The sequence below is a fragment of the Micromonospora rifamycinica genome, from assembly GCF_900090265.1.
Classification (GTDB): Bacteria; Actinomycetota; Actinomycetes; order Mycobacteriales; family Micromonosporaceae; genus Micromonospora; species Micromonospora rifamycinica.
The window spans coordinates 6,147,593-6,262,935 of the sequence record NZ_LT607752.1; the positions used below are offsets into that span (position 1 = coordinate 6,147,593).

General features: G+C 74.1%; 96 protein-coding genes and 4 pseudogenes (2 of these 100 running past the window's edge). 47 read left to right on the forward strand and 53 right to left on the reverse strand.

Annotated elements, in window-relative coordinates; translation table 11 throughout:
• Positions 1–937, reverse strand: the 5' portion of a protein-coding gene (locus GA0070623_RS30470) for a hypothetical protein (RefSeq protein WP_172898465.1). It extends 809 nt beyond the left edge of the window; 937 of the gene's 1,746 nt are visible here — the first part of the coding sequence; the start codon lies at positions 935–937; its stop codon lies off the left edge, out of view.
• A 162-nt stretch (positions 938–1,099) separates the two neighbouring features.
• Here GA0070623_RS30470 and GA0070623_RS26080 point away from each other — a divergent pair, with 162 nt between their 5' ends.
• Positions 1,100–2,533, forward strand: coding sequence for an RNB domain-containing ribonuclease (locus tag GA0070623_RS26080; RefSeq protein WP_067306017.1), 1,434 nt, complete (start codon positions 1,100–1,102; stop codon positions 2,531–2,533).
• 237 nt (positions 2,534–2,770) lie between these two features.
• Positions 2,771–3,469 (forward strand): NADPH-dependent F420 reductase, encoded by a 699-nt coding sequence (gene npdG / locus GA0070623_RS26085; protein ID WP_067306020.1) that lies wholly within the window; start codon positions 2,771–2,773, stop codon positions 3,467–3,469.
• A gap of 164 nt (positions 3,470–3,633) precedes the next feature.
• Here the strand turns inward: npdG and GA0070623_RS30175 are convergent, their stop codons facing one another.
• The 3 genes from GA0070623_RS30175 to GA0070623_RS26105 all read right to left on the reverse strand — a co-directional run bounded on the left by GA0070623_RS30175 (position 3,634) and on the right by GA0070623_RS26105 (position 7,176).
• Positions 3,634–4,149, reverse strand: a complete 516-nt coding sequence (locus tag GA0070623_RS30175; protein ID WP_157517506.1) for a hypothetical protein — start codon at positions 4,147–4,149, stop codon at positions 3,634–3,636.
• Positions 4,150–4,328: 179 nt separating this feature from the next.
• Positions 4,329–5,174, reverse strand: coding sequence for a 3-methyl-2-oxobutanoate hydroxymethyltransferase (gene panB, locus GA0070623_RS26100; protein ID WP_067306027.1), 846 nt, complete (start codon positions 5,172–5,174; stop codon positions 4,329–4,331).
• Positions 5,175–5,415: 241 nt separating this feature from the next.
• Positions 5,416–7,176, reverse strand: coding sequence for an NAD+ synthase (locus GA0070623_RS26105; protein ID WP_067306031.1), 1,761 nt, complete (start codon positions 7,174–7,176; stop codon positions 5,416–5,418).
• 245 nt (positions 7,177–7,421) lie between these two features.
• On the opposite strand from GA0070623_RS26105, the gene glnA (GA0070623_RS26110) reads away from it, so the two are divergent.
• From glnA (GA0070623_RS26110) to GA0070623_RS26125, 4 genes are all read left to right on the forward strand, one after another.
• On the forward strand, positions 7,422–8,771 hold the full coding sequence (gene glnA, locus GA0070623_RS26110) for a type I glutamate--ammonia ligase (protein WP_067306034.1): 1,350 nt from the start codon (positions 7,422–7,424) through the stop codon (positions 8,769–8,771).
• A gap of 166 nt (positions 8,772–8,937) precedes the next feature.
• The gene (locus GA0070623_RS26115) at positions 8,938–9,363 is read left to right on the forward strand and encodes a DUF350 domain-containing protein (protein ID WP_067306037.1); all 426 of its coding nucleotides are present in this window, start codon (positions 8,938–8,940) and stop codon (positions 9,361–9,363) included.
• A 265-nt stretch (positions 9,364–9,628) separates the two neighbouring features.
• Entirely contained in the window at positions 9,629–10,321 is a 693-nt protein-coding gene (locus GA0070623_RS26120) for a helix-turn-helix transcriptional regulator (RefSeq protein ID WP_067313173.1), read from the forward strand.
• 199 nt (positions 10,322–10,520) lie between these two features.
• Positions 10,521–10,895, forward strand: a complete 375-nt coding sequence (locus tag GA0070623_RS26125) for a VOC family protein (protein ID WP_067313171.1) — start codon at positions 10,521–10,523, stop codon at positions 10,893–10,895.
• A 167-nt stretch (positions 10,896–11,062) separates the two neighbouring features.
• Here the strand turns inward: GA0070623_RS26125 and GA0070623_RS26130 are convergent, their stop codons facing one another.
• Positions 11,063–11,539: a hypothetical protein gene (locus GA0070623_RS26130; protein WP_067313169.1), complete on the reverse strand. Its 477-nt coding sequence runs from the start codon at positions 11,537–11,539 to the stop codon at positions 11,063–11,065.
• Positions 11,540–11,894: 355 nt separating this feature from the next.
• Complete coding sequence (locus GA0070623_RS26135; protein WP_407938012.1) at positions 11,895–12,770, reverse strand: S66 peptidase family protein; 876 nt, start codon at positions 12,768–12,770, stop codon at positions 11,895–11,897.
• A gap of 206 nt (positions 12,771–12,976) precedes the next feature.
• Here GA0070623_RS26135 and GA0070623_RS26140 point away from each other — a divergent pair, with 206 nt between their 5' ends.
• Positions 12,977–13,741: a type 1 glutamine amidotransferase gene (locus GA0070623_RS26140; protein WP_067313164.1), complete on the forward strand. Its 765-nt coding sequence runs from the start codon at positions 12,977–12,979 to the stop codon at positions 13,739–13,741.
• A gap of 1 nt (position 13,742) precedes the next feature.
• Positions 13,743–16,754, forward strand: a complete 3,012-nt coding sequence (locus GA0070623_RS26145) for a bifunctional [glutamine synthetase] adenylyltransferase/[glutamine synthetase]-adenylyl-L-tyrosine phosphorylase (RefSeq protein WP_067313162.1) — start codon at positions 13,743–13,745, stop codon at positions 16,752–16,754.
• A gap of 22 nt (positions 16,755–16,776) precedes the next feature.
• On the opposite strand, the gene GA0070623_RS31190 is transcribed toward GA0070623_RS26145, so the two are convergent.
• Positions 16,777–18,525: an FAD-dependent oxidoreductase gene (locus tag GA0070623_RS31190; protein ID WP_067313160.1), complete on the reverse strand. Its 1,749-nt coding sequence runs from the start codon at positions 18,523–18,525 to the stop codon at positions 16,777–16,779.
• A 408-nt stretch (positions 18,526–18,933) separates the two neighbouring features.
• Here GA0070623_RS31190 and GA0070623_RS26155 point away from each other — a divergent pair, with 408 nt between their 5' ends.
• Positions 18,934–19,515, forward strand: a complete 582-nt coding sequence (locus tag GA0070623_RS26155; RefSeq protein WP_067313177.1) for a helix-turn-helix domain-containing protein — start codon at positions 18,934–18,936, stop codon at positions 19,513–19,515.
• Positions 19,516–19,565: 50 nt separating this feature from the next.
• Here the strand turns inward: GA0070623_RS26155 and GA0070623_RS30650 are convergent, their stop codons facing one another.
• Positions 19,566–21,419, reverse strand: a complete 1,854-nt coding sequence (locus GA0070623_RS30650) for a hypothetical protein (RefSeq protein WP_089004187.1) — start codon at positions 21,417–21,419, stop codon at positions 19,566–19,568.
• A 44-nt stretch (positions 21,420–21,463) separates the two neighbouring features.
• On the opposite strand from GA0070623_RS30650, the gene mptB (GA0070623_RS26165) reads away from it, so the two are divergent.
• Positions 21,464–22,897, forward strand: a complete 1,434-nt coding sequence (gene mptB / locus GA0070623_RS26165; RefSeq protein ID WP_172898562.1) for a polyprenol phosphomannose-dependent alpha 1,6 mannosyltransferase MptB — start codon at positions 21,464–21,466, stop codon at positions 22,895–22,897.
• Positions 22,898–22,908: 11 nt separating this feature from the next.
• Positions 22,909–24,396 carry a polyprenol phosphomannose-dependent alpha 1,6 mannosyltransferase MptB gene (gene mptB, locus GA0070623_RS26170; protein WP_231932556.1) on the forward strand — a complete coding sequence of 496 codons (1,488 nt, stop codon included), beginning with the start codon at positions 22,909–22,911 and terminating at the stop codon, positions 24,394–24,396.
• Between the two features lie 15 nt (positions 24,397–24,411).
• Here mptB (GA0070623_RS26170) and glnA (GA0070623_RS26175) read toward each other — a convergent pair whose 3' ends face one another.
• Positions 24,412–25,836, reverse strand: coding sequence for a type I glutamate--ammonia ligase (glnA, locus tag GA0070623_RS26175; protein ID WP_067313152.1), 1,425 nt, complete (start codon positions 25,834–25,836; stop codon positions 24,412–24,414).
• Positions 25,837–26,152: 316 nt separating this feature from the next.
• Here glnA (GA0070623_RS26175) and GA0070623_RS26180 point away from each other — a divergent pair, with 316 nt between their 5' ends.
• A complete protein-coding gene (locus GA0070623_RS26180) occupies positions 26,153–26,560 on the forward strand; it encodes an RDD family protein (protein WP_089004371.1) in 408 nt (135 codons plus the stop codon).
• Between the two features lie 339 nt (positions 26,561–26,899).
• Here the strand turns inward: GA0070623_RS26180 and GA0070623_RS26185 are convergent, their stop codons facing one another.
• From GA0070623_RS26185 to lipA, 3 genes are all read right to left on the reverse strand, one after another.
• A complete protein-coding gene (locus GA0070623_RS26185) occupies positions 26,900–27,589 on the reverse strand; it encodes a DUF4191 domain-containing protein (protein ID WP_067314469.1) in 690 nt (229 codons plus the stop codon).
• Between the two features lie 145 nt (positions 27,590–27,734).
• The gene (locus tag GA0070623_RS26190; protein ID WP_067314466.1) at positions 27,735–29,261 is read right to left on the reverse strand and encodes an NAD(P)/FAD-dependent oxidoreductase; all 1,527 of its coding nucleotides are present in this window, start codon (positions 29,259–29,261) and stop codon (positions 27,735–27,737) included.
• Between the two features lie 274 nt (positions 29,262–29,535).
• Positions 29,536–30,585 carry a lipoyl synthase gene (gene lipA / locus GA0070623_RS26195; protein WP_084261580.1) on the reverse strand — a complete coding sequence of 350 codons (1,050 nt, stop codon included), beginning with the start codon at positions 30,583–30,585 and terminating at the stop codon, positions 29,536–29,538.
• A gap of 359 nt (positions 30,586–30,944) precedes the next feature.
• Here lipA and aspS point away from each other — a divergent pair, with 359 nt between their 5' ends.
• On the forward strand, positions 30,945–32,231 hold the full coding sequence (gene aspS / locus GA0070623_RS26200) for an aspartate--tRNA(Asn) ligase (protein ID WP_067314464.1): 1,287 nt from the start codon (positions 30,945–30,947) through the stop codon (positions 32,229–32,231).
• Positions 32,232–32,662: 431 nt separating this feature from the next.
• Here the strand turns inward: aspS and GA0070623_RS26205 are convergent.
• The 5 genes and pseudogenes from GA0070623_RS26205 to GA0070623_RS26225 all read right to left on the reverse strand — a co-directional run bounded on the left by GA0070623_RS26205 (position 32,663) and on the right by GA0070623_RS26225 (position 37,951).
• A pseudogene (locus GA0070623_RS26205) lies at positions 32,663–32,928 on the reverse strand (VOC family protein).
• Positions 32,929–32,932: 4 nt separating this feature from the next.
• Positions 32,933–33,571, reverse strand: coding sequence for a lipoyl(octanoyl) transferase LipB (lipB, locus tag GA0070623_RS26210; protein ID WP_067314462.1), 639 nt, complete (start codon positions 33,569–33,571; stop codon positions 32,933–32,935).
• 103 nt (positions 33,572–33,674) lie between these two features.
• Entirely contained in the window at positions 33,675–35,498 is a 1,824-nt protein-coding gene (locus GA0070623_RS26215; protein WP_067314461.1) for a hypothetical protein, read from the reverse strand.
• Positions 35,499–35,655: 157 nt separating this feature from the next.
• Complete coding sequence (locus tag GA0070623_RS26220; protein ID WP_067314460.1) at positions 35,656–36,555, reverse strand: TIGR01777 family oxidoreductase; 900 nt, start codon at positions 36,553–36,555, stop codon at positions 35,656–35,658.
• 382 nt (positions 36,556–36,937) lie between these two features.
• Positions 36,938–37,951: an aldo/keto reductase gene (locus GA0070623_RS26225; protein ID WP_067315400.1), complete on the reverse strand. Its 1,014-nt coding sequence runs from the start codon at positions 37,949–37,951 to the stop codon at positions 36,938–36,940.
• Positions 37,952–37,997: 46 nt separating this feature from the next.
• On the opposite strand from GA0070623_RS26225, the gene GA0070623_RS26230 reads away from it, so the two are divergent.
• Positions 37,998–38,378, forward strand: a complete 381-nt coding sequence (locus GA0070623_RS26230) for a MerR family transcriptional regulator (protein WP_067315403.1) — start codon at positions 37,998–38,000, stop codon at positions 38,376–38,378.
• 107 nt (positions 38,379–38,485) lie between these two features.
• Here the strand turns inward: GA0070623_RS26230 and GA0070623_RS26235 are convergent, their stop codons facing one another.
• Both GA0070623_RS26235 and GA0070623_RS26240 read right to left on the reverse strand, forming a co-directional pair.
• Positions 38,486–39,085 (reverse strand): hemerythrin domain-containing protein, encoded by a 600-nt coding sequence (locus GA0070623_RS26235; protein WP_067315407.1) that lies wholly within the window; start codon positions 39,083–39,085, stop codon positions 38,486–38,488.
• Between the two features lie 236 nt (positions 39,086–39,321).
• Entirely contained in the window at positions 39,322–39,927 is a 606-nt protein-coding gene (locus GA0070623_RS26240) for a TetR/AcrR family transcriptional regulator (protein WP_067315409.1), read from the reverse strand.
• A 232-nt stretch (positions 39,928–40,159) separates the two neighbouring features.
• Between GA0070623_RS26240 and GA0070623_RS26245 the strand changes: the two genes are divergently transcribed.
• Positions 40,160–41,104, forward strand: a complete 945-nt coding sequence (locus tag GA0070623_RS26245) for an SDR family NAD(P)-dependent oxidoreductase (RefSeq protein WP_067315412.1) — start codon at positions 40,160–40,162, stop codon at positions 41,102–41,104.
• 137 nt (positions 41,105–41,241) lie between these two features.
• On the opposite strand, the gene sucB is transcribed toward GA0070623_RS26245, so the two are convergent.
• Positions 41,242–43,065, reverse strand: coding sequence for a 2-oxoglutarate dehydrogenase, E2 component, dihydrolipoamide succinyltransferase (gene sucB / locus GA0070623_RS26250; protein WP_089004188.1), 1,824 nt, complete (start codon positions 43,063–43,065; stop codon positions 41,242–41,244).
• 71 nt (positions 43,066–43,136) lie between these two features.
• Positions 43,137–44,525 carry a dihydrolipoyl dehydrogenase gene (gene lpdA / locus GA0070623_RS26255; RefSeq protein ID WP_067313631.1) on the reverse strand — a complete coding sequence of 463 codons (1,389 nt, stop codon included), beginning with the start codon at positions 44,523–44,525 and terminating at the stop codon, positions 43,137–43,139.
• 180 nt (positions 44,526–44,705) lie between these two features.
• Here lpdA and GA0070623_RS26260 point away from each other — a divergent pair, with 180 nt between their 5' ends.
• Positions 44,706–45,035 carry a hypothetical protein gene (locus GA0070623_RS26260; RefSeq protein ID WP_067313629.1) on the forward strand — a complete coding sequence of 110 codons (330 nt, stop codon included), beginning with the start codon at positions 44,706–44,708 and terminating at the stop codon, positions 45,033–45,035.
• Between the two features lie 154 nt (positions 45,036–45,189).
• On the opposite strand, the gene GA0070623_RS26265 is transcribed toward GA0070623_RS26260, so the two are convergent.
• Positions 45,190–46,761 (reverse strand): leucyl aminopeptidase, encoded by a 1,572-nt coding sequence (locus GA0070623_RS26265; protein WP_067313627.1) that lies wholly within the window; start codon positions 46,759–46,761, stop codon positions 45,190–45,192.
• Positions 46,762–46,925: 164 nt separating this feature from the next.
• On the opposite strand from GA0070623_RS26265, the gene gcvT reads away from it, so the two are divergent.
• Complete coding sequence (gene gcvT / locus GA0070623_RS26270; RefSeq protein ID WP_067313625.1) at positions 46,926–48,056, forward strand: glycine cleavage system aminomethyltransferase GcvT; 1,131 nt, start codon at positions 46,926–46,928, stop codon at positions 48,054–48,056.
• Positions 48,057–48,253: 197 nt separating this feature from the next.
• Here the strand turns inward: gcvT and GA0070623_RS26275 are convergent, their stop codons facing one another.
• From GA0070623_RS26275 to GA0070623_RS26285, 3 genes are all read right to left on the reverse strand, one after another.
• Entirely contained in the window at positions 48,254–49,549 is a 1,296-nt protein-coding gene (locus tag GA0070623_RS26275; RefSeq protein WP_067313623.1) for a DUF2314 domain-containing protein, read from the reverse strand.
• Between the two features lie 65 nt (positions 49,550–49,614).
• Positions 49,615–50,388 carry an adenosylcobinamide-GDP ribazoletransferase gene (cobS, locus tag GA0070623_RS26280; protein WP_067313637.1) on the reverse strand — a complete coding sequence of 258 codons (774 nt, stop codon included), beginning with the start codon at positions 50,386–50,388 and terminating at the stop codon, positions 49,615–49,617.
• A complete protein-coding gene (locus tag GA0070623_RS26285) occupies positions 50,378–52,474 on the reverse strand; it encodes a bifunctional adenosylcobinamide kinase/adenosylcobinamide-phosphate guanylyltransferase (protein WP_084261544.1) in 2,097 nt (698 codons plus the stop codon). The genes cobS and GA0070623_RS26285 overlap by 11 nt, the downstream gene beginning before the upstream one ends.
• A gap of 217 nt (positions 52,475–52,691) precedes the next feature.
• Here GA0070623_RS26285 and GA0070623_RS26290 point away from each other — a divergent pair, with 217 nt between their 5' ends.
• Both GA0070623_RS26290 and GA0070623_RS26295 read left to right on the forward strand, forming a co-directional pair.
• Complete coding sequence (locus GA0070623_RS26290) at positions 52,692–52,892, forward strand: hypothetical protein (RefSeq protein WP_067313620.1); 201 nt, start codon at positions 52,692–52,694, stop codon at positions 52,890–52,892.
• Positions 52,892–53,689 carry a site-2 protease family protein gene (locus GA0070623_RS26295; protein ID WP_067313618.1) on the forward strand — a complete coding sequence of 266 codons (798 nt, stop codon included), beginning with the start codon at positions 52,892–52,894 and terminating at the stop codon, positions 53,687–53,689. Before GA0070623_RS26290 ends, GA0070623_RS26295 begins: the two co-directional genes overlap by 1 nt.
• A 48-nt stretch (positions 53,690–53,737) precedes the next feature.
• On the opposite strand, the gene GA0070623_RS26300 is transcribed toward GA0070623_RS26295, so the two are convergent.
• The gene (locus tag GA0070623_RS26300) at positions 53,738–54,736 is read right to left on the reverse strand and encodes an aldo/keto reductase family protein (protein WP_067313615.1); all 999 of its coding nucleotides are present in this window, start codon (positions 54,734–54,736) and stop codon (positions 53,738–53,740) included.
• Positions 54,737–54,784: 48 nt separating this feature from the next.
• Positions 54,785–56,518, reverse strand: coding sequence for a WG repeat-containing protein (locus GA0070623_RS26305; protein ID WP_231932557.1), 1,734 nt, complete (start codon positions 56,516–56,518; stop codon positions 54,785–54,787).
• Positions 56,519–58,962: 2,444 nt separating this feature from the next.
• On the opposite strand from GA0070623_RS26305, the gene GA0070623_RS26315 reads away from it, so the two are divergent.
• The 3 genes and pseudogenes from GA0070623_RS26315 to GA0070623_RS26325 all read left to right on the forward strand — a co-directional run.
• Positions 58,963–59,811, forward strand: a complete 849-nt coding sequence (locus tag GA0070623_RS26315) for an ABC transporter permease (RefSeq protein WP_067314225.1) — start codon at positions 58,963–58,965, stop codon at positions 59,809–59,811.
• Positions 59,812–59,818: 7 nt separating this feature from the next.
• A complete protein-coding gene (locus GA0070623_RS26320; protein ID WP_067314223.1) occupies positions 59,819–60,646 on the forward strand; it encodes an ABC transporter permease in 828 nt (275 codons plus the stop codon).
• Positions 60,647–60,684: 38 nt separating this feature from the next.
• A pseudogene (locus GA0070623_RS26325) lies at positions 60,685–61,698 on the forward strand (ABC transporter ATP-binding protein); the annotation flags it as partial.
• Here the strand turns inward: GA0070623_RS26325 and GA0070623_RS26330 are convergent.
• From GA0070623_RS26330 to nadA, 3 genes are all read right to left on the reverse strand, one after another.
• Complete coding sequence (locus GA0070623_RS26330) at positions 61,640–62,245, reverse strand: DUF3043 domain-containing protein (protein ID WP_231932558.1); 606 nt, start codon at positions 62,243–62,245, stop codon at positions 61,640–61,642. The pseudogene GA0070623_RS26325 and the gene GA0070623_RS26330 sit on opposite strands and share 59 nt — an antisense overlap.
• Before the next feature lie 148 nt (positions 62,246–62,393).
• Entirely contained in the window at positions 62,394–63,749 is a 1,356-nt protein-coding gene (gene murA / locus GA0070623_RS26335) for a UDP-N-acetylglucosamine 1-carboxyvinyltransferase (RefSeq protein ID WP_067314219.1), read from the reverse strand.
• A gap of 239 nt (positions 63,750–63,988) precedes the next feature.
• On the reverse strand, positions 63,989–65,188 hold the full coding sequence (nadA, locus tag GA0070623_RS26340) for a quinolinate synthase NadA (protein ID WP_067314217.1): 1,200 nt from the start codon (positions 65,186–65,188) through the stop codon (positions 63,989–63,991).
• Positions 65,189–65,282: 94 nt separating this feature from the next.
• Between nadA and GA0070623_RS26345 the strand changes: the two genes are divergently transcribed.
• The 4 genes from GA0070623_RS26345 to GA0070623_RS26360 all read left to right on the forward strand — a co-directional run bounded on the left by GA0070623_RS26345 (position 65,283) and on the right by GA0070623_RS26360 (position 68,879).
• The gene (locus tag GA0070623_RS26345; RefSeq protein ID WP_067314215.1) at positions 65,283–66,419 is read left to right on the forward strand and encodes a glycerate kinase family protein; all 1,137 of its coding nucleotides are present in this window, start codon (positions 65,283–65,285) and stop codon (positions 66,417–66,419) included.
• Between the two features lie 283 nt (positions 66,420–66,702).
• Entirely contained in the window at positions 66,703–67,071 is a 369-nt protein-coding gene (gene erpA, locus GA0070623_RS26350; RefSeq protein ID WP_067314213.1) for an iron-sulfur cluster insertion protein ErpA, read from the forward strand.
• A 333-nt stretch (positions 67,072–67,404) separates the two neighbouring features.
• Complete coding sequence (locus tag GA0070623_RS26355; RefSeq protein ID WP_067314211.1) at positions 67,405–68,382, forward strand: carbohydrate kinase family protein; 978 nt, start codon at positions 67,405–67,407, stop codon at positions 68,380–68,382.
• Positions 68,379–68,879 (forward strand): AAA family ATPase, encoded by a 501-nt coding sequence (locus GA0070623_RS26360; protein ID WP_067314209.1) that lies wholly within the window; start codon positions 68,379–68,381, stop codon positions 68,877–68,879. Before GA0070623_RS26355 ends, GA0070623_RS26360 begins: the two co-directional genes overlap by 4 nt.
• Before the next feature lie 611 nt (positions 68,880–69,490).
• Here the strand turns inward: GA0070623_RS26360 and GA0070623_RS26365 are convergent.
• Positions 69,491–69,748 (reverse strand): sulfurtransferase TusA family protein, encoded by a 258-nt coding sequence (locus tag GA0070623_RS26365; RefSeq protein WP_089004189.1) that lies wholly within the window; start codon positions 69,746–69,748, stop codon positions 69,491–69,493.
• Positions 69,749–69,933: 185 nt separating this feature from the next.
• Positions 69,934–71,085: a cysteine desulfurase family protein gene (locus tag GA0070623_RS26370; protein WP_067315624.1), complete on the reverse strand. Its 1,152-nt coding sequence runs from the start codon at positions 71,083–71,085 to the stop codon at positions 69,934–69,936.
• 171 nt (positions 71,086–71,256) lie between these two features.
• On the opposite strand from GA0070623_RS26370, the gene ctaC reads away from it, so the two are divergent.
• Entirely contained in the window at positions 71,257–72,228 is a 972-nt protein-coding gene (gene ctaC, locus GA0070623_RS26375; RefSeq protein ID WP_067315628.1) for an aa3-type cytochrome oxidase subunit II, read from the forward strand.
• A 10-nt stretch (positions 72,229–72,238) separates the two neighbouring features.
• Positions 72,239–72,667 (forward strand): cytochrome c oxidase subunit 4, encoded by a 429-nt coding sequence (locus tag GA0070623_RS26380; RefSeq protein ID WP_067315631.1) that lies wholly within the window; start codon positions 72,239–72,241, stop codon positions 72,665–72,667.
• 434 nt (positions 72,668–73,101) lie between these two features.
• Here the strand turns inward: GA0070623_RS26380 and GA0070623_RS26385 are convergent, their stop codons facing one another.
• The 5 genes and pseudogenes from GA0070623_RS26385 to GA0070623_RS26405 form a co-directional block, all read right to left on the reverse strand.
• Positions 73,102–73,512, reverse strand: a complete 411-nt coding sequence (locus GA0070623_RS26385) for a VOC family protein (protein WP_067315635.1) — start codon at positions 73,510–73,512, stop codon at positions 73,102–73,104.
• Between the two features lie 126 nt (positions 73,513–73,638).
• Positions 73,639–73,845 (reverse strand): hypothetical protein, encoded by a 207-nt coding sequence (locus tag GA0070623_RS26390; RefSeq protein ID WP_067315638.1) that lies wholly within the window; start codon positions 73,843–73,845, stop codon positions 73,639–73,641.
• A gap of 480 nt (positions 73,846–74,325) precedes the next feature.
• Positions 74,326–75,372: an anthranilate phosphoribosyltransferase gene (trpD, locus tag GA0070623_RS26395; protein ID WP_067314696.1), complete on the reverse strand. Its 1,047-nt coding sequence runs from the start codon at positions 75,370–75,372 to the stop codon at positions 74,326–74,328.
• 85 nt (positions 75,373–75,457) lie between these two features.
• Positions 75,458–75,853, reverse strand: coding sequence for a hypothetical protein (locus tag GA0070623_RS26400; protein ID WP_067314694.1), 396 nt, complete (start codon positions 75,851–75,853; stop codon positions 75,458–75,460).
• A gap of 298 nt (positions 75,854–76,151) precedes the next feature.
• A pseudogene (locus GA0070623_RS26405) lies at positions 76,152–77,105 on the reverse strand (cytochrome c oxidase assembly protein); the annotation flags it as partial.
• A gap of 108 nt (positions 77,106–77,213) precedes the next feature.
• Here GA0070623_RS26405 and ctaE point away from each other — a divergent pair.
• The 5 genes from ctaE to GA0070623_RS26430 all read left to right on the forward strand — a co-directional run bounded on the left by ctaE (position 77,214) and on the right by GA0070623_RS26430 (position 82,497).
• A complete protein-coding gene (gene ctaE, locus GA0070623_RS26410) occupies positions 77,214–77,813 on the forward strand; it encodes an aa3-type cytochrome oxidase subunit III (RefSeq protein ID WP_067314692.1) in 600 nt (199 codons plus the stop codon).
• Positions 77,814–77,885: 72 nt separating this feature from the next.
• On the forward strand, positions 77,886–78,719 hold the full coding sequence (gene qcrC / locus GA0070623_RS26415; RefSeq protein ID WP_067314690.1) for a cytochrome bc1 complex diheme cytochrome c subunit: 834 nt from the start codon (positions 77,886–77,888) through the stop codon (positions 78,717–78,719).
• 67 nt (positions 78,720–78,786) lie between these two features.
• Complete coding sequence (gene qcrA, locus GA0070623_RS26420) at positions 78,787–79,872, forward strand: cytochrome bc1 complex Rieske iron-sulfur subunit (RefSeq protein ID WP_067314688.1); 1,086 nt, start codon at positions 78,787–78,789, stop codon at positions 79,870–79,872.
• Positions 79,869–81,494, forward strand: a complete 1,626-nt coding sequence (qcrB, locus tag GA0070623_RS26425) for a cytochrome bc1 complex cytochrome b subunit (RefSeq protein ID WP_067314685.1) — start codon at positions 79,869–79,871, stop codon at positions 81,492–81,494. The genes qcrA and qcrB overlap by 4 nt, the downstream gene beginning before the upstream one ends.
• Positions 81,495–81,819: 325 nt before the next feature.
• The gene (locus GA0070623_RS26430; RefSeq protein ID WP_067314683.1) at positions 81,820–82,497 is read left to right on the forward strand and encodes a DUF4142 domain-containing protein; all 678 of its coding nucleotides are present in this window, start codon (positions 81,820–81,822) and stop codon (positions 82,495–82,497) included.
• A gap of 157 nt (positions 82,498–82,654) precedes the next feature.
• Here the strand turns inward: GA0070623_RS26430 and GA0070623_RS26435 are convergent, their stop codons facing one another.
• Positions 82,655–82,942, reverse strand: coding sequence for an Lrp/AsnC family transcriptional regulator (locus tag GA0070623_RS26435; protein ID WP_067314680.1), 288 nt, complete (start codon positions 82,940–82,942; stop codon positions 82,655–82,657).
• A gap of 3 nt (positions 82,943–82,945) precedes the next feature.
• On the opposite strand from GA0070623_RS26435, the gene GA0070623_RS26440 reads away from it, so the two are divergent.
• Complete coding sequence (locus GA0070623_RS26440) at positions 82,946–83,221, forward strand: hypothetical protein (RefSeq protein ID WP_157746996.1); 276 nt, start codon at positions 82,946–82,948, stop codon at positions 83,219–83,221.
• Positions 83,222–83,452: 231 nt separating this feature from the next.
• On the opposite strand, the gene GA0070623_RS26445 is transcribed toward GA0070623_RS26440, so the two are convergent.
• The 5 genes from GA0070623_RS26445 to GA0070623_RS26465 form a co-directional block, all read right to left on the reverse strand.
• Positions 83,453–84,067, reverse strand: a complete 615-nt coding sequence (locus GA0070623_RS26445; RefSeq protein WP_067307972.1) for a hypothetical protein — start codon at positions 84,065–84,067, stop codon at positions 83,453–83,455.
• Between the two features lie 23 nt (positions 84,068–84,090).
• Positions 84,091–84,954: a nucleotidyltransferase family protein gene (locus GA0070623_RS26450; RefSeq protein ID WP_067307975.1), complete on the reverse strand. Its 864-nt coding sequence runs from the start codon at positions 84,952–84,954 to the stop codon at positions 84,091–84,093.
• On the reverse strand, positions 84,951–85,472 hold the full coding sequence (locus GA0070623_RS26455; protein ID WP_067307979.1) for an NUDIX hydrolase: 522 nt from the start codon (positions 85,470–85,472) through the stop codon (positions 84,951–84,953). Before GA0070623_RS26455 ends, GA0070623_RS26450 begins: the two co-directional genes overlap by 4 nt.
• 79 nt (positions 85,473–85,551) lie before the next feature.
• Positions 85,552–87,339, reverse strand: coding sequence for a RelA/SpoT family protein (locus GA0070623_RS26460; RefSeq protein ID WP_067308037.1), 1,788 nt, complete (start codon positions 87,337–87,339; stop codon positions 85,552–85,554).
• Between the two features lie 127 nt (positions 87,340–87,466).
• Entirely contained in the window at positions 87,467–89,224 is a 1,758-nt protein-coding gene (locus GA0070623_RS26465) for a DEDD exonuclease domain-containing protein (protein ID WP_067307982.1), read from the reverse strand.
• A 127-nt stretch (positions 89,225–89,351) separates the two neighbouring features.
• Here GA0070623_RS26465 and GA0070623_RS26470 point away from each other — a divergent pair, with 127 nt between their 5' ends.
• Positions 89,352–90,836: an NYN domain-containing protein gene (locus tag GA0070623_RS26470; RefSeq protein WP_067307985.1), complete on the forward strand. Its 1,485-nt coding sequence runs from the start codon at positions 89,352–89,354 to the stop codon at positions 90,834–90,836.
• Positions 90,837–91,061: 225 nt separating this feature from the next.
• Here the strand turns inward: GA0070623_RS26470 and GA0070623_RS26475 are convergent.
• Positions 91,062–91,712 (reverse strand): annotated as a pseudogene (locus GA0070623_RS26475) (FAD-binding oxidoreductase); the annotation flags it as partial.
• The gene (locus tag GA0070623_RS26480) at positions 91,709–92,062 is read right to left on the reverse strand and encodes a globin family protein (RefSeq protein WP_231932559.1); all 354 of its coding nucleotides are present in this window, start codon (positions 92,060–92,062) and stop codon (positions 91,709–91,711) included. The pseudogene GA0070623_RS26475 and the gene GA0070623_RS26480, both read right to left, overlap by 4 nt.
• A gap of 252 nt (positions 92,063–92,314) precedes the next feature.
• On the opposite strand from GA0070623_RS26480, the gene GA0070623_RS30480 reads away from it, so the two are divergent.
• From GA0070623_RS30480 to GA0070623_RS26510, 6 genes are all read left to right on the forward strand, one after another.
• Positions 92,315–92,638, forward strand: a complete 324-nt coding sequence (locus GA0070623_RS30480; protein WP_172898345.1) for a hypothetical protein — start codon at positions 92,315–92,317, stop codon at positions 92,636–92,638.
• Positions 92,639–92,843: 205 nt separating this feature from the next.
• On the forward strand, positions 92,844–94,085 hold the full coding sequence (locus GA0070623_RS31195; RefSeq protein ID WP_231932560.1) for a helix-turn-helix domain-containing protein: 1,242 nt from the start codon (positions 92,844–92,846) through the stop codon (positions 94,083–94,085).
• On the forward strand, positions 94,085–94,633 hold the full coding sequence (locus tag GA0070623_RS26495) for a GNAT family N-acetyltransferase (protein WP_067307998.1): 549 nt from the start codon (positions 94,085–94,087) through the stop codon (positions 94,631–94,633). The genes GA0070623_RS31195 and GA0070623_RS26495 overlap by 1 nt, the downstream gene beginning before the upstream one ends.
• A gap of 153 nt (positions 94,634–94,786) precedes the next feature.
• Positions 94,787–94,993, forward strand: a complete 207-nt coding sequence (locus GA0070623_RS26500) for a hypothetical protein (protein WP_067308001.1) — start codon at positions 94,787–94,789, stop codon at positions 94,991–94,993.
• A 191-nt stretch (positions 94,994–95,184) separates the two neighbouring features.
• Positions 95,185–96,444 carry a M48 family metallopeptidase gene (locus GA0070623_RS26505; protein ID WP_067308004.1) on the forward strand — a complete coding sequence of 420 codons (1,260 nt, stop codon included), beginning with the start codon at positions 95,185–95,187 and terminating at the stop codon, positions 96,442–96,444.
• Positions 96,441–97,580: a glycosyltransferase family 4 protein gene (locus tag GA0070623_RS26510; protein WP_067308008.1), complete on the forward strand. Its 1,140-nt coding sequence runs from the start codon at positions 96,441–96,443 to the stop codon at positions 97,578–97,580. The genes GA0070623_RS26505 and GA0070623_RS26510 overlap by 4 nt, the downstream gene beginning before the upstream one ends.
• A gap of 147 nt (positions 97,581–97,727) precedes the next feature.
• On the opposite strand, the gene GA0070623_RS26515 is transcribed toward GA0070623_RS26510, so the two are convergent.
• From GA0070623_RS26515 to GA0070623_RS26535, 5 genes are all read right to left on the reverse strand, one after another.
• Positions 97,728–99,491 carry a putative bifunctional diguanylate cyclase/phosphodiesterase gene (locus GA0070623_RS26515; RefSeq protein ID WP_067308011.1) on the reverse strand — a complete coding sequence of 588 codons (1,764 nt, stop codon included), beginning with the start codon at positions 99,489–99,491 and terminating at the stop codon, positions 97,728–97,730.
• Complete coding sequence (locus GA0070623_RS26520) at positions 99,484–100,293, reverse strand: SAM-dependent methyltransferase (RefSeq protein ID WP_067308015.1); 810 nt, start codon at positions 100,291–100,293, stop codon at positions 99,484–99,486. Before GA0070623_RS26520 ends, GA0070623_RS26515 begins: the two co-directional genes overlap by 8 nt.
• Positions 100,294–100,497: 204 nt before the next feature.
• Complete coding sequence (locus GA0070623_RS26525) at positions 100,498–101,166, reverse strand: response regulator transcription factor (RefSeq protein ID WP_007072219.1); 669 nt, start codon at positions 101,164–101,166, stop codon at positions 100,498–100,500.
• A 7-nt stretch (positions 101,167–101,173) separates the two neighbouring features.
• Positions 101,174–102,865, reverse strand: a complete 1,692-nt coding sequence (locus tag GA0070623_RS26530; RefSeq protein ID WP_067308018.1) for a sensor histidine kinase — start codon at positions 102,863–102,865, stop codon at positions 101,174–101,176.
• 14 nt (positions 102,866–102,879) lie between these two features.
• Positions 102,880–104,679 carry an AMP-dependent synthetase/ligase gene (locus GA0070623_RS26535; protein ID WP_067308043.1) on the reverse strand — a complete coding sequence of 600 codons (1,800 nt, stop codon included), beginning with the start codon at positions 104,677–104,679 and terminating at the stop codon, positions 102,880–102,882.
• Between the two features lie 169 nt (positions 104,680–104,848).
• Here GA0070623_RS26535 and GA0070623_RS26540 point away from each other — a divergent pair, with 169 nt between their 5' ends.
• From GA0070623_RS26540 to GA0070623_RS26565, 6 genes are all read left to right on the forward strand, one after another.
• A complete protein-coding gene (locus GA0070623_RS26540) occupies positions 104,849–105,301 on the forward strand; it encodes an SRPBCC family protein (RefSeq protein WP_067308021.1) in 453 nt (150 codons plus the stop codon).
• Positions 105,302–105,338: 37 nt separating this feature from the next.
• Entirely contained in the window at positions 105,339–106,022 is a 684-nt protein-coding gene (locus GA0070623_RS26545) for a hypothetical protein (protein WP_067308046.1), read from the forward strand.
• Positions 106,023–106,086: 64 nt separating this feature from the next.
• Positions 106,087–107,043: an ROK family glucokinase gene (locus tag GA0070623_RS26550; RefSeq protein WP_172898563.1), complete on the forward strand. Its 957-nt coding sequence runs from the start codon at positions 106,087–106,089 to the stop codon at positions 107,041–107,043.
• Positions 107,040–107,774, forward strand: a complete 735-nt coding sequence (locus GA0070623_RS26555; RefSeq protein ID WP_067308025.1) for an endonuclease/exonuclease/phosphatase family protein — start codon at positions 107,040–107,042, stop codon at positions 107,772–107,774. Before GA0070623_RS26550 ends, GA0070623_RS26555 begins: the two co-directional genes overlap by 4 nt.
• Positions 107,775–107,886: 112 nt before the next feature.
• The gene (locus GA0070623_RS26560) at positions 107,887–109,290 is read left to right on the forward strand and encodes a flavin-containing monooxygenase (RefSeq protein ID WP_067308028.1); all 1,404 of its coding nucleotides are present in this window, start codon (positions 107,887–107,889) and stop codon (positions 109,288–109,290) included.
• A complete protein-coding gene (locus GA0070623_RS26565; RefSeq protein ID WP_067308031.1) occupies positions 109,290–110,117 on the forward strand; it encodes an alpha/beta hydrolase in 828 nt (275 codons plus the stop codon). Before GA0070623_RS26560 ends, GA0070623_RS26565 begins: the two co-directional genes overlap by 1 nt.
• A 9-nt stretch (positions 110,118–110,126) precedes the next feature.
• On the opposite strand, the gene GA0070623_RS26570 is transcribed toward GA0070623_RS26565, so the two are convergent.
• From GA0070623_RS26570 to GA0070623_RS31480, 3 genes are all read right to left on the reverse strand, one after another.
• On the reverse strand, positions 110,127–111,545 hold the full coding sequence (locus GA0070623_RS26570) for an alpha,alpha-trehalose-phosphate synthase (UDP-forming) (RefSeq protein ID WP_067308052.1): 1,419 nt from the start codon (positions 111,543–111,545) through the stop codon (positions 110,127–110,129).
• 222 nt (positions 111,546–111,767) lie between these two features.
• Positions 111,768–112,616, reverse strand: a complete 849-nt coding sequence (locus GA0070623_RS26575; protein ID WP_067308034.1) for a DUF308 domain-containing protein — start codon at positions 112,614–112,616, stop codon at positions 111,768–111,770.
• Positions 112,617–113,098: 482 nt separating this feature from the next.
• On the reverse strand, positions 113,099–115,343 hold the 3' portion of the coding sequence (locus GA0070623_RS31480) for an ATP-binding protein (RefSeq protein ID WP_269458966.1). 1,436 nt of this gene lie beyond the right edge of the window; 2,245 of the gene's 3,681 nt are visible here — the last part of the coding sequence; the start codon falls outside the window, past its right edge; its stop codon occupies positions 113,099–113,101.

A 115,343-nucleotide genomic window follows, 5' to 3' on the forward strand; every position in this document is an offset into this window, starting at 1 on the left:
TGACGAGGACCGCCGCGGCGGAGCGGACCGCTGGCGCGACCCGGAGTACCGCGGCCCGACGTTCCAGCACCACCACGGCTGCGGCCCGCAGAGTGTCGGCTGGCCGGGCGACGGCGAGCGCCGCCGGCGCCGGCTCCGGCCGGACCCCGGCCGCCGGCACGACCACCGCCCGGAGGGCGGCGGCCGGTAGGGCCGGCGGGGCGAAGAAGGCCCCGGCCACCAGGAGTCCCGCCAAGAAGGCCCCCGCCTCGACGTCGGCGGCGAAGAAGGCCCCGGCCGCCAGGAGCACGGCGACGACGGCAGCCGCGTCGACGTCGACCGCGAGGAAGGCCCCGGCGAAGAAGGCCGTCGGCAAGACCACCGTCGCCGCCCGGAAGACCGCCGCAGCGGCGAGGAAGACCGCGGCGACCGCCCGGAGCACGGCGGCCAAGAAGACCACGGCGGCCAAGAAGACCACGGCGGCGAAGAGGACCACGGCGGCGAAGAGGACCACGGCGGCGGCGAGGAAGACCGCGGCGACCGCCCGCACCGCCGCGAAGAAGTCCACGCCCGCGAGGACCACGCCCGCGAGGACCACGCCCGCGAAGAGCGCGGCGGCGAAGAAGGCCACGACGGCGGCGAAGACCATGCCCGCCAGGAAGACCACGGCAGCCAGGAAGACCACGACGGCCAAGACCACGGCGGCCGGGAAGACGACGGCGGCCAAGAAGACCACGGCAGCCAAGAAGACCACGGCGGGCGGGAAGGCCGTGCCCGCCAGGAAGACCGCCACGGTCAGGAAGGCACCGGCCAAGAAGGCGCCGGCCCGGAAGTCGACCGCGAAGACGGCGCCCGCGTCGAAGTCGACCGCGAAGACGGCCCCGGCCAGGAAGACGAGCGCGACGACCACCCGCAAGGCGGCGGCGAAGAAGACGGTCGCCACGAAGACGGTCGCCACGAAGGCCAGCGCCCGCAAGGCCCCCGCCCGGACCGCGGCGGCGCGGGCCGGCGCACCGGCCGGTGCCCGGTCCCGGGCAGGTAAGGCCACCGGCTGACCGTACGGAGACCACCGGCCGCCCGCCGGAGAGCGGATCACGCGGCACGCTGCCAGGATTGACCCGTGGTCATCCGACGTGTGCTCGCGCCCCGCATCGACTTCGGCGCGCTGCGCCGCGAGCTGGGACTGCCTGACGGCTTCCCGGCTGCGGCGCAGCGCGAGGCGGACGAGGCGGCGCACGCCCCGCTGCCCGCCGCGGCCGACCGTACCGACATCCCGTTCGTCACGGTCGACCCGGCCGCCTCCCGCGACCTGGACCAGGCGATGCACCTCGGCCGCCGCCCCGGTGGCGGCTACCGGGTGCGGTACGCCATCGCCGACGTCGCCACCCACGTGCGTCCCGACGGCCCACTGGAGGAGGAGACCTGGCGGCGCGGCCAGACGGTCTACCTGCCCGACGGGAACGTGCCGCTGCATCCGCACACGCTCAGCGAGGGGGCCGCCAGTCTGCTGCCCGACGTCGACCGGGCGGCAGTGCTCTGGACCATCGACCTCGACGCCGACGGGGCCACCGTCGCCGTGGAATTGGAACGCGCCCTGGTGCGTAGCCGCGCCAAACTGGACTACGCCGGGGTGCAGGTGGCCGCCGACACCGACCGGCTGCCTGAGCCGATCGCGCTGCTGCCCGAGATCGGTGCCCTGCTCACCGCTCGTGGCCTGCGCCGGGGGGCGATCAACCTGCCGCTGCCCGAGCAGGACGTCGAGCCCGACGGGGACGGCTGGCGGCTGGTGCTGCGCGGCCCCGGCCCGATGGAGGACCACAACGCCCAGATCTCCCTGCTCACCGGGATGGCGGCGGCGGACATCATGCTCGCCGGCCGGATCGGTCTGCTGCGTACCATGCCGCCGCCGAAACCGGAGGCGGTGGCCCGGCTGCGGGCGGCGGCGGCCCCGCTGGGCGTGCACTGGCCGGACGGGGTACGGGTCGGCGAGGTGCTGGCCGGGTTGGACGCCTCGCAGCCCCGGGCCGCCGCCTTCGTCGACCAGGCGGCCGAGCTGATGCGCGGTGCCGCGTACACGGCGTTCGACGGGGAACTGCCCGGACAGCCGGAACACGGCGGGGTCGCCGCCGCGTACGCGCACGTCACCGCCCCGCTGCGCCGGCTGGCCGACCGGTACGCCACCGAGGTCTGCCTGGCCCTGCACGAGGACCGCCCGGTACCGCAGTGGGCACGTGCGGCGCTGCCCCGGCTGCCGGAGGTGATGGCCTCGACCGACCGTACGGCGGGCACCGCCACCCGGGGGGCGATCGAGCTGGCCGAGGCGGTGCTGCTGGAGCACCGGGTGGGGGAGACGTTCTCGGCGGCGGTGCTGGACGTGGACGCGCCCCCGAACGGCCAGTCGAAGCCCGGCCGGATCCCCGGCGGGACGGTGGCGCTGGACGATCCCCCGGTACGCGCCCGCTGCACCGGGGAGCTGCCCCTGGGCGAACGGGTCACCGTCCGTCTGGTCACCGCCGACCCGGTCGAACGCAAGGTCCTCTTCGAGCGCTCCTGAACACCCCCGGCGACGTTCCCGGCCCGGTGCGTCCGATGGTCGTTGGCGGCCGGTGGTCGGGGGCCGACGGTCGCGGGCGGCCGATGGCTGGTGCGGCCGGCTGGTGGGGGCGGCGACGGTCTGAGGGCGGCCGACGGTCGCGGGTGGCCGGCCGTTGCGGGTGGCCGTTGGTCGGGGCGGCCAGCGTCACAGCGCCTTGCGCCGGTGGTGGCGCGGGCGGTTTGCGAGGATGGCGTCATGGCATACGACGCGAGCACCCTCCCCGACGTGTCCGGGCTGACCGTCGGCATCATCGGTGGCACCGGCGACCAGGGGCGGGGGCTGGCCTACCGGTTCGCCCGCGCCGGCCAGCAGGTGCTGATCGGATCCCGTTCCGCCGATCGGGCCGCCGAGGCGGCGGCGGAGATCGCCGCGTTGCCCGGGCTGCCCGCCGGGGTCGACGTGACCGGTGCCGGCAACGACGAGGTGGCCCGCCGCAGCGACGTGGTGGTCGTCGCGGTGCCGTGGGACGGGCACGCGGCCACCGTCGCCGCGCTGGCCGGACCGCTGGCCGGCAAAATCGTGGTCGATTGCGTCAATCCGCTCGGCTTCGACAAGCAGGGTCCGTACGCCCTGCCGGTCGCCGAGGGCAGCGCCGTGCAGCAGGCGGCGGCCCTGCTGCCGGACTCCCGGGTCTGTGCGGCGTTCAACCACGTCAGCGCACCGTTGCTGGCCGACCCGGAGGTCGACCGGATCGACCTCGACGTGCTGATCTGCACCGAGGAACGGGAACTGGTCGACGTCGTCGGCGCGCTGGCCGCCCGGATCCCCGGCATGCGCGGCATCTACGCCGGGCGGTTGCGCAATGCCCACCAGATCGAGGCGTTCACCGCCAACCTGATCGCCATCAACAAGCGCTACAAGGCGCACGCCGGCATCCGGGTCACCGACCTCTGATCCGCCGCCCGCCCCACCCGCGCGCCCTGTTACCGAGATCTTGGAGGGAAAGTGCCCCCAGGGGGGCCGAATACCGCCAAGATCTCGGCGTACAGCGCCGCACCCCAGCTCGTGGGGGCGGCGGAGGCGGGTGGGGTGGCGTGGGCGTGGTGGAGGGCGGGCGGTCAGAAGTTGATGTCGACGCCGGCCTTCTTGCAGGCGGTGTTCGCCATCGCGCTGGTCTTCTGGAACTCCGGACGGTCGGCGGCGGCTTCCATGTCCGGGGCGGTCGCCACCCTGCCGGCGGCGACGCCGAACGCGGCCAGCGCGGTGGCCACCTCGCTGGCAGGGCTGCCGGCGGTGGCCTTGGCCAGTCCGGTCGCCATCTCCGTGTAGGCCTTCTTCAGCGCCGGATTCGGGTCGCCACCCGACGTGGCGGCCTTCACGACCTCGGCCTTCGTCTCGTCGGCGATCTTCTTCGCCGCCGTGCAGAGCTTCTTGTCGGCGGTCGGGTCGGCCGCCGCGGTCGGGTCGGCGGCGGTGGGATCCCCGGCTGCCGTGGAAGAGGAGGCGGACGGCGCGGCAGTGGTGGCGGAGGCCGACGGTGCCGCCGTCGTCGGCGTCTCCTCTCCGCTGCACGCCGCGAGGGCGAACACGAAGACACAGGTCAGGGCGACAGTTGACAAGCGGGCAGGCTTCACGGGCGGAACCCTAGCGGCTTTCACCGGCCCGTGGTCGCCCGTCCCGCCCTGCGGCACCCCCACCCGTCGGAACGCCGCCGCCCTGCGGGGATGGTGGACACGACAGGAGCGGTGGACGTGACGGGGACGGTGGACAGCGGTGGCCGCCAACGCCACCGCCGCCACCGCCCCCGGCACGCTCAGAACGTGTGCTCGGCGGCCGGGAAGTCGCCGCCGCGTACCTCGTTGGCGAAGCGGCGGGTGGCCTCGGTCAGCGCCCCGGCCAGGTCGGCGTAGCGCTTGACGAACCGGGGGGCCTTCCCGGTGCGTAGCCCGGCCATGTCCTGCCAGACCAGCACCTGGGCGTCGGTGTCCGGGCCGGCGCCGATGCCGACGGTGGGAATCGCCAGTTCGGCGGTGACCCGCTTGGCGACGTCGCCCGGCACCATCTCCAGTACCACCGCGAACGCGCCCGCCCCGGCCACCGCCCGCGCGTCGGCCAGCACCTCGTCGGCGGCGTCGCCGCGCCCCTGCACCCGGTAGCCGCCCAGGGTGTGTTCGCTCTGCGGGGTGAACCCGATGTGCGCCATCACCGGGATGCCCGCGCCGGTGATGGCCGCGATCTGCTCGGCGCAGCGCCGGCCACCCTCCAGCTTCACCGCGTGGCAGCCACCCTCCTTCATGAACCGCACCGCCGTGCGCAGCGCCTGCGTCGGCCCCTCCTCGTACGAGCCGAACGGCAGGTCGCCGACGACCAGGCTCTGCCGGGTCGCCCGGACCACGGCGCGGACCAGCGGCAACAGCTCGTCGACGGTCACCGGCAGGGTGGTCTCGTAGCCGAACACGTTGTTCGCCGCCGAGTCGCCGACCAGCAGCGCGGGGATCCCCGCCTGGTCGAAGATCGCGGCGGTGTACTGGTCGTACGAGGTGAGCATCGCCCACCGGTCGCCGCGCTCCTTGGCGGCGATCAGGTCGCGGGTGCGGACCCGGCGGGTGGCCGGCCCGCCGTACAGGGCGGTCACCTCGGTCGGGGTGGACTCCACCATGACTGTCTCCTTTCCTCGAGGCCGCTGTCGCGGTCCCCGGGCTCTGCCGCGATCGTCGCACCGCGCGACCGGTCGACGGCAGGGAACAGTGCAGGATTTCACTCCGCCGGGGTGAAGCCGACCGCCCGCGCCGCAGCACCGCAGCGCCGCCGGAGGGCCGACCGCCGGGACGCCGACCTGCCGGGACGCCGACCGGTGCGGAGCCGGCCGGAGTGGGCGGTGGACCGGCCGGCCGCGGTGCTCAGCCGTCCTCGCGCCAGCGGTTGGTGATCGGCAGGCGACGGTCCCGGCCGAACGCCTTCATCGAGATCTTCGTGCCGGGCGCGGACTGCCGGCGCTTGTACTCGGCGGTGTCCACCAGCCGCAGCACCCGGTCGACCACCGCCGGGTCGTGGCCGGACTCGACCAGCCCGGCCCGGCCCAGGTCGCCGTCGACGTAGCCGATCAGAATCGGATCCAGCACGTCGTACTCGGGCAGGCTGTCGCTGTCGAGCTGGCCCGGGCTCAGCTCGGCCGACGGCGGCTTGCCGATGGAGTTCTCCGGGATCGGCGGGGTCTCGCCGCGGCGGGCCGCGTCGGCGTTGCGCCACTTCGCCAGCCGCCAGACCAGCGTCTTCCAGACGTCCTTGACCGGGTTGAACCCGCCGACCGAGTCGCCGTAGAGGGTCGAGTAGCCGACCGCCAGCTCGCTCTTGTTGCCGGTGGTGAGGACCAGGTGGCCCTCCTGGTTGGACAGTGCCATCAGGATGACCCCGCGGACCCGGGCCTGGAGGTTCTCCACCGCCACCCCGGACAGCGAGATGTTGGCCAGGAAGGTGTCCACCATCGGCTGGATCGGCTCGACCCGGTAGTCCAGGCCGGTCCGCTTGGCGAGATCCTCCGCGTCGGCCCGGGAGTGCTCCGAGGAGTGCTGGCTGGGCAGCGAGACGCCGACCACCCGCTGCGGCCCGAGCGCGTCGACGGCGAGCGCGGCCACCACCGCCGAGTCGATGCCGCCGGACAGGCCCAGCACCACCGAGGGGAAGCGGTTCTTGTTGACGTAGTCGCGCAGGCCCAGCACCAGCGCCTGCCACACCTCGGCCTCGTCGGCGATCGGCGCCAGCAGGCCGCCGTCGGCGGCCGGTCCGGTCGGGGCCGGCGGGACCACCTCGACGGTACGGCGTACCACCCGCATCCCGTCGGCGAGGTCCCCGGCGTCGGCGGCGTGCGGACCCGCCCCGGCCAGCTCCACGTCGTGCACGAGCAGGTGCTCGACGAACTGCGGCGCGCGGGTGAGCAGGTCCCCGTCGGCGCTGACGATCATCGAGTCGCCCTCGAAGACCAGCTCGTCCTGGCCGCCGACCATGTTGACGTACGCGATCGGGGCACCGGCCTCGACGGCCCGGCGACGCACCAGCGGCAGCCGGACGTCGTCCTTGTTCAGCTCGTACGGCGAGCCGTTGATGTTGACCACCAGGCCGACGCCGGCCTGCCGGGCCACCGCGAACGGGCCGCCGGCCTGCCACAGGTCCTCGCAGATGGTCAGCGCCACGTCCACCCCGGCGACCCGGACCACGGTCAGGGTGTCGCCGGGCACGAAGTAGCGGTCCTCGTCGAACACCCCGTAGTTGGGCAGGTGGTGCTTGAAGTAGCGGGCCACCACCTCGCCCCGGTGCAGCAGCGCGGCGGCGTTGCGCGCCCCTCGACCGGGCTGCGCGTCCCCGCTGACCTGGGGTGGGCCGTCGGCGTCCAGGTATCCGACCACGACCGGCAGGTCACCGAGGCCGTCGGTGGCCAGGTCGGCGGCGAGCCGGTGCAGCGCGGCCTGCGAGGCGGCGACGAAGGAACGGCGGAAGACCAGGTCCTCGACCGGGTAGCCGGTGAGCACCATCTCCGGGAAGGCGACGAGCTGGGCGCCGGCGTCGGCGGCCCGACGGGTCCAGGCGCGGATCAGCTCGGCGTTGCCGGCCGTGTCGCCGACGGTCGGGTTGACCTGGCACAGGGCCAGACGCAGGGTGGTCATGTACTCATCTTGCCCCAGTGGCGGCCGGTCGATCCGGTGGCTCCGACGAGACGACGGACACCCTCCGGTCGACACCCGGCCGGCCCGGTGCTGGTGGCGGGCCGCCCGCTGATCCGGCGGTCGGGACACCGCAGGACGAGCGGCGGCAGGTCGCGTAACGTCTGCTTAACCAGGCCGGTGGAGACTGGGCGGTCAGGACGGACCGGCCGACCGGTGCCGGACGAACGTGGCGAGGGGTTGGGGAAGTGGACCGTCAGCAGGAGTTCGTCCTCCGCACGCTGGAAGAGCGGGACATCCGGTTCGTCCGGCTGTGGTTCACCGACGTGCTGGGCACGCTCAAGAGCGTCTCGGTCGCTCCGGCGGAGCTGGAGGCGGCCTTCGAGGAGGGCATCGGGTTCGACGGCTCGGCCATCGAGGGTTTCGCCCGGGTCTTCGAGTCCGACATGGTCGCCATGCCGGATCCGACCACCTTCCAGGTGTTCCCCTTCGAGGGCGGGGTGAGCGGCGAGAGCGCCCGGATGTTCTGCGACATCCTGCTGCCCGACGGCGGCCCGTCCTGGGCCGACCCGCGGCACGTGCTGCGCCGGATGCTGTCCAAGGCGGCCGAGAAGGGCTTCACCTTCTACACCCACCCCGAGATCGAGTTCTTCCTGCTGGAGAACGGCCCGCAGGACGGCTCGGTGCCCACCGCCGTGGACTCCGGCGGCTACTTCGAGCACACCACGCACGCCGTCGCGCGGGACTTCCGCCGGCAGGCCGTGCTGGCGCTGGAGCGGATCGGCATCTCGGTGGAGTTCAGCCACCACGAGGTCGCCCCCGGCCAGCAGGAGATCGACCTGCGGTACGCCGACGCGCTGACCACCGCCGACAACATCATGACCTTCCGGCACGTGGTCAAGGAGGTGGCGCTCTCCACCGGCGTGCAGGCCAGCTTCATGCCGAAGCCCTTCACCGACCAGCCGGGCAGCGGCATGCACACCCACCTGTCGCTGTTCGAGGGGGAGCGCAACGCCTTCCACGACTCCGGTGACCCGATGAAACTGTCGAAGGTGGCGAAGTCGTTCATCGCCGGGCTGCTGATGCACGCCCGGGAGTACACCGCGGTCACCAACCAGTGGGTCAACTCGTACAAGCGGCTCTTCCCGCAGGCGTTGCCGGACCGGATCACCGAGAGCCCGGCGTACGTCTGCTGGGGGCACCTGAACCGGTCGGCGCTGGTCCGCGTCCCCGCGTACGGCAAGCCGAACTCGGCCCGGGTGGAGGTCCGCTCGCTGGACTCGGCGACCAATCCCTACCTGGCGTTCGCGGTGATGCTCGGCGCGGGCCTGAAGGGCATCGAGGAGGGCTACGAGCTGCCGCCGGGCGCGGAGGACGACGTCTGGTCGCTGACCAGCGCCGAGCGGCGGGCGATGGGCTACGAGGCGTTGCCGGAGAACCTGTCCGAGGCGATCGACGTGATGGCCGGCTCCGAACTGGTCGCCGAGGTGCTGGGCGAGCACGTCTTCGACTTCTTCCTGCGCAACAAGCGGGCCGAGTGGGAGCAGTACCGCCGCGAGGTCACCCCGTACGAGCGGCAGCGGTACCTGTCGCTGTAGCGCGTACCGCCGGCCGGGTCGTCCGCGACGGGGCCGGCGGCGGCCCGGTCGCCCGACGGTCCGCATCTCGGCCGGTCCGGGGGCTGTCGGTGGTGGTGCGGTGCCGCTATCGTCTCGATCACCGTGCCGGCACCCGCGCCGGGCGCAGGAGGTCGGGAGGCCGTCGGTGCTGGAGGATCTGCTCACCGGAGCATGGCAGAGCGTCGTGTTCGGTGTCGTCGGGGTGGCGCTGATGGCGGCCGGCTTCGTGCTGGTCGACGTGCTCACCCCGGGCAAGTTGCGCGAGCTGATCTGGATTCGGCGTAACGGCAACGCCGGGCTGCTGCTGGCCGCCAACCAGCTCGGCGTCGCCGGCATCGTCTTCACGGCGATCGTGACCAGCTACGACGACTTCGCCAAGGGGCTCGCCTCGACGGTGATCTTCGGGCTGATCGGGCTGGCCGTCATGGCGCTGGCCTTCGGCGTCCTCGACCTGCTCACGCCGGGCAAGCTCGGCGAGGTCATCTGCTCCGACGAGCCGCACCCGGCGGCCCGGGTCAGCGCCGCCACCCACTTCGGGGCGGCCCTGATCGTCTGCGCCTGCATCGCCTGACCGGCCCGCGGGCCGACCGGTCGCCGCCTCGACCGGGCTGCCCGTCCGGCCGTTCCGTTGCCCGTCCGGCCGTACCGTTGCCCGTCCGGCCGTACCGTTGCCCGTCCGGGCTGCCGTCTCGCCGGGTCGCTGCCCGTCCGGGCTGCCGTCTCGCCGGGTCGCTGCCCGTCCGGGCTGCCGTCTCGCCGGGTCGCGGCCCGACCCGGTTCGTGTCCGGTCGACGGCGGCGGCGCGGTTCGTCGTACCCCCGTCGTAGCGTGCGGAGGTGAACCGGACGGACCGTCTCTACGCCCTGGTGGAAGAGTTGCGGGCGGTGGCGCCCAGGCCGCGCAGCGCCCGCTGGCTGGCCGGCCGTTTCGAGGTGAGCACCCGCACCGTCGAACGGGACATCGTCGCCCTGCAGGGGGCCGGCGTGCCGATCTGGGCCGAGCCCGGCCGTGCCGGCGGTTACGTGGTCGACCGTGCGTACACCCTGCCACCGGTCAACCTGACCGCTGCCGAGGCGGTGGCGATGGCGGTGGCCCTGCACCGCCTCGCCGGCACCCCGTTCGCCGAGGCGGGCGGCACCGCGCTGCGCAAACTGCTCGCGGTGCTGCCGGCCGCCGATGCCGCCGACGCGCGTCTGCTCGCCGGGCGGGTGCTGCTGATCGGCGTCGGGCCGGCCACGTCCGTCCCGGCCGTCGTCGCCGGCGCGGTCTCCGCCCGCCGGGTGCTCCGCCTGCGGTACGCCGACCGGCGCGGCGTGGCCTCGTCGCGCGAGGTCGAGCCGCTGGGCTACCTGGGCAACAGCCGACACTGGTATCTGTTCGCCTGGTGTCGGCTCCGCGGCGGGCCGCGTTGCTTCCGTACCGACCGGATCGTCGGCGTGGAGGCGCTGCCGGAGCCGGTCATCCGGGAGTTCCGCCCCGACGACGTGGACGTCCCGCCCGAGCGGTTGCACCGGCTGAGCCTCGCGTGAGGCTGGTCCCGGGGGCGGCGGGTCCGGCCGGCAACCCGGGGCGGCGGGTCCGGGAGCGGCGGGTCCGGGCAAGGTGGGCCGGGCGGGTCGTCGCCCGGGAGTTTTCCGCAAACACCGACATGACGGTGTCGCGGACGCCCGGCAGGCTGGCCGCCGAGCCCACCGGCCGTCCGGCCGGCAGGGGGACAGGAGGCAGCGCGTGACCAGCACACCCATCACCTGGTTCGAGATCGGCACCGACCGGCCGGAGGAGGTACGAGGCTTCTACGCCGAGTTGTTCGGCTGGAGCTTCGCCGTGGAGGACCCGGCCGGCGGTGGGTCCTACCAGACGACCACCGCGGGGCAGCCGGCCGGCATCGGCGGAGGGCTCCGGCTCCTCCCCGAGGGCGCACCCGGGTACGCGATCCTCTACGCCGAGGTGACCGACGTGGCGCAGACGTGCCGGCGGGCCGAGGCGGCCGGCGGCACGGTGCTGACGCCGCCGGGAACCACGCCGAACGGGTTGACCCGGGCACGCCTGCGCGACCCGTCGGGCAACCTGCTCGGTGTCTTCTCCCCGCCGGCGACCACCTGATCGAACGGGGGCGGCGTCGCGGTCACCGGCCGGGTGGCCACCGCGACGCCGCCCCCGCTACGTCGGTCACCGGCCGACTGCCACCGCGACGCCGCCCTTCTCGCGTCGGTCACCGGCCTGGTGGCCCGCCGCGACGCCCGTCGGTCACCGGCCTGGCCGGCGGCGGGTCACTTGCCGTCCGGGCCGTCCGGGCCGCCGCGGTGGCCGGGGCCACCCGGACCCGGGAATACCCCGGACTCGACGGCCTTGGTGATCGCGTCGGCCTGCTCCTGGGTGAGCTTGCCGTCCTCGACCGCCTGGGCCAGCCGCTCGGTCAGCTTCGCCTGCCGGTCCTCGGCCGACGGCCGTTCCGGCCGGTCACCCTTGACCCGGTCCTTGTGCTGCTCGCGCACCTTGTCCAGCGCGGCGGTCACCTTGTCGGTGTCCACGCCCAGCTCCTTGGCCAGCGCCTCGGCGAACTCGTGCTGCCGGCCGGCGCGTTCGGACTGCCGGTCGGTGCCCTGCTCGGCCTCGCTGCTGGCGCTCGGTGTCGGGGTGGATCCACCCTCGGCGAAGGCCACCGTGGGAGCGGCGATCCCCACCCCGAGCACGCCGGCGGCGGCGAGGCCGACCAGCAGCTGCTTCTTCGACATCGTGCGGGACATCAGTCCTCCAGTATCTCGGTGGTGATGCGTTGACGTCACCGACAGTGACCATCGAATCTGAGAAAACCCCGTCCCGATCCTGTCCCCCAGCTGAAAGTTCCGCCCGCCGGCCCACTGACTCCACCCTCCGGCCCGGCAATTCGCCCACCAGCCCGGTGATTCCGCCCTCCGGCCCGGCAATTCGCCCCTCCGGCCCGGTGATCAAGAGGTTTAGGGCGGGAATGCGCTTTCCGCCCGCCTAAACCTCTTGATCACCGGGGTCCGCCTGCCTAAACCTCTTGATCACCGGGGTCCGGCCGCCAAACCTCTTGATCACCGAGGTGGGTGGGCGGGGGAGGGGTGGGGAGGGGTGGGATTACTGGACGGCGGGGGTGAGGGTGAGGGTGTCGGTCGTGGTGTCCAGGGTGGCCCGGGTGTGGACGGGGACGGTGAGCTGGCCGGGGCCGTGGCCGATCGGCAGGCCACCGAGGACCGGCACGCCCAGGTCGCCGAGGCGGTCGGTGAGGACGTCCACGACGGTGGTGTCCCACCCGTCGGCGCAGTCGGTGAACTGGCCGACCGCGACTGCGGCCAGGCCGTCCAGCGCGCCGGCGCGGCGCAGGTGGGTGAGCATCCGGTCGACCTTGTACGGGGGCTCCTGCACCTCCTCGACGAGCAGCACCGCCCCGGTCAGGTCGGGCATGTCCGGGGTGCCGATGGTGGCGGTGATCAGGCAGAGGTTCCCGCCGATCAGCCGCCCGGCCGCCCGCCCCGCTACCCGGACCGGATACGTCGCCTCCTCCGGCACCGCGGCCACGGTCACCGGGGCGGTGGTCATCAGCGCGGCGTGCAGCGACTGCGCCGAACGCAGCGGCGTGCGCTCGTCGACCCAGGCCGCCCCGGGACCGTGCACGCCGGCCAGCCGGGCACCCCGCCAGAGCGCGAACTGCAGGGCGGTGATGTCGGAGAAACCGGCCACCACCTTCGGATCCCGCCGGACGGCGGCCATGTCGATCAGGTCGACCACCCGCTGTGCGCCGTAACCGCCCCGGGTGCAGATCACCCCGCGTACCTGCGGGTCGGCGAAGGCGGCGTTCAGATCGGCGGCGCGCAGCGCGTCGTCCCCGGCGAGGTAACCCCGGCGGGCGTACGCGTGGGGTGCCACCACCGGCCGCAGCCCCCAGCCGGTCAGCAGCTCGATGCCGCGCGCCACCCGCTCCGGCCGGGTCGGCCCGGACGGCGAGACCAGCATCACCGTGTCGCCCTCGCGCAGCACGGGCGGACGCAGGACGGACGGGTCGTCGGCGATCACAGCGGCCGAGCATAGCCGCCCCGCCGGGCCGGACCGCGCTGATCCGGTCCCGTCGTGGGCGCGGCGACCCGGCCCGCTCCGGTCCTGCCGGCGGTCGGCGCGAGGCGTCCCGGGCGGCTGTCGACGTACCCGATAGCCTCGACGGCGTGGGAACCGCACTGGTGATCGAGAACGACCCGACCGACGACCCCCGACGGCTGGGGGACTGGCTGGTGGAGGGGGGCCTGGAACTGCGGGTGCTGCGCCCGCACGCCGGCGACGAGCTGCCCGACGACCTGACCGGGTACGTGGCGCTGGTGGTGCTCGGCGGTGACCAGCACGCCTACCCGTCGGCCGACGGCACCCCCGGCGCACCCTGGTTCCCGAAGCTCGAAGGGTTGCTGCGCAAGGCCGTCCGGCACCGGGTGCCGACCCTCGGCGTCTGCCTCGGCGCGCAACTGCTGGCCACCGCGCACGCCGGCCTGGTCGAGCGCAGCCCGTCCGGCCCCGAGGTGGGTCCGGGGGTGGTCGGCCGGCGCGACGCCGCCGAGAGCGACCTGCTGTTCCGGTACGTGCCGCTGATCCCGGACGTGCTCCAGTGGCACGCCGACGAGATCACCGAGCTGCCCCGGGCCGCCACCCTGCTGGCCGCCTCGACCCGCTACCCGCACCAGGCGTTCCGGCTCGGTGACCGGGCCTGGGGTCTCCAGTTCCACATCGAGTGCGACACCGCGATGATCGCCGAGTGGGCGCACGGCTCCGAGCTGCTCGCCGAGCTGGGCTACGACGAGGACCTGGTGGTGGCCGCCTGCGACCGGGTGATGGCCGACGTCGAGGAGGTGTGGCAGCCGTTCGCCGTCCGCTTCGCCGCCCTCGCCCTCGGCGAGCTGGCCGACGACACCCGCCGCAGCCTCCCCCTGCTCGGCCATTGAGATGAGCAGACCCACCAGGGGACGGCTGGCCCGTTACGGCTTCGCCGAGGGCGACGGTGGTCCGCGCGCCGCCGACCTGCTCGGCTCGGACGGGCTCGGGCTGTGGCGGGCCGACGAGCAGGAACCCGTCGACCGGGCGGCGGCCGACCTGCTGGCCGCGCTCTCCCGGGCCGCCGACCCTGATCTGGCGCTGCGCCAACTGCACCGGATGGTGGAGTCCGAGCGCCGGACCGCCACTGCGACGGGGTCGGGGGTGCTGGCCGCGCTCGACACCGACCCGGGCCTGCGGCGTCGGCTGGTCGCCGTCCTCGGGGCGTCCTCCGCCCTGGGTGACCACCTGGTCGCCAACCCGGGCCAGTGGACGGTGCTCGGCACCGCCCCGGACGGGCTGGCCCCCACCGCCGACGGCCGGCTCGACCTGGCCCTCGCCGGGCGGCTGACCACCGCCACCGCGCCGGTGGCGGTGCTGCGGCAGGCGTACCGGCTGGCGTTGCTGCGGATCGCGGCGGCCGACCTGACCGGCGGGCGGGGCCTGGAGCAGGTGATGTCGGCGCTCTCCGCGCTGGCCGACGCCACCCTGGCGGCGGCGTACGAGATCGCGGTGGGCGAGCTGCCGGCGGGGACGCCCCGGCCGCGGCTGGCCGTGGTGGCGATGGGCAAGTGTGGCGGCGGCGAGCTGAACTACGTCTCCGACGTCGACGTGATCTTCGTGGCCGCGACCGACGAGGACCTGCCCGCCGCGACCACCGTCGCGGCCCGGCTGATCCATGTCTGCGGGCTGGTCGCCTGGCCGGTGGACGCCGCGCTGCGTCCGGAGGGCAACCGGGGGCCGCTGGTCCGCACCCTGGCCAGCCACCTCGCCTACTACCAGCGCTGGGCCCGCACCTGGGAGTTCCAGGCGCTGCTCAAGGCCCGGCCGGCCGCCGGTGACCTGGCGTTGGCCGGCGAGTGGGTCGACGCCCTCGCCCCGCTGGTCTGGCGGGCGTCCGAGCGGCCCGAGGCGGTCTCCGACGTACGCGCCATGCGCCGCCGGATCATCGACAACATCCCGCCGAAGGAGCTGGACCGCGAGATCAAGCGAGGTCCCGGCGGCCTGCGGGACATCGAGTTCGCCGTCCAGCTGCTGCAACTGGTGCACGGCCGGGGAGACGAGTCGCTGCGGGTGCCGGGCACCGTGCCGGCGCTGCGCGCGTTGGTGACCGGCGGCTACGTCGGGCGGGCCGACGGCGAGGCGCTGCTGCGCGGGTACCGCTTCCTGCGCGGCGTCGAGCACCGGCTCCAGCTCCAGGCGCTGCGGCGCACCCACACCGTGCCGACCGAACCGGCCGCGCTGCGCTGGCTGGCCGCCGCGCTCGGCTACGCCGCCATCCCCGGCCGCAGTGCCGTGGAGAGCTTCCGCGTCGACTGGGTCGCCCATGCCACCGAGGTACGCCGGCTGCACGCCAAACTGCTCTACCGGCCACTGCTGGAGTCGGTGGCCCGGGTGCCCGCCGACGGCCTTCGGCTCACCCCGGAGGCGGCCCGGCACCGGCTGGAGATCCTCGGTTTCGCCGATCCGGCCGGGGCGCTGCGGCACCTCCAGGCCCTCACCGGCGGGGTGAGCCGGACCGCCGCGATCCAGCGGACCCTGCTGCCGGTGCTGCTCAGCGAGTTCGCCGACGCGCCCGAACCGGACCGGGGGCTGCTCAACTACCGTCAGGTCTCCGACAAGCTCGGCAGCACCCCGTGGTACCTCCGACTGCTGCGCGACTCCGGCCCGGTGGCCCGCCGGCTGGCCCGGGTGCTGTCGTCGTCCCGGTACGCGGCCGACCTGCTGGCCCGGGAACCGGAGGCGCTGCGGCTGCTGGCCGAGGAGAACGAGCTGGCACCCCGGTCCCGGGAGGTGCTCGGCGACGGGTTCGCCGCCGCCGCCGCCCGGCACGCCGACCCGGTCGAGGCGACCCGGGCGGTCCGCGCGCTGCGTCGCCGGGAACTCGTCCGGATCGCCTGCGCCGACGTGCTCAGCCGGGCCGGTGGGTTGGCCCCGCGACCCGAGCGCGGCGCACCGACCGGTCCGCTGGCCGACGTGACCCGGGTCGGCACCGGGCTGTCCCACGTCACCGACGCCACCCTCTCCGCCGCGCTGCGGGCCGTCCGGGCCGCCCAGCCGAAGCTGCCCGGCCTACGGTTCGCGGTGATCGGCCTGGGTCGCCTCGGCGGGTACGAGTCGAACTACCTGTCCGACGCCGACGTGCTCTTCGTCTACGACGCGCCGGCCGGGACGGCGGAGAGCACGGCCAGCGCCACCGCGCACGCCATCGCCGAGGAGCTGCGTCGGCTGCTGAGCGCCCCGGCCCCCGACCCGGCGCTCGGGGTCGACGCCGACCTGCGCCCGGAGGGACGGCAGGGGCCACTGGTCCGTAGCCTCGCCGCCTACGCCCAGTACTACGCCCGCTGGTCCCGGGTCTGGGAGGCGCAGGCGCTGCTGCGCGCCCGGTTCGTCTGCGGCGACAGCGACCTGGGGGCCGAGTTCGAGGCGATGGTCGACCCGGTCCGCTATCCGGCCGACGGGCTGACCCGCGAGCAGATCGTCGAGATCCGGCGGATCAAGGCCCGGGTGGAGAACGAGCGGCTGCCCCGGGGCGCCGACCCGGCCACCCACACCAAGCTGGGGCGGGGTGGTCTGGCCGACGTCGAGTGGGCGGTGCAGCTGCTCCAGCTCCGGCACGCGGGGGCGTACCCGCAGCTGCGCGGGACGCGTACCCTCGATGCGCTCGCGGCGGCGCGGGACGCCGAGCTGGTCGACCCGGCGGACGCCGCCGCGATGGCCGCCGGGTGGACCCTCGCCGCGCAGGTCCGCAACGCGCTGATGCTGGTCCGGGGCCGGGCCGGCGACCAGCTCCCCCGGCACGGGGTGGAGCTGGCCGGGGTGGTGCGGTTGCTCGGCGGGGACGACCCGGGGGAGTTCCTCGACGACTACCTGCGCACCGCCCGGCGCTCCCGGACGGCGATGCAGCGGGTCCTGGAGAGCTGAGCACGCCGCCGGTGCGGGTCCGTCACCGGCGGCGGAGCAGCACCAGGTGGTCGACCAGGGTGGCGGTCTCGCCGTGCGGGCCGGTGGCCTGTCGCTGCGGCGTGTCCAGCCGTTCGACGTGCCATCCGTCCGGGTCGAGATCGAGGTCGGCCAGGGTCTCCTGCGGGGTGGGGAAGCGCAGGTGGCGGTGCTCGGGGTCGCCCCAGGGCGGCACCGAGCCGTGCTCGACCACGAGCAGCCGCCCGCCGGGTGCCACCGCCCGGGCCGCGGCCCGCAGCACCTCGGTCCGGGGGAAGTCCAGGGGCGACTGGAGGAACTGCGCGGAGACCAGGTCGAACACGCCGGCCGGGAAGGTCCGGGCCAGGTCGTGTCGCCGGAACTCGACCCGGGCCGTCACCCCGGCGGCCGCCACGGCGGCGGCCGACCGCTCCAGGGCGGCGGTGGAGACGTCGACGGCGGTCACCCGCCAGCCCCGCCGGGCCAGCCAGACCGCGTCGCCGCCCTCTCCGCAGCCCAGGTCGAGGGCGGTTCCGGCGGGCAGCTCCCCGACGACGTCGACCAGGTGCGGATTGGGCCGCCCGCTCCACTGTCGCTCCCGGCCCTGGTACAGCTCGTCCCAGTGCCGGGCGGTCGCCTCGTCGACCGCCGGGTCGCCGTCGGCACCCGCCCCGACCGGGACGACCGCCGGAAGCCCGGCCCCGGGAGCCGGGTCGGCCGCCGGCACCCCGGCGGCCGGGGCGGTGGCCGTGGCTGCCCGGCGGGCAGCCACCGCGCGGGTGGTGTCCTCGTCGATCAGGTCGGCGTTGACCGCGGCGGCGGCCTTCAGGCCCGCCGCGGCGGCGGCGATCACGGTGGCCTGCGGGTCGGTGACGTTGCCGGCCGCCCACACCCCGGGCACCCCGGTCGCGCCGCTGGCGTCGGTGGCGAGCCGGTTGCCGAGAACGTGCCCGCCGAGCCCGAAGTCCTCGGAGGTCAGTCCGAGCCCGGTGAGGAAGGCGGCCCGGGCGTGGAACGCGGGGGCCACCACCAGCGCCTCCCGGGGCACCACCCGGCCGGAGCGCAGCCGTAGGCCGGTCAGCCGGTCGGCATCGACCTCCACCGCCGCGACCTCGCCGTCGACCACGGCGACACCCCGGGCGGCGAGCTTCTCCGCGTCGTCGGCGGGCAACGGGCCGGCGGTGTGCGTGAAGACCACCACGTCGTCGGTGAGTTGCCGGAACAGCAGCGCCTGGTGGGCGGCGAACGGCCCGGTGGCGAGCACCCCGACGGCCCGGTCCCGGACCTCCCAGCCGTGGCAGTACGGGCAGTGCAGCACGTCCCGCCCCCACCGGTCGGCCAGGCCCGGCACCTCGGGCAGCTCGTCGACCAGGCCGGTGGTGACCAGCAACCGCCGGGCGTGCAGCGTACGGCCGTCGGACAGGGTGACCGCGAACCGTGCCGGCCCGGCGTCGCCGGCCCGGTCCGGGCCGTCGGCCGGGTGGGCTGCGTCGGCCGGGTCGGCTGCGTCGGCCGGGTGGGCTGCGGTGACCGTGCCGTCGAGGACGGTGACGCCGTAGCGGGCCACCTCGGCGCGGCCCGTCGTGTACAGCTCGGCGGGCGGCACGCCCTCGTTGGTCAGAAAGTTGTGCACGCGGTCGGCGGGGGCGTTGCGCGGAGCGCCGCCGTCCACCACCACGACGTCGCGGCGGAACCGGCCCAGGGCGAGCGCGCCGCTGAGCCCGGCCGCGCCGCCGCCGATCACCACCACGTCGTGCACCACCGGGTACGTCATGATCGTTGCCTCCTCGCGGGTGGGTCCGTCCCACCTACGCCCCGGATCGTCCCCCCCGGATCGCCGAACTGCCAAACATCGTTGCCGGAATGGCAAACTGGTGCGGTGACCGACGAGCGCACCGACCAGGAAGCCCAGCCCCGGTCGGCGGCCGGACCCGGCAACCCACGGTCGGGGGACGGCTCCGGGCCGGACCGGGCCTCGCGGGTGGGTGGCGGCTCCGGGCCGGACCGGAACCGGCGGGCGGGTCGCGGAGCCGGGCCGGGCCGGGACTCGCGGGTGGGTGGCGGACCAGAGCCGGACCAGGGCTCGCGGTCGGGTGGCGGTGCCGGCCCGGAGCAGGGTGCCGGGGCGGGGCCGGGACGGTGGACCGTCCCGGACGGGACGCAGGCCGCCGACCCCGAGGAGGTGCTGACCGCCGTGGGGCCGCGGCTGCGGGCACTGCGCCAGCAGCGCGGCGTGACGCTGAGTCAGCTCGGAGCGGGGACCGGGATCTCGGTCAGCACGCTGTCCCGGCTGGAGTCCGGCGGCCGGCGGCCCACCCTGGAACTCCTGCTCGCCCTGGCCCGCTTCCACCGGGTGCCGCTGGACGACCTGGTCGGCACGCCGCAGATCGGGGATCCCCGGGTGCACCGCCGGCCGGTGCTCCGGCACGGGGTCACCATCGTGCCGTTGAGCCGACGTCCGGGCGGTGTGCAGGCGTACAAGATGATGTATCCGCCCGGGGTGCCGGTGGGGGAGCCGAGCCAGCAGGTGCACGAGGGCTACGAGTGGCTCTACGTGCTCTCCGGCCGGGTCCGGCTGCTGCTCGGCGGTCACGACCTCACCCTCGACGCCGGTGAGGTGGCCGAGTTCGACACCCGTACCCCGCACTGGTTCGGCAACCCGTTCGACGCTCCCGCCGAGCTGCTCAGCCTCTTCGGGCCGCAGGGAGAGCGCCTCCACGTCCGCGCCCGCCCCGCCACCCCACCCCCCGCCCTGCCGCGTTGATCAAGAGGTTTGCGTCGTGCTGCTGCGGATCCCTGACCTGAACCTCTTGATCAACTCGGCGATGCGGCGGTGGTGGTGAGGGTGGTGAGGGTCCAGGTGCCGGGGGTGGGGACCGTGAGGAGGGTCCAGGGGCCGTCAGGGGTGATCGTGGCGGGGGGTGAGGCGGTCAGCCAGCGGGTGTGGCGGATGCGGATCAGGACCTGGGCGGCGGCTGTGGTGCGGAGGGTCAGCGTGGCGGCGTCCTGGCGGACCAGCACCCCGGGCGGGGCGACCAGGGGCGTCGGGTCGGTCACCGCGTACAACCGCCAGTGCCGGTCCGACCAGACCTCGGTCAGGTACGGCAACCCCGCCCCGACCAGCTCCGCCTCGGCCCGGCCCACCCAGGACAGCGGCGCGTCGGGGACGGCGACGTACTGCACGGCGTACTCGTCCAGCCAGGCCCGGTAGCTGTCGGCGGTCAGCGGCACACCGGTGCCGCCCGCCCCCGGGACGGTGGTGAAGAAGAGCGGATTGCGGCCGATGTCGACCTGCCGCAGCCAGCCCCGGGCCAGCGGCACCTCGCCCAGCTGCGCGGCCTCCCAGTAGTTGCGGGTCGGCGGCACCTCCACCCGACCGGTGAGCCCGCGCCGGCCCAGCTCGGCGGCGAGCGGGGCGAAGTAACTCCGGTCGGCGGTCGGATCGTCCGCGCTGCGCAGGTCGGCGGCGACCACCGGCGGCAGCCACCAGCACACCACCGCCAACAGCGCGGTCAACGCCACCGCGCCGGTCCACCCGCCCCGGGCGCGTCCCGCCCGCCCGGTCCCCGGGACCTGCCCGGACCCTGCCGTCGCGTCGGTCGGCGGGAGCGACGGGGTGGTGCCGCCGGATCCGGGGTCCGCGCGGCGGGGCGGCCGGGCGGTGAGCCAGCCGGGTGGCCGGGCGGCGGCGGCCAGCACCGGCAGCGCGAACATCGTCACCAGCCGGGTCGCGTTCAGCCCGACCGGGGTGTGCACCAGCGCCGCCGCCAGCACCCCGGCCGCCGCCAGCACCGCCGCCACCCGCACCGGCCGGTACGCCACCAGCGCCGCCACCAGCAGGCTGACGGTGACCGACCGCAGGGTGTCGGTGCGGCTGATGTTCATCCAGCCGCCCTCGCCGAACAGCAGCCCGGTGACCGCGAGCGGCACCGCCGCCGTGCCGCCGAGCAGCAGGCCGTCGGCGTACCGGCGGTCGACCAGCAACGCCGCCCCGACCAGGCCGACGAACAGCCCCGCCACCGGGCTGGTCGCCGAGGCCGCCAGCGCGCCGAGCACCACCAGGACCGGCCTGACCCGCCGCCAGCCCGGACCGGCCACCCGGCTTGCGCCGGGACCGGCGGCCCGACGTCTGCCCGGATCGGCGGCCTGCGGTCCTCCGGGACCGGCGGCCCGACGTCCACCCGGATCGGGCGTTCGACGCGCGCTCCGGTCGGCCGGCGGCGTTCCGGGTGCGGCGTCGGCCGTCGGCAGGGTCAGGGCGAGCAGGGCGACCAGCCCGAACGCCACCCCGAGGGCGTAGGTGACCCGGCCGGAGACCAGGTTGCCGGTGATCGTCAGCACCCCGACCAGGCTGCCGAGCAGCGGCCTGGGCACACCGGTCCGCACCAGCAGGGCGGCGAACGCGGCGGCCGAGCCGACCAGTGCCAGCGCGCCCGTCGGCCGTACCCCGAGGGTCGCCATCAGCGGCGGCGAGACCAGGCTGTAGCCGAACGGCTGGATGCCGGCGTACCAGCGCAGGTCGACCAGGGCGAAGCCGTGCGCGGCGAAGAAGTCGGCGCGGGCCACCTGGGCGGACAGGTCCGAGCCCAGCCGGGGCAGCGCCAGCCACACCCCGGCGAGCACGACGGCGAAACCGGTGGCCGACCCCACCACCCTGTTGCCCCGCATGCCCACCTCCGGTCCGCGATCACGCTACTGGCAGCATGACGGACGTGCCTCACCACCTGTCCCGCTGGCTCGGTCTGTCCGGTTCGGTGCTGCTCGCCGTCGCCGCGTACCTCGGGGGCGCGCTGCCGGGGTCGGAGCTGCGCCCCACCCCGGTCACCATCTGGCAGAGCCGGCACGGGCCGCTCGTCCTGGCCCTCTGGCTGGTCGGCACCGGGCTGCTGGCCTGGGCGTGGTGGAGCCTGCGCGACCGGGTGCCGTCGGCCCGGTGGGCACTGGTCACCGCCGGGCTCTGGGTGCTGCCGCTGCTGTTCGCGCCGCCGCTGGGCAGCCGGGACGTGTACGCGTACGCCTGTCAGGGGGCCAGCTACGCGGCCGGGATCAACCCGTACGAGCAGGGGGTGTCGGCGCTGCCCTGCCCCTGGATCGACACCATCTCCTACATCTGGCGGGACACCCCGGCACCGTACGGGCCGCTCTTCGTGCTGCTCGCCGGGGCGATCGTCCGGGCCACCGGGTCACTCGACACCGACACCGCGCTGGCCGTGAACATCGCCCTCTTCCGGGTGCTCGCGGTGCTCGGGGTGGCGACGGCCGCGGCCTGCCTGCCGGTGCTGGCCCGGCGCTGCGGGGTGCCGGTGGGCCGGGCGCTCTGGCTGGCGCTGGCCTCCCCGCTGGTCGGCGTGCACCTGATCTCCGGGGCGCACAACGACGCGCTGATGATCGGCCTGCTGGCCGCCGGGCTGGCCGTGGTGGCGGCCAACCCGGGGCGGCGCTGGCCGCTGCTGGCCGGCGGGGTGCTGCTCGGCCTGGCCGGCGCGGTGAAGGTGACCGCCCTGGTGGTGGTGCCGTTCGCGGTGCTGGCCGCGCTGGTCGGGCCGTACCGGATCCGGGCGCTGTGGCGTGACGGCCTGCCGGTCGCCGGCGGCGCGCTGGTCGCGGTGGTCGGCGCGACCCTGGCGGCGGGCCTGGACCTCGGGTGGATCGCCGGCCTGGAACAGGGTGGCCTGGTGATCGCCTGGACGTCGCCGCCGACCGCGGTCGGGCAGACCGTCGGCTACGTCGCGGCGCTGTTCGGCGCGGACGTCGACGCGCTGCCGGTGACCCGGGCGATCGGCATGGTGGTGCTGGCGGTGCTGCTGGTCTGGTTGTGGTGGCGGGCCCGCACCCGGGATCCGCTCTGGCACGCCGGCCTGGCCCTGGCCGCGACGGTGGCCCTCGCACCGCTGTTCCACCCCTGGTACTGGCTCTGGCCGATGGCGGTGCTCGCCGCGACGACCCACCGCGCCACCCGGTGGTTCGCGCTGGTGGCGTTGATCTCGGCGTTCCTGGTGCTGCCCGACGGCACCGGGCTGCCCCGGTTCACCAAGATGCCCGGAGCCCCGCTGATGACGCTGTTGGTGATCGTGGTGGCCGTCCGGTTGGTACGGTCGGCTCGGGCGGCCCGGCGGCCCGCCACCGCCGTTTCGACCGCCGACTGAGGAGATGGCCGGTGACCGGACCGGGCGGGGTGCGCGTGGCGCGCTACCTCGGGTTGACCGGGGCGGTGCTGCTCGCGGTGGCCGGCTGGCTGGGCGGGGTGCTGCCCACGGTGCCGCCGACCGGCCCGTGGCGGGCGCCGCACGGCCCCGTGGCGGTGTCGTGCTGGCTGGTCGGGACGGCGCTGATGGTGGCCGCCTGGTGGGCGTTGCGCGCCGGTGCCCCGTCGACCCGGTGGGCGTACGTCACCGCCGGGCTCTGGGCGCTGCCGCTGCTGGTCACCCCGCCGCTGGCCAGCCGGGACGTCTACTCGTACGCCTGCCAGGGCTGGTCGTACGCGGCCGGGCACGACCCGTACCGGGTGGGGGTGGCGGTGGCCGGCTGCCCGTGGGTGGAGTCGGTCGCGCCGATCTGGCGGGACACCCCGGCCCCGTACGGCCCGGCCTTCGTGCTGCTGGCCGCGCTGGCCGCCGGGCTCGGCGGCACCCTGGTCGGCACCCTGGTGGTGCTGCGGCTGTACGCGGTGGCCGGGGTGCTGCTGGTGGCGCTCTGCCTGCCCGGCCTGGCCCGCGCCGCCGGGGTGCCCACCCGCCGGGCGGCCTGGCTGGCGCTGGCCTCCCCGCTGGTCGGGGTGCACCTGGTGGCCGGCGCGCACAACGACGCGGTGATGCTCGGCCTGCTGCTGTTCGGTCTGCTGGTGCTGGTCCGGTCACCCGGGCGGGGGCGGGCGCTGCTCGTCGCCGGGGTGCTGCTGGGGCTGGCGGTGGCGGTGAAGGCGACCGCGGTGGTGGTGCTGCCCTTCGCGGCCCTGACGGCGCTGCACGGCCGGTACACCTGGCGGGGCCTGCTGCGTGACGGCGGGCGGCTGGCCGGGGCGGTGCTGGTCACCCTGGCGGCGGTCTCGGCGCTGTCCGGGCTGGGGCTGGGTTGGGTGGCCGGGCTGGCCCGCAGCGGTGACTCGCAGCAGTGGACGTCGCCGCCGACGGCGGTGGGTTTCGTGGTCGACTACGTCGGCGGGCTGGCCGGTCGGCAGCCGGGCGCGGTGCCGGTGACCCGGGCGGTGGGCCTGCTGGTGCTGGTGGTGGTGCTGGCGGTGCTCTGGTGGCGGGCGTGGACGGCGCTGCGCGGGCTCAACGACGTCCGGCAGCGGGTGCACCGGCTGGCCGCGGCCCGACCCCGGGTCACCCTGCTCGCGGCGGGGCTGGCGCTGGCGGCGACGGTGCTGCTCGCCCCGGTCCTGCACCCGTGGTACGTGACCTGGCCGCTGCTGGTGCTCGCGGTGTCGGCGACCCGGACGACCTGGCTGGTGCCGCCGGCGGCGGTGGCGGCCTTCCTCACCCTGCCCGACGGCACCACTGTCGCCCGGTACACCAAGGCGCCCGGCGCGATCGTGATGACCGCCCTGGTGGTGGCGGTGCTGGTCGGCGCGTTGCGGGGCGGCTGGACGAACGGAACGGGCCGGCGTCGCGGAGGCGACGCCGGCCCGGCCGGTGGAACGTGACCGTCGAGGTGGGCCTCAGCAGTCGAAGTACATGGCGAACTCGTGCGGGGTCGGGCGCAGGCGCACCGGGTCGACCTCGTTGGCCCGCTTCCAGCTGACCCAGGTGGAGATCAGGTCGGGCGTGAAGACGCCACCGTCGAGCAGGTAGTCGTGGTCGGCCTCGAGGGCGTCGAGCACCTCCGGCAGCGAGCCCGGCACCTGCTTGACGTCGCCCCACTCCTCCGGCGGGAGGTCGTAGAGGTCCTTGTCGATCGGGGCCGGCGGCTCGATCTTGCTCTTGATGCCGTCCAGGCCGGCCATCATCATCGCCGAGAAGGCGAGGTACGGGTTGCTGGACGGGTCCGGCACCCGGAACTCGACCCGCTTGGCCTTGGCGCTGGCGCCGGTGACCGGGATGCGGGTGCAGGCGGAGCGGTTGCGCTGCGAGTAGACCAGGTTCACCGGGGCCTCGTAGCCGGGCACCAGCCGGCGGTACGAGTTGACCGTCGGGTTGGTGAACGCCAGCAGCGACGGCGCGTGGTGCAGCAGACCACCGATGTACCAGCGGGCCATGTCCGACAGGCCGGCGTAGCCGGTCTCGTCGTAGAACAGCGGCTCACCGTTGAGCCAGAGGCTCTGGTGGGTGTGCATGCCGGAGCCGTTGTCGCCGAAGAGCGGCTTGGGCATGAAGGTGGCGGTCTTGCCGTTGGCCCAGGCCTCGTTCTTCACGATGTACTTGAAGAGCTGGAGCTGGTCGCCGGCGTGCAGCAGGGTGGAGAACTTGTAGTTGATCTCCGACTGGCCGGCGGTGCCGACCTCGTGGTGCGAACGCTCCACGGTGAAGCCGCCGTCGACCAGGCGACGCACGATCGAGTCACGCAGGTCGGCGTAGTGGTCCACCGGCGGCACCGGGAAGTAGCCGCCCTTGTACGCAGTCTTGTAGCCGCGGTTGCCGCCGGCCTCCTCGCGCCCGCTGTTCCAGGCGCCCTCGATCGAGTCGATGTAGTAGAACGACTGGTGCGCGGAGGTCTCGTGGCGGATCGAGTCGAAGATGTAGAACTCGGCCTCGGCGCCGAAGTACGCGGTGTCGGCGATGCCGCTGGCGGCGAGGTAGGCCTCGGCCTTCTTGGCCACGTTGCGCGGATCCCGGGAGTAGGCCTCACGGGTGAACGGGTCGTGGATGAAGAAGTTGAGCGCGAGGGTCTTCTGCGCGCGGAACGGGTCGATGAAGGCGGTCGCGACGTCCGGGAGCAGGAGCATGTCCGACTCGTGGATCGCCTGGAAACCGCGGATCGACGAACCGTCGAACGCGAGACCGTCGGTGAAGACGCTGTCGTCGAAGGACTCCACCGGCAGATTGAAGTGCTGCATCACGCCGGGCAGGTCACAAAAACGTACGTCGACGAACTTTACGTCCTCGTTCTTGAGGTATCGCAGGAGTTCCTCGGGATTGGCAAACACACGTCCTCCTGGCACGTCCACTCCGGTGGCTGGGCTCTGGCGACGCTATGACCGTGGGGTTGCTCGCCCGTGTCTCCAATGTTTCTGCCGTGTTACGACGCTCGCGGAGCGTCATCTGCGCCGCTCAGTACCCGCCGGGTTGTCCGTTCGGACGATACCGGGTGCAGCGCTGTGTCGCCATTCGTAGTGATTGGACCGAATTTGCATAGACTGCAGGAATACCCTGCCTGTCCACCTGGTGAGCGGGCGGGCGGCAGCGGCAACCGCTGACCGCCCCTGACCGACGGCGGGCCGGTGCTGACTACCCTTGACCACCGTGACGAGTCCGCCCGCGGCACCGGTGCCGCCCGCCACCGACCCCGCCTTCACCCCGCCGAGCCTCGGCCGACGGTTCGGGGCACTGGTGATCGACTGGGTGCTCTGCCTGCTGGTGTCGAACTTCTTCGCCGACCCGGTCCGCGACGGCTGGGCCCCGGTGGCGGTGCTCGTCGTCGAGTACGGCTTCTTCCTCGGCCTGTTCGCCCAGACCCCCGGCATGTGGATCACCCGGCTGCGCTGCCTCGACTGGTCCGACGGCGGGCGGATCGGGATACCCCGGGCGCTGCTGCGCGGCCTGCTCCTGGCCCTGGTGGTGCCGCCCCTGATCATGGACGAGCAGCGTCGTGGCCTGCACGACCGGCTGGCCGGCTCGGTCATCGCCGACGCCCCCCGCCCCACCACCTGATCGCCCCGCCCCGCCCCCGCCCCGCCCCCGCCCCCCGCCCCGCCCGCCCCCTCGCCCGCCACGTGATCGCCCCACCCACCACGTGATCGCGCTGATCGCCCCACCCATCGCATGATCGTGCTCGATCCTGGTTGTAGTGGTCTCGCAGCGGTCGGATGCCACTACAACCAGGATCGAGCACGATCATGAACAGTCGACCCCCGCTGCGGAGAGGATCACGCCGGGGCGCGGGCACGGGGCGGGCAGGCGCGGGCACGGGGGTGGAGCAGGGGTGGAGCGGGCTGGGTGCGCGGCCGGCAGGCGGCGGGTGGCAGGTGGCAGGGCGTACGACGCAGCGGGTCAGCGGCCCCGCGTCTGGCGGAACGCGCGGCCCGCAGGGCGCATGTTCTTCGGGATCGCGCCCTTGGGCATCTGCGGACGGGCGGTGAGGGCCTTGAGCCGCTTGTCGAGCGAGTTGACGTCCTTGCCGTTCAGGGTGCGCGGCAGCCGCATCAGGGTCATCCGCAGCTTGCGGATCGGCAGCTCACCCTCGCCCTGGCCGATCACGTAGTCGTGCAGCGGCGCGGAGCCGATCACCTTGGCCAGCCGGCGCTTCTCCTGACCCAGCAGGCCGCGTACCCGCTGCGGGTTGCCCTCGGCGAGCAGGATCACACCGGGCCGGCCGATCACCAGGTGCACCATGTCCATCTGGGTGGTGGAGCTGACCGCCGGGGTGACCCGCCAGTCGCCGCGCATGTTCTCCATGATCTGCGCCGCCGCGCCGGGCTGCCCCTCGGCGGCGTTCATCATCGCCTTGTTGGACCGCAGGTTGAGGACGATCAGCACGGCGAGCAGGGTGAACAGGATGCCGATCGGCAGCCAGAGCCAGCCCCAGAGGATCACCGCGACCACGGTGAGCGCGAGCGGGATCAGCACCGCTCCGGCGGCCAGCGGCGCGAACCACCGGTCCTGCTTGGCGGTGAACCGGAACACCATCCCGATCTGCTTCAGCCGCTGGCCGAACGAGACCTTCTCCTGGGGCTTTGCCATGCCGCGAGTCTAGTGGTCCCCGCCAGGACGGATGATCCCCGGCCGGCGGTCGGCGGCGGGCCGGGGCGTCCCGGGTGGCGGGACCACCGCGAGCGGGGTCGATCCCCGGCCGGGCCGGAACGGACCCGGCCGGTTCCGCTGGTGGTCAGCGGGTGGGCGAGCGGTCCCCGGCCGGCGGCGCGGTGCGCGGGCGCGGCACGACCGGGGCGGCCCGACCGGTGCCGCCCTGCCCCGTGCCGCCGTGGCCGGCGCTGTCGGCGCCGCCCTCCTCGTGGTAGTCCTCCTCGACGTTGACCGCCCAGACGTCGTGGTCGGTGCCGTCCAGGATGTTCTCGGCGGCCAGCATCGCGGTGAGCATCGAGTGGTCCTGGTTGTTGTACCGGTGCATGCCGTTGCGGCCCACCGGGTGCACGTTCGGCACCGCCTCGGCGAGCCAGCGGCGGATCACCTCGACCGCCTCGGCGTACCCCTCGTCGTAGACCGGGTAGGCCTTCGGCATCCGCACCACGTAGCCGGTGGTGACCGAGCCGGGGCGGACCAGGCCGAGCCGCTCCAGCTCGGCGGTGCCGAAGGCGACCAGCTCCGGGTCGGGCGTCGACCACAGCTCGTCACCCTCGTTGACGAAGTACTCCAGGCCGAGGCAGGTGCCGCCGTCGCGGACCATCTCCGGCGACCAGGCGCCGTAGTTCTGGATCCGGCCGACCTGCACCCCGGGGGTGTGCACGTAGATCCAGTTGTCGGGGAAACCGGCCTCGGTCGGCACCACCAGGGCCACGGTCAGGAAGTCCCGGTGCAGCAGCGCGTCGGCGGCCTCGCGCACCTCCGCCGGGGCGGGCGGGTCCATCGCCCGCACCAGGGCCGAGATCGGCATGGTGGAGACCACGTGGTCGGCGGCGATCCGCCGTTCGCCGGTCGGGCCGGCGACGGTCACCGCGACCGCCCGGCCGTCCGCGCGGTGCACGGTGTGCACCGCGGTCTCCAACTCGACCGTCCCACCGCCCTTGACCACCAGCTCGGCGCAGCGCTCCCACATCATCCCCGGGCCGAGCCGGGGGTAGCGGAACTCCTCGATCAGGCTGGTCACCTCGGTGCCGCCGCGCTGGGGCAGCAGCGCGCCGCGGATCGCCGCGCCGAGGGACAGGTTGCGGATCCGCTGGGCCGCCCAGTCCGCCTGCAGCTCCGTCGCGGGGATGCCCCAGACCTTCTCGGTGTACGTCTTGAAGAACATCCGGTACAGCCGGGCGCCGAACCGGGCCGACACCCAGCCCTCGAAGTGGCTCTGGTCGGCCGGTGGGCGGACCCGCGCCCACAGGTACGACCCGACGCACCGGCACGCCTCCCACACGCCGAGGTTCCGCAGCGCGTTGCCGGCCCGCAGCGGGTAGTCGAACAGCCGGCCCTGGTAGTGGATCCGGCTCATCCGGGGGCGCAGCAGGAAGTCGTCCTCGGGGAGCACCTCGTGCCAGAACGCCTCGACCCGGGACACCTTGGTGAAGAACCGGTGCCCGCCGATGTCGAAGCGCCAGCCCTCCCGCTCGACGGTGCGGCTGATCCCGCCCACCACGTCGTCGGCCTCCACCACCTCGACCGGGGCGTGTCTGCGGGTCAACTCGTACGCGGCGGTGAGACCGGCGGGGCCGGCGCCGATGACAACCGTGTGCGGCTGCGCCATCAAAGACACCACCATCGATGAGTTAGGGGTCGGGGCTGGCGGAATCTAACACGATCTCGCCCTGCTCGGGGAGGGTCGTCGAATCGTCGCCGAGCTGCCGCCCAGCACCCCTTGCGGGTGTGGCCGACGTCTGGGAAGATCGACATATCCGAATGCCCGGCGATCGTCGCGGTGGCCGACGGAGTCGTGCGGGCGTACCCCGGTGGCGTCCCGGGCCGGCCGACGGCACCGAGGCACCGTCAGCCGAAGCCGATCGAGGCGTTCCGGCGGGCCGTCAGCCGACGGTGACCGAGGCGTCCCGGCGGGCCGTCAGGGCCTGCTGGTAGAGCCGCCCCGCGCGGTACGACGAACGCACCAGCGGCCCGCTCATCACCCCGGCGAAGCCGATCTCCTCGGCCTCCTCGCGCAGCTCCACGAACTCCTCCGGCTTGACCCAGCGGGTCACCGGGTGGTGCCGGGGGGTGGGCCGCAGGTACTGGGTGATGGTGATCAGCTCGCAGCCGGCCTCATGCAGGTCACGCAGCGCCTGGGAGACCTCGGCCCGCTCCTCGCCCATGCCCAGGATCAGGTTGCTCTTGGTGACCAGGCCGTCGGCGCGGGCCTGCCGGATCACGTCGAGCGAGCGCTCGTAGCGGAACGCCGGACGGATCCGCTTGAAGATCCGGGGCACCGTCTCGACGTTGTGCGCCAGCACCTCCGGCCGGGCGCCGAACACCTCGGCGAGCTGCTCGGGGACCGCGTTGAAGTCGGGGATCAGCAGCTCGACGCCGCAGCCGGAGCGCAGCGCGTGGATCTGCCGGACGGTCTCGGCGTACAACCACGCGCCGCCGTCGGGCAGGTCGTCACGGGCCACGCCGGTGATGGTGGCGTACCGCAGGCCCATGGTGGCGACCGACTCGGCGACCCGGCGGGGCTCGTCGGCGTCGAACTCGGCCGGCTTGCCGGTGTCGATCTGGCAGAAGTCGCAGCGCCGGGTGCACTGGTCGCCGCCGATGAGGAAGGTGGCCTCCCGGTCCTCCCAGCACTCGTAGATGTTGGGGCAGCCGGCCTCCTGGCAGACGGTGTGCAACCCCTCGCGCGAGACCAGCCCGCGCAGCTCGGTGTACTCCGGCCCCATCTTGGCCTTGACCTTGATCCACGGCGGTTTGCGCTCGATCGGCGTCTCGGCGTTGCGCGCCTCGATCCGCAGCATCCGTCGCCCCTCGGGGGCGACCGTCGCGGAGCGTGCTGCCTGCTGGGTCGTCGGCGCGGAGTGCTCGATCGTCACGAAAACGAGCCTACGCCCGACGGCGGCGATCGATACACGTCGGGCGACCGGCGTCACGTCCCGGGCCTTGTGACACCGGACACCGGCCGGCCGAAAAAGCCCGTTACAGGCCGCCCGGTCGGGTGCTAGCGTGCCGGCAGAGCTGTGACGGAGCCGAGTACCGCCCCGATCCGCCAGTGCAGAGAGCCGCCGGTTGCTGGAAGGCGGTCTGACGCCGGGGCGCGAAGACCCTCCCGAGCCGCGGGAAGAACGGCGCGTCCGCACGCCCAGTAGAGCCCGCCCGGCTGGCCCCGGTGAAAAGGCGACGAATGAGGCCCCCGCCACGGTGGGGGCGAAGGTGTGGTGGCACCGCGAGGTTCCCGCTCGCCCACACCTCCCGGGGATCGCGTTGCGATTCGATCGAGGAGGAAACCGCCGTGCAACGCATCCTGTCCTCCCACCTGTCCACCCGTGTCGGCGCGACCGTGCGGGTCGCCGGCTGGGTGCACCGCCGCCGACTGCTCAGGTCGGTGGCCTTCCTGATCGTCCGGGACGCCGCCGGCCTGACCCAGGTGGTGGTCACCGACCCGGCCGTCCGGGCCGCCGTGACGGCGCTGCCCGAGGAGACCGTGGTCGAGGTGGTCGGCACGGTCACCGCGAACGGCACCGCGCCCGCCGGGGTCGAGCTGACCGGCCCGGCGGTACGACCGCTCGGCCCACCCGCCGTGCCGCCCCCGTTCGACCTGTACCGGCCGGCGCTCACCGCGACCCTGCCCACCCAGCTCGACCACGCCCCGGTGGCGCTGCGGCACCCGAGCCGCGCGGCGGCCCTGCGGATCGCGGCGGCGGCGGTGGCCGGCTTCCGGGCCACCCTGGACGCCCGCGACTTCGTGGAGGTGCACACCCCGAAGGTGGTGGCCACGTCCACCGAGAGCGGGGCGGACGTCTTCGCCCTCGACTGGTTCGGCCGGCCCGCCTACCTGGCCCAGTCGCCGCAGTTCTACAAGCAGCTCATGGTGGGGGTCTTCGAGCGGGTCTACGAGGTGGGGCCGGTGTTCCGGGCCGAACCGCACGACACCGTCCGGCACCTGGCCCAGTACACCTCGCTCGACGTCGAGTTGGGCTTCGTCGACGACCACCGGGACGTGATGGCGGTGCTGCGGGACACCCTCGCCGGGATGCTCGCCGAGGTGGCGCGGCGGGCTGACGGCGCGGTGGCGACCCTGGGCCTGACCCTGCCCGGGATGCCGGTCGAGATCCCGGCCGTGCACTTCACCGAGGCGCTGCGGATCGCCGGCGCACCCCCCGACGAGCCGGACCTGGCCCCCGCCCACGAGCGGACGCTGGGGGAGTGGGCCCGGACCACCCACGGCTCGGACTTCCTCTTCGTCACCGGGTACCCGATGGCGAAGCGGCCCTTCTACACCCATCCCGACCCGGCCCGGCCGGCGTACTCGAACGGTTTCGACCTGCTCTTCCGGGGGCTCGAGCTGGTCACCGGCGGGCAGCGGCTGCACCGCCACCCGGACTACCTGGCAGCGCTCGCGGCGCGCGGCGAGCCGGTCGAGCCGTACGCCGGGTACCTGGACGCGTTCCGGCACGGGATGCCGCCGCACGGCGGCTTCGCGGTCGGCCTGGAGCGCTTCGTGGCCCGGCTGGTCGGCGCGGCCAACGTCCGGGAGGTGACCGCCTTCCCGCGCGACCTGCACCGGCTGACCCCCTGAGCCGCCGAGGGTCTGCCCGGCCGGCTGCGGTCGCCCGCCGGACGTGCACTCTGGGTAGTGGCCACACCGGTGTCACCTTTGGTTGCTCTCCGTGATCGGTGCGGCGTGTGAGTGAAGCCCATTTTGATCATGTCTCAGCCCGCACCCCGCTGAACAGGGGTTTCGTTGCTACCTCTCCCTGGCCCACCCACCTGCCCCTCCGCACTTTGCTCTGCTGCCATCGACGCGACGGTCACTTTCCGCATGCGGTGCCTCTAGGGCAGCAGAGCAAAGTGGGGGAGAGAGGTAGGTGCTACCCGTAGCTCTTCTTACGCTGCGTAGCGGATTGGGAGGTGCTGCGGCCGACGGCGCTGGGCGGCAGCGTGGCGGATACGGTGCCGGTGGATCGGCGGCGGCCCGACGGCGCAACGGGAGCGGCGGGGATTGCGGGGTCAGGCCGGTCCGAGCAGGTCCCAGCGGTTGCCGGCGATGTCCCGGAACACGGCCACCCGACCGTACGGTTCGGTGCGCGGAGGCGTCACGCCAGCAGGATGCCGGTCTGCGCGCCGGGCGGACGGACCACCACCCACCGCTTCGGGCGGCCGCCGTTGGTCAGCGAGGGCGCGTCCTCGACCAGCTCGAAGCCGAGAATCCCGGTGAAGAACGCGATGGCCGGGTCGTAGTCGGCGACGACGAGGGTGACGAGGTCGATCCGCACCGGCTCAGCCGAGCAGGGTGGGCAGGTGCCGCTCCACCACGGGCAGGACCTCGGCCACCGTCACGGGGCGGCCCAGTTCGGCGGTGAGCGAGGTGGTGCCGGCGTCGGCGATGCCGCAGGGCACGATCCGGTCGTAGTACGACAGGTCGCAGTCGCAGTTGATCGCGAAGCCGTGTTGGGTGACGCCCCGGGCGACCCGGATGCCGATGGCGGCCACCTTGCGGGCCGGCCCCCGGTCGTCGTCGGGCACCCATACGCCGCTACGCCCCTCGACCCGGCCGGCGGTCAGCCCGAACTCGGCGCAGACGTCGATCAGCAACTGCTCGGTGCGGCGGACGTAGGCGACCACGTCGACCGGGTCGGGCAGCCGGACGATGGGGTAGCCGACGAGCTGCCCCGGCCCGTGCCAGGTGATCTTGCCGCCCCGGTCGACGTCGACCACCGGGGTGCCGTCCATCGGCCGGTCCCAGGGCTCGGTGCGCTTGCCCGCGGTGTAGACGCTCGGGTGCTCCAACAGCAGCACCGTGTCGCCCCGCTCGCCGGCCACCACCTCCGCGTGCAGCCGTCGTTGCTCGTCCCACGCGGTCGGGTAGTCGACCACCCCGGCCCGGACGGTGGTCACCCCGGAAGTCGTCACGCTCACCGTGCGAGCCTAGCGCCGCCCACCCGTGCCCCGCCCCGTGAGCCTCGTCGCGCCACCCTCGGTGACCCCGGCGACCCTCCCGGGGAGCGGGCCTGCGGGCTGGTCAGGAGGTGGGGACGGTCCAGAGCCAGACGTCGTCCACCCGGCGTGGCTCGCCGAGCAGCGCGGTGGCGGTACGACGCAGCGCGTCCTCGTCCAGGTCGTACTTGGCGCCGTGCACCTCGTCGGGGAGGACGACCGCCTCGACCCCCCAGTACCGCAGGTCCTCCCGGGACAGCCGGATGCTGCCCTCGGTGACGATCGGCACCAGCCCGGTCCGGCCGGCCTGGTCCATCAGCGTGTCGAAGGTGCGCGGCGGAGGGCCGATCCGGCCCCGCCCGTCGGGGCCGCCGGGGCCGAGGAAGAAGCCGGCGGGCAGCCGGAACTCACCCTGCCGATGGGCCAGGGCGTACGCCTGCCAGCGCTGGCCGTCGGGGGTGACGTCCAGGGTCAGCGGGATCGGGGTGAGCACCCCGCCCGGTGAGACGTACTGCCGCCAGGTGCCGGCGGTGACGAACTCCGGCACCGGCGGACGGACGCTGGTCAGCAGCGGGGTGGGCAGCAGCGGCAGCAACGCCGTCGCGAAGCCCGCCCCCCACGCCCAGGCCGCCGCCCGGCCCGGTCGCGTCGTCCGCAGCCGGTCGATCGTGTACGCCAGCAGCACCCCGATCACCGGGGCGACCACCAGGGCCAGCCGGGACGGCAGGGCGGCATTGACCACCGGCAGGTCGTCCAGCACCCCGAAGGGCAGCAGTTGCCCGGTGCGCCGCCCGTTCCACTGCGCCACCGGCCCCCAGGAGAGCACCGCGAAGACCACGGCGGTCACCCCGAGCGCGGCCAGCGTGGCCCGCCGGCCGGGGCTGGCCCGCCGCCACAGCCACCCGAGACAGGCCACCGTGAGCAGCAGCAGCGGCAGCCCGAAGAAGCTGTTCTCCTCGGTCGGGTTGGGCGCCAGCGTGGTGTCCCAGCCCAGCGCGCCGGCCAGCGACCGGCTCGGGTACGCCCCGAACGCGGCGATGTCCTCGGAGTGGATGACCGGGTCGAAGCCGGTGCCGTGGAAGCGCTGCGGCCCGGCGAAGTGCAGCCACAGCGGGTACGCCAGCAGCACCCCGGCGACCAGCGCGGTCACCGCCAGCCCGCGCAGGAAGTCCGGCAGCGCGGCGCGGGCCTCGGCCCGCCGGGCCGGGTGCAGCGCCCAGACGGCGAGGAACACGGCGATCGCCAGGGCGGTGAAGAACAGCCCCTCGGCGGCGATCGAGAAGGCGACCGCCACCAGCAGGCCGAGCAGCAGGCCGCCCCGCCGCCAGTGCCCCGGTCGACCCAGCGCGAACACCGCCGCCACCAGCAGCGGCACCAGCCAGCCGGCGGTCCAGTTCAGGTGCGCGTTGGCGTGCGCGACCATGCCGGGGGAGAAGGCGATGGACAGCGCCCCGACGCCCGCCGCGAGCCGGCTGGCGACGAGCCGCCGGGAGAGCAGCCAGTACCAGGCCAGCGCGGTGGCGGCCAGGTTGAGGGTGAGGATCACCAGGAACGTCGCCGGTGGCCCGACCAGGTACGTCAGCGGCGCGAAGACCACCGCGTACACGGTGATCGAGGTGTTGACGGCGAGGTTCACCCCGTCCGGCACGTTGAGCAGATGGGTGAAGAGCGGGTTCTCCCCGTGGGTGACCGCGTGTCCGCCGAAGGCGAGCAGCCACTCGAACAACGCCTGGTCGCTGGAGTTCACGGTGATCGCCCGCTGGTCCGGGTCGCGCCACAGTCCGCTGGTGACCCAGACCGCCAGCACCACCGCGACGATCACCACGATCAGGTCGGCCCGTCGACCCCGACGGGCGTCCGGTGCGGCGGTGGGCGGCTGGTCGGCGGCCAGGGTCGGGGAGGTCGGCACGGAGCGGACGTTACCAACCGGAACCGGACCCGCCGGCCGGACCCGCGAGCCTGACGCCGGACAAGACCGGGCACGGTCGGCCGCCGCATCGCCGGCGGTGGATGCGTAAACGGGCGGTCAGGTCGCCGCTGGTCGGCTGCCGACCCCGCTCACCGGCTCAGTCGGTCAGGGCGGCGTGCAGCGCGGCGGGCAGCTCGGGGTGGGTCCAGGCGAAGCCGGCCCTGGTGAGCACGGCGGGCAGGACCCGGGTGCTGGTCAGCGCCTCCTGGGCGAAGCCGCCCAGGGCGACCTTCAGGGCGACCGCCGGGATCGGGACGATCGCCGGCCGGTGCAGCTGGCGGGCGAACTCCCGGGTGAACTCGGCGTTGGTGACCGGGTTCGGGCCGACCACGTTGACCGCGCCCGCGGTGTCCCCGGCGGCCAGCAGGAACACCACGGCGTCCAGCCAGTCCCGCAGCGAGATCCACGGCAGCCACTGCCGCCCGCTGCCCAGCCGGCCGGCGACGCCCAGCTTGAACGGCAGCATCTGCGGCTTGAGCAGCCCCCCGTCGCGGTGCAGCGGCAGACCGGTCCGCAGCCGCACCACCCGTACCCCGGCGTCCTCGGCGGGCCGGGTCGCGGCCTCCCAGACCCGGCACACGTCGGCGAGGAACCCCTCACCCGCCGGGGCGTCCTCCTCGACCACCCGGTCGCCGGTGTCGCCGTACCAGCCGACCGCGGAGGAGTTCAGCAGCACCCCGGGGCGGTCCGCCGCCGGCAGCCCGGCGATCGTGACGGCCAGCGTGGTGGTGCTGTCCACCCGGCTGGACCGGATCACCCTGCGGTAGTCGTCGGTCCACCGCTTGTCGCCGACCCCGGCCCCGGCCAGGTTGACCACCGCGTCGGCCCCGGCCACCACGGCCGGGTCGAGCTGCCCGGCCGCCGGATCCCACCGCCGTTCGTCCGGGGTACGCGGCGACCGCCGGACCAGCCGGGTGACCTGGTGCCCCTCGCCGGTGAGACGATCCACCAACCGGGTGCCGAGAAAACCGGACGCGCCGCCCATCAGGATCCGCATACCCCCATCTTCGGCTACGCACCCCCCATCGGATGCGCCGACCACCCACCCCCACCCCACCCCCACCCCCCACCCACACCCACACCCCCACACCCCCCCCAGATGGCCCGCCAGCCGGCGTGGCCATCGGTGATCAAGAGGTTTGCGTCAGTGTTGATCTCTGGCTTGCCCTGAACCTCTTGATCAACTGACCTAAACCTCTTGATCACCGGGACGAGCTGACGGCCAACCGGGGCCGGGGTGGAGAAGGTCGGGGTGGGGTGGAGGAGTCGAGCCGGGGTGGAGGAGCCGGGCCGGCGCGTGGAGGAGTCGGGGCGGGTGGGCTGGTGGAGGCACCCGGGGAGGGGGAGGGGGAGGGTCGGGGGCTGGTGGCGGCGGGGGCCTAACGGGTGCCGGTGTGGCCGGTGGGGGTCGGACGCAGGTCGGCCAGGAGGCGCTCCACCTCGGCGAACGCGTCCGCCGGTAGCGGGCCGAGGGTGAGGGTGGCAAAGTTCTCCCGGGCCTGTGCCACCGTCCGGCAGCCGGGGATCGGCACCGTCCGGGGGCTGCGGGCGAGCAGCCAGCCCAACGCCCCCTGGGCGAGCGTGCGGCCGTCCGAGGTCAACGCCGCCCGGACCGCCGCCACCCGGGCCGACCACTCGGGGCTGGGGCGGCCGTCGCGGAACCACACCAGCCACTGCGGTGCCCGCCCCCGCACGTCGTCCGCGCCCGGCGTGCGGGTGGCCCCGGTGAGCAGGCCCATCGCCAGCGGCCCCCGGTTGAGGCTGGCCAGGTCGAACGTATCGCAGACCGCCAGCACCTGCGGGTTGTCGTTCAGCACCGACTCGTCGTGCTCGACGGCGACGCAGTGCGGTCCCGCCTCGGCGAACGCCCGCGCCGACGCCGGGTCGTCGGTGCTCCAGCCGTACCCCCGGATCTTGCCCTGGGTGACCAGGCCCTCCAGGGTGTCGACCAGGTCGAGCGCGGCGGAGGCCGGCAGGTCGTTGAGGTGCAGCAGGTAGAGGTCGACGTGGTCGGTGCCGAGCCGGCGCAGCGACCCCTCCAGGCTGGCCACCGCGTACGCCGGGTCGGCGTCGACGCCCAGCGCCCGCCGGGTCGCCTCGTCACTGCGGTTGCCGAACTTGGTGACGATCACCGCCCGGTCCCGCCGGCCGGCGAGCGCCCGGCCGAGCACCCGCTCGCTGTGGCCGGCACCGTAGTTGCTGGCCGTGTCGAAGAGGGTGACCCCCAGGTCGAGGGCCTGGTGGACGGTGGCGACCGACTCGTCGTCGTCCACCTCACCCCAGCCGTACGGCTGACCGTCGTCGCCCCAGAGCGGGCCGCCGATCGCCCAGCACCCCATGCCGACCGCGCCGACCTCGATTCCGCTGCGACCCAGAGTCCGTGTCGTCGTCATGCCGACCAGTGTTGAACCTGGAGTGCGCTCCAGGTCAAGCGGTAGCATGCGGCCCGTGTATTCGCCCTCGGAGGCCGCCCGGCGCAGCGGGTTCAGCCTCGACACCCTCCGCTACTACGAGAAGATCGGCCTGCTCAGCGGCATCGGCCGCACCTCCGGCGGTCGTCGGGTCTTCACCGACGAGGACCTGAGCTGGCTGGTGATCTTCCGGTGCCTGCGCGACACCGGCATGCCGATCGCCGAGATGTGCCGCTACGCCGAGCTGTCCCGCGCCGGCGAGCACACCGCCGCCGCCCGGCAGGAGCTGCTGGAACAGCACGCCGCCCGGGTCGAGGAGCAGATGACGCTGCTCCAGCGCCAGTACGCCCACCTGCGCGAGAAGATCCGCTTCTACCAGGGTGTCACCGGGGCGAACCCGGTTCGCTGACCGATCCGGTCGCGTCCACCGGCGGCGGGGGCCGAGTGCCTGGCCGACGGCGGGTCCGGCCGGGCGGCAGGTGGGTCCGTGTGCGCCTCCACCCGCCCGCCGAGGGTTCACCAGTCCGGTGGCGGGGACACACCGAGCAGCTCCTCGGTGCCGCCGGCCCGGTCGCCGAGCGCGTCGAGGGCGGCGGTGAGGGTGCGCTCCTCGTAGCGGAAGTGGGATCCGAGGATGGCGGAGAGGCCGTCCAGCTCGACGCGCACCCGGTCCAGGGCCGCCGGGTCGTCCACCGGCGGATCGGCGACCAGCGCCTCGATCCGCCGCACGATCCAGTCGACCATGCGGTGGTCCCGGCTGAGCTTGTCGAGCACCGGCCGCAGCTCGGGTGCCTCGTCGGCGAGCACCCGGAACGCCCCCGCGTCCTCGCCGGTGTGGTGCCGGGTCAGCGCCGCGCAGAAGCTGAGACAGTGGGTACGCAGGTGGCGCAGCCGGCCGCCGGGAGGCGAACGATCGTCCCCGGGACCGGCAGCGCGTCGACCCGGCCCGTCGTCGGCGGGCCGACCCGTGCCGGGAGGGCGATCGGCGTCGGTCGACGGGTCGGCGTCGAGGGCGGCCCGGATCTGGTCCAGCTCGTCGAGCAGCCAGAGATGGATCTCTACCAGTTGGTGGCCGAGCGCGGTCAGGCGGTCGGTCGGGGTGGAATCGGGGTGCACGTGTGTCCCATGCTGTCCCGCGCCTCCATGCCCTCGGCGGTCTCCTTGCCGGGTGCACCGCGACGCTGCACCGATCCTACGACGTGCCCGGCGCGCTGTCCGACCCCGAGGGTGACGCACCCGGCCGTGCCGTCCGACCGCTGATCGGGGCCTCCTCGTGCCGACGGGACCGCCGGGGCGGCCCCATGCGCCCGTGCGTGGCCGGCCCGCCCGGCGGGCACGCCCCGGGATCAGGCTCAGTCGGCCGGGTGCCGGCGCAGCCCGGCCATCAGCAGGTCGAGCAGCCGGCCGGCGAGGTCCCGCTGGTCCGGCCCCTGGGCGGCCAGGGACATCCCGCTGAGCCCGGCCAGCACGTCGCCGGGGTCCACGTCCGGGCGGATCGTGCCGGCGGCGACGCCGGCCGCCAGCAGCCGGGTCAGCGCGGCGACCAGCAGGTCCCGGCTCTGCGCGTACGGGTTGGTGCCGGCGGCGACCACCAGGCGCAGGGCGTCGGCCATACCCCGCTTGGTGGCCAGGTAGTCGACGAAGTGGTCCATCCAGGCCCGGGTCGCCTCGGCGGCGGGCAGCCGGGCCAGCAGCTCGTCGGCGGCGGCGCACAGCTTGGCCAGCTCGCTGCGGTAGGCGGCCTCGACCAGGGCCTCCCGGGTGGGGAAGTGCCGGTAGAGGGTGCCGATGCCGACCCCCGCGTCACGGGCGATCGCCTCCAGGGTCACCTCCGGCCCCTGCCGGGAGAACGCCCGGACGGCGGTGTCGAGCAGCCGCTGCCGGTTACGCAGCGCGTCGGCGCGCAGTGGGCGGGGGGCAGGCTGCGGCGCGTCGCCTCCGGGGCGGTTCTGCGGCACGTCGTCTCCTGGGGTCCGGTACGGCACGGGCCGCCGGTCGGCGTCCCGGCGGGCGGGGTTTCTCCGGTCGTGAGCCGCCGCCCGAGGTGTCACACGGCCCGAGGCGCGACGCGGCCCGGTTGGCAAACGGAGGAACCTCCGGTTAGGCTCGGAAGTCGTAACGGAGGGGCCTCCGCTTCTCATCGTAGCGGTCGGGCCGCTCGACCCGCGCCGCGCCGGACAAGGACGGATCATGACCACCAACACACCAGTCCGCACGCCCTTCGACGCCAGCAGCACCGCCCTGGAGGTGGTCCGGGACGTCGACCTCACCGGCCGTCGCGCCGTGGTCACCGGCGGTGCCTCCGGCATCGGCGTGGAGACCGCCCGCGCGCTCGCCGCCGCCGGGGCCGACGTCACCCTGGCCGTACGGGACCTCGACGCCGGCCAGCGGGCCGCCCGGGACATCACCGCCACGACCGGCAACGACCGGCTGCTGGTCGCCCCGCTCGACCTCGCCGACCAGGCGTCGGTGGCGGCCTTCGTGGCCACCTGGGACGGGCCGCTGCACCTGCTGGTGAACAACGCCGGCGTCATGGCGTCGCCCGAGCGACGCACCGCCGAGGGCTGGGAGTTGCAGTTCGCCACCAACCACCTCGGCCACTTCGCCCTCGCCACCGGACTGCACCGCGCCCTCGCCGCCGCCGACGGCGCCCGGATCGTCTCGGTCAGCTCGGCGGCACACCTACGGTCACCGGTGGTCTTCGACGACATCCACTTCCGGCAGCGCCCCTACGACCCGTGGCTGGCGTACGGGCAGTCGAAGACCGCGAACGTGCTCTTCGCGGTCGAGGTGAGCCGGCGCTGGGCCGACGACGGCATCCTCAGCAACGCGCTGATGCCCGGCGCGATCCACACCAACCTCCAGCGGCACGTCAGCGCCGAGGAACTGGAGCGGATGCGGGCCGCCAGCGGCGGCGGCGCGGCCAGCTGGAAGACCGTCGAACAGGGCGCCGCCACCTCGGTGCTGGTCGCCACCTCGCCGCTGCTCGACGGGATCGGCGGCCGGTACTTCGAGGACTGCCAGCAGGCCGCCGGGCACCAGCCGGGCACCCGTACCGGCGTCGCCGACTACGCTCTCGACCCGGCCGCCGCCGAGCGGCTCTGGACGGTCTCCGAGCAGACCCTGCGCGGCTGACCCGCCGCTGCACCGCGCTGGCCACCACCACCGGCTCGTCCGGTGCCGGCGGCCGGCGACGTGCCCGGTCGGTACGCCGGTACGTGACGACGAAGGCGCCCCGGTCGACCGACCGGGGCGCCTTCGTGGAACAGGTGTTACAGGCCCAGCTCGGCCTCGAAGTTGCCGCCCTCCAGCCGCTCCTTGACCGCGACCAGGAAACGGGCCGCGTCGGCACCGTCGATCAGCCGGTGGTCGTAGGACAGGGCCAGGTAGACCATCGACCGGATCGCCACCACCTCACCCAGGTCCGGGTCGTTCACCACGACCGGCCGCTTCACCACGGCACCGGTGCCGAGCATCGCCGACTGCGGCGACGGCACGATCGGGGTGTCGAAGAGCGCGCCCCGGCTGCCGGTGTTGGTCAGCGTGAAGGTCGCCCCGGCGATCTCGTCCGGGCTGATCTTGTTGGTCCGGGTGCGCTCGGCCAGGTCGGCGACCCGCTTGGCGATGCCGCCCAGGTTGAGGTCACCGGCGTTGTGGATGACCGGCGTCAGCAGGCCCCGCTCGGTGTCCACCGCGATGCCGAGGTTCTCGGCCTCCGGGTAGGTGATGGTGCCCGCGTCGAGGTCCATCCGGGCGTTCACGACCGGGTACGTCTGCAGGGCCTCGATGGCGGCCAGCGCGAAGAACGGCAGGAACGACAGCTTCACACCGTGCCGCTGCTGGAACGAGTCCTTCGCCTGCGCCCGCAGCCGGGCGATCCGGGTGACGTCCACCTCGATGACCGTGGTGAGCTGCGCCATCTCGTGCAGCGACTCCTGCAGGCGGGTGGCGATGGCCTTGCGGATCCGGGTCAGCTTCTCGGTGCTGCCCCGCTTGCCGCTCGGCTGCGGCTTCGCGGCCGGTGCCGCCGGTGCCGTGGCGGCCGGCTGCGGGGTGGGGGCGGGCGCGGCCTTGGCCGCCTTCGCCTTCTCCGCCGCCTCCAGCACGTCCTGCTTGCGGATCCGGCCACCGACGCCGGTGCCGTTGACCGACGCCAGGTCGACGCCGTGCTCACCGGCCAGCTTGCGCACCAGCGGGGTCACGTAACCGGGGACCTCGCCGCCGCCCTGGGCGGGGGCGGCCGACGACCGGGCCGGCGGGGTCGCGGGAGCGGCCGGCTGCGCGGCCTGCTCGGCCTTCGCCGGCTGGGCCGCCGACTCGGCCTCGGCGGCCGGCTCGTTGTACCCCGCGCCCGGGGTGGGCTCGGTGACCTCGGGCTCCGGCTTCGGCTCGGCCTTCGGGGCGGGCTCGGCCGCCGCCTTCGGGGCGGGCTCCGGCTGCGGCGCCGACTCGGCCGGGGCGGCGCCCGCGGTACCGATGATCGCCAGGTCCGCGCCGACCGCGGCGGTCTCGTCCTCGGGGACCTTGATCTCCAGGACGGTGCCGGCGACCGGCGACGGGATCTCGGTGTCCACCTTGTCGGTCGACACCTCCAGCAGCGGCTCGTCGACCTCGACGGTCTCGCCGACCTGCTTGAGCCAGCGGGTGACGGTGCCCTCGGTGACGCTCTCGCCCAGGGCCGGCATCTTCACCGCGGTGCCCTCACCCGAGGACGCCGGGGCGGCCTGCGCCGCCGGCTGCTCCTGCTCGGGCTCCGGGCCGGTGCCCTCGGCCGCGGCCGTCGGCTCGGTGGCCGGCTCGGCCTGCTCCGGCTCGGCGGCCTCGTCGTCCTGGGGGGCGTCCGAACCGGCCGACTCGCCCTCGCCGGAGATGACGGCCAGCTCGCTGCCGACCTCGGCGGTCTCGTCCTCAGCGACCACGATCCGGCTCAGCACCCCCGCCGCGGGGGACGGGATCTCGGTGTCCACCTTGTCGGTCGACACCTCCAGCAGCGGCTCGTCGACCTCGACGGTCTCGCCCTCCTGCTTGAGCCAGCGGGTGACGGTGCCCTCGGTGACGCTCTCGCCGAGCCGAGGCATGGTGACCGATACCGGCATGTTCTGAAACTCCTTCGTGGCCTGGTGCGATCCTCGCCCGCTTGCCGCCGGCGTCGCGGAATGAGTGTGGGTCAGGCGTGCGCGTGCAGCGGCTTGCCGGCCAGGGCCAGGTGCGCCTCGCCCAGGGCCTCGTTCTGGGTCGGGTGGGCGTGCACGAGCTGCGCCACCTCGGCCGGGTAGGCCTCCCAGTTGTAGATGAGCTGCGCCTCGCCGATCAGCTCACCGACCCGGGCTCCGACCATGTGCACGCCGACCACCGGGCCGTCCTCGACCCGGACCAGCTTCACGAAACCGGCGGTCTTGAGGATCTGGCTCTTGCCGTTGCCGCCCAGGTTGTAGTTGTAGGTGCTGACCTTGTCGCCGTACTGCTCCTTGGCCTTCGCCTCGGTCAGGCCCACCGACGCAAGCTCCGGGTCGGAGTAGGTGACGCGCGGGATGCCGGCCTCGTCGATCACGGCCGGGTTCAGGCCGGCGATCTCCTCGGCGACGAAGATGCCCTGGGCGAAGCCCCGGTGGGCGAGCTGGAGGCCGGGCACGATGTCGCCGACCGCGTAGACGTTGGGTACGCCGGTGCGCAGCCGCTCGTCGGTCAGCACGTACCCCCGGTCGAGCTTGACGCCCTGCTGCTCGTAGCCGAGGTCGGCGGTGTTCGGCCCCCGGCCGACGGCGACCAGCAGCAGCTCGGCCTCGACGGTCTCGCCGCCGGCGATGGTCAGCTTGACGCCCTTCTCGGTCTTCTCGACCTTCTCGAACGGCTTGCCGACCTTGAAGTTGATCTTCCGCTTGCGGAATGCCCGCTCCAGCGCCTTGGACGACTCCTCGTCCTCGGCGGCCACCAGCCGGGGCAGCGCCTCGACGATGGTCACGTCCACCCCGAAGGACTTCCACACGCTGGCGAACTCGACGCCGATCACGCCGCCGCCCAGCACGATCACCGACGCCGGAACCCGGTCCAGGGTCAGGGCGTGGTCGCTGGTGATGATCCGCTCACCGTCGACCTCCAGGCCGGGCAGGCTCTTGGCGTACGAACCGGAGGCCAGGATCACGTTGCGGCCGGTGTACCGCTTGCCGTCGACCTCGACGACGTTCCTGCCGACCAGCTTGCCGGCGCCCGCCACGAAGGTGATGTTCTTGTTGCCGCCCACCAGCCCCTGCAGACCCTTGTACAGCCGGGAGATCACCCCGTCCTTGTACGCGTTGACCCCGGCCATGTCGATGCCGACCAGCTCGGCCTGGACGCCGAACTGCGCCGACTCACGGGTCTGGTCGGCGATCTCGGCCGCGTGCAGCAGTGCCTTCGTCGGGATGCAGCCGTTGTGCAGGCAGGTGCCGCCGAGCTTGCCCTTCTCGACGAGCGCGACGGAGAGGCCAAGCTGGGCGGCACGCAGCGCCGCCGCGTAGCCGCCGCTGCCACCTCCGAGAATGACGATGTCGAAGGTTGCGTCGTTCGGCTCGCTCACGTCCAACTCCCTGGTCGCTTCGCTGCATCGGGGGTCACGGCGGGGCGGCACGGGCAGACCCCACCTCGGTCATCTTGTCACTTGCCCGTCCGCAGCGCGTACCGAGGTGCCCAACGACACGTCACCGACACGTACTCTTGTCACCGTCCGCGACGACGGACGGGGGAGAGGAGTAGCCCGGTGGCGCTGTTCCGGCGACGCAAACCGTCGACTCCGGCCAGCCGTGACCGGCCGGCCGAGCGGGCCGACCTGGATCACCTGGCCGACTTCGTCCGCACCCGGCGGGGTGTCGAGGCGTACGTCGAACCCCGGACCACGATGACCGAGACGACCGTCATCATGATCGCCGACGACGGCGAGTGGACCCGGCGGCGCATCGACGGCCCGGACGGCGCCCGCCGCTTCGCGCACGCCCTGGGCATCCCGATCTACGACGTCCGGCTGATGGGCTACCCGCAACGGATGCGCGACTACAACGAACGCCGCAAGCGCCGGCCCGAACTGTTCTGACGGCGACCGCCGCCCGGCGTCGCGCCCGTCCCGCGAGGCGTCGCCTCGGGCGGTCGTCGCTGCGGGCGGTCGTCGCGCCGAGCCGGCGTCGCGCCGGTACGGGCCGGCGCGGACGGGATGCCGTCAGGCACCCCGTCCGCGGGTCGCGTGGCCGTCAGCCGTGGGCCGCGACGTCCTCGACCAGCTGCAGCAGGGTGCGGACCGGTACGCCGGTGCCGCCCTTGGTCCAGTAGCCGGTCGGCTCGCCCACGTGGTAGCTCGGTCCGGCGATGTCGATGTGCGCCCAGGCCACCCCGTCGGTGACGAACTCGCGCAGGAACACCCCGCCCTGGAGCATGTGACCGGCCCGGTCCATCCCCGCGTTGACCTGCGAGATGTCGGCGACGTCCGAGTCCATGCCCTTGCGTACGTCGTCCGGCAGCGGCATCGGCCAGGCCGGCTCGCCGACCGCGTCGCCGGCCTCCCGTACCCGCTCGCACAGCTCGGGGGTGCCCATCACCCCGGCGATCCGCTTGCCCAGCGCGACCACCTGCCCACCGGTGAGGGTGGAGGTCTCGAACAGGTAGTCGGTGCCGTCGGCGCAGGCCCGGGCCATCGCGTCACCCAGGATCATCCGGCCCTCGGCGTCGGTGTTGAGCACCTCGACCCGCTTGCCGTTGAACATGGTGACCACGTCACCCGGCCGGTAGCTGGTGCCCGACGGCATGTTCTCCGCCATCGGCAGGTACCCGGTCACCGTCACCGACGGCTTGAGCGCGGCGACGGCCAGCATCGTCGCGCCGACGGCCGCCGCGCCGGCCATGTCGGACTTCATCTCCCACATGCCCTGCGCCGACTTGATCGAGATACCGCCGGTGTCGAAGGTGATGCCCTTGCCGACCAGCGCCACCCGCTTGCCGTTGGTCTCGCCCTGCGGGGTCCAGGTCAGCTTGACCAGGCGCGGCGGGGCCTCGGATCCCTGACCGACGGCGGTGATGCCGCCGTACCCGCCGGCCCGCAGCTCCGCCTCGTCCAGCACCTCGACGTCGAGCCCGGCGGCCCGCGCGGCGGTGGCCACGGCCTCGGCGAAGGCCGGGGGCCGCAGCTCGTTCGGCGCGGTGTTCACCCAGTCCCGGGTGGTCCGCACCGCCCCGGCCACCACGGCGGCCCGGTCCACCTCGGCGCGGGCGGCCTGGTCGGCGGCGTCCGGCACGGCGATCAGCACCTCGGCCACCGGCTCCCGCCGGGTCGGCTGCGGCTTGGTCTTGTAGCCGGCGAACCGGTAGCCGCCGAGCAGCGCGCCCTCGGCGACCGCGCGGAGCGCGGCCGGGGCGTCGGCGTCGTCCGGCAACGGCAGGCTCAGCGCCACCCGGGGCGCCCCGGCCAGGGCCCGGACCGCCGCGCCGGCCGCCCGGCGCAGGGTCTCCGGGCCGGGGGCGGCACCGGTCGGCTCCGGACCCAGCCCGACCGCCACGACCAGCGGCGCGGTGACGGTGCCGAGCGTGGCCAGCTTGATCACCTCGCCGGGACCGCCGGTCGCGCCGAGCAGGGCGAGCGTCTCGGTCAGTTTGCCGTCGAAGGCGGCGGCGATGCTCTCCGCACCGTCGGCGAGCAGCAGGGTACCCGCCGGGCCGCTCGTGGCGTCCGGGCCGGTGGTCTGGCTGTGCACGCCGATCACGACCGCGTCGACCGCGAGTTCGGCAGGGTCGGTGTCGACCAGGCTGAGGGTGGTGCTGGACGATGTCACTGAAGCTACTCCGGGCGGGCCGGGCCGGCCGCGTCGTCGCGTACCGGCGGTGTGATGGTCTCCGGCGGCAACCTACCCCGCCGGAGCGCGGGTGTGTCCCGCCGACGTGCCGACGGGCCCCGCCGATGCTAACCAGCGGCGCACCCCCCGGTAAGTTGCCACCCATGACGGACGTGACCTCCGACGCCGCCGCGACCCGGCTGCGCCGTTCCCCGCTGCACGCGCGACACGCCGCGCTCGGCGCCAAGTTCGCCCCCTTCGGGGGCTGGGAGATGCCGCTGGAGTACGCCGGCGGCGGGGTGCTCAAGGAGCACACGGCGGTACGGACGGCGGTCGGCGTCTTCGACGTCTCGCACCTGGGCAAGGCCCGGGTGAGCGGCCCCGGCGCGGCCCGGTTCGTCAACTCCTGCCTGACCAACGACCTGGACCGGATCGGCGCGGGCCGGGCGCAGTACACGCTCTGCTGCGACGACGCCACCGGCGGGGTGGTCGACGACATCATCGCCTACCGGTACGCCGACGACCACGTCTTCCTCATCCCGAACGCGGCGAACACCGCCGAGGTGGTCCGCCGGCTGCGTGCCGCCGCACCGGCCGGCGTGGAGGTCACCGACGAGCACGAGCGGTACGCGGTGCTGGCCGTGCAGGGGCCGCGCTCCGCCGAGCTGCTCGACGCGTTGGGCCTGCCCACCGGGCACGACTACATGAGCTTCTCCCCGGCGACGCTGGCCGACGCCGGGCTGACCGTCTGCCGGACCGGGTACACCGGCGAGCTGGGCTACGAGCTGGTGGTCCCGGCCGACCACGCGGTCGCGGTGTGGGACGCGCTGTTCGCCGCCGGCACCGGTGTCGGGCTGCGGCCCTGCGGGCTGGGCGCCCGGGACACCCTGCGCACCGAGATGGGTTACCCGTTGCACGGGCAGGATCTCTCCCTGGAGATCACCCCGGTGCAGGGCCGGTCCGGCTGGGCGGTGGGCTGGGACAAGCCGGCCTTCTGGGGCCGTGACGCGCTGCTCGCCGAGAAGGCCGCCGGCCCGCGTCGTACGCTACGCGGCCTGGAGGCCGTCGACCGGGCCATCCCGCGCGCCGGCATGACCGTGTACGTCGGCGACGCCCCGGTGGGCACGGTCACCAGCGGTACCTTCAGCCCGACCCGCAAGCAGGGCATCGCCCTGGCCCTGCTGGACACCGCCCCGAAACTCGCCGACGGCGCCCTCGTCGAGGTCGACATCCGCGGCCGCCGTGCCCAGATGCGGGTGACCCGTCCCCCCTTCACCACCCCCTCGGTCCGCTGACCCACCCCCCACCCCACCCCCGTCCTCCGCTACGCCCCCGCTGGCCCCCCGTGATCAAGAGGTTTACGTCAGGTCCGGCCGAGATCCTGACGTAAACCTCTTGATCACCGGGGCGAGCCGGGCGCGGGGCGAGCGCGAGCCGGGCGCGGGGGGCGCGCGGGGGTGGGGTCGGGCGGGGTGGGGTGGGGTGGGGTGGGTCAGTGGGTGGGGTGGGGGCGTTCGCCGGCGTCCAGGACGGCCTGGGTCCAGCCGCCCTCGATGACGCCGGTGCCGTCCAGGACCGCCCAGTCGACGACCTCGGCGACCGGCACCACGACCGGGGAGCCGATCCGCACGGTGGGGTCGGTGTTGGCGTCGCTGGCGCTCGCGCCGACGATCCGCTCCGGGGAGTCCCACGAGTTCACCCCGGCCCAGACGTACTCGGGGCCGTCGTCGCCGGGCAGGCCGTACTTGACCACCAGCTGTGACTCCGGGGGCAGCCCGTCGGCGAGGAACCGGGCGCGGATGTCGTCCAGCCCGGCGCGGGCGGTGGCGATCGCCCGGCTCATCGCGTCCCCCGAGCGGGCGTACCGGACGTCCGGCTCGATGCCAGAGAACAGGGTCGCGCAGGCCGTCGCGTAGTAGCGGCCGTCCGGCCCCGGATGACCGGGGGGCGGGCGCAGGCTGAGGAACGAGTCGGCCTCCGGATCGGTAGCCGGGTCCAGCTCCAGGCGCAGCAGCACCGGGGCCGTCGCGCCGTGCTGCTCCGGATTGCCGTACGCCACCGCGATGTCGTGCCCGGTCACCGTGGCCAGCACCGGCAGCTGCACGAACGCCGGCACCTCCTCACCGGCGAGGCCGTCGGTCCAGTCCCGCAGCAGCCGACGGGCCGCCCCGGTCAGCACCGCCCCCCAGGCCCGGGTCAGGTGGTCGGGCACCCCCTGGGTCTGCAACTCCAGCATCCCGAACCGGCGGAGCCCCTTGGTGGTGAACCACAGCCCCTCGCTGTCCGACGAGTAGGGGACCAGCACCCAGTCGACCAGCCGGATCCGGCCCTGCGCGTCCGGCAGCGACCTCAGCGCCGTCGCCGGGTCGAGGAACTGCAACCCGAACACGTCCACCACGTCGCCGTCGACCGACTCGGCCACCGCGGCGGCCACCGCCCGCGCCGCCCACTCGTGCGCCGGCGGCCAACCCGGCCGGTACTCGGCCCGCACCACCACCAGGTGGCTGGCGGCGGCGAGCCGGCCCAGTTGGGCCTCGGTGGCACCGAAGGCGGTGAGCAGGTCCGGCGGCAGTTGCGGGAACTCGTCGATCGTCCGGGTGTCCACCGACATCAGCGGACTGTCCAGCATCTGCGTGGCGAGGCCGTACACCGGGTCGGCGAGCCGACCGGCCAGTGCCCGTACCGCGGTCTTCGGGCTCACCCGCGGCAACCCCGCCATCGGCACCAGGTAGGTCGCGCTGAGCGACTCCGGGACCGGTACGGGCAGGAAGTCGTCCGTGATGAGCAAGTCGTCCCCCGGAAGGCCGTGCCGGTGTTGTCGGGGCAAACGCTACCCGCCGGGCCGCGTCGTCCTCAGCCGGACAGCACCAAGCCCAGGTAGACCAGCGTGGTCACCACTTCCACGGTGGCCCCGAGCACGTCGCCGGTGATCCCGCCGAACCGGCGTACCAGGTGCCGGAGCAGGCCGGTCGCGACGGCGAGGGAGGCCAGCACGGCCACCGGCCCCTGCCACGGGCGGCCCGGCACGGCCGGCACCGCCACCAGTGCGACGGCGACCGCGCCGACGACCGGCCCGAGCGGCCCGACCGTGCCGGCCACCAGCGCGCCGAGCCCGTCCGGGCGGGCCGCCGGCACCCCACGCCGGCAGGCCAGGGTGACGCCGAGCCGACCGGCGGCGGTGCCGGCCACCACCGCCGCGAGCGTCGCCGGCCACGACCGTCCGGCCAGCTCCGCGAGCGTCGCCGTCTGGAGCAGCAGGACGACCACCAGGGCGACCACGCCGAACGGTCCGACGTCCGGCTTCTTCATGATCTCCAGCGCCGCCGGGCCCCGCCGGTACGACCCCAGCGCGTCCACGGTGTCGGCCAGCCCGTCCAGGTGCAGCCCCCGGGTGAGCAGGGCCGCCGATCCGACGGTCACCCCGGCGGCGACCAGGGGCGGGGCGAGCGCGGCCAGGAGCAGCAGCACCCCGCCGAGCAGCCCACCGAGCAGCGCACCGACCAGCGGGGCGAGCGCCATCGCGGTGCCCGCCGTGGTCCGGTCGATCCGTCCGGTCCGGACCGGGGCGATGGTGAGGGTGGTCAGTGCCAGTCGGAGCCCGTCGCCGCGCCCGGACTCAGCCGGCACGCCGACCGGACGGGTCGCGCTCCGGCTCGACGACACCGCGCTCCGGGCCGGTGCCGTCCGCTCCGGCGGACTCCGCGGCGTCGTGCGCCCCGGCGGGCTGCGCCCCGGCGTCGTGCGCCCCGGCGGGCTGCGCCCCGGCGGCGGTCGGGTCGGCGCTGGCGGCGGTCGGGTCGGGAGTGACGGTGGCCGGGTCGGGAGCGTTGGTCGGGCCGGTGGTGGTCGGCCCGGGGCCGGCCGGCTGCGGCTCGGCGAACTCGGGGGTGACGTCGGGTACGTCGCCCCCGATGCCCTCCGGCAGGGTGGCGTCCGGCCCGTCGTCGTCGGTGCCGCCGTGGTGCGGGTGGGCGGGCAACGCCCCGGCCAGCGCCAGCACCGAGCGCAGCAGCGGCAACGCGGCCAGCGCGTTCGCCCCCTCGCCGAGGTCGAGCCGCAGCTCCAGCAGCGGGGTCAGGCCGAGCACGTCGGCGGCGAGTCGGACCGCCGGGTGGCCACCGTGGTCGACCAGCAGGCACCAGTGCCGGGCCTGACCGGCCAGGTCCCGGCTGATCATGCCGGCGGCCAGGCCGACCGGCCCGTCGAGCAGCACCGGCACCCGGCGGGCGGTCGCGCCGAGCAGCACGCCGGTCGCCACCGCCACGTCACCGCCGCCCAGCTCGGCCAGGACGTCCTTGGCGTCCCGGGGGGAGCGGCGGGTGCGGTGCAGCGCGTCCCGGACCGTCGCGCACCGCACCATCCAGGCCGCGTCGTCGATCTCGCCGTCGGCCGTGTACACCCGGCCCAGCACGGTCGGGGCCTCCGCTCCCGCGGTCGCGACCAGCACCGCGGCGGCGGCGGCCTCGGTGCCCGCGCCGTACGCCCCCAGCACCAGCAGCCGTACGCCCGCGTCGGCGGCCTCCTCGGCCAGCCGCCAGCCGTAGCGCAGGGCCGCCTCGACGGCCTCGACGCCCAGCGCCGGCCCGTGTTCGATCGGTGCGGACGGCGGGGTGTCCACCACCTGCAGGCCGGCTCCGTTCTCGGCGGCCAGCCGGGCGAGCGCCCCCCGCCCGGCCCGCGCCTGCCGGGCCAGCCGGGCCGACTCGCCGGGCAGTGCCCCGGCCGCCGCGCCGCCGGCGTGGTCACCGTGCAGCAGCAGCACCCGGACGTCGGTCCACGGCGTGGGCGTCGGGGTGCCCTGGGTGGCGGCGGCGAACTCGACCACCCGCTCCAGCACGCCCAGCCCGGCCCCCGGCAGGTCCAGGGTGCCGAGCCGCTGCACCGCCTGCGGGCCGGCGTACTCGTCGGGCATCGGCAGTTCCATGCCGGGCTGGATGACCAGCCCGGTGTCGACCACCGGCAGCGCCATTGTCGGCGCCGCCCAGCCGGTGCCGTCGGCGGCGGCCGGCGTCGTCGGCGCGGCCGGCGTCGTCGGCAGGGTCGGGGTCAGCACCTCCGGCAGCGGGGCCGGCGACGGGTCGGCGGGGGCCGGGTGCCCGACGGTGGTGGGGGTCGCGGCACCGCCCGGGGCGGCCTGGGCGGGTACGCCGACCGGCCGGGCCGGGGCGGACGCTTTGAGCCAGGCCGGCTGGCCGGCGACCACCAGCGCCACCGCGTCGCAGGCGTCCGCGACGGCCCGGTTGGCCGCGCCCAGCGCGTCGGTGAACGCCCGGCCCAGCGGGGTGGTCGGCACCAGCGACAGACCGACCTCCGGGCTGACCAGCACGATCCGTGCCTCGCTGGCGCGTACCGCGTCGGCCAGCTCGGCGATGGTGGCCACGTCGTCGGCGGGCTGGTGGGCCGGGTCGAGCAGCACCGTCACCCAGCCGCCGAGGTCGTCCACGAGGACCGTCTCGTTCGGCCCGGCCGAGGCGAGCACGTCGGCCAGCCGGCGCGGATCGTCCGCGGTCTCCTCGGTGGTCCAGCTCCCCGGCCGGCGGGCCCGGTGGGCGGCCAGGCGGGTGGCCCACTCGGTGTCGTCCGGGTCGCCGACGGCCGAGGTCGCCACGTACCGCACCGTGGGCGCGTCGGCCACCAGGGACTCGGCGAACTCCGACTTGCCCGAACGGATACCGCCGAGCACCAGGACCGTGTTCCACCCCTCAACGGACATGCCCGTACCTTAAGGCCGCCCGGCCCGGCCGCGCCCGCCGGCCCGGCCGCGTCCCGGGGGGCGTCCTGGCCGGTCGGGCCGGGTCGGACCGGCGGCGGTGACGGCGGGTCACCGGTGCGGCCCCGCAGGCCCGCGTCCGGTGCGGTCCGGCACCGGCCGACTACGCTTGCGGGGGTCCGTCCCCCGGGGGCGGCGGAGCGGCGAGGGGAGACGCGGCATGGCGTGGAGCTGGCGGTACGAGGGCACGGACGGCGCGTCGGTCGACGGACCGGCGGACACGTTCAGCAGTCAGGCGGACGCCGAGTCCTGGATCGGCCAGACCTGGCGGGAGCTCGCGGCGTCCGGCGTCACCTCGGTCACGCTCGTCGAGGACGACCGGGTGGACTACCGGATGAGCCTGCTGCCGACGGCGGAGTGATGGCCCACGACCGCCCGGGGGGCGAGCCGTTGGTGCTCGGCGTGCCCCGGGCGGCGTTCCGGCCCAGCCCGGTCTTCCTGGCCCTGGTGGCGCTCTTCGTGACCAGTGGCGTGCTCACCTGGAACGGGGTGGGCAACGTCCGGTTCGACGTGTTCCTCTTCGTCGTCTCCGGCTGGCTGGTCTCGCTCTGCCTGCACGAGTACGCCCACGCGGTGGTCGCCTACCGGGCCGGTGACCGGGACATCGCCCACCGGGGCTACCTGACGTTGAACCCGCTCAAGTACACCCATCCGCTGCTGTCGATCGTGTTGCCGGTGGTGGTGGTGCTGCTCGGCGGCATCGGCCTGCCCGGCGGGGCGGTCTGGGTGGACCGGCACGCCATCCCGGGGCGGCTGCGGCACACCCTGGTCAGTCTCGCCGGCCCGGCGACCAACGTGCTGTTCACCCTGCTGCTGGTGGTGGTGCTGCGGGTGGGGATCGGGGTGGGCGGCCCGGTGGAGTTCTGGGCCGGGGTGGCGCTGCTGGCGTTCCTCCAGCTCACCGCGAGCGTGCTGAACCTGCTCCCGGTGCCCGGCCTGGACGGCGGCAACATGATCCAGCCGTGGCTCAACCCGCAGTGGCGGCGGATGTACGACCTGTTCGCGCCGTTCGGGTTCATCCTGCTCTTCGCCCTGCTGTGGAACCCGCGCATCGGCGGCTGGTTCTTCACCGCCGTCTTCTGGCTCAGCGACCTGCTGGGTCTGCCGCCGTGGCTCTACAGCACCGCGCTGTCGCTGATCCGGTTCTGGCAGACCTGACCGCACCCCACCCGGCAACCGTCCGGGATGGGGTGCGGTCGGCGCCGGTCAGGGGCGCTTGGCCGGGCTCTCGGTCTTGGCCGGGTCGCGTTCGGTGACCGGGGCGACGATGTCGTCGATGGCCTTGAGCAGGTCCGCCTCCAGGGTCACCCCGGCGGCCTTGACGTTGTCGTGCACCTGGTCGGGCCGGGACGCCCCGATGATCGCCGACGCGACGTTCGGGTTCTGGAGCACCCAGGCGACGGCGAGCTGCGGCATGGTCAGCCCGGCCTGCTCGGCGAGCGGCTTGAGCTGCTGCACCCGGTTCAGCACCTCGTCGTCGAGCCACTTCGCGATGAAGTCCGCGCCCGACTTCTCGTCGGTGGCCCGGGAACCGGCCGGCGGCGGCTGACCCGGCAGGTACTTGCCGGACAGCACACCCTGCGCCATCGGCGACCAGACGATCTGGGAGATGCCCAGCTCCTCGCTGGCGGGCACCACCTCGGCCTCGATGACCCGCCACAGCATCGAGTACTGCGGCTGGTTGGAGACCAGTGGGATGTGCAGCTCCCGGGCGAGGGCGTGCGCCTCGCGCAGTTGCGACGCCTTCCACTCCGAGACGCCGATGTAGAGCGCCTTGCCCGCCCGTACGACGTCGGCGAACGCCTCCATCGTCTCTTCCAGCGGCGTGCTGTAGTCGTACCGGTGGGCCTGGTAGAGGTCCACGTGGTCGGTCTGGAGGCGACGCAGCGAGCCGTCGATCGAGGCCATGATGTGCTTACGGGACAGGCCACGGTCGTTGCGGCCCGGCCCGGTCGGCCAGAAGACCTTGGTGAAGATCTCCACCCCCTCCCGGCGTTCCCCGGCGAGGGCCTTACCGAGCACCGTCTCGGCGCGCGTGCCGGCGTAGGCGTCGGCGGTGTCGAAGGTGGTGATGCCGCTGTCCAGGGCGGCCCGCACGCACGCCAGCGCCGCGTCCTCCTCCACCTGGGAACCGTGGGTGATCCAGTTGCCGTACGAGATCTCGCTGACCATGAGGCCCGAACGGCCAAGGTGACGGAATTCCATGCTGCGACCCTAGCCCCGCCCGGTCCGGGGCACCCGCCGACGCGGTGGTCAGAGCACGGGGTGGGTGTCGGCGAGCAGCCGGTCGATCTCCGCCAGCACCCCGTCCCGGTCGGGGTGTACCGGGCGGATCAGCGGTTCGCCCCGCCGGTCCAGCGCCCCCCAGTGGTCCATCCCGTCACCGACCAGGAACGCCACCGGGTGGATCACCAGGGCCGGGTGCACCGGCCGGACCAGCATCGTGCCGGCGCGGTCGACCACCCCCTGCCGACCGGCGAGTTCCACCACGGCCAGTCCCTCGTCGGTGAAGCCGTCGAGCTGCCGACCGTCGGACAGCGTCGTGGTGATCCCGTGGTAGCGCGGCGGGACGACCAGCCGGCCGTGCCGGTCCACCGCGCCCCAGCCGCCCCGGCGGACGGCCGCCACCCCGGCGCGGAACGGGCGGACCTCCTCGAAGCCCGCCGGCACCAGCACTGTCCCGTCGGGCTCGATCGCCGACCAGTCGGCGTCGCCGCCCCGCGACACCCAGGCCAGGCCGTCGGAGAAGGGCAGCACCCGGGTGTACCCGGCGTCGAGCAGGGTGCCGCCGGCCTCGTCGATCAGTTCCCAACCGGTGTGGTCGGGGCGGCGTACCCAGGCCACCTGCTCGTGGAACGGCTGCGCCTCGGCGTACCGGTAGTCGACGACCAGGTCACCGGCGGTGTCCGCGTACCCCCAGCAGCCCCGGCCGTCGTGGGTGGGCCGCGGCGCGCGGCGGCCGTGCCGCACCTCGTCCCGGCTGCGTGGGTACGGCCCGAAGCCCGCCCGCGCCGCCGCTCGGGTGTGCACCGCGTCCAGCGCCACCCCGATCCGCCCGGTCAGCTCCGGGTCGTCGGCCCGGCGCAGGTCCAGTGCCCGCTCGAAATGGGCGCACGCCTCGATCAGCCGACCCTGGTCGTAGCAGCAGCGGCCGGCGTGCTCGTGCAGGGCCGAGCGCAGCCGGTCGGGGAGTTCGGTGGAGTTGGCCTCGGTGAACAGCCGGTCGGCCTCGGCGAACTCACCCTTCCAGCGCAGCGCCTCGGCCAGCCGCGCCCGGGCCAGCGCGGTCCGCCGCAGCTCACCGGTCGCCTCGGCGTAGGTCAGGGCGAGCCGTCCGTCGGCCAGCGCGTCGTCCAGGTCGTCGACCAGCCGGGAGGTCACCGCCCGCAGGCTGAGCAGCCTGGCCCGGGCCCGGTTGTCCAGGGCCGAGGCGAGCTTCTCGGTCAGCCGGCGTCGGAGGATCCGCAGTTCCGCCGGGTCGTCGACCACCTCGCGCAGGGTCTGCGGGTCCAGCCGCCACCGGTAGCCGGCCAACACCTGCTCGGGATCGTCCCGGGGTACGGCCGCCGGGACGTCGGGCTCGTCCGGTTCGCCCGGGACGGTCACCGTCGACCCCGACCCCGACCGCGCGCCGCTCCGGAGGGCGGTCGGCGGTGTCGCTGTGCTCCCGGCCGGCGGTGTCGCGGTGCCGGCCGTGCTGGTGGTGGTCGCCGGTCCGGCCTCGACCGCCGCACCCGGGTCGGCCTGCGGGCTGCTGTCGGCGGCGGTGGCGCGCGGGCCCGTGCCGGCCTGCTCGGCGGGAGCGTCGGTGCGGTCGTCGGCCTGCTCGGTGGGAGCGTCGGTGCGGTCGTCGGCCGGGAGCGGGCCACCGTCGGCGGTGTCGGCCGGGGCGGAACCCCCTGCCGGGCCGGCTCCCGTGTCGGGGGTCGCCGTGTCGAGGCGGTGCTCCGGGACGCTGGCGGCGGGCGGGTGCGGCGGCACCGCCACGTCGGCGGCGGCTGTAGCGGGTTCCGCCGCCGGCGCAGGCCCGGTCCTGCCGGGACCGTCGGTGGCGCTGACCGGGTCGTCCCGGTCCGGCGCCGGCCGGGGGTCGCGTACGGGAGCGGCGTCGGAGGCGTCCGCCGGGGAGGCGGACCGGGCCGGCGGTACCGCCAACCCGGTGCCGGCGGTCCGGTCGCCGGTGTCGGCGGATCGGTCCACGGCAGGTGGGGTCCGGTCACCGGGGTCGGTGCGGGCGGTCCGGTCACCGGGGTCGGTGCGGGCGGTTCGGTCACCGGCGTCGGTGACCGGCCCACCGGTGCCGGCGTGTGCGGGCCTGCCACCGGCGTCGGTGGTGCCGGTGGCGGGTGCCGTGGGCGTCGACCGGCCGGGCCGGAACCAGGCGGCGGAGCTGTTCGGCGTGGTCCGGGGCGCGGTGTCCGGTGCGTCGGCGGTGGGCTCCGGCGGCGGCGGGACGTACCGGCGGGGTCGGTCGGGGGTGATCTCCAGACCACCGGGTCGGCCGGTCGGGGGAGCGCTGGGTGGGTCGGCCGGCGTCGGCGCAGCCGGCCGGCGGTCGCTCTGCGGGGGCTGGCGGAACTCGATGTTCAGCCGGGCCGCTGGTGGCGCGGAGACCGGGGCGGCGTCGGCCGTACCGAGGTCGGCCGCCGGCCCCGGGGCCGGCGAGACCGGAACCGGAGAGACCGGCGGGCCGGAGACCGGTGGACCAGAGACCGGGCGGGCCGGGGACGGACCGGAGACCGGGCGGGTCGGAGGCGGGCCGGGGTACGGCGGGCCGGAGACCGGGCGGGTCGGAGGCGGGCCGGGGTACGGCGGGCCGGAGACCGGGCGGGTCGGCGGGGGTGCCGCGCCGCCCCGACGGTCCCCGGGGCGTTCCGGCATCGGGTCCGGGGCGACCCGGGCCGCCGGACGGTCGTCGTAGCGGCCGGGCGGGGGGACCGGCCGGTGCGGTTCCGCCGGGCGGCGCTCCGACCCGGGGTACGGCTCCCGGCCGTCGCGGGTGTGGTCCGGGTCGTGCGCGGGTCGCCGGGTGCCCGTCCGGTCGGTGCCGGCACGACTCCACGGCTCGCCGGTCGACGGGTCCGGCGGCGGCGTGGACTCGCGGGGACGGAGGTCGGGGAACGCCTCCGTGCGCGACGCCGCCTCCCGTGGTCGCGGTGGCGGTCGCTCCGCGGGGACGCGTGGATGCTGCCACCGGTCCTCGGGAATGGGGGAGATCGGCGTCCGGTCGTCGTCGAAGGGACGGCGGCGGAGGTCGTCGTGGCCCCGGGCGGCGGGTCGTTCGACGGACTCCCGCGCCGGCGACCTGGGGGGTTCGTCCTCCCGGAACCGCGTCGGGAGATCCTGCGCGGGCCGCCGCGTGCCCGGGTACGGGTCGTGGCGGGCACCATCGGCGAACCGCCGGTCATGGCGGTCCTCGTCGGTGAACCGTCGATCATGCCCGCCGTCGTCCGGGGTGCGTCGGGCCTGGCCGATGGCGTCGGGGGTGAGCCCGCCGTCGTCGGGGGTGCGGTGGTCGACGCCGGGGCGTTCGCCGGTGGTGCGCCTGCGGCGGGGGAGCTCGTCGGGCCCGACGCTCCAGCCCGGTTCGACGAACCGGTCGGAGCGGCTGTCGCGGGGTGGTTCGTGGCGGGGTGGTTCGTGGCGGGGAGCGGGGGAGACGGGCGCCCGGCCGGGGGAGACCGGGGTGACCCCGGGAGCGGTGCGCTCCCGGCCGGGTGGGGTGTCGTACCCGTCGGCGCGGTGTCGGTCGGGGGCGGCGCGGTCGCGGTGCCACCCGGTGGGGGCCGGGTCGTCGGCACCCCGCCGCCGGTCGGACCACCTGGTCCGGCTGGCGTGCCGGTCGGCGTCCGGGCGGCCGTCGTACCGGTCCGGTTCGGTCCGGTCGGCGTGCCGGTCCGTCGCGGGCCGGCGGCGTTCCCGCTGCCAGATCGGCTCGTCCGGGGGCCGGCGGTACGCCTCGTCGACCGGCCGGCGGTACGCGTCGTGGTCGGGGTACCGCTCGTCGCCCGGCGCGTCCCCGCGGGGGGACTCGTCATCCTGGTCGGCCCAGGAACGGCCGAGGTAGGTGCCGTCGGGGCGGGTCGGGGCGAGCGGGGGCACCTCGGCACGGCCGAAGGCGGCGGGCCGCCCCCGCGGGTCGGCGTACCGGTTGCCGATGTCGCCGGGGTAACGCTGGCCGCGGAACTGGGGGTGCCACTCGCTGGTCGGCTCGATCACCCAGGACGGTTCCGCCGGGGCGTCCCAGCGGTCGCCCCACCCGCCGGTCATCGGGGGCCTCCGTGTCCACGCGTGCGGCGCGGCCCGATGCCCGGCTCGCGTCGCTCGCTCACGGCGGTGTCACCTCGTTGCAAATTGTGGTGCCGGGCGCCCCAGGATGCCGGTAGAGTCCCCCGTCCGGCACGGCGGGGCTGCGGAAGGAGGGTAGCGGCGTGGGCTCGGTCACCGCCACTGTGGCACTACCCACGAGCGCAAACGTTACCCGATGGTTCCGGACATTCGGGGCCATATCCCGGGCCGGATTCCGCCGCTACGCCACCTATCGACAGGCCGCCCTGGCCGGTGCCGTGACCAACACCGTGTTCGGCTTCCTGCACTGCTCGGTGCTGCTGGCCGCCGCCGGGGCCGGAGCCGTCGGCGGGTACGACCGGGCACAGCTCGCCACCTTCGTCTGGGTGGGGCAGGGGCTGATCGCCGTCGTGCTGCTCTGGGGCTGGAGTGACCTGGCGGACCGGATCCGTACCGGTGACGTGGCCGCCGACCTGCTTCGCCCGGTGCACCCGGTGACCAGCTACCTCGCCACCGACCTGGGGCGGGCCGGGTACGCGGCGCTGGCCCGGCTGCTCCCGCCCGTCCTGGTCGGGCCGCTCTTCTTCGACGTCTACCTGCCGTCCCGGTGGCCCACCGTCGGGCTCTTCGTGGTCTCCGTGGTGGCCGCCGTGGTGCTCTGCTTCGGCTGCCGGTTCCTGGTCAACGCCACCGCGTACTGGTGGCAGGACGCGCGGGGTCCGCTGCTGCTGTGGACCCTCGGCTCGGGGGTGCTGGCCGGGCTCTACTTCCCGCTGCGGTTCCTGCCGGAGTGGCTGCAACTGGTGCTGTGGTGCGGCACCCCGTTCCCGAGCCTGCTGCAGACCCCGCTCGACGTGCTGGTCGAGCGGGATCCGCCGGCCGTCCAGGTCGGCCTGGTCGCCCTCCAGCTCGGCTGGGCGGTGCTGGTGCTGGCCGCCTGCCGGCTGGTGCAGCGGCGGGCCGAACGTCGGCTGGTGGTGCAGGGTGGCTGAGCAGGGGATGTGCACCGGCGAGGCGGTCCGGCCGGGTGGGACGTTGCGGGCGTACCGGGCGCTTCTCGGGGCGCAGGCCAGGTCGCAGACGGCGTACCGGGCGTCGTTCCTGCTGGACCTGCTGGGCAACCTGGGAGCCACCGTCTTCGACGTGGTCACCGTCCTGGTGATCTACGGGGTGACCCGGGAGCTGGGTGGGTTCACGCTGCGCGAGACGCTGGTGATGGTGGGGCTGTCGGCCAGCGCCTTCGCCGTGGCGGACCTGCTGGTCGGCAACATCGAGCGGCTGCCGGCGCACGTCCGCACCGGCCTGTTCGACGCGGTGCTGCTCCGGCCGCTCGGCGCGCTGCCCCAGCTGCTGCTGATGAACCTGCCGCTGCGCAAGGTGTCCCGGGGCGTGTTCGGGGTGGCCGTGCTGGTGGTGGCGCTGGGCTCGGCCGGGATCGACTGGACCCCGGCCCGGGTGGCGCTGGCGGTGGTCGCCCCGCTGGCCGGGGTGGTCTTCTTCGGGTCGCTCTTCGTGGCCACCGCCACCGTGTCGTTCTGGTGGGTGGACTCCGGCGAGCTGGCCAACTCGGTCACCTACGGCGGGCGGGACTTCACCTCGTACCCGGTGACCGTCTTCGAGGGGTGGTTCCGGGCCGCCTTCGCCTACGGGCTGGGCTTCGCCTTCGTCAGTTACCAGCCGGCGCTGGCGCTGCTGGGCCGCGCCGACCCGCTCGGCCTGCCGTCGTGGGCCGGCTGGACCGCGCCGGTGGTGGCGTTGGTCGCCGCCGTGGTGGCGGCGGCGGCCTGGCGCACCGGCATCCGCCACTACCGGAGTACGGGGTCATGAGCGTCATCGAGCTGGACGGGCTGCGCAAGGAGTTCACGGTACGGGTCCGGGCGGGCCGGCTGCGCCGGGAGAAGCGCACGGTCACCGCCGTGGACGGCATCGACCTGCGGGTGGAGCGCGGCGAGATGCTCGGCTACATCGGCCCCAACGGGGCGGGCAAGTCGACCACCCTGAAGATGCTCACCGGGGTGCTGAGCCCGTCGGCGGGGCAGGCCCGGGTCTGCGGCCTGCGCCCGGTCGCCGACCGGACCCGGCTGGCGCTGCGGATCGGGGTGGTCTTCGGGCAGCGCTCCCAACTGTGGTGGGACCTGCCGCTGGGTGACTCGTTCGACCTGCTGAGGCACCTCTACCGGGTGCCCGCCGCCGACCACGCCGCCCGGCTGCGCCGCTGCCGTGACCTGCTCGACCTGGACGCCTTCCTGGACACCCCGGTCCGGCAGCTCTCGCTGGGGCAGCGGATGCGCGGCGAGTTGACCGCCGCGCTGCTGCACGGCCCGCAGGTGCTCTTCCTCGACGAGCCGACCATCGGGCTGGACGTGGTGAGCCGGCAGGCGGTCCGGGAGTTCCTCGCCGAGCTGGGCCGGGCCGGTGACACCACACTGGTGCTGACCACCCACGACCTGGCCGACATCGAGCGGCTGTGCGCCCGGCTGGTGGTGGTCGACCACGGCCGGGTGGTGCACGACGGGTCGATCGCCGCCCTGCACGCCCGGTACGGCTCCCGCCGGCTGGTCGTCGTCGAGCTGGACGCCCCGTTGGCGGTGCCGCCGCGGCCGGTGGGGGCGCCGCTGCTCCGGGTCGAGGCCGAGGGCCGGCGGCTGGTCTACACGCTGGAGTCGGCGGGGGTGGCGGAGGTGGTGTCCGGGCTGGCCGGGCTGGCCGCGTTGCGTGACGTCTCGATCGTCGAGCCGGACATCGAGGACGTGGTGGCCCGGCTCTACCGGACCCCGCCCTCCGCCCCCGGTGGGGGCGGAGGCGTCGGGAGGGAACTGGTCAGACCGGTTCGCCGATCTGCACCCGGGGGGCCGGGGCGCGCATCCGGCGGAAGGTGATCGACCGCATGATCGCGTACAGGTAGAGCGAGCCCATCCGCTCGCCGCTGGTCGGGAAGCGCTCCCGGACCAGCTTCTTGATCCGGCGGGAGATCAGCACCGAGTCGATCACCACGCCGAGCGCGAGCGCGCCCCACACCACGTTGGAGGCGAGCCGGATCGCCTGCGGCATGGCGGCGTTCGAGCCGATCAGCACGATCAGCGCGCCACCGAAGAACCAGGTGCCGATCGTCCGGCGGGAGTCGACCACGTTGCGGGCCAGCAGCCGTTCCGGCCCCCGGTCCCGGGGGCCGCCCTCGCGGCGGAACTCGGCGGCGGCCTCGGTGCGCGCCTTGCGGCGCTGTTCCCGGGCCTCCTCCTTGGTCAGCGGCCGGGTCGGGCCGGCGGGCCGGCGACCGGCGACCGGCCGTTTCGGGGTCTCTACGCCCAGTTCCTTCTTGCTCGGGGTGTAGCCCCGGGGGCGCGCGGCGGATGGCTCCTCGGTCACCACCGTGGCGGTGGCGGAGGAGTCGGAGTCGGCGGACTTGCGGCGAAACAACGACGGCACGAGGTGAAGGGTAGCCACCCGTCGGCGCCCGGTGCACATCACGGGTGCACCGGGCGCTCGACGGGCGGGTGGGACGGGGTCGCGGCCCTGGCCGGGAGCGGGGGGCCGGACCGGGGTCGCGGCCGCCCGCCGGCGCGGGCCGGAGGGGTTACGGGCGTTCGGTGTGCGCGCCGAGGTTGGCCAGCTTGGCCTCGAAGTCCTCGTAGCCCCGGTTGATCAGGTCGACGCCGTACACCCGGGAGGTGCCCTCGGCGGCGAGCGCCGCGATCAGGTGGCTGAACCCGGCCCGCAGGTCCGGGATGACCAGGTCGGCGGCGTGCAGCTTGCTCGGCCCGGCGATCACCGCGGAGTGCTTGAAGTTGCGGCGGCCGAACCGGCACGGGGTGCCGCCGAGGCAGTCCCGGTAGACCTGGATGTTGGCGCCCATGGTGTTCAGCGCGTCGGTGTAGCCCAGCCGCTGCTCGTAGACCGTCTCGTGGACGATCGACAGGCCCCGGGCCTGGGTCAGCGCCACCACGAGGGGCTGCTGCCAGTCGGTCATGAAGCCGGGGTGCACGTCGGTCTCCAGCGCCACCGCGTTCAGCTCACCGCCCGGGTGCCAGAACCGGATGCCGCCCTCCTGGCCCGGGTCGCCGAGCTTCGGCGGGCGGGCGTCGGTGACCTCGTACTCGCCGCCGACGGAGCGGAAGATGTTGAGGAAGGTCATCATGTCGGCCTGCTGCGCGCCGAGCACCTCGACGTGGCCCCGGGTGGCCAGCGCCGCCGCGGCCCAGCTCGCCGCCTCGATCCGGTCCGGGATCGGCCGGTGGGTGTAGCCGTGCAGCTTCTTGACACCCTGGATCTCGATCACCCGGTCGGTGTGCACCTTGATGATCGCGCCCATCTTCTGCAGGATGCAGATCAGGTCGATGATCTCGGGTTCGACGGCGGCGTTGCGCAGCTCGGTGACGCCCTCGGCCATCACGGCGGTCAGCAGCACCTGCTCGGTCGCGCCGACGCTCGGGTACGGCAGGGCGAACTTGGTGCCGTGCAGCCCGTTCGGCGCCGACAGGTGCAGACCCTCGGGGCTCTTCTCCACCGTCGCGCCGAACTCGCGCAGCGCCTGGAGGTGGAAGTCGATCGGGCGGGGGCCGATGTGGCAGCCGCCGAGGTCGGGGATGAAGGCGTGACCGAGCCGGTGCAGCAGCGGGCCGCAGAACAGGATCGGGATCCGGCTGGATCCGGCGTGCACGTTGATCTGGTCGGTGCTGGCGCTCTCGACGTTGGACGGGTCGAAGACCAGCTCGCCGTCCTCGGTGCCGTCGGTGACCTTCACCCCGTGCAGGCCGAGCAGCCCGCGGACCACCTCGACGTCACGGATCTTGGGGACGTCGAACAGCCGGCTGGGCGAGTCGCCCAGCAGGGCCGCGACCATCGCCTTGGAGACCAGGTTCTTCGCGCCGCGCACGCGGATCCGCCCTTCGAGCGGAGTACCTCCGTGTACGACCAGGACGTCGTCCGTCAACGCAACCTCCAGCGCGTGTCGGGTGGTGCCAGGTGGAGTCGATGATGGGGCATGCTGTCCAGCCGCCCGGTACGGGCTGTCCAGCTACCCGCTGGGGGGCCGACAGCAAACGGCCCCCGTGGTACGTCGCCCCGGCAGCATAGCCCTCCGTGACGAGATGCGAATCGGTCACCGCACCGGCGCGGGAACGAACCGGCGAATCTGGTACGTTCCCGTACCTTATCGATGACCGTACGTGATCAGGTGGCGGCGGGCGGCGGGGTGTCGGCGGCCGGCAGCGCGAGCATCTGGTCCAGCGCCACCCGGGCGTGGTGCGCGGTCTCCGCGTCGACGGTGATCTGGTTGACCACCCGGCCGGCGACCAGCTCCTCCAGCGCCCAGACCAGGTGCGGCAGGTCGATCCGGTTCATCGTGGAGCAGTAGCAGACCGCCTTGTCCAGGAACATGATCTGCTTGTCCGGGTGGGCCAGCGCCAGCCGGCGGACCAGGTTCAGCTCGGTGCCGACCGCCCACGCCGAGCCGGCCGGTGCCGCCTCGATCGCCTTGATGATGTATTCCGTCGAGCCGACCTGGTCGGCGGCGGTGACCACCTCGTGCCGGCACTCCGGGTGCACCAGCACGGTGACCCCGGGCACCCGGGCCCGGACGTCGTGCACGCTGTCCAGGGTGAACCGGCCGTGCACCGAACAGTGCCCCCGCCACAGGATCATCTTCGCGTCGCGGACCTGCTCGGCGGTGAGCCCGCCGTTCGGCTTGTGCGGGTCGTAGAGCACGCAGTCGTCCAGCGAGTAGCCCATCTCCAGCACCGCCGTGTTGCGGCCCAGGTGCTGGTCGGGCAGGAACAGCACCTTGGACCCCTGCGCGTAGGCCCAGTCCAGCGCCCGCTTCGCGTTCGACGAGGTGCAGACCACGCCGCCGTTGCGGCCGACGAAGCCCTTGATGTCCGCCGAGGAGTTCATGTACGTCACCGGCACGGTGTCCGCCGCGACGCCCAGGTCGGTCAGCACCTCCCAGGCCCGTTCGACCTGCCCCAGCACCGCCATGTCGGCCATCGAGCAGCCGGCCGCCAGGTCGGGCAGGATCACCCGCTGCGCGTCGGTGGTGAGGATGTCGGCGCTCTCGGCCATGAAGTGCACGCCGCAGAAGACGATGTACTCCGCGTCCGGGCGGGCCGCCGCCTCCCGGGCCAGCTTGAACGAGTCGCCGGTGACGTCGGCGAACTGGATCACCTCGTCGCGCTGGTAGTGGTGACCGAGAACGAACACCCGCCTGCCCAGCGCGGCCTTCGCCGCCGCCGCACGGGCCACCAGGTCGGGGTCGCTCGGCGCCGGCAGGTCTCCCGGACACTCCACGCCACGCTCGGTGGCAGGGTCGCTACCGCGGCCGAGGAGCAGCAGCGCGGTCGCCGTGTTGGAGGGTTCCACCCAGGTCGAAGTCACGTCCTCATGGTCCCACAACGGGCCGTTCGCACGACCGCTGCCGGTGTGGGCTGCCACACTGCTCCGCGCCGATGTGGCCTGCCACACTCTGGGCATGCGCGTGCTGCTCTGCCCGGACAAGTTCGCCGGCACCCTTCAGGCCCCCGAGGTGGCGGCTGCCGTCGCCGCCGGCTGGCGGGCGGTGGACAGCACGGACGAGCTGCTCGTCCGCCCCCTGGCCGACGGCGGCCCGGGTTTCGTCACGGTGCTCGCCGGGGCGCTCGACGGCCACCGGATCCCGGTGCCGACGGTCGACCCGCTGGGCCGGCCCGTCACCGGTGAGATCCTGCTCACCGCCGACGGCACCGGCTACCTGGAGAGTGCCCAGGCGTGCGGGCTGCACCTGCTGGCTGCCGCCGAGCGTGATCCGAAGGCGACCACCTCGTACGGCCTCGGGGCGCTGGTCACCGCCGCCGTCGAGCACGGGGCCCGGACGGTGGTGATCGGGCTGGGCGGCTCCGGCACCAACGACGGCGGGGCCGGTCTGCTCGCCGCGCTCGGCGCGACCCCGCTCGACGACGCCGGCCGCGCCCTGCCGTACGGCGGAGCGGCGCTGGCCGCCGTCGCCGCCCTCGACGGGGTGCCCCGGCTGCGCGGGGCCACCCTGGTCGCCGCCACCGACGTGGACAACCCGCTGCTCGGTCTGCACGGCGCCAGCAGCGTCTACGGCCCGCAGAAGGGTGCCGACCGGGCCGACGTGCTGCTGCTCGACGCCGCGCTGGAGCGCTGGGCGACGGTGCTGGAGCGGGACCTGCCGGGCTGCCCGCCCGGCCTGGGCACGCTGCCCGGCGGGGGTGCCGCCGGCGGCCTCGGGGCGGCGGTGCTGGCCCTCGGCGGGCGCTGCGAATCCGGCATCGGCCTGGTCGGCCGGGCGATCGGCCTGGACGCCGCGCTGGACGACTGCGATCTGGTGATCACCGGGGAGGGGTCGTTCGACCACCAGTCGCTGCGCGGCAAGGTGGTCGCCGGGGTGGCCGGGGCGGCCCGCGACCGGGGCGTGCCGTGCGTGGTGCTGGCGGGCCGGGTGAGCACCGGCCGGCGGGAGGCCGCCTCGGCCGGGGTGACCGAGGCGTACAGCCTGGTGGAGCACTTCGGCGGCGAGGAGCGCGGCGGGGTGGCGGCGGCGATGGACCGGCCCGCCGAGGGGCTGCGGGCGCTCGGTGCCCGCCTGGCCCGGCAGTGGAGCCGCTGACCGGGTGGCCGGGCGGGGTGGCCGCGAGCCGTCCGGCGGTGGCCGGGCCGGGTGGCCGGGAGCCGTCCGGCGGTGGCCGGGCCGGGTGGCCGGGAGCCGTCGGGCGGTGGCCGGGAGTCGTCTGGTGGGTGGCCGGCGGGGCGGGCCGGGGCGGCGATCACGCCAGCCGGGTGGTGCCGGCCGGGGCGGCGTACCATCGGAGCTGGACCACACCGGGAATCACTGGCCGTCGCGTGCTGTTGGCCAGGGTGTCCGGACCCATACCGCGCAGGGAGATTTCCACGTGACCACGCCAGCGCAGACCGACTCGACCGAGGCTCAGGCCCCTACTTCCGTCGTCCTCACCGACGTCGCGGCGCAGAAGGTCAAGGCCCTGATCGAGCAGGAGGGCCGCGACGACCTGCGGCTCCGGGTCGCGGTGCAGCCGGGTGGCTGCTCCGGCCTGCGGTACCAGCTCTTCTTCGACGAGCGTTCGCTCGACGGTGACGTCGTCACCGACTTCGACGGCGTAGGCGTCGTGGTCGACCGGATGAGCGCCCCCTACCTGGCCGGGGCGACCATCGACTTCGCCGACCGGATCGACGCCCAGGGTTTCACCATCGACAACCCCAACGCGGGCAGCTCCTGCGCCTGCGGCGACTCGTTCAGCTGAGTCGCGACCCGTCGCGCCCGACGGGGCCGTCCCGACCCGGGCCGGCCCCGTCGTCGCGTCCGGGCCGGCTGTCGGGTCCGGGCCGGCATGTCACCTGTGGGCCGGCTGTCGGCTTGTCGGGTGCGGGCCGGCTGACATCTGCCGGGTCGGCTGTTGTGTGTGCGGAGTTCGGCTGTGTCGGGTGCGGGCTGGCTGTCGCGGCCGGCTCGGCGGCCGACCGGCGGGTGACGAACGGATGACCAGGTGGTGGCCGGTGCTCGTCCGACCCTCGTCCGTCGCTTGAGAGTGACCGGTAGGCTGACCCGCGCCGTGCTCCCGACCCCGAGGGTTGACATGAAGATCGCCGTGACCGGTTCGATCGCGACCGACCATCTGATGAGCTTTCCCGGCCGCTTCGCCGACCAGCTCATCGCCGACCAGTTGCACAAGGTCTCGCTCTCCTTCCTGGTGGACGACCTGGTGCTGCGCCGGGGCGGGGTGGCCGCCAACATCGCGTTCGGCATGGGGCAGCTCGGGCTGAGCCCCATCCTGCTCGGCGCGGTGGGCGCCGACTTCGCCGACTACCGTTCCTGGCTGGAGCGGCACGGCGTGGACTGCGACTCGGTGCACGTCAGCGAGGTGGCCCACACCGCCCGCTTCGTCTGCACCACCGACACCGACATGTGCCAGATCGCCTCGTTCTACGCGGGGGCGATGAGCGAGGCCCGCAACATCGAGCTGGCCCCCGTCGCGGACCGGCTCGGCGGCCTGGACCTGGTCCTGGTCAGCGCGAACGACCCGGAGGCGATGCTCCGCCACTCGGCCGAGTGCCGGGATCGGGGCTACGCCTTCGTCGCCGACCCGTCGCAGCAGCTCGCCCGGATGGACGGCGCGGACGTGGTCGCGCTGATCGACGGGGCCGAGTACCTGATGACCAACGACTACGAGAAGTCGCTGCTGCAGAGCAAGGCCGGGCTGACCGACGCCCAGCTCCTGGAGCGGGTGAAGGTCCGGGTCACCACCCTCGGCAAGGACGGCGTGGAGATCGCCACCCGGGCCGGGGAGCCGTTCCGGGTGCCGATCGTCCGGGACGCGCGGGCCGTCGACCCGACCGGGGTCGGCGACGGCTTCCGGGCCGGTTTCTTCGCCGCCCTGTCCTGGGGCCTCGGGCTGGAACGTGCCGCCCAGGTCGGTTCGCTGCTGGCCGCGCTGGTCCTGGAGACCGTCGGCACCCAGGAGTACGACGTGCGCCGCGACGTGTTCGTCAAGCGGCTGGCCGACTCGTACGGGGACGACGCCGCCGAGGATGTCCGGCCGCACCTGGTGCCATGACGCAGTCGCTGGTCGTGTTCGCCGGTCTGCCGGGGGTGGGTAAGAGCACCCTCGCCGGGCAGGTCGGCGTCTCGCTGGGCGCCCCGGTGCTGCCGGTCGACCCGATCGAGCGGGCGCTGGCCCGGCACGGGCTGACCGGTCACGGGGCGGCCCTGGCCGGGTACGACGCGCTGGCCGGGCTGGCCGGGGTTCAGCTCGGGCTGGGCACCAGCGTGGTGGTCGACGCGGTCAACCCGGTGGCCGGTGCCCGGGAGCTCTGGTTCGACCTGGCCGCGCGGGCTGGGGTGCCGCTGCGGCTGATCGAGGTGTACTGCGGTGACGAGGCGGAGTGGCGTCGCCGGGTGGAGGCCCGGCACGCCGCGGACCCGCTCGCCCCGACCTGGGAGCAGACCGGACGGCGCGGCACGGAGTACGAACCGCTGGTCGGCCCCCGGCTGGTCGTGGACACCACCATCGCGATCGACCCGCTCCCGGCCATCCTGCGTTACCTGGCCTGATCCCGCGCGTCAGGCGTCGCCTGCCCTGACCGGGGAAGCGTGTCGGGCGGCGGTCAACGGATGGACCCCGCAGCCCACCCTGACCCCCGTCCTGAACTGGCTCATCACCGCCCTGACCCACCACCCCACCCCCTAACCCCGCTCCCCACCCACCCCTTCCCCACATCCGCCCCGGTGATCAAGAGGTTGACGTCAAGTTAGTGATCAACTTTGACGTCAACCTCTTGATCAACGGGGCGCAGCGGTGGGGCGAGGAGGCGGGGGTGGGGGTGCGGGGTGGTCAGATCGGCGTAGGTAGGACGACCTCCAGGCGCGCCGACCTACTCCCTGATCAGCGCGCGACTCGGCCGGCAAGAGGGTGACCTAACGCAGCCCCCCGTCCCTGTCCCTGTCCCACCCGCCCCTGTCGATCATGGAGTTATGGCGCCTGTGAAACGGTCGATATACCGCATAATCGACCACCATAACTCCATGATCGACGGGGCGGGAGGGGACGGGGCGGGAGGGGGCGGGGTTGGGGTGAGGTGGGGGGCGGGGACGGGCGGGGCAGTGGGACGGGGAGCGGGGCGGGGTGGTGAGCGGGGGAGAGTGAGGGGGTGGGGAGGGGTGGGTCAGTGGGTGCGGCGGATGTCGTAGGCGGGGCCGTCGGGGGTGGTGGCGACGAACTCCTGGGCGCGCATCCGGCACCAGGCGGGGATGTCGACGGCGGCGGCCGGATCGTCGGCGAGTACCCGGAGGACCGTGCCGACGGGCAGCTCGGGCAGCCGGCGGGCCAGCGCGATCACCGGCAGCGGGCAGCGCTGCCCCCGACAGTCCAGCACCTCCACCGCTGCGGCCCCCTCGTCGCTGGCCCCGGGCGGGCGGTCCATGGCGGTGGCCCTGTCGTCGCCCGCCCTGCTCGGCGGGCCGTCGTGCCTGGTCGGGGTGGTCGCAGGCCTACCACCCGGGCCGTCGTGCCTGGTCGGGGTGGTCGCAGGCCTACCACCCGGGCCGTCGTGCCTGGTCGGGGTGGTCACAGGCCCACCACCCGGGCCGTCGTGCCCGATCGGGGTGGTCACAGGCCCACCACGCCGGCGTCGGCGCGCAGGTCGGCGACGATCCCGGGCAGCTCGGTGAGGAAGCGCTCGACGTCGGCCTCGGTGGTGTCCCGGTGCAGCGAGACCCGGACGTTGCCGTGCGAGAGCACCCCCATCGCCTCCAGCACGTGCGACGGGCGCAGCGTCGAGGAGGTGCAGGAGGAGCCGGAGGAGACGGCGAAGCCGCGCCGGTCCAGCGCATGCAGCAGCGCCTCGCCGTCGACGTACAGGCAGGAGAAGGTGACCAGGTGGGGGAGCCGGTCGACCGGGTCGCCGACCACCTCCACGTCCGGTACGTCGGCGGCGACCCGGGCGCGGATCCGGTCGACCAGCGGGGTCAGCCGGGCCGCCTCGGTCGCCGCGTCGGCCGCCGCCGCGCGCAGGCTCGCCGCCGCCGCGACCACCGCCGGCAGGTTCACCACCCCGGGGGTACGCCCGAACTCCCGCTCGTCGGCCGGCCACGGCGACTCCCAGCGGGTGCCCTTGCGGACCACCAGCAGTCCCACGCCGGGTGGGCCGCCCCACTTGTGCGCGCTGGCGGTCAGCACCGACCAGCCGGACGGCACCGGAACCCGGCCGACCAGTTGGGCCGCGTCCACGTAGAGCGGTACCCCGGCGGCGGCGCAGACGGCGGCGGCCCCGGCGACCGGCTGGGCGGTGCCCACCTCGTGGCTGGCCCCGATCAGCGCCGCCAGCGCCACCCCGGGTGAGTGCACCGCCGCCGACCAGGCGGCCTCGTCGAGCCGGCCGAGCCGGTCCACCGGTACGGAGGTCGCGGTGCCGCCGGCCGCGACGTGCCGCTCGGCGGCGTGCAGCACCGCCGAGTGTTCGATCGCGGAGTGCACCAGCGTCGCCCCGCTGCGCCGCCGGCCGGCGAGGCCACCGAGCACGGCGGAGTGCGCGGCGTGCGTACCGCTGGGGGTGAAGGAGAGCTCGTCGGGGCGGACGCCGAGGGTGGCGGCGGTGGCCTCGCGCGCCGCGTCGAGGAGCTGGGCCGCCCGGCGGGCTCGGCCGTAGAGCCGGGCGGGGTCGGCCCAGCCGTCGTCGAGGGCGGCCAGCAGCGCCTGCCGGGCGACCGGATGCAGTGGCGCGGCGGTGGCGGCGTCCAGGTAGACCGGGTGGGCACTCACGAAAGATGACGCTATCGCGTCGGGATGGCCAAGATCCCCCCGATGGGGTCGGACAGCGACCCCAACACGGTCGCGCCCGCCATGGTCGAGTAATCTGCGACCGTCGGTGACGCCTTTGCCGTCGGTGCTGTTGGAAAGCCCCACCGCGGCGCGCTAGGGAGGCAGGACCAGGTGGTCGCAAGGAGTTCGGAGGTACGGCCGTCGGCCGTACGGCACAGCGCTTCCCCCGGAGCCGGTGAGCGTCGGCGGCGTGGTGCTGGCCGGCTCGCCGGGCTCGGCCTCGGCGGAGCTGCGCTGCTGGTTCTGCTCACCGGGTGTGACGTCGGCCGCTCCGTCGACGGCTTCGGCTGGCCGCAGGGCGGCATCACCCCCGAGTCGCACCGGATGTACGACCTGTGGATCGCCTCCTGCATCGCCGCCCTGGCGGTCGGTGTCTTCGTCTGGGGCCTGATCTTCTGGTGTGTGGTGCGCTACCGCAAGCGCGGCAACGAGCTGCCGGTGCAGACCCGCTACAACCTGCCGATGGAGTTCCTCTACACCATCGCGCCGATCCTGATCGTCTCGGTGCTCTTCTACTACACGGCGGTGGTCCAGACCGACGTGGTGCGTACGACGAAGAACCCCGACGTCGTCGTCGAGGTCGTCGCCGTCAAGTGGAACTGGCAGTTCAACTACCGCGACGGCCAGGGCCCCGAGGCCAACACCGTGGCGTCGGTGCTGGGCACCAGCGAGGTCATCCCGGTGCTGGTGCTGCCGACCGGCCGGTCCATCCGGTTCGAGGAGACCAGCCGCGACGTCATCCACTCCTTCTGGGTGCCGGAGCTGCTGTTCAAGCGCGACGTGATGCCCGGCAAGATCCGTAACGTCTTCGAGGTCTCCAAGCTGGAGACCGAGGGCGCGTTCGTGGGCCGCTGCGCCGAGCTGTGCGGCAGCTACCACGCCTTCATGAACTTCGAGCTGCGGGTGGTCTCCCCGGAGGCGTACGACCAGTTCCTGGCGGCCAAGCGGGACGGCAAGTCGACGCAGGAGGCGCTGACCGCCATCGGTCAGGACCCGTACGCGAAGACCACCCAGCCGTTCGACACCCGGCGGACGAAGGACAACTTCAACCCGGACGACGCGTCCGCGAGCGCGGGAAACTGAGGTATCCGGCATGAAGACCGAGTGGCGTATCTTCCTGATCATCGCCGCGTTCCTGCTCGGCGCGACGGTCCTCTACGGTGCCTGGACGTACGGCGACTCCGGCGGCCAGGTCGAGTGGGTCGGCACGGTGGCCCTGCTGCTGTCCTTCCTGCTCTGCGCGATGTGCGGTGGCTTCTTCTGGTTCGTCTCCCGCCGCATCGACCTGCGCCCGGAGGACCGGCCGGACGGCGAGATCGCCGACGGCGCGGGCGAGATCGGCTTCTTCAGCCCCGGCAGCTACTGGCCGTTCGGCCTGGCGCTGGCCGCCGCGATCGCCGGCCTCGGCCTGGTGTTCTGGCAGTTCTGGCTGCTCGGCCTGGGCCTGGTGCTGGTCATCTTCGCCGCCTGCGGCCTGCTCTTCGAGTACTACTCCGGTACCCGGCGCACCGCCGAGCACTGACCCACCGGCCCGGCCTGCTGCGAGCCTGCTCGCCGCGCCCGGCACCGACCCGATCACCCGACCGGCCCGCCTCCCCACCTGGGAGGCGGGCCGGTCGTCGTTGCCTGCTGCCGTCATTGCCCCGCTTCCGCTGCTTCCGCCGCTGCTCTGCTGCCCGGCTGCGCCGCTGCCCCGCTGCGGTCTGCTGCGTGCCCTCTGCCGTGCAGCCGTCTGCCGTGCAGCCGTCTGCCGTGCGGCCGTCGGCCGTCTGCCGTCGGCCGTCTGCCGTGCGGCCGTCGGCCGTCTGCCGTGCGGCCGTCGGCTGCCGTCGTCGCGGATGATCGACTCCAAAGGGCCGAAGTAGCGGTCTTCCCGGCACTTGATACCGCTGTTTCGGCTCAGGTGAGTGGATCAGGCAGGCGTGGTGGATGAGTGGATCAGGAAGGCGTGGTGGGTTAGGCGGGCTCGGGCCAGACAGGTCCCTGGTCGGTCCAGGTGACACCCTTGTTGCGGCACAGGCAGAAGGGGTGACCGACCGGGTCGGTGTAGACCCGCCACCCGTAGCCGTCGGGGCCGACGAAGTCATGCTTCAGGGTCGCGCCGAGGGCCAGGACGCGACGCTCCTCGGCCTCGATGTCATCGACCTCGAAGTCGAGGTGGAACTGTTTGGGGTGCTCGCCGTCGGGCCACTGCGGGGCGCGGTACTCCGACACCCTGATGAAGGCCAGCTCGATCTCGCCGAACCGGATACCGGCCCAGTCCTCGTTGCTGCCCTCCTTGACCGGGCGATCCGTCACTGCGGAGTAGAAGGCCGCCAGCGTCATCGTGTCCGGGCAGTCGATGATGAAATCCGTGAGTCGGAGCATCCGGTGATCCTGTCACGCAGCTCAGCGGCCGGAGTCCGGGGCAGGCCGGAGTTCGGGGCAGGCCGGAGTTCGGGGCAGGGTCGGGGCGGTATTCAGCCGGGGGAGCCGGCGGTGCCCCAGTCGGATTCAGGCCGCGTGACGACCGGCTGGCGACCGGCGGCGGCGGTCGGCCAGGCGGGTGGGCTGGAAGGCGAAGGTCGCGATCAGCACCGCCGCACCACAGCCGGTGCAGGCCAGCTCGGGGCAGTCGGTGCCGTGGCCGTCGGGGCACGGCGGCACCTCGAACAGCTGAACGCTCTCGCAGGTGTCGCAGTAGAACTCGCGGTCCGACACGGGCGTCCCCTCTCGCTCCGGAAACCGCCGATGGACAGTGCCGCCATCACCGGAAACAGAAAACTACTCTCATGTAGTTTCCCACGCCCGGGTGACAATTCCCCGCCGCCCCGCCGCCCCGCCGCCCCGCCGCCCCGCCGCCCCGCCGCCCCGCCGCCCCGCCGCCCCGCCGCCCCGCCGAAACCTCTTGGTCACCGCCGTCGCCCCACGGTTGAGGCGGTGATCAAGAGGTTTTGGTCACGTCGGCGCGGTCTGCTGACCGAAGGCTCTTGATCACCGGGGCGGGGCGACCGGCGGGGCAGGGCGGGGCGACCGGCGGGGCGGGGCGGGGCGGGGCGACCGGCGGGGCAGGGCGGGGCGACAGTGGGGCGGCGGCCTGCGGGTCATGCCGGTATCCGGGCAGCCCGCGCCACGGCATCCCGGCGGGGCTGGCCGGTCCGAGGGCCGGGGATGGTCGGGCGCGGGAGGGACGGCTGGGGCTCAGAGGGAGCGGGCGACCTCGATCCACCGCTCCAGGGTGGCCGCTGCCGCCCCCGAGTCGACGGACTCCGCGGCGCGGGCCATGCCGGCGCGTACCGCCTGGGTGAGGTCACCGTCCAGCGGGGTCTGGGTGGCCAGCGCGACGGCCGCGTTGACCAGGACGGCGTCGCGTACCGGACCGGTCTCGCCGGCCAGCAGCCGGCGGGCCACGGCGGCGTTGTGCGCGGCGTCACCGCCCCGCAGGTCGGCCAGGGTGGCCCGGGGCACCCCGAGGTCGGCCGCGTCCAGCACGGCCTCCCGGACGGCGCCCCCCTGGGCCACCCAGACCCGGGTGGGCGCGGCGGTGGTGAACTCGTCCAGGCCGTCCTCGCCGCGCATCACGATCACCGAGTCGCCCCGGCGGGCGAAGACCTCGGCCATCACCGGGGCCATCCGGGCGTCGAAGCAGCCGACCGCCCCGGCCCGCGGCCGGGCCGGGTTGGTCAACGGGCCGAGGAAGTTGAACGCGGTCGGCACGCCGATCTCCCGCCGGACCGGACCGGTGTGCCGCATGCTGGGGTGGAACCGGGCCGCGAAGCAGAAGCCGATCCCGGCCTCGGCCACGCACCGGGCCACCTGCTCCGGGCCGAGATCCAGCGGTACGCCGAAGTGCTCCAGCAGGTCGGCGGTGCCGCACAGCGAGGAGGCGGCACGGTTGCCGTGCTTCACCACCCGTACGCCCGCGCCGGCCACCACCAGCGCGGTCATCGTCGAGATGTTGACCGTGTGGGCGAGGTCACCGCCGGTGCCGACCACGTCGACCGCGGTCCGGCGCAGCTCCTCCGGCAGGGTGACCGGGACCGAGTTGTCGAACATCGCCTCGACCAGGCCGGCCAGCTCGGCAGGGGTCTCGCCCTTGGCGCGCAGCGCGACCGCGAAACCGGCGATCTGCGCCGGGGTGGCGGCACCGGCCATGATCTCGTTCATCGCCCAGGCGGTGTCGGCGGTGGACAGCTCGTTGCCGCGCAACAGCGCGTTGAGCAGGTGCGGCCAGGTCCGTTCGCCCATGCTGGGCCTCCCGAGCGGCGTGGGGTGTGATGGACGGGAGGCGCCCGTCACCCGGGCGCCAGGGACGCCGCCGAGCGCGTCCGGCTCAGGCGGCGGCGTGCGTACGCAGCAGCTCGGCGACCGTGGTGCCGGTGGTCACCGGGTCGAGCGGGTGCATCAGCACGCCGTCGACCTGCGCGTACGAGGCGAGCCATCGGTCGGCGGCGCGGGCGATGACCACGCAGGTGGGCGGGGCGTCCGCCCGGTCGTCCTTGATCTGGCGGGCGATGCCGATGCCGCCGCCGGGGCTGGCCTCACCGTCGAGCAGCATCAGGTCGATCTCGTAGTCGTCGACCAGCCGGATGCAGCCGAAGTAGTCGGACGCCTCGACGAACTCGATCTGGATGCCCGGCGCGGGACGGGTGCCCACGGCCAGCCGCATCCGGTCCCGGACCTGCTGGTCGTCGCTGTAGAGCAGGACGGTGCAGAGACGATCGCTCATGCCGACACTCCGCTTCGCTCCGTGCCGTGATGAGGCACCGTCGCACTGAGCATGACTCGCTCGCTGCGCTCACTCATGGGCTGTACTCCTCGTTGCTGCCGCTGATCCTACCGGGCGGTGTGGCGTACTCGACATCCCACCTGCCGGCTCCCGGCGGACCGGGTGTCGCGGCAGCTCAATGCGGGTTTCCGGGGCTCGTTCCGGCTCCGGCGGCGGCTCCGGCCCCCGCGGCTGAGGCACCGGCCCCGGCCCCGGCCCCGGCTCCAGCCCCGGCCCCGGCCCCGGCCCCGGCGGTGGCGGTGGCGGCCTCGGCGGCGCGGTCGCGGGCCTCCTGCCGGTCCAGCTCGCGGTCCACCCGGCGGGCCTCCCGCTCGGACTGTTTGACCCACTGCACCACCAGCACCGCGAGCATCGTCACGCTGACGAACTCGCCGCCGGCCCAGAGGATGCCCCCGGCGACCACCTGGTCGTTCCACGGGTCGGACCAGGCCAGGTTGAGCGACGGGTACCAGTCGCCGCCGAACAGGGTGGTGCTCTGCATGATGGTGAGCCCGAGCACGGTGTGGAACGGCACCGAGAGCAGCATCAGCAGCGCCCGCGCCGGGTACGGCCAGCGGCCGGGCAGCGGGTCGAGGCCGAGCAGCGGCCAGAAGAACACGCAGCCGGTCATGATGAAGTGCGCGTGCACCAGCTCGTGCGCCCAGGCGTGTTCGAGGGTGTAGCGGTAGAGGTCGGTGAAGTAGAGCGCGAACGGGTTGACCACGAAGATGGTGAACGCCACCAGCGGGAAGCTGTAGACCCGGGCGATTCTGCTGTGCACGACGGCCAGCAGCCGCTTGCGCGGGCCGATCGGCAGGGTGCGCAGCGCGAGGGTGACCGGTGCGCCCAGGGCGAGGAAGATCGGCGAGATCATCGACAGCACCATGTGCTGCACCATGTGCACCGAGAGCAGGGCGGTGTCGTAGGCGTGCAGGCCGCTGACCGTGACCGCGGCGATGCCGCCCAGGCCCGGTCCGAGGAAGCACACGGTACGGAGCACCGGCCAGTGGTCCCCGCGCAGCCGTAGCCGGTGCACCCCGTAGAGGTAGAGGCCGGCGGCGAGGACCAGGCCCAGGGCGAGCCAGCTGTCCAGCCGGGTCTCGGTGAAGACGCGGGTGATGTCGAACGGCGGCGGTACCTCGACGCCGGCCGCCGCCACTACGGTGGACGGGGCCGTCGAGGTGGCGGCGAAGATCGAATCGACGTGCAGCACGCTTTTCAGGCTAGGCCAGGCGAACCGGACCGCCACGATCGGGCCATCCCTGACCCGGGTTTGGCCCCCCGCTGATCGCCCGCCCCGGTCAAGGGCAATAATGACCGCGTGACTGCGGCCCCAGCCATTGACAAGAGCCGGATCCACTCTCTGACGCGGCCCAACATGGTCAGCGTCGGGACGATCGTGTGGCTCTCCAGCGAACTCATGTTCTTCGCGGCGCTGTTCGCGATGTACTTCTCGATCCGCGCGGCGGCGCCGGAGCAGTGGGAGAAGCACACCGAGGTCCTCAACATCCCCTACGCGACCACCTTCACGGTGATCCTGGTGTTGTCCTCGGTGACCTGCCAGCTCGGTGTCTTCGCGGCCGAGAAGGGTGACGTGCACGCCCTGCGGCGCTGGTTCACGCTCACCTTCGTGATGGGCCTGATCTTCGTGCTCGGCCAGGCGAACGAGTACCTGACCCTGGTCCACGAGGGCGTGAAGATCAACGAAGACGGTTACGGGTCGATGTTCTACCTCACCACCGGCTTCCACGGCCTGCACGTGACCGGCGGTCTCATCGCCTTCATCATCTTCATGATCCGCACCACCATGGGCCGGTTCACCCCCGCCCAGGCCACGTCGGCGATCGTCGTGTCCTATTACTGGCACTTCGTCGACGTCGTGTGGATCGGGCTCTACGCCATGATCTACTGGCTTCAGTGATCTTGGCGCGTCACGTTCCGCGCCGCTGCTCCGTCCCCTGAGACAAGGTCCAACCGGTTAAGGACACAGGTCATGACTTCTGACAACGACCGCCGACGCGGTCTGCTCGCGCGCCTGCGCGGGCGGCCCGCGGCGCGCAGCAGGGGCCGCCGTCGGCTGGGCGCGGCGTTCCGGCTGATCGCCGCGCTGACGCTTGCCGGCGGTGCCTACACGGTCTTCGCCCCGGGCGCGCAGGCGCAGGAAAACCCGCCGCTGACCGGCGCCGCGGCCGAGGGCCGGGCGCTGTTCGACGTGAGCTGCGTGACCTGTCACGGCCCCAACGCCCAGGGCGTCGAGGGTCGTGGCCCGAGCCTGATCGGTGTCGGCTCCGCCTCGGTGGAGTTCCAGGTCGGCAGCGGCCGGATGCCGATGGCCCGGCAGGAGGCGCAGGCCATGCGCAAGCCGCCGGTCTTCACCGACGAGCAGGTGCGCCAGCTCGGCCAGTACATCCAGGAGCTCGGCGGCGGCCCCCAGGTCCCGCAGGGCAACCTCCGCGAGGGCGCCAACCTGGCCACCGGTGGCGAGCTGTTCCGGATCAACTGCTCGCAGTGCCACGCCTTCGGCGGTGGCGGCGGCGCGCTCTCCTCCGGCAAGTACGCCCCGAGCCTGGCCCCGGCCAGCGACGCGCAGATCTACGCCGCGATGCTCAGCGGCCCGCAGAACATGCCGGTGTTCGGCGACAACCAGATCACCCCGGAGCAGAAGGCGGACATCATCGCCTACATCCAGGAGTCCCTGAAGGCCGACCAGGACCAGGGCGGCTTCAACCTCGGTCGGTACGGGCCGTCCACCGAGGGGCTGGCCATCTTCCTGGTGGGCATCGTCGCGCTGGTCTTCACGAGCCTGTGGATTGCGGGCAAGTCGTGACCGGGCGGATCGTCGACAGCATTGCCGTGGTGCCGGCCGCCGGCACCGCCCGTAGCGAGGTGACGGCATGAGCACCCAGACCGAGCAGCACGCCCCGCAGGACCGGGAACCGCTCGACGTCCACGACCCCCGGCTCTCCCGGTTCGACATCGTCACCGAGGGGGCGCGCCGGGACGACATCGAGATCGTCCACTACGAGGAGCAGGTCGTCCCGGGCAGCAAGGCCGAGCGCCGGCTGACCCGTACGGTCGCGGCGATGTTCCTGCTGACCGGGCTGGCCGCGACCGCGTTCCTGGTCGTCTACATCTGGTGGCCCTGGGAGTACGAGCCGGGCCGGGGCGGCGACAAGTGGTACACCCCGCTGCTCGGCGTCACCCTGGGCATCGCCCTGCTCGGCATCGGCTTCGGCATCCTCACCTGGGGCAAGAAGCTGCTGCCCAAGGAGGTGTCGATCCAGGACCGGCACGACGGTCCCGGTTCGCCGGACGAGCGGAAGATCACCGGCGAGACCATGCTCTACCTGGCCGACGAGATGGGGGTACGGCGGCGTCCGCTGCTCGGTGTCTCGCTGGTCGCCGGTCTGCTGCCGGTCGGTGCGGTCGCCGCGGCCCCGCTGGTCGGCGGCCTGATCTCCAACCCGCACAAGAACAACCAGATGTTCACCACCGGGTTCGCGCCGGCCGACGGCAAGAAGATCCGGCTGGTCCGCGAGGACGGCCGGCCGATCCGTCCCGCCGATGTCAGCGCCGGTGGCCAGCTCACCGTCTTCCCCGGCATCGACCACGGCGTGAGCAACAAGCACGCCGATTCGCCGACCCTGCTGATCCACCTGCGGGAGAGCGACGCGGAGAAGTCCCGGCAGGCCAACTCGCGGGTCGGCCACGGTGACTTCATGTGGGGCAACTACGCGGCGTACTCCAAGATCTGCACGCACGCCGGCTGCCCGGCGAGCCTCTACGAGCAGCAGACCAACCGGCTGCTCTGCCCGTGTCACCAGAGCCAGTTCCTGATCACCGACAACGCCCGTCCGGTCTTCGGCCCGGCGAGTCGGCGGCTTCCCCAGCTGCCGATCGAGGTGGACGAGGAAGGTTTCTTCGTGGCGAAGTCCGACTACACTGAAACCGTCGGCCCCGACTTCTGGGAGCGGCCATGAAGCGCCGAAAGTTTGACGTGGCAGCGGTGCCGGGCAAGGCCGCAGTGGGGGCGGACGACCGCTTCCAGGTAGCCACGCCGCTGCGCAAGCTGCTCAACAAGGTCTTCCCGGACCACTGGTCGTTCCTGCTCGGCGAGATCGCGCTCTTCTCGTTCGTCGTGCTGCTGCTGACCGGCGTGTTCCTGACCTTCTTCTACGAGCCGGCGATGACCGAGGTGGTCTACAACGGCAGCTACGCCCCGCTGCGGGGCACGCCGATGTCCGCCGCGTACGCCTCCAGCCTGGACATCTCGTTCGATGTCCGGGGCGGTCTGATCATGCGGCAGATGCACCACTGGTCCGCGCTGCTGTTCATGGCCGCGATCGTGGTGCACATGCTGCGGATCTTCTTCACCGGCGCGTTCCGCAAGCCGCGGGAGACCAACTGGATCATCGGTTCGCTGCTCTTCTGGGTCGGCTTCCTGGCCGGCTTCACCGGCTACTCGCTGCCGGACGACGGCCTGTCCGGCACCGGCCTGCGGATCGCCTCGGGCATCATGCTGTCGATCCCGGTGATCGGCTCCTGGGTCACCTCGTCCATCTTCGGGGGTGAGTTCCCGGGCGAGATCATCATCAGCCGGTTCTTCATCGCCCACGTGCTGCTGATCCCGGGTCTGCTGGTGGCGCTGATCAGCGCCCACCTGGGCCTGGTGTTCAAGCAGAAGCACACCCAGTGGCCCGGCCCCGGCCGGACCAACGACAACGTGGTCGGCGAGCGGATGTTCCCGCGTTACGCGCTCAAGCAGGGCGGCTTCTTCATGGTCGTCTTCGGCGTGATCGCGCTGATGGGCGGCCTGTTCCAGATCAACCCGATCTGGTATTTCGGCCCGTACGAGGCGTGGGTGGTCTCGGCCGCCAGCCAGCCCGACTGGTACGTGATGTTCCTCGACGGCTCGACCCGGCTGATGCCCGCCTGGGAGATCAACATCCCGATCGGCGACGGGTACGTCATCCCGCCGCTGTTCTGGCCGACGGTCGTGCTGCCGGGCATCCTGGTCGGCCTCTCCACGCTCTACCCGTTCGTGGAGGCGCGCCAGCTCAAGGACTACCGGCACCACAACCTGCTGCAGCGGCCCCGGGACGTGCCGGCCCGCACCGCGGTGGGCGCGATGGCGGTCGCCTTCTACATCGTGCTGACGCTCTCCGGAGCCAACGACGTGATCGCCGACAAGTTCCACATCAGCCTGAACGCGATGACCTGGGCGGGCCGGATCGGCCTGCTGGTGGTCCCGCCGCTGGCGTACTACGTCACGTACCGGATCTGCCTCGGTCTCCAGCAGCACGACCGGGAGGTGCTGGCCCACGGCGTGGAGACCGGCATCATCCGCCGCCTGCCCGACGGCCGGTTCGAGGAGGTCCACCAGCCGCTCAGTGCAGCCGACGGCCACGGCCACGCCGAGCTGGACTACGTCGGTTGGGTGGTGCCGAAGAAGATGAACCGGCTCGGGGCGCTCGGCCCGGCGATCCGGGGCTTCTTCTACCCGATCGAGAAGCCCGTCGAGGCACCGGTTTCGCCGGGGCACCCGCCGGTGGAACCCCGCCCGGAGCGGGAGCAGATCGGCAGCGGCGACGCCCGCCGCTGACCTTTCCGATCCTGTCGACCGAGACGCCCGCCGGAGTACTCCGGCGGGCGTCTCGTCCGTTTCCGGGGCGCCAAGCCCCGTTTCCGGACGAGCTGACGTCCGTGTCCGGGCCATCCGGGTGAGCTGACGTCCGTTTCCGGTGGCGGCCGGGCCAGCCGGCGAGGCGACCGGCCCGGCACCCGTTGGTGGCCCGGTTGGTCCCCGACCGGGCAGGCACCCGTTGCAGGTCCGGCGGCGACGCGACCGCCCACCAACGGGTGGAAAGCCCAGGAATAACCCCCGCCAGCCGGGTATCCGTGCGGTCCAACGGAAACGGGGAGGCAACATGTTGGGTATCAAACGCCTGGGACTACTGGCCACGCTGGCGGTGGTCGGTCTGGCGCCCGCAGCCGCCGCAGAGGCCGCTGCGCAGCCGTCGGCGCAGGACACCCAGTACCTGCAGGCGGTGCACCAGGTGAACCTGGCGGAGATCGTCACCGGCAACCTGGCCCAGAAGAAGGGCCAGAACGAGCAGGTCAAGCAGCTGGGGCAGCAGTTCGTCACGGACCACACCCAGCTCGACCAGACGGTGCAGAGCACCGCGCAGCAGCTCAACGTGTCGCTGCCGAGCGCGCCGACGGCCGACCAGCAGAAGGTCATCGACAAGCTCAACGGGCTCAACGGCGCGGCGTTCGACAAGGCCTGGGTGACCGCTGAGCTGGCCGGTCACGTGCAGGCCATCCAGGCCACCCAGACCGAGATCTCGCAGGGCTCGGAGCAGTCGGTGGTCCAGTTGGCGCAGGACGCCCTGCCGGTGTTGCAGGCGCACTACGACGCGCTGGTGGCCCTGGCCCAGGAGTTGGGCATCCCGGTCCCGCAGACCAGTGCCAGTGGCACCGCGAGCCCGAACGGCAGCGGCACGCCGGCACCCGGTGGCACCACCGAGTCGCCGGCTCCGGGCGGCACCACGGAGTCGCCGGAACCGGGTGGCAGCACCGAGACGCCCGCTCCGGACAACAGCTGACACCTCGTACCACCTGATGGTGGCCGGTCCCCAGGGGCCGGCCACCATCGTGCGCGCGGACACCAGCAGCCGGTGCCACCGTCGCGCACGCCGCTACCGGCGGCCGGATGCCGGCGGCCAGGGGTGGCGGCGGCCGGATGGTGTCGGCGGGGCCGGGTCAGTCGGCGCTGGCCAGGCCGATCGCGAAGGCCTCCTCCAGGTCGTGTTGGGAGTAGGCGCGGAAGGCGATGTGCGATTCGGTGCCGAGCACCCCGGGCACCTTGGAGATGCTGCCGGCGATGACCTGGGCGATCTGCTCGAACTCCCGGACCCGGACGATGGCGATCAGGTCGACGTGCCCGGCCACCGAGTAGACCTCGCTGACGCCGGGCAGGTTGGCCAGGTTCTCGGCCACCTCGGGGATCGAGTCGGTGGCGCAGTCGATCAGGACGATCGCGGTGATCACTGGATGATTCTCCGTTCGTCGTGCCCGGCGCGACGCCGGCCTGGTGTCGTCGACCATGCTAGTGCCGTACCCACCCGCCCCTCCCGGTTGTCCCCGGCCCTGGCCCGCGCGTCCCCGGCCCTGGCCCGCGCGTCCCCGGCCCTGGCCCGCGCGTCCCCGGCCCTGGCCCGCGCGTCCCCGGCCCTGGCCCGCGCGTCCCCGGCCCTGGCCCGCGCGTCCCTGGCGAGCGAGCCGGTGCCGGTGGGGGTCTGCGCGAGCGCGCGACTGCCGTCGGCGTGAACATCGGGCGGAGGGCGTATGCCTGGCTGGCATATTTATGCCAGCCAGGCATACGCGTCGCACCGCATAGTGTCGGTGGTGAAGGCGCTCGCCTGCCCGCAGCGCCGGTAGCCGGCCGCGCCGCACCGTGTCGGTGTGCTCGCCCGCCCGCAAGCGCCAGCAGCCGGACGAGAGCCGCCGGTGGCGCGGGTCAGAGCGGGTGGCCGGGACGAGAGCCGCCGGTGGCGGGGGTCAGAGCAGCATGGTGCGGGGGTCGGCGGCCATGGCACGCAGCCACCCCGCCGCCTCCGCCGCCCCCGGGCAGCGGGCGGTGTCCAGCGCGGCGGCCAGGGCGTACATCTCCGGCGGCGGGATGAGCAGGCTCTCCTTGCTGCGCAGCCCCAGCTTGACCGTGCCGGTGTCGGCGGTGACGGTGAGCACCGGGGTCCGGGTGACCGCGCCGGTGGCGACCAGCGAGCCGTCGCTGGAGACCCCGGTGTGCGCGACGGCCGCGGCCCGCAACGACACCGACCGGGCGGCCCGCAGGTCGACGCTCTTCGTGGTGAGCCCGACCACGGTGAGCCGGGTGCCCTCCAGCCGGGCGCTCGTCCGCACGATGCTGGTCACCAGCAGGCCGATGAAGAGCATGACCAGCCCGACCGACAGCAGCGCGACGAGCGCGGGCACGGTCGCGCTGCCCGAGCTGTCGTTGCCGGTCGCCGCGTTCAGGCCGGTCCCGATGAAGGCGCCGACACAGCCGCAGGTCACCGTCAGGATGACACCCAGCACCAGCAACGAGACGACCCGGCCGGTCCGGCCCGACCGGTAGCCGACCGACAGGGGGATCCGGGGCACGGAGGGCTGCATGCCGGTGATTCTGGCACCGACGATCAACTTCCGCCTGGTGAGGCCGGCACGGTGAGCCCGTCGGCGCCCCGGATGGCGTCCCGGAGCCGTTCGTCCGGGCCGACCGTCGCGCCGGGCCAGACCACCACGCGTTCCACGTCGCCGCGTACCACCGCACCCGCGCCGACCACCGCGTGCCGTGCCCGGCCGGTGACGGTGGCGTCCGGGGCGATCAGCAGGCCGCCGTCCCCGGCGGCGTGCAGGTTGGCCGCCAGGTAGTCGGCGGGTGTGCCGGTGTCGAAGAACGTTCCCGGGTACGGCACCACGGTCAGCTCACCGGCCGCCTCCGCCGGCCGCCACACCGTGCGGACCAGGTCACCGAAGCGGGCCGGCAGCTCCCGCACCCGGTGCCAGGGCAGCAGCGAGAAGCCGGTGAAGACGTGCCCGTCGAAGGTGCCGGGGGCGGTCGGGTCCGGGGCCGGGCGGCCGAGCAGCCGGACGGACCGGAAGTCCCAACCGGCGAGCAGCGCCGCGACGTCCGGGCCGGGAGCGCGGTGCGGATCGGCCAGGTACGCGTCGGCGTTGCCGACCAGCACCCCCCGGCCGGCGATCCAGCCCCGCAGGTTGCCCAGGCCGCCGGCGGTGCCCAGCGGATCGCCCGGCTCCACCGACAGGTGTGCCCGGTCGCCGACCTGGGCCACCACCTGGTCGGCCAGGTAGCAGGCGTTCACCGCCACCCGGTCCGGCCCGGTCAGGCCCAGGCCGGTGAGCCGTGCCAGCGCCCGGTCCAGCAGCGACACGTTGCCGATCGGGCAGAGCGCCTTCGGCACCCGGGCGGTGAGTGGGCGTAACCGGGTGCCCTCACCGGCGGCGAGCACCACCGCGCACAGGCCGTCCGGTGCGCTCACGTCGCCGGCTGGCCGGCCTGCGGCCCGATGCCGTAGTGGCCGAGCAGGTTGGCGGTGGCCCGGCTCAGCCGGGGCAGGTCGTCCAGCGGGTGCCAGGCGGCCTCCAGGACCTCCGCGCCGTCCACCTTCAGGGTCGTGGTGGAGGCGGGCACCTCGACCTCGAAGACCATGTCCACCCAGCCCCGGGTATGCACCAGGGCGTTCGGCACGGCCGGGCGGAGCCGGTCGGGGGGCAGCCGGACGCCGGACTCCTCGTGCAGCTCGCGGGCCGCGCCGACGACCGGCGCCTCGCCGCGCTGGAGCAGCCCGGCGGGGAGCGTCCAGCTGTGCCCGGGGGGCTGGCGCAGCAGCAGGAGCCGGCCGGCCCCGCCGGCCTCGCTGTCCCGGACCAGGGTCACCGCGCCGACGACGTACTTCGGCCCGGCGAGCCGGACCAGGCGACGGCGGACCGACACCGGCAGCCGGTAGAAGACCTTGTACGCGACGGCCCGGCCGGTGGCGCGGGAGCGGAGGATCATGGCTCCAGGCTAGGCCGTCGATGCGCCGCTGTGGGGCGCGGGGCGACCGGTCACCCGGGCAGGCGTCGACCCGCCCCGGTCACTGTCGATGGTCGACCAGGTCGATGAGCTGGCGGACCACGGTGTCCGGTTCGACCGCCCGGTCGAAGACCGCGACCAGCAGGGTCTCCAGGTCGGGGTAGCCGAGCTCCTCCGACAGCCGCAGCAGCGGCAGGTCGCTGGCCAGCCCCCGGTCGTGCTTGCGCAGCGCCAGCCCGATGGTGGCCCGCCCCAGGCGTACCTTGTCGGCGATCGAGATGCCGGGCTCGGTGTGGTCGGTGAACCAGCGGCTGATCTGCATCTGCGCGTGCGGTGACTTGACGAAGTCGAGCCACTCGCGGCGGGGCCCCCGGGGGGCGGAGGTCGCCTCGAAGCCGCTCTCCGCGTCGCTCTCGGTGTAGATCTCCACCACGTCGCCCTCGTCCAGTTCGGACGCCAGCGGGGCGAGCCGGCCGTTGATCCGCGCGGCGAGACAGTGGTCGCCCCGCTCGGTGCCCAGCTCGTAGGCCAGGTCGACCGGGGTCGCCCCGGCCGGCAGCACCACCTGCCGGCCGTCGGCGACCACCTGGATCTGCGCCTCGGCCAGGTCGCAGCGCAGCGACTGGAGGAACTGGGCCGGGTCGGGGGCCTCCTGCTCCCAGTCGAGCACCCGGCGCAGCCAGGAGAGCTGGTCGGTGTTGCTCGCCCCGGTGGCGGCCCGGGGGAAGCGGAAGTCGGCGGCCACCCCGTACTCGGCGCAGCGGTGCATCTCCTGGGTGCGGATCAGCACCTCGACCGTGCGCTCCTGCGGGCCGCAGACGCTGGTGTGCAGGGAGCGGTAGAGGTTGTTCTTGGGGGAGGCGATGAAGTCCTTGAACCGGCCGGGGACCGGCCGCCAGCGCCCGTGCACCGCGCCGAGGGCGGCGTAACAGTCGGTGGCCGGGCCGTCCACCACGATCACGATCCGGGGCAGGTCGTACGGGGCGGTGTGCCCGCCGGCCACGGTGTCCTTCCAGATCGAGTAGAGGTGCCGGGGGCGGACGCTCACCTCGGCGTCCACCCGGCTGCGCCGCAGCGCCACCTTGGCCTGGGCCACCACGTCGTCGAGGTAGACGTCCCAGCCGGGCCGGTCGTGCACGTACCGGGCCAGCCGGGCGTGCTCGTCGGGCTCCAGGTGCAGCAGCACCACGTCGTCGAGGTCGCGCTTGAGGGTCTGGATGCCGAGCCGGTCGCAGAGCGGGACCAGCACCTCCTGGGTCTTGCGGGCGATCCGTTCGCGGGAGGCGGCCGAGCGGACCCCGAGGGTACGCATGTTGTGCAGCCGGTCGGCCAGCTTGATGATCAGCACCCGGACGTCCTTGCCGGCCGCGATGATCATCTTGCGGATCGTCTCGGCCTCGGCGGCCTTGCCGTAGAACGCCTTGTCGAACTTGGTCACCCCGTCGACCAGGTGGGCCACCTCGTGGCCGAAGTCCTCGCTGAGCGCCTGGAGGGTGTAGCGGGTATCCTCCACGGTGTCGTGCAACAGCGCCGCGACCAGGGTGGTGGTGTCCATCCCGAGGTCGGCGCAGATCTGGGCGACCGCCAGCGGGTGGGTGATGTAGGGCTCGCCGCTCTTGCGGAACTGCCCGCGGTGCATGTTCTCGGCGATCGTGTACGCCCTGCGCAGCACCGAGGCGTCCGCGCTGGAATGGATGCCGCGGTGGGTGCGGACCAACTGGGTCACCGGATCACCGTCGCTGGCCGGCCAGCTCAACAAGGACCGGAGCCGCCGGGCCAGGGGCAACTCACCCGGCTGGGCCGGGAGCGCACCTCCCAGGGCGGCGCCGTGTCCGGCGTCGACGTCCACGAGGGACACCTCCTCACCCCGACTCCCGTCCACCGTACCCGGCAACCGGAAGCAGGCCCACGAAACGGGCAGGACTGCACTCCCTTAACAGCCTAAGCGAGGCGGGGTAGTCCGATCGGTCACTTGCTCATGAGCGTTCGGTCGAGAGTTGGGCAGACCCACCGCCCTCGGCCTTCGCCAGCAGGTCACGGAACCGCCCCGCGCCGGCCACCGGCGACGACCATTCGGAGGTCATCTCCACCAGACGGGTCTCCGGTCGCTCCAACCAGGACAGGATCCGCTCGGTCTCCTCGGCGGTGGCCCGGGGCACCGGCCCGTGTCCGCCCGGCTCCACCGTCTCGGCGGTGGCCCGGATCGCGGTGATCGTCGGTCGCGGGTGGACGCCCAGCGGGGACACCCCGGCGCCGGCGAGCCGCCCGTGCCGCACCAGCGCCAGCTCCCAACCACCCCCGGCGGCGGGCCGGGCGGCGGCCACCTCGCCGATCCGGGTCAGCCCGGCCAGCCGCTGCATCCGGACGGCGGCCCGCAGCACCGCGGCCAGCCGGGACCGCACCACCGCCGCCTCCTCGTAGCGCCGGGACGCCGCCAGCGCCTCGATCCGGGCCAGCAGGGCGTCCACCACCACCTGCGGGTCGCTGGTGGTGGCGGTGCGGAACGGCACGACGGCGCGCTGGTCGTACTCCTCGGGGGTGATCCGGTGCTCGCAGGGTGCCGGGCAGCGGCCCAGCTCGGCCAGGGCGCAGGCCGGCGTGACCGTGCGCAGTGACAACCGGTGGGTGCACTGGCGCAGCGGCACCGCGTCGTGGAACCCGGCGGCGGCCAGCTCGGCGGCCCGGGTGGAGCGGAACGGGCCGAGGTAGGCGGTGTCGCCGGGGGCCAGGCCGCGCACCACCGACAGCCGGGGGTACGGCCCGTCGGTCAGCTTGAGCCACACCATCCGCTCCGGATACTTCGACCGGCGGTTGTACGGCGGCGCATGCGCGGCGATCAACCGCAGCTCGCGCACCTCCGCCTCCAGCGGATGGGCGCACTCGACCGCCTCCACCCGCTCGGCGGCGGCCAGCATCTCCGACATCCGGGCCCGCTTCTCGGCGGCGGTGAAGTAGCTGCGCACCCGGGTGGCGATGTCGCCGGAGGTGCCGACGTAGAGCGGCCGGTCGTCGGCCGCCCGGAAGATGTAGACCCCGGGGGCCTTCGGCAGCCCCTCGGCCAGGTGCCGCTTGCGTCGCTGGGTGGGGGTGACCGCCCGGGTGAACTCGATCGCCTCGCCGACCGTGTCGACCCGGTGCCCACCGAGCCGGGCGATCAACCCGTGCAGCACGTCCACCGTCGCCTTGGCGTCGTCCAGCGCCCGGTGGGTGGGCTGGGTGGCGGTGCGGAAGTAGGCGGCCAGGGTGCCCAGCTTGCGGTTGGGCACCTCGTCGCGGCTGAGCACCCGGCGGGCCAGCGCCGCCGTGTCCAGCACCCGGGGCTGGGGCCAGCGGTGGCCGTGCTTCGCGCAGGCGGCCTTGAGGAACCCGACATCGTAGGGGGCGTTGTGGGCCACCAGCACGGCGTCGGCGATGAACTCCAGGAAGCTCGGCAGCACCTGCTCGATCGGCGGGGCGGGAACCAGCATGGCCTGGGTGATACCGGTCAGCACGGTGATGAACGGCGGGATCGGCACCCCCGGGTTGACCAGGGTGGCGAGCACGCCCAGCTCCTCGCCGCCGCGTACCTTGACCGCGCCGATCTCGGTGATGCCCCCGCCGTCGGGTGAGCCGCCGGTGGTCTCCAGGTCGACCACCACGAACGTCGTCGCGTAGAGCGGCAGCGCCGGATCGACGCCGCCGGCCGACCGGTCCAGCCCGGCCAGGGTCTGTTGGACGAACTCCCCAGGTGCCACGGCCGGCAGGTTAATCGTCAGGTGCGACACTCCCGTCACCGCAGCCCCAGCAGCCACCCACGGCATAGGATGAGAGATCGGCTCACTCATCCGGCGGTGGGCCCGGTCGCGGTGGGAGACTTGCCCCATGCCCCTCACCGAGCCGTACGACGACCACCTCCCGGAGGAGGGGTCGTCCGCCGCCGTGCCCGGGGCCGGCGGGAACCCGGGTGCGGGGGCGCCCGAAACTGAGGCCGGACCGCCCGAGGCCGGACCCGCCGGGGGTGGAGCGTCGGAGGCGGGATCCGCCGAGACCGGACCGCCCGAGCCGGAGCCCAGCCTGCCCGAGCCGGTCCGGCAGCGGATCGTGGCGCTCACCGCCGCGGTCCTGCCCGGCCTGCCCGGCGACGAGGTGCCGGTGCCGCTGCGCCGGGTGGCGAAGTTCGCCCCGAACCGCCGGGCGCGGCTGGGCGGCTCGGCCATCGCCGCCCAGCTCACCGCCGATCCGCTGTTCCGGCAGCGGGTCACCGCCCGGGTCCTGGCCGACGCCGGTGACCTGGGTGCGGCAGTGGTCGACGGGACCGCGCCGGCCGCCGCCGACCCGGTCGAGGTGGCCGCCCTGGCCTACCTCGTCCGCCCCCGGGGCTGGCGGGAACTGATCGACGCCAGCGGGGCCGTGGTCCGCGCCGAGGCGGACAGCGCGGTCGTCGCCGAGCTGGTCCGGGAGGCCGAACAGCGGGCCACCCGGGCCGAGCACGACCGGGCGGTGGCCCGGGTGGAGGCGGACAAGCTCCGCGACGAGCTGGCCCGGGTCCGCGAGGAGCTGGGTCAGCTCCGGGAGGACAACCGCCAGCTCCAGCGCAGCCTGCGCGAGACCCAGGCCCGGGAACGCCGGGCCAACGACCTGCTCGCCACCGAACGCGGCCGGGCCACCCGGGCCGCCGCCGACAGCGACGCCGAGCTGCGCCGGGCGCGGGCCCGGCTGGCCGAGGCCGAGGCGGCGGCCGGGGTGGCCAAGGCCAGCGCCAAGGAGGCCCGCTCGGTCGACGACGCCCGGCTGTGGCTGCTGCTGGAGACGATCGGTCAGGCCGCCGTCGGGCTGCGCCGCGAACTGGCTCTGGACCCGGTGGACAAGCTCCCCGCCGACTTCGTGGCCGACGCCTTCACCGACGCCCCGGTGACCGCCCAGGCCGGACCGGCCGCCCGCGCCCGGGACACCGACGACCCGGCCCGACTCGATCAACTGCTCGCCCTGCCCCGGGCGCACCTGGTCGTCGACGGCTACAACGTCACCAAGCGCGGGTTCGGCGAGATGTCCCTGGAGCAGCAGCGCAAGCGGTTGATCACCGGGCTGGGGGGGATCGCCGCGCAGACCGGCGACGAGGTGACAGTGGTCTTCGACGGGGCGGAGCGGATGCACGGCCTGCCCCCCACCCCGCGCGGGGTGCGGGTGCTCTTCTCCCGCAAGGGGGAGACCGCCGACGAGCTGATCCGCCGACTGGTCCGGGCCGAGCCGCCCGGCCGCCCGGTGGTGGTGATCTCCTCCGACCGCGAGGTCGCCGACGGGGTACGCCGGCACGGGGCGTACCCGCTGGGCGCGGATTCGCTGCTGCGCCGGCTGTCCCGCTCCTGACCAGTTGATCGCGGCGTTCTCGTCAGGGCGAGCGGGCCGGCAGGGTGTGCGGCTGCGGTGGACACCCGTCAGCGCGCGACCCTTACCAGCGCTGCGCCCTCGCCTGGTGTGTCGGGCAGGTGGAGGCGGTGGACGGGTATCCCGGCCTGGGGGAGCCGGCGACGGGACGTCGTCGAGCATGGCGGGTGGGCCGCAGACGTACACCTGATGGTGCGGTCGGTGGTGGCGCAGGGCGAGGGTGAGCGCGTCGCCCCGCTCGGCCGGCGCGGCCTGCGGGTCGTCGGAGAACGCGGGCACGATGGTGAGCCAGTCGTGGGCCTGCTGGAGCTTGTCGAGGGCGATGGCGTCGTACAGCTCGGTGAAGGTGCGGGTGGCGGCGATCAGGGTGACCCGGCGGCCGTCGAGGGCGGCGGCGACCTGTTCGACCAGGGCGCGCAGCGGGGCCAGCCCGGTGCCGCCGGCCACCAGCAACAGGTCGCCGTCGCGCAGGTGCAGGCCGGTGTCGTGGGGCGGGCCGAGGTGCAGCAGCTCGCCGGGGCGTACCTCATGCACGAGGCTGGTCGAGACGGTGCCGGCGGCCACGGCACGGACGTGCAGCTCCACGGTGCCGTCGGGGCGTGGCGCGTTCGCGGGGGAGTACCAGCGCCATTGGTCGGGGTGGCGCGGCGTGTGGACGGGGATGACCTGGCCGGGGCGGTAGGCCAACCGTGACCAGGGGCGGACGGTCAGGATAGCGGTGCCGGGGCACGGGCGGTCGTGATCGATCACCCTGGCCGGCACGCTGCCCCCGGCCACCCCCGCCGTCATGGCGGGATCGTCGGGTGTCGCCTCCAGCGGTGCGACGGACCACGCCGGTGGGCGGTGCACGGCGCTCATCGGGCCACCGCCCGACGTACCTCGGCGATCAGCCCGTCGGGCAGGTCCGCCGCCCAGCACACCCCGACCAGGTAGTCACCGATGCGCCGATGCTGCTCCTTGGACAGGCCGAGCCCACCCCAGGGGTCGGTCGCCTCCCCGGCGAGCGCGGCGGTCACGCTCGCCGTCAGGTGCGCGGCCAGCCGGCCGAGATCCACCCCGACGAGGTACGGCGACAGCTCCGCGTCCGCTGTCACCAGCCGCAACCAGCGGCGGACGATCTCGGCCGGGGTCATGCCGCAGGTCTCCTGCCCCGGCTGGCTGTCGCGGGGTGGCCGGTCCCCGTCGGGGATGTCTGCTGCGGTGGTCATCGTGTCTGCGCCCCTGTGCGTCGCGGAGGGTGGACCGGCACCGGGGCGGGCGGGGTCGAGGTCGCGTCGTGCGAGTCGACACCACCCCGGAGCCCGGCACCCGCCCCGGGCCATGCCGTCGACCATCGCCGCTGACCAGGGGCTCCGTTATGTGGTGATGATCGTGGGCGGCATGCGCGCACCGTATTCGACCGACTACGCGGATGGACCCGCCCGCCTGTGGGTGGCACTGCTGGCATGGGTGATCGAGGAGTGCTGCATCTCGTGGTCTGCGCGGCCCCGCCAGTGGACCGCATCGGCGAACTCGTCGGGCTGCTGATGGCGGACGGGTGGTCGGTGTGCCTCATCGCCACCCCGGTCGCGGCGTCCTGGCTCGACCGGGCGGCGTGGCAGAACAGTCCGTCCGACCGGTACGACATGAGCGTGGGCGTCTTCGATATGCGCGCTGCGTATACCACTCGTGCACGGAGCGGGTTGAATGATTACGCTCGACGTCGGACTCGACCGCCCGCGATTGGCGAGGTTGCCGGTGACATCTGCGAACTGCCCACGCTGCGGCGGACGACTCGCCCGTGACAACGACAGCGGACGCTGCGCCCCCTGCCAGGCTGCCGAACGCGACCGGCTGAGCGCGCCACCCGAGGTGCCGACCTCCTTCTGGGACCACCAGCCGGTACGACAGGCGTTGGCGTCTCGTCATTTCGGCCGGGCGATCAGGGCCTACCGGTGCCACCCCTACCACGGGCGGCACCCGTTGCCGCAGACCGTGGTGGCGGGGTGGATGGGGATCACCCAGGCGCAGTTGAGCCGGATCGAGAACGGACCGCCGGTAGTGCACCTGGACCGGCTGGCGCACTGGGCGAAGATCCTCGGGATACCGGGTGTCCTGTTGTGGTTCAGCCTGCCGGGCGCGCGGCCCAGCTCAACGACGAACTTCGGGCCGGTACCGGGGCGCGACTGCCATGACCACGGGGACCTTGAGACCACACCAGTTTCTCTCGAACCATCGACGAAGGGGGTGGTCACCACGGACCGCCGGCAGTTCCACGCACTGGCAGCGTTGGCGGGAGTCGGCTCCGTGAGCAATGTGGGCTTCTTCGCCACGCTCGCGGACCAGTCTCCGTCCATCGGCCTCGAACACGTCCGCCTGGCCGGCTCCCTGGTGAAGGAGTTCCGGGACGCCGACGCGGCGACCGGCGCCAATCAGCTGTGCGACATCGCCATCCATGTCCATGGTCGTCTGGCCTCCTGGGCGGCAGAGGCACTCTACAGTCGAGATGTCGGTGAAGCCCTCCAGGCGTCGCTCGCCGACCTGGCCGTAGAGACGGCGTGGCTGGCTCACGACGCCGAACGCCGGGCAGCCGTGCGTCCCTATCTCCACGAGGCGATCACACGGGCACGGCTCGCCGACGATCTCCAGGTCGAGGCACGCGCGTTCACGCAACTCGCACTTCACACCTGGAACTCCCGGCCCACCGAGTCCCTGCACTGCGCGGACGCCGCGTTCCGGATCTCCGCCGGCTGGGCGACCCCACGCCTGCGCACACTTCTACACCTTCGGCGGGCATGCGCGTTCGCCGTACTGAAGGACCACGGCGCTTTCGAGCGCGAGATGCGCAACGCACGCCAGCAACTGGAACGGGGTCCGCACCAGGAGGATCCCGACTTCGTCCACTTCGTCAACGCCCAGGAGGTCCAGGGTCTGGAGGCGTTGTCGTTCCTCTCGCTCGACCAGCCGGGGCGTGCCGCGAAGGCGCTCCGTGACGCCATCGCCAACGGTTCCCCCACCCACCGGCGCAACCAGGTCTACTACCGGGTACGGCTGATCGAGGCGACCTACCGGGCGGGCGACGTCAGCGAGGCCGCCCGGATGGCGGTTGACCTGCTCCCTGAGGTGCGGCAGATGAACTCTGGCCGGGTGACCCGGCATATGGCCGACATCCGTTCGACGGTGGGTCGGCTACCTCGGCAGACCGCCCCGGTCCGAGACTTCATCGAAGCCTTCGACGGGGTGGCCGTCTGATGATCGGGAGTCTGATCTTCCGCCACTACAGTTCCGTCGAAGCCGAAGAGATCACCGAGCAATTGATTGCCCTCTACCTGGACGTCCATGCCGGGCAGGGGGATTTCTACGGTGAGGACCGTTACCGTCGCCAACTGTCCGCACACCGGCAGCGGCCTGGATGGGTGCTGGTAGCCGCCGCGCTGAATGAGGAGTTGATCGGGTACGTCTACGGGTTCCCGTTGGCACCGGACACCCGATGGTGGGACGGCATCGAGGAACCCGTGCCGGTCGGCTTCACCGAGGAGGACGGGCACCGGACCTTCGCCATCTGCGAGCTGCTGGTGCGTGCGCAGTGGCGGCGGCAGGGGGTCGCGCGGGCACTGCACGACGATCTGGTGCGGAGCCGACACGAGCAGCGGATGACCCTTCTCGCCCGGCCGGACAACGGCCCCGCGCAGGCGGCGTACCGGTCCTGGGGATGGCGGACCGTCACCCGGCTTCGCCCCGGCTGGCCCGACGCGCCCCTGTTCGACGTTCTCGTCCGCGATCCGGGCCCGACAGGCTGACGATGACGCCGCCGTCCGGCGGTCGGCCCGGCACTGGTTGATCACTGGTTGTCCGGTTGTGTCGTACCCGATGGTTAGTGTCCGACCTGACCGACGGTGCTCGGGTGGTGACGAGGGTCTTCCGCCCGACGCCGCACTGCGTCAGGAGGCACGATGCTCATCGACTGCGACGGTTGCCGGGTCCGGGGTGCGGGCTGCGCCGGCTGCCTGGTGACGGCCCTGCTCGACACCGACTCGCCGGCCGCCGGCCTGGGTGCCGCCGAGCACCGGGCGATCGAGGTGCTGACCCGCTCCGGCTTCGAGGTGGAGGTGCTGGCCCACGAGACCGCCCGTCCGGCCCGCCGCCGTCGGGTCGCCTGACGCCCGCCGGCCCGCCGGGGCTGCCGGTGCCGGTGGGCCGGCGGTCGCCGCACGCGGGCCGTAACGGGGTCCGGGGCACACCGCGCCGCAGCCGCGTCGGCGGGCCATAGGATGGGCGCTCACGGCGGGAGGAGCGGCGGCATGACTCGGGTACGACGCCACACCCGCAGACCCGCTGCCGGGGTGTCCCGGTGACCCCGCGCGGCTGGGCGGTGCTGACCCTGGCGGCGTTGGTGCTCGCCCTGGTCGTGCTCGGTGCCCTGCTGGTCCCGTGGCACCGGCCGCCGGCACCCCGGCCCGATCAGCTCGCCGCGCTGCGCGACCTGCCCACCGACCAGGTGGCCCGGGGGCGGGCGTTCCAGGCGGCGCTGCGCCCCGGCCGCTACACCGGGCTGGTCGTCGGGCTGCTGGTGGCCCTGCTGCTCGGGTTGACCCCGCTGGGTGCCCGGCTGGTCGAGCTGGCCGGGCGGCCCTTCGGTGACCACTGGATCGCCCGCGCGGTGCTCGGCGGGATCGCCGTGGTGCTCGTCGCCGACCTGCTCACCCTGCCCTTCGCCGCCTGGCGGCAGTCGGTGCTGACCCGCTACGGGCTGAGCACCCACGGCTGGGGTGGCTGGACGGTCGACCTACTCAAGTCGTACGCGGTCAGCGCGGTCGTCGGCGCGGTGGTGCTGCTCGGCTTCTACACCGTCACCCGGCTCACCCCGCGCTGGTGGTGGGCGTTCGGGGCGGCCGGCGCGGCCGGGTTGGTGGTGCTGCTCTCCTTCGTGCTGCCGGTGCTGGTGGAGCCGGTGTTCAACCGGTTCACCCCGATGGAGCCGGGTCCGCTGCGCACCGAGCTGACCGCGCTGGCCGCCCGGGACGGCGTACCGGTGCGCGACGTGCTGGTCGCCGACGCCTCCCGCCGCACCCGGGCGGTCAACGCCTACGTCTCCGGCCTGGGGCCGACCCGCCGGGTGGTGGTCTACGACACCCTGCTGCGCGAGGCCACCCCCGCCGAGGTGACCAGCGTCGTCGCGCACGAGCTGGGCCACGCCAAGGACCGCGACGTCTGGACCGGCACGCTGACCGGGGCGCTCGGTGCCGCCACCGCGGTCGTCGCGCTCTACCTGCTCGGCTCCTGGACCCCGCTGCTGCGCCGGGCCGGTGTCGACTCGATCGCCGAGCCCCGGGCGTTCGCGCTGCTCATCGCCCTGGTGACGGTCGTCGGGCTGGTGGCCGCCCCGGTGCAGGCACTGATGTCCCGCCGGGTCGAGGCCCGGGCCGACGCGCACGCGCTGGCGCTCACCGGCGACCCGGCCACCTTCGAGGCGATGCAACGCCGGCTGGCCGGGGTCAACCTGGGCGACCCGGACCCGCCCCGCTGGGAGTACCTCTGGTCGGCGTCGCACCCGTCCACGGTGGAGCGGATGGCCGCCGCCCGCGCCTACGCCCGGCAGGTCGGCCGGTGAGTCGTACCCTGCTGGTCACCAACGACTTTCCGCCCCGCCCCGGCGGCATCCAGTCGTTCGTGCACCAGCTCGCCGTCCGCCAGCCGCCCGGCTCGGTGGTCGTCTACGCCTCCAGCTGGCGGGACACCGCCGAGTTCGACGCCGCGCAGCCCTTCCCGGTGGTCCGGGACGCCACCCGGGTGCTGCTGCCCACCCCCGGGGTCGCCCGCCGGGCCGCCCGGCTGGCCCGCGAGCACGGCTGCGACACCGTCTGGTTCGGTGCCGCCGCCCCCCTCGGCCTGCTCGCCGCCGGGCTGCGCCGCCGCGCCGGCATCCGCCGCGCGGTGGCGTTGACCCACGGTCACGAAGCCGGCTGGGCGGCCCTGCCCGGCGCCCGGGCCGCGCTGCGCCGGATCGGCCGGGACACCGACGTGGTCACCTACCTCGGCGACTACACCCGGGTACGGCTGGAACGCGCCCTGCACGGCGTCACCGAGCTGCACCGGCTCGCCCCCGGGGTCGACGTGGACACCTACCACCCGGCGGTGGACGGCACACCGGTCCGTGCCCGGCACGGGCTGGCCGACCGGCCGGTGGTGGTCTGCGTGTCCCGGCTGGTGCCCCGTAAGGGCCAGGACATGCTGATCCGGGCGCTGCCGGCGATCCGCCGCCGGGTGCCCGACGCGGCGCTGCTGGTGGTCGGGGGAGGACCTTACCGGGCGACGTTGGAGAAGCTGGCCCGGTCCACCGGCGTGGCGCGGGACGTGGTGTTCACCGGTTCGGTGCCGTGGGAGGCGCTGCCGGCCCACTACGCCGCCGGTGACGTCTACGCGATGCCCTGCCGGACCCGTAACCGGGGCCTGGACGTCGAAGGGCTGGGCATCGTCTACCTGGAGGCGTCGGCGACCGGGCTGCCGGTGGTGGCCGGCGACTCCGGCGGCGCACCCGACGCGGTCCGCGAGGGCGAGACCGGCTACGTCGTCCCGGGCCGGGACGTCGCAGTGCTCGCCGACCGGGTGGCCACCCTGCTCGCCGACCGGGAGCTGGCCCGCCAGCTCGGCGCGGCCGGTCGGGCCTGGGTGGAGAAGGAGTGGCGCTGGGAGACCCAGGCCCGCCGGCTGGCCGACCTGCTCGCCGGCACCACCGCACCCGGCTGAGCCGCGACCGACCGCCTGGTGTGCCTCACCTCGGCGGCCGGTGCCGTGCCGGGTGGCCCGTGGTGAGTCACCTCGGCGGCCGGTGCCGTGCCGGGTGGCCCGGCGGGTGTCACCCGGGCGGCCGGTGCCCGGTGGCCCGGCCGGTGCTCAACGGATCTTTTCCAGGATGCGGGCGGCCGGGGCCGGCCGACCGAAGTGCCAGCCCTGGCCGGCGTCGCAGCCGATGGCCCGGAGCCGGTCGGCCTGGTCGGCGGTCTCCACCCCTTCGGCGGTGACGGTCAGGTCCAGCGCGTGGGCCAGCGACACCAGCGAGGCGAGGATCCGCTCGTCGTTGCGGCTGGCCGGGTCGACCTGCGGGGTACGCAGCCTGGTCACGAACTCACCGGCCACCTTCAGCTCGGTCACCGGCAGGTCCCGCAGATAGACCAGGTTGCTGTAGCCGGTGCCGAAGTCGTCGATGGCGATCCGGACGCCCAGCTCGTTGAGCATCCGCAGCGCCCGGACCGGGTCCTCCGCGCCGGTGCTCATCATGGTGCTCTCGGTGATCTCCAACTGGAGCCGGTGCGGTGGCAGGCCGGTCTGCGCCAGCAGCCCGCGTACCTCCTGCACCAGGCCGGGGCGGTGGACCTGCCGGACGGCCAGGTTGACGCTGACGAACGGGGCCGGCCCGCCGCCGGCCGCCCAGCTCTCTGCCTCCCGGCACGCCTCGGCGAGCACCCAGCCGCCGAGCCGGACGATCAGCCCGGTCTCCTCGGCCAAGCCGATGAAGCTGTCCGGACCCAGCACCCCCAGCTCCGGGTGCCGCCAGCGGACCAGCGCCTCCACCCCGAGCAGGGTGCCGTCGCGCAAGGACGTCAGCGGCTGGTAGTCGAGGAAGAACTCGCCCCGGTCGAGGGCGGCGGGGATGGCCGCCGACAGGGCGTACCGGGCCAGCTCGGTGCGGTGCCGGGCCGGGTCGAACAGCGCCCAGCGGGCGCCGCCGGCCGCCTTGGCCCAGTGCAGGGTGCTGTCGGCGGCCCGCATCAGCTCACCCGGGGTGGCGCCGACCACCGGCCGTTCCACGATGCCGACGCTGGCCGTGACGGTCAGCTCGTGCCCGTCGACCAGGGCCGGCTCGGCGACCGCCGCGAGCGCCGCCTCCGCCACCCTGACCACGTCGTCGGTGCCGCTGGTGTGCTGGACCAGGATGACGAACTCGTCGCCGCCGAGCCGGGCCACCAGATGCTCGCCGAGCGCCCGGCGCAGCCGCTGCGCCACCTGCACCAGCAGGGCGTCGCCGAGCTGGTGCCCGAGGGAGTCGTTGACCACCTTGAACCGGTCGAGGTCGAGGAAGCAGACCCCCACCCGGTCGGAGCCCCGCCGCCCCGGCAGCGCGATGGCGGCGGCGAGCCGTTCGGTGAACAGGGTCCGGTTGGGCAGGTCGGTGAGCGGGTCGTGGGTGGCCTGGTGGCGGAACCGGGACTCACTGTCGCGCAGCGCCCGTTCGGCCTGCGCCCGGGCCACCATCGCGGCCCGCCGGATCGACTCCTGCTCGTCGAGCGTCCGGTCGCGCAGCGCGCGGGCGTACCCGGTGGTGATGGTGGCGAGCAGCCGGGCCAGCCGGTCGGAGACGTCGTCGCCGACCAGACCGAGGTCGCGCAGCAGACGGAGCTGGATGACCTCGACGGTACGGCCCAGCCCCTCGGCCGAGGCGATGTGCGCGGCCACCAGTTCGGCACCCACCTGGTGCCCGATGCGCGGGTCGAACGGCTCGGCCCGCAGCGCGGCGGCCAGCCGTACGGTGAGGCGTTGCAGCAGCGCCTCCAGCTGGGCCTGGGTCATCGGCAGGTAGCTGGTGCCGGAGACCGCCTTGGCCCAGGCGCGGGCGAAGATGCCCGGACAGGACGCGCCGCTGGTCCCCGGCTCACCCATCGAGACGCCCGACGCCGCCGAGGAAGACGGCCTGCTCGGCGTTCTCGGCGCTCTCCGGCGTCTCGGGCCGCCACTGCGGCACCCAGACCACCCCGGGATCGACCAGCGTGAAGCCGTCGAAGAACGCGGTCAGCTCGGCCCGGCTGCGGATGCACAGCGGGTTGTCGGTGCTGCGGTAGACCCGTTCCGCCTCGACCCGCTCCACGCCGCTGCGGGTGTCGTCGCTGGCCTGGGAGAGGACCAGGTGGCTGCCGGGGGCCAGGGCCACGCGCAGCGTCCGCAGGACGTCCTCGGGATGGTCGGAGTGCGGGATGAAGTGCAGCACCGCCACGACCATCACCGCCACCGGCTGGGTGAAGTCGATCAGGCGGGTGACCTCGGGATGTCGCAGGATCGCTTCCGGCCGGCGCAGGTCCTCCCGGACGACGGCGGCGTTGCCGTTGCCGGCGAGGATCTCCTGGCTGTGCGCCACGGCGACCGGGTCCACGTCGACGTAGACCACCCGGGCGTCCGGGGCGGCCCGCTGGGCGATCTCGTGCACGTTGCCGACGGTGGGGATGCCGGAGCCGATGTCGAGGAACTGACGGATGCCGGAGTCGACCAGGTATTGCACCACCCGGCGCAGGAACGCCCGGTTGGCCTGGGCCATCAGCGGCGCGTCGGGCACCGCCTCCACCATCGCGCGGGCGGCGACCCGGTCGGCGGCGAAATTGTGCGAGCCGCCGAGATAGTAGTCGTACATGCGGGCGACGCTGGGGCGTTCGATGTCGATGTCGTCGGGTGCCCAGTCCGGTCGCTGCATCCCCAACCCCTTTGTCGAGTATCACCGCGTGGGTCGTCGCCTGCGCGGTTCACCCGGGTATTGTGCCCGCCCACTGCCCGGGTGCAAAGACCGCGATCTGTGCGCGATCATCCCCTTACCGGGCGCAATCGAAACCTGTGGATCGCCCGGCAGGCCCGGTCCGACGAGGGATCCGGGCCTGCCGGCCCGCGGGTGAGGACCCGCTCAGAACTTCGGTGCGTCCGGCGCCTCGAGCAGGCCCAACCGCAGGGCGGTCATCAACGCCTGCGCCCGGTTGGCCGCGCCCAGCTTCTCGTAGAGCTTGGAGATGTGGGTCTTGGCGGTGGACTCGCTGACGAAGAGCTGCTTGGCGATGCCGGCCACGCTCATGCCGTCGGCGAGCAGCCGCAGCACCTGACCCTCGCGGGGGGAGAGCTGCGGGCCGGACGGGGCCAGCCGACGCTTCATCGCCTCGGCCAGGTCGGCCGCGGTGAACGCGCTGGGCGAGGAGGCGGCGTGCCGGGCGGCGGCGACGACCTCGTCGGCCGGCGCGGTCTTCGGCACGAACGCGCTGGCCCCCGCCTCCAACGCGCCGAAGAGCTGGTCGTCACCGGCGTACATGGTGAGCACCACGATGCCCATCGACGCGCTGGACTTGCGCAGCGCCCGGGTGGCCTCCAGGCCGCTGCCGTCGGGAAGCCGCAGATCCATGATCACGACGTCCGGTTGCAGCGCGCCGGCCTGGCGCACGCCCTCCGCCGCCGTCGCGGCCTCGCCGACGACCTCGAACTGACGGTCACGCTCGAAGGCGTGCCGCAGCCCCTTGCGGATCAGGTCGTGATCGTCGACAAGGAGGACCTTGGTACGGGTGGCCGGTGTCGGGCTTGTGGTCATCCTCGAATTACTCCACTTCTGCTGCTGCGCTGCCACGCACGTTATCGCGCCGGGGCGACGAACCCACCACCACCGCCACGGTCGTACCGCTGGGTTGCCGGGGACTGATCTCCAACCGGCCCCGGATACGTTCCGCCCTCTCCGCCATGATCGCAAGGCCGTAGTGACCGTCGGTGCGCTGGTCACCGATGCCGTGACCGTCATCCGACACTTCAATTTGCGCGTACGGGGGGTCCACCTCACAGGTGACCCAGAGATTCGACGCCCCGGCGTGCTTGCGGGCGTTGGTCACCGCCTCCTGCGCGATGCGCAGCAACTCGGCCTCGGTGGCGGCCGGCAACCGGGCGGTCGACTCGTCCAGCGACAGGTGCACCCGCAGCCCGCCGGCCGAACCCACGGTCCGGGCGTACTCGGCGATCGCCGCCGCCAGGCCGCCGTGCCGGTCCACCTCGCTGCGCAGCTCGAACAGGCTCAGCCGCAGCTCGGTGATCACCCGGGTCACCTCGCCGCGCAGGGTGCGCAGCGCCTCGGCGGTCTCCTTCGGGTCCTCGTCCACGTAGGCCAGCGCGTTGTCGATGCCGTAGCCGACCATCACCAGCTCCTGCGCCACCCCGTCGTGGATCTCCCGGGCCAGCCGCTGGCGCTCCTCGTTGGTGGCCAGCGACCGCACGTCGTCGAAGAGCAGCGCCGCCTCCAGCCGCAACGCGGCCGGGCCGGTCAGCGCGGTCACCCGGGACACCACCGGCGGCGGGTAGGCGTGCGCGGCGTCCGCCTCCAGCACCACCAGGCCGACCGTACGGACCCCGGCGACCAGCGGCACGATCAGCGACGAGACGTCCCCGCCGGGGTGCGAGCGGGCCTGCGACCGGGCCGCGGTCTGTGGCTGCTGGCTGGCCCAGGCGTCGGCGATCGCCGAGTCGGAGTCCAGCGTCGTCTCCCAGTCGACCCGGTCCACGCCCACCTGGGCGAGCACCACCAGCCGGCCGCCGCCGCTGGCCGACAGCACCGCGCCCCGGTTGCCGGGGGCCACGGTGCGCAGCTCCTCCAGCAGGTGCTCGGAGATGCCGCCCGGGTCGAGGGTGGCCCCGGGTAGTTGCCGGGCGACCGTCCGGAGCTGGGTCAGCAGCCGGGTGGCCTCGGCGTACGGCTGGGGCTTGCCCTCGGCGCGGACCCGCATCACCTGGTGCAGGGTGCCGGCGGCGTACAGCCCGAGCCCGGCGAGGATCAGCCACTGTGCGCAGACCGCCAGGTAACCCGGCTGGCCGAGCTGGCGCCCGCCGTCGACCACGGTGAGCGCGCCGGCCATCAGCAGGGTGACCGCGGTGACCGCGAGCAGCACCGCCCCCTCGCGGAACTGCCGGCGCAGCGCGGTGACGGTGACCGGCACCGCGAGGTAGGGCAGCACCGCCGACGCGCCCAGCCCGCCGACCGACGAGCCGAGCACGGCGGAGACGGCGACCTGGCTGGCGGCCAGCCCGATCACCACCGCCTCGGCGAGCCGGCTCAGCGGACCGATCAACCGGTGCTCGGGGGCGAGCAGGGCGGGCGCTCCGGCGACCGCCAACAGGGCGATCCACCAGAGCTGGGCGGGATCGCGGGTGGCGATCAGGGTCAGGACGCCGACCAGCGCGAGCATCACCGCACGGGCGGCGGCGGCGACGGGGCGCGTCTGGGGGCGGACGGCTGTGGAGGCGGACACGTGACGGATCGTAGTCAGCCTTGGTAGATCTCCGCGATCTCGGCCGCGTACGTCTTGTGCACGACCTGCCGTTTGACCTTGAGCGAGGGGGTCAGCTCGCCGGTCGCCTCGGTGAAGTCGCGGGGCAGGATGCGGAACACCTTGATCGCTTCGGCCTTGGACACCGCCAGGTTGGCGGTGTCCACCGCGCCCTGGATCTCGGCCCGCAGCCCGTCGTGCGTCAGCAGCCGGTCGACCGGGGTGTCCTCGGCCAGCCCGTGGGCGGCCAGCCACTTCGGCAGCGCCTCCTCGTCCACGGTGACCAGGGCGGCGATGAACGGCTGCCGGTCGCCGACCACCACGCACTGGCTGACCAGCGGATGCGACCGGACCTGGTCCTCCAGCACGGCCGGCGCGACGTTCTTGCCGGCGGCCGTCACGATGATCTCCTTCTTGCGGCCGGTGATGCGCAGGAAGCCGTCGTCGTCGAGGTGGCCCAGGTCGCCGGTGCGGAACCAGCCGTCGGTGAGCGCCTCGGCGGTGGCCGACTCGTTCTTCCAGTAGCCCTGGAAGATCAGGTCACCGGTGATCAGGATCTCGCCGTCGTCGGCGATCCGGATGGTCACGCCGGGCAGCGGTCGGCCGACGGTGCCGATCTTCGTGCCGGTGGGCAGGTTGGCCGCGGCGGCGGGCGAGGTCTCGGTGAGGCCGTACCCCTCGCAGATGGTCACCCCGATGCCGCGGAAGAAGTGCCCGAGCCGGGCGCCGAGCGGAGCGCCACCGGAGATCGCGTCCCGGCAGCGGCCCCCGAGCGCGGCCCGCAGCTTGCGGTAGACCAGCCGGTCGAAGACGGCGTGCTGGGCGCGCAGTGCGAACCCGGGACCGCCCGGGGTCTCCTGCGCCTCGCTCCAGGCGATGGCGACCTTCTCCGCGCGGTCGAAGATCGCGCCCTTGCCGTCGGCCTCGGCCTTCTGCCGGGCGCCGTTGTAGACCTTCTCGAAGACCCGGGGGACGGAGAGCACGAAGGTCGGCCGGAACTCCTGGAGCTGGGCGACCAGGTCCCGGGTGTCGGCGCAGTGCGCCATGGTGGCCCGCGCCTGCACCACCCCGATCTGGATGAGCCGGGCGAAGGCGTGCGCCAGCGGGAGGAACAGCAGGGTCGAGGCCCCCGGGCGGAACAGGTTCGGCAGCACCGGGACGGCGTTGGCGATGTCGGCGTACATGTTGCGGTGGGTCAGCACGCAGCCCTTGGGGCGGCCGGTGGTGCCGCTGGTGTAGATGATCGTGGCGATGTCGGCGGCGCGGACCGAGGTGCGGCGGCGCTCGATCTCCTCCGGGTCGACCGATGTGCCGGCGGCGACGATCTCGTCCACCCCGCCCAGCTCGATCTGCCACACGTCGCGCAGCTCGGGCAGCCGGTCCCGGACCCCGGCGACCAGGGTGGCGTGGCTGTTGGTCTCCACCACCACCGCGACCGCACCGGAGTCGGCGAGGATCCAGGCGGCCTGTTCGGCGCTGGAGGTCTCGTAGATCGGCACGGTGACCGCGCCGGCCGCCCAGATGGCGTAGTCGAGCAGGGTCCACTCGTAGCGGGTGCGGCTCATCAGGGCGACCCGGTCGCCGGGGGCCACCCCCGCGCCGGCCAGCCCCCGGGCGACCGCCACCACCTCGTCGCGGAACTGCCGGCAGGTGACGTCGACCGCGGCGCGGCCCTCCACGGCGGGCCGGACGAACTGCACCGCGTCCGGTGCCGCCTCGGCGTTGTCCCAGACCGGGTCGGTCAGGTTTGCCGCGTCGCCGATGCTGACGATCGGCGGAACGGAGAACTCGCGCACCTGCACTCCCTCGTGCTCGCACTGGCCGGGCCGACCACGGGCCGGCATGGTCGAAACCTACCCGGCCGCCGCCCCGGACGCCCCAGCCAGGTAGCCCGCCCCACCGGCCCGGACCCGGCTCCGGGGGTGGAGCGGGGCGTCCGCCGGGCGCGGCGGGTAGCCTCCCCCCATGGCGGACTCCTCCACCCAGTCGATCATCATCGGCGCGTCACCTGACCAGGTGGCCGCGGTCATCTGCGACTTCGCGAGCTACCCGGAGTGGACCGAGGCGGTGCGCCGGACCGAGGTCGTCGAGGAGTACGAGGACGGCTACGCCAGCCAGGTGCGGTTCACCATCGACGCTGGCGTGATGGCCGACGAGTACGTGCTGGCCTACGGGTACGCCGAGGACCTCTCCCGGATCGAGTGGCACCTGGTCGCGCCGTCGCGGATGCAGAAGGCGCAGCGCGGCTCGTACGACCTGGTCGGCAACCCGGACGGCACCTGCACGGTGACCTACACCCTGGAGGTCGAGCTGTCGGTGGGCATGATCGGCATGTTTCGCCGGAAAGCCGAGAAAATGATCATGGATACGGCGTTGAAGCAGCTCAAGCGCCGGGTAGAAGCAGCCGGTGCGGCGTAGCGACGCGGCGGCCGGCGACACGACGGAGGAGCCGACCATGGGCGCAACGGAGCCGGGCTCGGCCCGGGAGGAAGCCGAACGGCTGGTCGCCACGCTGATCGCGACGGCCCGGCTGGCATCCGCCGGCACCGGCTCGGGTGCGGGACCGTGGGGTCCGTTCGGTGGGATCGTGTCGGGTGTCCTCGGTCACAGTGCCGGCCCGGCCCGCCCGACCGGAGGCGCACACCGGGCCGGTGCTTTCGGCACCGGATCGGCGGAGTGCTGCATCTGTCCCGTCTGTCGGGCTATCGCCGCGTTGCGCGATCCGAGCCCCGAGTTCGCCGAGCGGCTCGCCACCGGCGCGGGCGACCTGGCGGCGGGGATCGCCAGCCTGATGCGCGCGTTCGGCACGCCGGCAGGCGGGGAAGCATCCCACGGGACGCCCGGTGACGCCAGTGCGACGACCGGCGGAGCCGGCCCCGCCGATTCCGACGCCGATCATGTGTGGCGCGAGGCCACCCGTACCGGGCATGATTCTGCGTCGGCGCCGGAGCGGGACATCTGGTCCGCCGCCACCCGGGCGGAGGACGCGGCCGAACCGACCGCCGCCGCACCGCCCGTCGACGACGCCGGGCCGGCCGCGTCGGCCCAGCAGGTCCGGCCCACGGCCGACGGCCCCGTGGTGCCCGCCTCGCGGGCGCCGTCCGGCGCGGGCGGGGACGCACCAGGCGACGGGGCCTGACCACCGGACATCCCGGCGGTGCTCGGCCGCTTCGGTCGATGCCGGGACGCACATGCAGAGGGGAGTGGCCGCGGTGACGCTGACCATCGGAGTCGACGTCGGTGGCACGAAGGTGGCCGGCGGTGTCGTGGACGACACCGGCAGGGTTCTCGTGCAGGCCCGGCGGGACACTCCCGCGGACGACGTCGGCAAGACCCGCGACGTCATCATCGACCTGGTCACCCAGCTCGCCGCCGGCCACCAGGTCGACGCGGTGGGGATCGGCGCGGCCGGCTGGATCGACGCCTCCCGCTCCACCGTGCTCTTCGCCCCGAACCTGGCCTGGCGCGACGAGCCGCTGCGCGACTACGTCAGCACCGCCACCGGGCTGCCGGTGATCGTCGAGAACGACGGCAACGTGGCCGCCTGGGCCGAGTTCCGGCACGGTGCGGCCCGCGAGGCCGACGACTCCATGGTCATGTTCACCATCGGCACCGGCGTCGGCGGCGGCATCGTGCTCGGCGGTGAGCTGGTCCGCGGCGCCCACGGCATCGCCGCCGAGCTGGGCCACATGCTCACCGTCCCCGACGGCCACCAGTGCGGCTGCGGCCGGCTCGGCTGCATCGAGCAGTACGCCAGCGGCAGCGCCCTGGTCCGGTTCGCCCGGGCCGGCGCCCGGCAGGAGCCCCAGCGCGCCACCGCCCTGCTCGACCTGGCCGGCGGCGACGCCGAGGCGATCACCGGCCCGATGGTCACCACCGCCGCACAGGCCGGCGACCCGATCTCGGCCGAGGCGTTCGCCCAGATCGGCCGGTGGCTCGGCACCAGCCTCGCCGACATGGCGCAGATCCTCGACCCGCAGGTGCTGGTCGTCGGCGGCGGCGTGGTGGACGCCGGTGACCTGCTGCTCGGCCCGACCCGGCGGTCCTTCACCGACGCGCTGGCCCAGCGCAGCCGGCTCCCGGTGGCCGAGATCCGTCCCGCCGAACTCGGCAACAGCGCGGGCGTCATCGGCGCCGCCGACCTGGCCCGCCGCCGATGAGCGCCGGATCCACCGGTCCGCGCCCCGACCCGGCCGCCGACCGGGTGCCGCTGCGGGTGGTCTCCTACAACATCCACAGCCAGCGTGACGACACGGCGGCGCTGGCCAGCGTGGTCCGGGAGGCCGGCCCGGACGTGGTGATCGTGCAGGAGGCGCCGCGCCGGTTCCGGTGGCGGCAGAAGTCCGCCGCGTTGGCCGACTCGTTCGGCCTGGTGGTGGCCGCCGGTGGCCTGCCCTCGCTGGGCAACCTGCTGCTGACCAGCCTGCGGGTCCGGGTGACCGGGACGCACTGCCAGCGGTTCCCGCTGACCCCGGGCCGGCACCTGCGCGGCGCGGCGTATGCCCGCTGCCAGGTGGGCACGGCCCGGTTCCTGCTGGCCGGCTCGCACCTGTCCACCGACCCCACCGAACGCCCCGGGCAGGCCGCCCTGCTCAAGCGGGAGTTGTCCGCCGGTGACCTGCCGGTGGTCTTCGGGGCCGACCTCAACGAGGGGCCGGACGGCCCGGCCTGGGGCACCGTGGCGGCCGGGCTGACCGACGCGGCGGTGGCCGCCGACGCGGCCGACCGGCACACCTATTCGTGCGCCAACCCGCGACGACGCATCGACGCGCTCTTCGTCGACCCACGGGTCGAGGTGGTCGGCTACGACGTGGTGGACACCCCGACCACCCGCCGGGCCAGCGACCACTTCCCGGTCCTGGTCGACCTGCTGCTGCCGGCCGCCGGCTGACCCGGCGGCCCGGCCGCGAAACCCCCGCGAGCCGGGCTGGACAACGGGCGGCGGGTCCGGGGAGGATGCCCGTCGAACCGGCGTACCTGGCCGCACATAAGGAGATTTCCGGGTGTCCCCCTCCACCGAGCACGGCCGGCCCGAACCGGAGCCCACGACGCTCCCCGCGAACCGGGACGGCCGCCCGGTCTCCGACCGGGGCGACACGGTCTGCGTGATCGGTGCCGGGGCGAGCGGCCTCACCGCCGTCAAGAACCTCACCGAGCACGGCTTCGGCGTCGACTGCTACGAGCGGGAGACCGGCGTCGGCGGCGGCTGGAACTGGCGGCACGACCGCAGCCCGGTGTACGCCAGCACGCACCTCATCTCGTCGCGGCCGTTCACCCAGTTCCCCGACTTCCCGATGCCGGACTCCTGGCCGGACTACCCGCACCACAGCGAGCTGCTGTCCTACTTCGAGCGGTACGCCGACCACTTCGACCTGCGCCGGCACATCTGGTTCGGCACCGAGGTCGTCCGGGTGGAGCCGGTCGACGGCGACCGGTGGGACGTCACCACCCGCAGCACCGGCGGGTACGGCCCGGAGCGAACCTCCCGGTACGCCGCGGTGCTGGTCGCCAACGGGCACAACTGGTCACCGAAGCTGCCCCGCTACGACGGGCTGGAGGAGTTCCGGGGCGAGGTCATGCACTCCTCGTCCTACAAGGACCCGGCCCAGTTGCGCGGCAAGCGGGTGCTCGTCGTCGGGGCCGGCAACACCGGCTGTGACCTGGCGGTCGAGGCGGCCCAGCAGGCGTCCCGGTGCTGGCACTCCACCCGCCGCGGCTACTGGTACGCCCCGAAGTACGTCCTCGGCCGCCCCGCCGACCAGGTCAACGACACGCTGCTGTCCTGGCGGGTGCCGCTGCGGCTGCGACAGTGGCTCTACCACCGGACCCTGCGGCTGACCGTGGGTGACCTGACCCGGTTCGGGCTGCCGAAGCCGGACCACCGGGTCTACGAGACGCACCCGATCGCCAACAGCCAACTGGTCTACTACGTCGGCCACGGCGAGATCACCCCGGTCCCGGACGTGGCCCGGTTCCACCCGGGCGGGGTGACCCTCACCGACGGCCGGGAGATCGACCCGGAGCTGGTCGTCTTCGCCACCGGCTACCTGCCCCGCTTCGAGTTCCTCGACCCGGGGCTCCTCGGCGACGCCGACGGCTCCGGCCGGCCCCGGCTCTGGCTGCACGCCTTCCCGCCGGGCCACCCGACCCTGGCGGTGGCCGGGCTGTTGCAGCCCGACTCGGGGCTGTTCACCCTGGCGCACTGGCAGACGGTGCTCTTCGCCCGGTCGCTGCGGCTGCGCCGGGAGCAACCGCAGCGGGCCGCCGCGTTCGCCTCCCGGGCGGCGGCCGGCGCGGGGCAGCGGTACGCGGGGAAGGTCAAGGACAGCAGCCGGCACTGGTTCGAGGTGGGCCACGTCGACTACCTGCGCGCGGTGCAGCGCGCCCTCGACGAGCTGGAGGACTGATGAGCGGCACGACCGGGGAGCGGGTACGCGTCCTGCGGGGCCGGGAGTGGGCACGTCCGGTCCGCGCGGTGCGGCGGGAGGTGCTCAGCGTCGTCCCGGACCTGGAGGAGGGGCGTCCGCCGCTGCTGTTCGTGCCGGGGTTCGGGCACGGGGCGTGGGCGTTCGCCGAGCACTGGCTGGAGCACGCCGCGTCCCGGGGCTTCCCCGCGTACGCGGTGAGCCTGCGCGGGCACGGCGGCAGCGAACCGGCGGCGGAGGCGACGCTGCGGGCGTACACCCACGACGTGGTCCAGGTGGCGGCGGGCCTGCCCCGGCAGGCGGTGCTGGTGGGGCACGGCGCGGGGGCACTGGTGGTGACGCACGCGTTGGCGCGGTACCCGGCGCGGGCGGCGGTGCTGGTCGCGCCGGTGCTCGGCGGCGCCGCGACCGCCGTGGCCGCGGCGCGCGGCAACCCGGTCGGTACGCTGCCCGCCCTGTTCGGCGGGGCGCTGCGGCTGAACCGCCGGCAGTTGTTCAGCCGGGAGCTGCCCGAGGCGGACGCGCGGCGGCACCTGGCCCGGCTGGGCCGGGCCAGCCGGCGGGCGCAGTGGCAGCTGCTCGCCGGCCGGGAGGCCGAGCCGGCGGTGGGCCGGCCGCCGGTGCTGGTGCTGGGCAGCCCCGACGACCGGGTCGTCCCGCCGGCCGCGCTGACCCGGGCGGCCCGCCGGTACGGCGCGGCCCCGCTGCTCTTTCCGGGCATGGGGCACGACCTGATGCTCGACACCCGCTGGCAGGAGCCGCTGGACGCGCTCCTCGACTGGCTGGTCAAGGAGCCCGGCCGCGGCTGACCACCCGGCTCAGCCGGTGCTGCTGAGCCGGGTGAGCAGGGAGCCGGTGTCGTCCAGGGCGCTGAGGTAGGAGCGCGCCCAGGCGTGGATGTCGTGCCGGTGCAGGTGGTCCCGCATCGCCCGCATCCGGTCACCGGCGTCGGCGGGCGCGGCCCGCAGCGCCGACAACAGCCCCTGCTTGAGCCCCTCCAGGTCGTGCGGGTTGACCAGGTACGCCTGCTCCAGCTCGGCCGCCGCCCCGGCGAACTCGCTGAGCAGCAGCGCGCCGGTGTCGTCGACCCGGGCGGCCACGTACTCCTTGGCCACCAGGTTCATGCCGTCGCGCAGCGGGGTGACCGCCATGACGTCGGCGACCCGGTAGAGCGCCGCCAGCTCGGCGCGGTCGAAGGGCTGGCTGAGGTAGTGGATGGCCGGTTCGCCGACCCGGCCGAACTCGCCGTTGATCCGGCCGACCTCGCGTTCGATCCGTTCGCGCAGGATCTGGTACTGGCCGACCCGCTCCCGGCTCGGCATGGCGACCTGCACCAGCACCGTGTCCCGGACCTTGACGTCACCGCTGGCCAGCAGCTCGCTGTAGGCCTTCAGCCGCTGCTCGATGCCCTTGGTGTAGTCCATCCGGTCGAGGCTGAGGATGACCCGCTCGGGGTCGCCCAGGTCGTGCCGGAGCCGGCGGGCCCGCGCGGTGACGTCCGGCCGCCCGGCGAGCGCCGCCATCTCCGCGGTGTCGATCGAGACCGGGTACGCCCCGATCCGCACCACCCGGTCCTGCACGCCGATCCGTCGGTCGGTGGCCGGCAGCCCGAGCACCTTGGTGGCGAGCTGGGCGAAGTTGTGTGCCGCCTGGGCCCGCTGGAAACCGATCAGGTCGGCGCCGAGCATCCCGCGCAGCAGCTCCGACCGGCGGGGGAGCTGCATGAACAGCTCCGGCGGCGGGAACGGCACGTGCAGGAAGAAGCCGATCCGCAGGTCGGGGCGGAGTTCGCGGAGCAGACCGGGGACCAGTTGCAGGTGGTAGTCCTGCACCCAGACCACCGCGCCCGGGTCGGCCACCGCGGCGGTCGCCTCGGCGAACCGCTGGTTGACCCGCTGGTACGCCTCCCACCAGCGGCGATGGTATTCGGGTTGTTCGACCGCGTCGTGGTAGAGCGGCCAGAGGGTGGCGTTGGCGAAACCCTCGTAGTGGTCGCGCAGGTCGTCGGCGGTGAGCGGGACGGTTTCCATGTGGACGCCGTCCACGTCGGGCAGCACGGGCGCGGGCCCGGTGCCACCGGCCCAGCCGACCCAGGTTGCCGGGGTCTGGCGGAGCAGGGGGTGCAGGGCGCTGACCAGCCCGCCGGGGCTGCGGCGCCACTCGCAGGCGCCGTCGGGCGCCACGCTGTCGTCGATGGGGAGCCGGTTGGCCACCACCACCAGTGATCTCTGTCGCATCTCGGGCATTCCGATCGGCAGCGGACCGACCACGCGAGCGGGGAACAACCGGGCGGTCGGTGGGGGAAGTGACCTACAACGGTATTCCTACTGACCGTAAGTTACACCGCTGTTACACCGGGCGGGGGGCCGGGGGTGTCCCGGCATGCGGGCAGGACGGCGGTGGGGTCGTCGGGGCGGGGTCGGGGGCGGGGGAGTCCGGTCGGGCCTACGGGGGAATAGTCAGACGACCGCGCCGTCGTCGGGATCGTGCTCGTCCTCGTCGCCGGGACGCAGTCGCCAGATCAGCGTGACGAAACCGGCGAGGATGCCGGTGAAACCGAGCAGGGTGACCACCGAGGCGTCCACCACCGGCAGCAGGGACGGGTTGAGGAAGAGGACGAAGCCGAGCACGATCCCCAGCACGCCGACCACCGCGTACTTCGAGATCCGGGGCAGCGGCGGGGGAGGGGGCGGTGTGTAGCCCTCCTCCGGGTCGTCCGGCAGGTCCGCACCGAAGGTATCCAGGCCGTCCAGCAGCGACGGCTCGTCCTGCCGGCCCCGGGGGGTCACCGAGATGCCGGAGATGTCGGCCGCGTACGGCAGCCGTCGGACGTCGGTGGCGGTCGGGCCGGTCGGCTCGTCGGCGCGGGTGACCGGGCCACCCGCCCGGGAGGCCGGATCGGTGGTCTCGTCGTCGTCGACGTCCTCCGAGGCCGGCCAGGGGTTGCTGCCGGCGGCCGGGGCGGTGTGGAAGGCGGCGACGATCCGTTCCCACTCGGCGTCGACGTCCGGTTCGGGTCGGGCCGGCTCCGGGGTCGACTCGTCGGCGAGCTGGGTGAGGTAGTCGCGGGCGGTGGTCAGGTGCGAGCGGTCCACGTAGAGCCGGTCGACCGGCCGGGACGGCACGGTGGTCGTCCGGGTGATCGGGTTCAGGTCGGCGGAGGGCTGCAGGTAGGCGGCGATCCCGCCCGCGGCGAGCACGTCGAGCAGGTGCTCGCCGACGCGCGGGTCGACGTCGCCCGCGACGGCGTACTCGCTCGCGTCGAGCCCGTTGTCCCGCCGTCCCCGGCGGGCGCCACCCGCTGACACCGGACATCCTCCTCCGCGCACCTCGCGGTGCGGTCGTGTCGGCGCCCCGTACGCCGTGCCCTGAATCGTGACACGTCGGCACCCGGTTCCGGGAGTGCGTTGTGGCGTGCCGCTCGTGGTTCGTCGCTCCGCGGTTCGGCGGACGCCCCCGTCGGGCCGCCCCGGGGTGGCCCGGTCGCCGTCCCGCGCCCCCGGTCGGGGCGGCGTGACGCGGGGCCGTCGGCCCGGCGGACACGCGGGAACGGCCGCCGTAGCGGCTGGTGGCGTACCTGATCGGCGGTCCGCCGCCCGGGGGGTGGTCACCCGCTCCGCCGGCCCGGACGGCCCTCTGGCCGCTCGGCCGGCCGGTGGCCTACGGTAGCGAGCGGCTTCGGCGCTGCTGCCCGATCCGTTCCCGAGCGGGGTCCGCAAGAAGTGACATTCGACGTGAATCAGGAATACTTCACCTGCGGACGCCCCGACCGTCGGCGGGGGAGGAAACGTCAGCGTCGGGCGGCCGTCGTCGGGGCGGCCAGCCGGAGCAGACCGGGCATGCCGAAGCGGTCGGCGAAGTCACGTACCCGGTCGAGAGCGACCGCCGCCGCGGCCGGATCGGCGACGGCCAGCGCCGGCACCGACAGCGCCGTGGTAAGCACGTGGTCGGTGGTGTCGGTCATCCGGGCGTAACTGTCCGCCGCCGTCCGCAACAGCCGGGCGGCCCGGTGCGCGTCGCCGTCGGCCGTCGCCAGGGTGGCCTCGGCGACCTGTCCGGCGGCCACCGCCCAGGGGGTCATCCGGGCGGACCGGTCGAGCAGGTCGTGGACCAGCCGGGCGGCGTCCGGGCCGAGCACCGCGGCGACGTGGCCCACCGCCGGCACCCACTCGGCGAACGGGATCATCCGGGTCCGCCGCCAGTCCTCGGCCAGCTCCACCAGCAGCCGCATCGCCTCGTCGGATCGACCACCGACGGCCCGGCATAGCGCGGCGTGCGCCAGCGTCGAGCGCAGCACCCGGTGGAAACCACTGCGTCGCGCGGCGACCAGGGCCTTGGCCACCAGGTCCGGACCATCCGCCCCGGCACCGGCCGGGCCGTCCCCCTCCGCCCCGGCACCGGCCGGGCCGCTGCCGGCCGGGCCGGTGCCGGTCGGACCCCCGCCGGCCGGCGCGGGGCGGGCCACCTCACCCGCCGGCTCGACCCCGGCGCTCAGCGCACGCATCCACCCCGAGACCGCCACGATGTGCAGGTCCCACTCGGCGGTCGGCCGGCGGGTCGACTCGGCGGCCATCTCCAGCGCCGCCACCCAGTCGCCGGCGTAGTACGCCCGCGTCCACTGGTCGGCGAAGCTGGTCGCCACGCCGTGCCCACCGGCCAGGTCGAGCGCACGCTGTTCGTCGACCAGCCGGGCCGACCGGGCCAGGTCGCCCTCCTCCTGGGCCGCCCAGGCGAGGTTCTGCACCGCCCGCCGCCGACAGGCCAGCCGGTCGGCCCGGCAGTCTTCGGCCACCTCGGTCAACTCCGCGTACGCCTGCTGCTCGCCGGCCAGGTAGCGGGCCACCGCCAGGGTGATCCGGGCGTTGGCCCGGACCTCGGGAAGCGCCAGCCGCTCGGCCAGCCCGGCCGCCGAGCGGGCCGCCGCACAGGCCGGCTCGGTCTCGAAGTTGAGCATCCGGACCCGGGCCAGCTCCAGCAGCGCCTCCGCCTTGTCCTCGGACTCCGGCAGCCCGGCGTAGATCTCGTTGGCCCGGTCCAGGCAGCGCAGCGTCTCGGACCGGTCGGCCCGGCTCCAGGCGGCCGTGGCGAGCAGGGTCCAGGCGCGGGCCGCGCCGGAGCGGTCCCCGGCGGCGGCCAGCCGGTCGACCAGCCCGGTCAGGGTCTGCGTGCCGCCGTCGACGAGGAACGCGTCCCCGTCGCGGAACAGGGCGAGCTGCGCGGCGAACAGCTCCAGCCCCGGGTCGGGCTCCCCGCCGATCGCGAGCGCCCGGTCGACCAGCGTCGCCGCGTTGTCCAGGGCGTGCAGCGCGTTGGCCCGGCGGGCGGCCCGGTGCAGCGCGGTCCGGGCCGCCATCGCGTACGGGGTCGGGTCCAGCCCGACGGTCCGGGCGATCTCGTGGGCGGCCCAGCGGTGGTTGGCCAGCGTCTCGGCCAGGTCCTGCTGCCCGGCGTCGGCGCGCCGGGCCAGCCAGTCGGCGGTGTGCTGGTGCCGCAGCACCCGTTCCGCCCGGGGCAGCCGCTGGTAACACACGTCGCGGACCAGGATGTGCCGGAACCGGTACTCCGGCTGACCGGCCATCGTGGACGCGGGCAGCTCGAAGACCATGTCCCGGCGCTGCAACCGGTCCAGCGCCCGCTTGACCCACTCGACCGTCCGGCCCAGGGCGGTCGCCACCGGCGCCGGCCAGAACTGCACCCCGACCACGGCGGCGGCCTGGAGCACCGCCCGGTCGGCCGGATCGAGCAGGTCGAGCCGGTTGGCGATGACCGCCTGGACGGTGCGCGGCATGTCGGCGGTGCCGGCCGGGTCGAACCGGGCGGTCGGGTCCAGCAGCCCGCCGTCCATCAGCATCCGGGCGTACTCCTGGGCGTACAGCGGATTGCCGTCGGCGAACTCGATCAGCGGCGTGCGGGCCGCCGCCGGCAACGCGGCCTGGCCGAGCAGCAGGGAGTACAGGGCGTCGATGTCCGCGTCGTGCATCGGCGGCACCGAGATCGACATCGCGCCGCTGATCATGCCGGTCCAGGCCGGCTGC

Bases quoted from the DNA above. Each gene is read 5' to 3' on its own strand.
- npdG (WP_067306020.1), top strand. From the start codon at position 2,771: ATGGCATACGACGCGAGCACCCTCCCCGACGTGTCCGGGCTGACCGTC.
- panB (WP_067306027.1), bottom strand. From the start codon at position 5,174: ATGGTGGAGTCCACCCCGACCGAGGTGACCGCCCTGTACGGCGGGCCG.
- GA0070623_RS26105 (WP_067306031.1), bottom strand. From the start codon at position 7,176: ATGACCACCCTGCGTCTGGCCCTGTGCCAGGTCAACCCGACCGTCGGC.
- GA0070623_RS26130 (WP_067313169.1), bottom strand. From the start codon at position 11,539: ATGTCCCGCACGATGTCGAAGAAGCAGCTGCTGGTCGGCCTCGCCGCC.
- GA0070623_RS26135 (WP_407938012.1), bottom strand. From the start codon at position 12,770: ATGCTGGTCTCGCCGTCCGGGCCGACCCGGCCGGAGCGGGTGGCGCGC.
- GA0070623_RS26145 (WP_067313162.1), top strand. From the start codon at position 13,743: ATGAGCAGACCCACCAGGGGACGGCTGGCCCGTTACGGCTTCGCCGAG.
- GA0070623_RS31190 (WP_067313160.1), bottom strand. From the start codon at position 18,525: ATGACGTACCCGGTGGTGCACGACGTGGTGGTGATCGGCGGCGGCGCG.
- GA0070623_RS30650 (WP_089004187.1), bottom strand. From the start codon at position 21,419: ATGCGGGGCAACAGGGTGGTGGGGTCGGCCACCGGTTTCGCCGTCGTG.
- GA0070623_RS26185 (WP_067314469.1), bottom strand. From the start codon at position 27,589: ATGGCAAAGCCCCAGGAGAAGGTCTCGTTCGGCCAGCGGCTGAAGCAG.
- GA0070623_RS26190 (WP_067314466.1), bottom strand. From the start codon at position 29,261: ATGGCGCAGCCGCACACGGTTGTCATCGGCGCCGGCCCCGCCGGTCTC.
- GA0070623_RS26220 (WP_067314460.1), bottom strand. From the start codon at position 36,555: ATGCGGATCCTGATGGGCGGCGCGTCCGGTTTTCTCGGCACCCGGTTG.
- GA0070623_RS26225 (WP_067315400.1), bottom strand. From the start codon at position 37,951: ATGACGACGACACGGACTCTGGGTCGCAGCGGAATCGAGGTCGGCGCG.
- GA0070623_RS26230 (WP_067315403.1), top strand. From the start codon at position 37,998: ATGCGGCCCGTGTATTCGCCCTCGGAGGCCGCCCGGCGCAGCGGGTTC.
- GA0070623_RS26245 (WP_067315412.1), top strand. From the start codon at position 40,160: ATGACCACCAACACACCAGTCCGCACGCCCTTCGACGCCAGCAGCACC.
- sucB (WP_089004188.1), bottom strand. From the start codon at position 43,065: ATGCCGGTATCGGTCACCATGCCTCGGCTCGGCGAGAGCGTCACCGAG.
- gcvT (WP_067313625.1), top strand. From the start codon at position 46,926: ATGACGGACGTGACCTCCGACGCCGCCGCGACCCGGCTGCGCCGTTCC.
- GA0070623_RS26285 (WP_084261544.1), bottom strand. From the start codon at position 52,474: ATGTCCGTTGAGGGGTGGAACACGGTCCTGGTGCTCGGCGGTATCCGT.
- GA0070623_RS26290 (WP_067313620.1), top strand. From the start codon at position 52,692: ATGGCGTGGAGCTGGCGGTACGAGGGCACGGACGGCGCGTCGGTCGAC.
- GA0070623_RS26295 (WP_067313618.1), top strand. From the start codon at position 52,892: ATGGCCCACGACCGCCCGGGGGGCGAGCCGTTGGTGCTCGGCGTGCCC.
- GA0070623_RS26300 (WP_067313615.1), bottom strand. From the start codon at position 54,736: ATGGAATTCCGTCACCTTGGCCGTTCGGGCCTCATGGTCAGCGAGATC.
- GA0070623_RS26320 (WP_067314223.1), top strand. From the start codon at position 59,819: ATGTGCACCGGCGAGGCGGTCCGGCCGGGTGGGACGTTGCGGGCGTAC.
- GA0070623_RS26345 (WP_067314215.1), top strand. From the start codon at position 65,283: ATGCGCGTGCTGCTCTGCCCGGACAAGTTCGCCGGCACCCTTCAGGCC.
- GA0070623_RS26355 (WP_067314211.1), top strand. From the start codon at position 67,405: ATGAAGATCGCCGTGACCGGTTCGATCGCGACCGACCATCTGATGAGC.
- GA0070623_RS26360 (WP_067314209.1), top strand. From the start codon at position 68,379: ATGACGCAGTCGCTGGTCGTGTTCGCCGGTCTGCCGGGGGTGGGTAAG.
- GA0070623_RS26365 (WP_089004189.1), bottom strand. From the start codon at position 69,748: ATGGACCGCCCGCCCGGGGCCAGCGACGAGGGGGCCGCAGCGGTGGAG.
- GA0070623_RS26380 (WP_067315631.1), top strand. From the start codon at position 72,239: ATGAAGACCGAGTGGCGTATCTTCCTGATCATCGCCGCGTTCCTGCTC.
- GA0070623_RS26385 (WP_067315635.1), bottom strand. From the start codon at position 73,512: ATGCTCCGACTCACGGATTTCATCATCGACTGCCCGGACACGATGACG.
- trpD (WP_067314696.1), bottom strand. From the start codon at position 75,372: ATGGGCGAACGGACCTGGCCGCACCTGCTCAACGCGCTGTTGCGCGGC.
- GA0070623_RS26400 (WP_067314694.1), bottom strand. From the start codon at position 75,853: ATGAGCGATCGTCTCTGCACCGTCCTGCTCTACAGCGACGACCAGCAG.
- qcrC (WP_067314690.1), top strand. From the start codon at position 77,886: ATGACTTCTGACAACGACCGCCGACGCGGTCTGCTCGCGCGCCTGCGC.
- qcrA (WP_067314688.1), top strand. From the start codon at position 78,787: ATGAGCACCCAGACCGAGCAGCACGCCCCGCAGGACCGGGAACCGCTC.
- qcrB (WP_067314685.1), top strand. From the start codon at position 79,869: ATGAAGCGCCGAAAGTTTGACGTGGCAGCGGTGCCGGGCAAGGCCGCA.
- GA0070623_RS26430 (WP_067314683.1), top strand. From the start codon at position 81,820: ATGTTGGGTATCAAACGCCTGGGACTACTGGCCACGCTGGCGGTGGTC.
- GA0070623_RS26440 (WP_157746996.1), top strand. From the start codon at position 82,946: ATGATTCTCCGTTCGTCGTGCCCGGCGCGACGCCGGCCTGGTGTCGTC.
- GA0070623_RS26445 (WP_067307972.1), bottom strand. From the start codon at position 84,067: ATGCAGCCCTCCGTGCCCCGGATCCCCCTGTCGGTCGGCTACCGGTCG.
- GA0070623_RS26455 (WP_067307979.1), bottom strand. From the start codon at position 85,472: ATGATCCTCCGCTCCCGCGCCACCGGCCGGGCCGTCGCGTACAAGGTC.
- GA0070623_RS26470 (WP_067307985.1), top strand. From the start codon at position 89,352: ATGCCCCTCACCGAGCCGTACGACGACCACCTCCCGGAGGAGGGGTCG.
- GA0070623_RS26480 (WP_231932559.1), bottom strand. From the start codon at position 92,062: ATGACCACCGCAGCAGACATCCCCGACGGGGACCGGCCACCCCGCGAC.
- GA0070623_RS31195 (WP_231932560.1), top strand. From the start codon at position 92,844: ATGGGGATCACCCAGGCGCAGTTGAGCCGGATCGAGAACGGACCGCCG.
- GA0070623_RS26495 (WP_067307998.1), top strand. From the start codon at position 94,085: ATGATCGGGAGTCTGATCTTCCGCCACTACAGTTCCGTCGAAGCCGAA.
- GA0070623_RS26500 (WP_067308001.1), top strand. From the start codon at position 94,787: ATGCTCATCGACTGCGACGGTTGCCGGGTCCGGGGTGCGGGCTGCGCC.
- GA0070623_RS26515 (WP_067308011.1), bottom strand. From the start codon at position 99,491: ATGGGTGAGCCGGGGACCAGCGGCGCGTCCTGTCCGGGCATCTTCGCC.
- GA0070623_RS26520 (WP_067308015.1), bottom strand. From the start codon at position 100,293: ATGCAGCGACCGGACTGGGCACCCGACGACATCGACATCGAACGCCCC.
- GA0070623_RS26525 (WP_007072219.1), bottom strand. From the start codon at position 101,166: ATGACCACAAGCCCGACACCGGCCACCCGTACCAAGGTCCTCCTTGTC.
- GA0070623_RS26540 (WP_067308021.1), top strand. From the start codon at position 104,849: ATGGCGGACTCCTCCACCCAGTCGATCATCATCGGCGCGTCACCTGAC.
- GA0070623_RS26545 (WP_067308046.1), top strand. From the start codon at position 105,339: ATGGGCGCAACGGAGCCGGGCTCGGCCCGGGAGGAAGCCGAACGGCTG.
- GA0070623_RS26555 (WP_067308025.1), top strand. From the start codon at position 107,040: ATGAGCGCCGGATCCACCGGTCCGCGCCCCGACCCGGCCGCCGACCGG.
- GA0070623_RS26565 (WP_067308031.1), top strand. From the start codon at position 109,290: ATGAGCGGCACGACCGGGGAGCGGGTACGCGTCCTGCGGGGCCGGGAG.
- GA0070623_RS26570 (WP_067308052.1), bottom strand. From the start codon at position 111,545: ATGCGACAGAGATCACTGGTGGTGGTGGCCAACCGGCTCCCCATCGAC.